Source organism: Tsuneonella troitsensis (assembly GCF_001441535.1).
GTDB classification, from domain to species: Bacteria; Pseudomonadota; Alphaproteobacteria; order Sphingomonadales; family Sphingomonadaceae; genus Tsuneonella; species Tsuneonella troitsensis.
This window is the reverse complement of the sequence record NZ_LMAU01000002.1, coordinates 112,983-225,427: the sequence shown is the minus strand read 5'-3', so window position 1 is coordinate 225,427 and position 112,445 is coordinate 112,983. Positions and strand designations below refer to the sequence as shown.

The window sequence follows — 112,445 nt, the reverse complement described above, 5'->3', positions numbered from 1 at the left end:
GATAAAAGCGCCGGGTGAGGTGGGGCAGGTGTTCGGGTGCAATTCCTTCGCCGCGATCGGATACGGTCAGCCGTGCGTTGCCGGCCTGTCCTTCTTCGAGCACGACCCGTACCGGCTCGTCCTCCGCACCGTACTTGAGGGCGTTGTCGACTAGATTGCGCACGAGCTGCTCGAGTTGCTGCTGGTCACCGCGGACGACAATTCCGTCGGCGAGGTCCAGCTCCAAGCGCGAAAGCCGCTCCGGACCCGCCGCATCGCGCGCGGCGCGCTCGACAACCGGACGCATGTCGATTCGATCGGAGGGTTGATCGTGCTTTTCCGCCTCGATGCGCGAAAGGGACATCAGGTCGTCGACCAGACCTTTCAGCCGTCGCGATTCGCGGAGGATCGTGCCCAGGAAGCGGTCGCGCGTGGCGACGTCGGTTTCGCCATTCTCTTCCGCAAGCGTTTCCGCATAACCGATGATCGAAGCGAGCGGCGTGCGCAGTTCGTGGCTCGCGTTGGCGACGAAGTCGGTGTGCGAGCGGCTGATGTCGGCTTCCGCGGTGCGGTTGATCAGTTCGATCACGGCCATTCCATCGCCGAGCGGTTGCCGGCTGAGCCTCCAGATATCGTGCCGCCGAACGAGCCCGCGAACCGTAGTCGTATCGGCCCTGTCCATGTTGGTCAGCGTGATCGCATCGGGATGGCGTAACGCGACCCGCACGTCCTGACCCACGATGTGCGCGCCCAGGACTTCGCGGGCGGCCTGATTGGCGATCGCGATTCGCCCCTTTTCCGTCAGCAGGAGCGGGGTGCCCGAATGTTCGATGAGTTCGCTCATCGTGTCGCGATTGAACGCGCCGTTGGTCCGTGTGGTCGATACCGGTGGCGGCTCGGCTATGGCCAGCCACAGCGAACAACCCCAGAGAAGGAGAACGGTGAGGGCGAGCCAAGGTTGCTGACCGAGAATCAGAAGGCCAAGCGATCCGACTACCGCCAGCGCGAGGCCAGGCCAGGGCAGGGGGCGACGGTGCTCCATCGAGCGCGGCACTAGCCGCACAGCCGCGCAAGCGCCAGCCCGCACGCGCTCCGTCACAATTTCGATGGAGGATTGGTGACCCCTACGGGAATCGAACCCGTGTTTCAGCCGTGAGAGGGCCGCGTCCTAACCGCTAGACGAAGGGGCCATCCCTAAAAATGGCAGGCGTTCCGATGGTGACCCCTACGGGAATCGAACCCGTGTTTCAGCCGTGAAAGGGCCGCGTCCTAACCGCTAGACGAAGGGGCCACGCCCGGAAGCGTGGCGGGCCATTACGGGCGAGGGGCCAAGCGGTCAACCCTGTCGCGCGAACATCCCGTCAATCGGCCCAGGCAGCATCCTCCAGTTGCAGCTCTGCCTGGGGACGATCGCCCCAGTCGTCAATTTTCGCGCGCCCCGCGAGCCACAGCGAACGCCCGCGCGAGCCGTGCAGGAGCGCCTGGCCCATTTCGGTATCAGCCGCCCGGAAGGCGATCATCTTGAAGCTTTTGCCGTCCATCCCGCTGGCGATGGCGCGGACGTGATCGGTCCCCACGACGTCGACTTTCACAAGCCGCACGGGGCCCACCGCGATTCGCGGACCCGGCCACCCGACGCCGAACGGTCCGGCGGCTTCGAGCGCGTCGACCAGTGAAGGGGTCAGGCCGCCAGGGGCGAGGGCGAGGTCGAGCGGCATCGATTCGCTTTCCTTCGCGCGAGCTACCGCAGCGCCCAACCTGGCGTCGAGCCAATCGGCCAATGCCTCGATCTTGTCCGCCTGGATCGTCAACCCGGCCGCCATCGCATGCCCGCCGCCCGCAACCAGCAGACCCTCTTCGCGCGCCGCGATGATAGCGGAGCCTAGATCGATTCCCGCGATCGACCGCGCCGAACCCTTCCCGATCTCGCCGTCGAGGGCGATCACCAGAGCAGGCTTGCCGGTTTTCTCCTTTATGCGGCCCGCGACGATCCCGATCACCCCGGGGTGCCACCCGCGCCCCGCCAGAACATGGACCGCGCGATTGTGCTGCCCGTCTAGCATGGCCTCTGCCGCGGCCTGAACCTCGGCCTCGATCGCGCGTCGCTCTTCATTAAGCGCAGACAGCTGCGCCGCAATGTCGGCTGCCTCGTGTGGATCTTCCGTGGTCAGAAGGCGGACGCCCAGCGTCGATTCGCCGACCCGGCCGCCGGCGTTGATGCGCGGACCCAAGGCAAACCCCAGATCGCTGCAGATCGGCGCGCGTTTCAATCGACTCGCATCGATCAGGGCCGCCATGCCGACGTTGGCACGCCGCGACATGACTTTCAGACCCTGCGCGACGAAGGCACGGTTGAGCCCGCGGATTTGCGCGACATCGGCGACCGTCCCCAGCGCGACGAGATCGAGCAGGGCCATCAGGTCGGGCTCCGCTTGCCCACCCACGAAGAAATCGCGCGCTCGCAGCGTGCGGACGACAGCGACAGCAAGCAGGAAGGCGACGCCCACGGCGGCGAGGTGGCCGTGCTCGGCCGCTTCGGCGCTCTCGTCGAGCCGGTTGGGGTTCACCAGGGCGGCCGCGATCGGGTTCTCGGCGGCGCACTTGTGATGATCGACTACGACGACATCGATCCCCGCGGCATGCGCCTGAGCCAGTGCTTCGTGCGCCATCGCGCCGCAATCGACCGTGACGACGAGGCTGGACCCTTCCTCTCCCAGTTTCACGAGCGCCGCGCCGCTCGGTCCGTATCCCTCCAGCAGGCGATCGGGAATGTAGTAGCGAGCTTGGTGCCCGAGATCGCGCAGAAGCCGGATCAGCAGTGCCGCGCTTGTTGCGCCGTCCACGTCGTAATCGCCGTAGATCGTCACCGTCTCGCCGGTCATGACCGCCTGGGCGATCCGTTCCGCGGCCACATCCATGTCGCGGAAATGCGAGGGATCGGGCAAGAAAGCCCGCAGCGTGGGCGTCCGGTGACGTTCGAGGTCGTCGCGCAATACTCCACGCGAAAGCAAAAGCTGCGTGACCACGTCGTCGAGCGCGCCCGTGGCCTCGCCCAGATCCATGTTTCCGCCGCGCCATTTCCAGGACTTGCCGGACAGCGAGCGGTCAACGCCGAATACGGAACTGAGCGAACGGGATGCCATCCGGTGCATCTAGCCGAGGGGATGGGCTGCGGATACCCGGGCGCGATTGACAATCGACAGCGCGGGGCGATGCTCGCGGGCGATGGATAGACCGCTGCTGATAATCTGGCACAGCCGCACCGGAGCATCGGAAGCGATGGGTCGGGCTGCGTTCGACGGAGCGGGGGACAATGCGCGCCTGCTTCCTGCCGAGTCGGTCGAACCGTCAGACATCATCGATGCGCGCGGATACATTTTCGCCTGCCCGGAAAATCTCGCGACGATGAGCGGTCTGATGAAGGAGATGTTCGACCGTTGCTACTACCCCGTCCTCGGCAAGATCGAGGGGCGTGCCTACGCGACGCTGATTGCCGCGGGGTCCGATGGGGAAGGGGCGCTGCGCCAGATCGACCGCATAGCGACCGGCTGGCGCCTTCGCCGCGTCGCGGAGCCGGTCATCGTCAATCTCGCGGCGCAAACGCCCGAAGTGATCCTAGCGCCGAAAGACGTGCCGGCAGCAGACCTCGAAACGTGTCGACTCCTTGGCGCAGCTTTGGCCGAGGGACTGGCGTCGGGTATCTTCTGACGATTGGCTCCGATCCGGTTGCATCGCCGCATCGAGGACTCGACGAAGCGACTGTTTTACGGCACGAATCACGTGGGGCATATTACACGGAAGGGTCCGTTTCATCGCGTCGAGCGATCCATCAGGCGGTCCGGCGAAAGCTGGCGCGTTGCTTCTGCTGTTCCGAGCAGGGGAACGGCCCGATGGCGAGCGTCTGACGTCGCTGGTCGAAGCCGCCGAGCGTCTGACAGTCACTCATCAGATACCCGGCGAGCAAGGCCAACCTGCGGCAGGATTTGAATTGCTGCGCGACGGATTGACGTACGATCTACTCGGACTCGCGCCGGGCCAATCGCATCCCGAACAAGTGAACCCGTTCATAACGCGGCACCGGTTTGGATTTCGTGGAGAGATCGATTCCTCCTCGCTCGAATGTATGTCGTTACAGCCGGGCCCGCATCTTTCGGCCGGAATGCATTCCGTTGCCGTGGTCCGGACGCTGGCGAGCGTCGCCGTCACCCTCGCCGAGTTGTTGCCCGGGCTGATCGCTGTCGCGTGGCCGCCTGCGCGCTCGATCGTAGGGGTCGAATTCTTCCGCTCCAGCGTGTCGGCCTGGCTCGCGGGCGGAGCTTTTCCCTCGCTCGGTTTCGCGGCGTTCGAGGACGACCTGGAGGGCGGCATCGTCAGCGTCGGGCTCTCGTGGTTCACGGGCCAGGAAATCCGCCTCGCCAACAATATCGCCATCGACCGGGCCGGCGCCGCCAAGTTGGGAGTGAGGCTGGTCAATCACCTGGTCTCGCAGGGAAAGCTTGTCGAAAACGAGTTCGTCGTCGGGCCCGACGGAGGCCGTCTGGCGCTTGAACCCACAAAGGACGGCAAGGTGGTGCGAGTGCGACGCGCGTGAAGGAACCGCCGCGAAGCGCTCCCAGAACCTGGCTCCCTTTTCGCGCCGTCAACAGGGCAGGAAGTCCGTCGCACGATCCGGGGCTTCAGCGCCACCACCTGCTGCCTCGTCAGGCGCGCGGAAAGGGCGCGTTCTCTCGTCTGTTCGCGGCCATCGATCCGCGACGCCTCGGCTTCGACGATTTCAGGCGCAATGGTATCCTGCTTCCCGCCCGCTGCACGGCGCCTAGGCCTGCCGCTCCATCGCGGCCCGCCGCACCGGGCTTACAACCAGATGGTCATGGAGCGCGTCGGCCAAATCGAGGCGCGATGGGCGACCGAACTTCCTCGCGGGCCGGACAGCGCGGGTGAGGAGGCGCTTTTCCGGCTTACCCTGCTTCAAGGGGCCTTGCGTCGGCGCCTTATCGACCCGCCGCGCGAACAGCTACGGCTCAACCACAAAGACCCGGTCGGCACCGGCTTCGACTTTACCGAGCTAGACGCCATGGTCGAGGAGCTGTGGGGCGGAACTCATAGCGCCTTGGCGGCGAGTTCCTCTTTTGCCGCCTGATACTGCGCATAGAGCGCATCGACGCGGTCGGCGACGCTCTCGACAGCTTCGACCATCCCGACGCCCTGACCGGAGCCCCATATGTCCTTCCACGCCTTTGCTTCGGTGTTGCCGCCCGAACCGAAGTTCATCGCGCTCGGATCGCTGACCGGCAGGTTATCCGGGTCCATTCCGGCCGCCTCGATGGAGGAGCGAAGATAGTTGCCGTGGACCCCGGTAAAGAGGTTGGAATAGACGATCCCGTCGGCCTTCGCTTCGACGATCGCATCCTTGTACCGCTGGTCGGCGTTGGCTTCCTTGGTCGCGATCCACGGCGACCCGATATAGGCGAAGTCCGCCCCCATCGCCTGCGCCGCTAGGACCGACCGGCCGTGTGCGATCGCACCCGACAAGGCGACCGGTCCATCGAACCAGGTGCGGATTTCCTGCATCATCGCGAACGGCGAAAGCGTTCCGGCATGGCCGCCGGCGCCCGCTGCCACGGGGATGAGGCCGGTGGCGCCTTTCTCGATCGCCTTTCGCGCGAAGCGATCGTTGATCACGTCATGCAGCGAGATGCCGCCCCATCCGGTGACGGCGGCGAACACGTCTTCGCGAGCGCCGAGCGAGGTGATGACCAGCGGCACGGCCCACTTGGCGCAAACGGCCATGTCTTCCTCGAGCCGACTGTTCGACTTGTGGACGATCTGGTTGACGGCATAGGGCGCCGCCGGGCGATCGGGATTGTCGCGATTGTGCGCGGCCAGTTCCTCGGTGATCTGGTGCAGCCACTCGTCCAGCTTGCCCGAAGGACGCGCGTTGAGCGCCGGGAATGCGCCGACAATCCCGGCCTTGCATTGCGCGATGACCAGTTCCGGCCCCGATATGATGAACAGCGGCGATCCGATGACGGGAAGGCGCAAGCGATCGAACGGGGCGGGCAGGGTGGTCGGCATGCTCGGGAATACTCCGGTTGCGAATCGAAACGGGGCTAACGGTTCGCGCCGCGCCTGTCGAGCGTCACGCGGGCAGGAGATGCTCCAGCCCGTACACTCGCGCGGCGGTCCCGGCGAACAACGCCCGCTTTTCGTTGGCCGAAGCGCGCAGCGTCAGTCGTTTGAATGCATTCCACAGCACCGGATAGCTCGCACCCCAGCGGTCGACGGGATAGTTGCTTTCGAACATCGCGCGTTCGGCCCCAAACGCCTCGATGCAGGTTTCGATGTAGGGGCGCCAGATCGCGGCGAGGTCTTCGGAGCCGAGGCCCGCTGCCGGGCCGCGGTCGGGCAATTGGCAGAACGCCATCGCGAGACCGCCAAGCTTGACGGTGACGTTCTGGCACTCCGCAATCGCCTTGATGCTCGCGCGCCAGCGGTCGAAATTCTCGTGCATCTTTCCGCGATAGCTCGCGATGCCGAGCGGGGTGCCGCAGTGATCGAGCACGATGGGCTGATCGGGAAACGCGCGCGCCAGGTCGAGCACGTCGCCAAGCTGCGGCTCGAGCAGCCACGCATCGAATGTCAGATCGCGTTTGCCCAGCTCGGCAAATCCCTCGCGGAATGTCGCATCGCGATAAAGTCCGCGCGGAGCGTGAAAGGGCGGACCGAGGACCTCGGGGTCGGCGTCCCACGCGGCGGCGTGACGGATCCCGACGAAACGCGGCGAGGCGGAGATCAGCGCGTCGAGGACCATGCCGGCACCGCTTCCGAGCGTGAGGTCGGCATGCCCGACGATCGCCGCACATGGGCGGTAGGCGCCATAGAGCCCGCTCGCCCCCTGCGCCGCTACGCCGTTGACGTATTCGACCTCGCCGACGACCTTCAGTTCATCCCCGCGCGCGGCATCGTAGAACGCGCCGCATTCCATGAACACCGTGCCGACGACATTGTGGCCGGACTGCGTGTCGGCCTGCAATTCGTCGAACGTGTAGTAGGGCGCGCCGACCAGCGTCTCGAGAAAATCGTGGCGGGGCTCGGGAAACATCCCGAGCAACGGTCGCAGGTCCCACAAGTGGTGATGCGGATCGATGATCGGCAGCTCGGGGTCGAGGATCGATTCGGTCATGGCACGCTCTCCCAAGCAGATAGATTCACAGTCATGTCACGGTGTCACAGTGTCCGGGGCGATGGAAGCGGGGCGCGTCGAACCGGGTTTCCGGAGTTGGAGGGATGCGCGTTGCCAGTCACGAGCCAAACGTCGCGTCGACACGCTTGTTTAGGAAAGCGGCCACGGCATCGGCACGCACCTGACGCTCCCGCGAAGATGGAGCCTAGGGCTTGGAAACGACTACCTTGAGATAAGTAGCCGGAATATCCGTCGCTTTCGGACCGGCGCGGTTGTGGCTTTCGAAAAGCTCGTTCAACTCGGCCTCCAGATCCTGGGCCCGGCCATCGTTCGAAGCCGCTTCAAATGCGTTCATTGTCGGACCGTAGAACTGCTTGAAGGTCTGCAGCAATTCCGACGGGGGACCTGAATGGCGAAAAACGTAGGTTTCGCGCGAGCATACGATACCGTATTCCGGGATGCCGGCCGCACCGAACCGTTCGCGGACGTTTGCTTCGACGCCCCAGGTGACCGGGCTGACGAACCCTTCCGGCGGTGGCGGAGTGTAGGCCGCGCTGGTCTTGAGAACAAGGGCGATCAGGGTGGGATCGCCGGGAATCCAGTTGCCCATGACGATGCGCCCGCCCTTCCGCGTTACCCGCACCATCTCATTCGCCACATCGAACGGGCGCGGGGCAAACATCGCCCCGAAGATGCTGACCACGAGGTCGAAGTTCTCGTCGCCCAGGTCGGCTAGATCCGATGCATCGCCTTCCTGAAAGCGCAGGTTCTGGAGACCTGCCGCACTTGCGCGGGCATTACCGGCGGCGACGAGATTGGCGGCGATATCCACGCCGAGCACACGGGCTCCGCGCTGCGCTGCCGGTAGCGCGGTCGTCCCGTCACCGCACCCGAGGTCGAGGACATCCATGCCAGGTCCGATGCCGAGGCTCTCGACCAGTTCGTCGCCGCTTTCGCGCATTGCTGCGGCGATTCTCGTGAAATCGCCCTTTTCCCACAGCGCCTTGTTCGCATTCATCCTACATCCCCCCGTAGTTGATCGCATCGCGTACCACTATGCGGGCGGAATGTCCCTCACGGCCGAGTTCGCGGCGCTGACCACCGCTCTTACGCTCGCGGTGGCGATGTCCTCGTCGATGCCGCAGCCCCAGATGAGGCGTCCATCGGGCAAGGCGCACTGGACGTATGCTGCGGCGCGGGCGTCGGCGCCGGTCGACAGCGCGTGTTCCGAGTAGTCGCACACTTCCATCTTCACGCCGAAAGCGTCTTCGAGTGTCGAGACGACCGACGAGATCAGGCCGTTGCCGCGGCCGCTAACGGACTGCGCCGTGCCCGCGACCTCGATCGTGCCGGCGAATACGCGGGTGCCATCGGCGGCGCGGTTTTCCTCGTAGTCGACGAGCTGGAAATGCTTCCCGGGGGTCTGGACGTGATAGGTTTCGCGGAACGCCTGCCAGATGTCCGCCGCATTGAGTTCGCGCCCCAGTTCGTCAGCCATCCGCTGCACCGCCTTGGAAAAATCGGCCTGCATCGCCTTGGGCAGCTTGAGGCCCTGGTCCTGTTCGAGAACCCAGGCAAAACCGCCTTTACCGCTCTGAGAATTAACGCGAATTACTGCTTCGTAGCTGCGACCCAGGTCCGCCGGATCGATCGGCAAGTAGGGCACACGCCAGTGCTCGTCGTTCTGCCTAGTGTGCGCCTCGAACCCCTTCTTGATCGCGTCCTGGTGGCTGCCCGAGAACGCGGTGAAGACCAGTTCGCCGCCGTATGGATGGCGCTGGTGGACGGGTATCTGATTGCAGTATTCGACGGTCTCGATAATCCGATCGATGTTCGAAAAATCCAGTTCTGGATCAATCCCTTGCGTGTACATATTGAGAGCGACTGTCACCAGGCAGCAGTTGCCCGTGCGCTCTCCGTTCCCGAACAAGCAGCCTTCGACACGGTCGGCTCCCGCCATCAGACCCAGTTCCGCCGCGGCGACGCCGGTGCCGCGGTCGTTGTGGGTATGAAGCGAGATTACGGCGCTGTCGCGGTTCGGCAGGTTGCGGCAAAAGTATTCGATCTGGTCGGCGTAGACATTGGGCGTTGCCGCCTCGACCGTGGCCGGAAGGTTGAAAATCAGCGGCCTTTCGGGCGTCGGAGTCAGCACTTCCATCACCGCCTCGCAAACCTCGATGCTGAAATCGAGTTCGGCGGTGGAGAACGTTTCGGGGCTGTACTGGAAATGCCAGTCGGTGCCCGGACGCTTCGAGGCCTCGTCGCGCATGACCTTCGCGCCCGCGACCGCGATGGCCTTTACCTCGTCCCGGCTCATGCGGAAGACGATGTCGCGCCACGCCGGACTGACGGCATTGTAGAGATGCACGATCGCCGCCTTGGCTCCCTCGAGGCTGGCGAATGACGTGCGGATCAGGTCTTCGCGGCTCTGCGTCAGGACCTGCACCGTGACGTCATCGGGGATGCGTCCCGACGCCACGAGACCCCGGATGAAATCGAACTCGGTCGCGCCCGCGCTGGGGAAGCCGACCTCGATCTCCTTCACCCCGATTTCGACCAGGAGGTCGAAGAACCGGTTCTTCTTCACCGCGTCCATCGGATCGACGATCGCCTGGTTGCCATCGCGCAGGTCGGTCGAGAGCCATCGCGGCGGGGCGGTGATGACGCGGCTAGGCCACTGGCGATCGGGCAGGGGCACTTGCGGAAAGGCGCTGTACTTGACGCCGGGATTGCTGAGCATGGGCATGAGTGGACTTCCGAAACGCGAGGGGCTGTCTATCGGGTGGCCGGTGCGGCCGTTCGATCCCTTGGGCGCCCGGCGCGCCCGTCGGGGACACGCGTCAGGTCACGCCCAAGGGCGGATAAGTCGAAGCAGCGATAGTGCGTTGCGGCTCATGCCGGGCGCAATGCGCGAAATGTGCGCGGCAATCAAATGTTACAATTGCAACCGGCTCAGCCGCAGCGGGCGGAGCGGATCACATCGGTTCCGGTGTCCATCGTCACGTTCAGTCGATCCGGGCGATAGTCCATCGTGACGGGGCTGTTCGGATAGAGCCAGCGGGCCGTGCGGGCACCCGTCGCCTTGAGGATGTCCGCGCGAACGGCTTCGGTAGCGGCCTTACCGACCCACGGCGCGATCTTATCAGCGTTGCAGGCGGCCGCACCCTCCGATGGTTGCTCGGTCGGCGCAGCCTTCTCGAACGCCGCCGCAATCGTCAGTTCGACCTCGTCGCTCACCATCGGTATCCCGTAATTGATGCCGAAGTCCGACCGCTTGATCATCGACTTGCCCGAAAAGCCGACGGTCTCGGCCTTGTTCATCGGATTTGCGCCAGCACCGGTGAATTCGGCCTGGATCGCGACGGGCCGCGTCACGCCGTTGAGGGTGAGATCGCCGAGGATGTAGGCGGTCGTGCCGCTGCTGCCCACGGTGACGGTGCGCGACACGAAGCGTGCAGGCGAGGGCTCCGGCCCGAAGAAGTCGGGCGCCTTGCCGTCCTTGCCCGGCCGCAGCAGGTGATCGCGCAAGCCCTTGCTGGCGACAGTCGGGTTGATCGGGATGGTGACGTCGACCTTGGCGGCGGAGGGGTTCGCCGGGTCGATCGTCAGCGTGCCGCTCACATCGCCGAACAGCCCGAAATAGTCGCTGAAGCCGAAGTGATCGACCGTCCAGCTCACCAGCGTATGCCCGGCATCCGCGCGGTAGGTTCCGGCGGTGACGCGTGCCGGATCGGCAACGCCGGGCATGGCCGGCATTTGGGCGATTGCCGCGGCGGAAACGAGCGCGGCAACGCCTACGCCGAGAGCTGTTTTACGCATCACGAGCACTTGCCTCCGGTTATGACACCTGCAGAATCGAGCTCCACATTAAGCCGGTCGGGGCGAAAATCCATCGTTACGACGGTATCCGGGCCGACCCAGCGGATCCGGTCGTGGCCGACGTCGGCGGCAAGCCGTGCCCGGACTGCAGGAGTGGCTTCCTGCGCGACATAGGCAGAGACCTTCGCGGCCCCGCATTCGTCGTCGGCAGAGGTGCTATCGGGGGCGGGCATGGGTTCAGGTGGCGCGGAGGCACCGGGATAGGGCGAGTTGCTGACCGGAGTATCTGGAGCCGCCGATGTGGCCGCATCGCTCGGCGCGGCAGCCGCTCCGTCCTCGCCCATGCTTTCGGGCGCCCCCGCATCGCCGCAGGCGGCCAGGGCCAAAGCGGCCGCACCGGCCAGTATCGTCAGATATATGCGCATCGTGACCTCCGTCCAAATCGATACGGAGACAACGCGGCCGGCAGGATCGATATCCCGCCGGCCCGATGGACCGGTTCGACCGGCCCTAGTTGACCGCCTTGTCGACCAGCTTGTTCTTGCCGATCCACGGCATCATCGCGCGCAGCCTCGATCCCACCTGTTCGATCGGATGGGCGGCTGCTGCCTTGCGGCTTGCCTTGAGCTCGGGCTGGCCCGCGCGGTTGTCGAGCACGAAGTCCTTCACGAAGCGGCCCGACTGAATATCGGCGAGCACGCGTTTCATTTCGGCCTTGGTCTCGTCGGTGATGATCCGCGGCCCGGTTTTGATGTCACCGTATTCCGCGGTGTTGCTGATCGAATAGCGCATGTTGGCGATGCCGCCCTCATACAGCAGGTCGACGATCAGCTTGGTTTCGTGGAGACATTCGAAATAGGCCATTTCCGGCGCGTAGCCGGCCTCGACCAGCGTTTCGAAGCCCGCCTGGATCAGGTGGGTGATGCCGCCGCACAGGACCGCCTGCTCGCCGAACAGGTCGGTCTCGCACTCTTCCTTGAAGTTGGTCTCGATCACGCCCGAGCGGCCGCCGCCGACACCGCTCGCATAGGCGAGCGCGACATCGTGCGCGTTGCCCGTCGCATCCTGGTGGACGGCGATCAGACACGGCACGCCGCCGCCCTTCTGGTATTCGCTGCGGACCGTATGGCCCGGACCTTTCGGCGCGATCATGATCACGTCGATATCGGCAGGCGCCTCGATCAGCCCGAAGTGGATGTTCAACCCGTGCGCGAAGGCGAGCGCGCTGCCCGGCTTCATCCGGTCCTTGAGATCGTCTTCCCAGATCGCCGCCTGATGCTCGTCGGGCGCAAGGACCATGATGATATCGGCCCATTCGGCCGCCTCGCGGTTCGACATGACCTTGAACCCGGCGCCTTCGGCCTTCTTCGCGGTGGCCGACCCTTCGCGCAGCGCGATCGCGACGTCCTTTACCCCGCTGTCGCGCAGGTTCTGCGCATGGGCGTGGCCTTGGCTGCCATAGCCGAGGACGACGATCTTCTTGCCCGTGATCAGGTTCAGGTCGGCGTCGGCGTCGTAGTAGACTTTCATTGGTCGGATTCCTCAGTCGCAGAATTCGTCATGCTGAACTCGTTTCAGCATCCATTCCTCCGCGCGCGCTGAGCTATGCGGAGTGATGGACCCTGAAACAAGTTCAGGGTGACAAGGAAAAACTTGGTCCGGCTTTAGGCCTCTTCCGCCCCGCGCATCATCCCGACGATCCCCGTCCGGCCGACCTCGACCAACCCAAGCTCGCGCATCAGGCCGACGAAGCTGTCGATCTTGTCCGGAGTCCCGGTAATTTCGAAGATGAAGCTGGTGGTGGTGGTGTCGACCGGCTTGGCGCGGAAGATGTCGGCGAGACGCAGCGCCTCGACCCGCTTCTCGCCGCTGCCCGAGACCTTCACCAGCGCCAGCTCGCGCTCGACGTGCGGGCCGGCCTCGGTCAGGTCGACGACCTTGTGGACCGGCACCAGCCGTTCGAGCTGGGCGTGGATCTGGTCGATCACCGCCTGGGGTCCGTTGGTGACGATGGTGATCCGGCTGACATCGTGCCGGGTACTGATGTCCGCCACGGTCAGGCTGTCGATGTTGTAGCCGCGCGCGGTGAACAGGCCCGCGATCTTGGCGAGGATCCCCGCCTCGTTGTCGACGGTGATGGCGAGCACGTGACGCTCGGCTTGCGCTTCCTTGATGTGCATTGTGTTCGCGCCCCTACACCAGTGCCTTGGCTTCGTCGTCGAGCGTGCCTTCGACGCGGTCGCCATAAAGCAGCATATCGGTATGGGCAGCCCCGCTGGGGATCATCGGGAAGCAATTGGCTTCCTTCGATACCTGGCAATCCACGATCACCGGGCCGTCATGATCGAGCATCGCTTGAATGCCTGCGTCGAGACCGGCTTCGTCCGAAATTCGGATGCCCTTCCAGCCATAGGCTTCGGCGAGCTTCACGAAATCGGGCAGGCTGTCCGAATAGGAGTTCGAGTAACGGCTTTCATAGGTCAGTTCCTGCCATTGGCGGACCATCCCCATGTATTCGTTGTTGAGGATGAAGATCTTGACCGGCAGGCGGTACTGGCTCGCGGTGCCGAGTTCCTGGATATTCATCTGGATCGAGGCTTCGCCCGCGATGTCGATGACGAGGGCGTCCGGATTGCCGAGCTGCGCGCCGATCGCGGCGGGCAGGCCATAGCCCATCGTGCCGAGGCCGCCGCTGGTCAGCCACTTGTTCGGGCCGAAGAACCCGAAATACTGCGCCGCCCACATCTGGTGCTGGCCGACCTCGGTGGTGATGATCGGGTCGCGATCGCGCGTGAGGGCGAACAGGCGCTCGACCGCGAGCTGGGGCATGATCTCGCTGCGGCTGGGCGGATAGGCGAGGCTTTCGCGTGCGCGCCAACCGGCGATGCGCGCCTTCCATTCGCCCAGGTTCACGGCCTTGCGCGTGCCCCAGGCCGCGACGAGCTGTTCCAGCACGGCGGCGCAATCGCTCAGCAGCGCCAGGTCCACCCGGACCACCTTGTTGATGCTCGCACGGTCGATATCGATGTGGATCTTCTTCGATTCCGGGCTGAAGGCGTCGAGGCGGCCGGTCACCCGGTCGTCGAACCGCGCGCCGATGCACACCATCAGGTCGCACTTGTTCATCGCCATGTTGGCTTCGTAGGTGCCGTGCATGCCCAGCATCCCGAGCCAGTCGGGATGGTCGGCCGGGAAGGCGCCGAGGCCCATGAGCGTGCTCGTGACCGGAGCGCCGGTCAGGTCCTGCAGTTCGCGCAGGAGCTGGGTCGCCCGCGGGCCGGAGTTGATCACGCCGCCGCCGGTGTAGAACACCGGTCGCTCGGCGGCGGCAAGCATGTCGATCGCGTCGAGCACGTCGTCGAGCGGTGCGGTCGAGGGCGGATTGTAGCGCGAAGACGCGACCTGTGCCGGTTCCGCCGTGTCGAGAGTCGCCTGCGCGACCTGCACGTCCTTGGGAATGTCGATCAGCACGGGTCCGGGACGTCCCGAAGTGGCGATGCGGAATGCCTCGTCGATGGTCGCCTGCAGCTTCGCGGGGTCCTTCACGAGGTAGTTGTGCTTGGTGCAGTGGCGGGTAATGCCGATCGTGTCGGCTTCCTGGAACGCGTCGGTGCCGATCAGCGGGGTCGCGACCTGGCCGGTGAGGATCACCAGCGGGATCGAATCCATGAACGCGTCCGCGATCCCGGTCACCGCGTTGGTCGCGCCGGGACCGCTCGTCACGAGCACCACGCCCGGCTTGCCGGTGGAGCGGGCGTAACCTTCGGCCGCGTGGGCTGCGCCCGCTTCGTGGCGGACGAGGATGTGGCGGATGCGATTGTCGGCGAACAGTTCGTCATAAATCGGCAGGACCGCGCCGCCGGGGTAGCCGAACACGAATTCGACCCCCTGTCGCACCAAGCATTCGATCAGGATTTTTGCGCCGCTATGCTCGGCCACTTGTCTTCGTCCTTTCGTCCCCGCCGGTCGGACCGGCTCGACCCAGGGGCCGTTCGACCGGCCCCAGATAAAAGCGACCCGGCGCGGGGACTGCGCGCCGGGTCGTCTCTCTCTCGAGGTCTCCGGCACTATGAGACAGTATATGTCATGTCAATAGCAATTTGGCATATAAAGTTTCAATCTTGTCCTCATGAATGATATTTTTAGCGTCCATGCGAGGCCAATTGGACGGGAGCTGGTGGCGAAACCAGGTGGTCTGTCGTTTCGCGTACTGCCGCGTGGATAGCTGACCGGCCCGCACGGCATCGTCCTTGCCAATCTCGCCCTCCAGCCACCGCGCGATCTCGCGCACGCCGATGGCGCGCATGACCGGAAGCGCGGGATCGAGGTCGCGCGCCATCAATGCGGCCACCTCGTCCGCCGCGCCGGCATCCAGCATCACCTCGAACCGCCGGTCGCAGCGATCGCCCAGCCACTCCCGATCCGCTTCCAACACCAGCGGCACCAAATCGACATGGCCGCCGATCCCGCCCTCGCGTTGCGACTGCCAGAAGGACAACGGCTTGCCGGTCGATCGCACGACCTCGAGCGCGCGGGCCACGCGCGTCGTGTCGGCGGGGGCGAGGGCGGCCGCCCGCGGCGGGTCTTCGCGCGCCAGCGCGGCGTGGGCTTCGGCCACCGGCAGCGCGCGGACCTCGGCGCGAATGCCGGGGTCGATCGCCGGGACCGGCGCGATCCCGTCGATCAAGGTGCGAATGTAAAGGCCGGTGCCGCCGACGAGGATCGGCAACTTTCCCGCGGAATGAGCCGCGCTTACCTGTGCCCGTGCCGCCGCTGCCCAGTCTGCCGCGGAGCAGGCGACCGCGCCGTCCCACTCGCCGAACAGCCGGTGAGGCACCCCGCGCATTTCCTGATCGGTCGGCCGGGCGCTGAGAACGCGCAGGTCGGCATAGACCTGCGCGCTGTCGGCGTTGATCACCACCGCGTTCCCGTGCGCCAGCGCAAGCCGGACGGCCAGATCGCTCTTGCCGCTCGCGGTCGGCCCTGCGATGAGCGCCAGCGGTGGCTTTACGGGGGGCTTTTCGCCCTCGAATTCCGGAGATTTCGCAGTGCTCATCGCGCGGCTGATAGCAGACCCGCAGGACCTGGAAACACGGCTCGATGCTGCAACCGCCGCGCTTGAGGGCGAGGGGATGCGCATCGCCGCCGCCGTGATGCTCGATTTCTGCGGCGACGTGCTGCAGATCATGCTGCCCAACGGCGATCCGGCAACGCTCCGGCGCGTGCTGGATACCCACTTCGCGCCGTCGGATCTGCTGGTGTCGGCGCAGGAAATCGCCGTACCCCGCCTGTTCGTGTCGGACATGGATTCGACTATGATCGGGCAGGAATGCATCGACGAACTGGCCGACTTCGCGGGCCTGAAGGACCGGGTTGCCGCGATCACCGAGCGCGCGATGCAGGGCGAACTCGACTTTGTCAGCGCGCTGACCGAGCGGGTGGGGCTCCTGGCCGGTCTGCCCGAAGACACGATCGCCACCTGCCTCGCCGACCGCATCCGCCCGATGGAGGGCGCCCGCACGCTCGTCGCCACGCTGAAGTCGAAGGGGTGCCGCACGGTCCTGGTCACCGGCGGCTTCCACCATTTCGCCGATCCCGTGGCCGAAGACCTCGGCTTCGAGCACGTAGTCGGCAACCGTCTCACCGTGGTCGACGGCAAGTTGACCGGTGGCCTTGTCGGCGGGATCGTCGACAGCGCGGTGAAGCGCCGGGTGCTGGTCGAAGAGGCCCTGCGGCTCGGCGAAAACGTCCCCACTCTGGCGACCGGCGACGGGGCGAACGACATTCCGATGATCGAGGCGGCGACCTGGGGTATCGCCTTTCGCGCGAAACCCAAGGCGCGGTCCGCGGCGGACGGATGGATCGACCGCGGAGACCTGACCGCGATCCTTTCGCTGCTCGGCATCCCGCGCGACGAGTGGGTCGCGGGCTAAGCCTCTTTCCAGTTGCGGATCGCAACGCTATATTGACATTTCTGTCAGTAGAGACGCCCAGCCATGACCGATCTCACGCCTATGCCCGTCTCCGATCCCAACCTTGCCTGCGCGGCGGACGGCACCGTTTTCCGCGATCCCGCCCGCCCGCAGCCCAAGCGCGACGTGCGCCGCGCGCTGCGCAAGTTCAACGCGTTGATCAAGGACAAGGAAAACACCGCACTGGTGTTCGAGATCTACGAATCGCTGCCCTCGAAGCATTTCATGCCCCGTGCCCGCGCGCTGACGCTGAGCGAGCAGGGCGACCGCCTGCGTGCCGAAGAACCGGCGCTGGCGCCGATCCTCGACGATCACGCGGCGCTTCGCAGGCTGCCGAAGGGCACCGTGGCGCACGCCTATTGCGACTTCATGGAGCGCGAGGGTCTGTCGGCGGCGGGCCTCGTCGCCGAATCGGAAAAGACCGGTCGCCCGAAATACGACGACCTCATCCAGTGGTACGGTTTCCGGCAACGGGACACGCACGACCTGATGCACGTGCTGACGGGCTACGGCCGCGACGCGTTGGGCGAGCAATGCGTCCTGTTGTTCACGCACGGGCAGAGCCCTGCGCCCGGCCATCTGCTGCTGGGCTATGCCGGCGCATTCAACATCACCAAGCAGGTCAAGAGCAAGGCACCGATCTGGCGCGCGGTGCGCGAGGCGCATCGCCTGGGCAAGACCTGTCCTCCGCTCATCGCCATGTCGATCCGCGAACTGCTCGCGCTCGATCTGGCCGACGCGCGTGCCAGGCTCGGGATCACACCCGCTGTCTGGTACAAGGCGTGCCACGACGTGTGGCGGAGCGAAGGGATCGACCCCTACGACCTGCTCGGCAAAGCGATCCCGGAGAAAATGCTGGCGGCCTAAAGCCAGCTGGCGATCTGTTCGATCGGCTTCTTGCGCAGGGCGTGATCGGTCACCGTCGCATCAGCGGCGGGGTGCCCGACGACCACGATCATCAGCGGCTTTTCGAGAGCTGGGCGCCGGCAAATCTCGCGCAGGAAGCCCATTGGGCTGGGCGTGTGCGTCAACGTCGCAAGACCCGCATCGTGAAGCGTCGCCAGCAGCATCCCGCAGGCAATGCCGACGCTTTCGGTGACGTAGTAATTGTTCGTTTCGCCATCTTCGTCGAGGCCGCCTTTTCGCTGGGCGAAGCACACGATCAGCCAGGGCGCGATTTCGAGGAACGGCTTATCGGCATCGGTGCCGAGCGGCGCGAGGGCATCGAGCCATTCGTCGCTCGCACGACCGGCGTAGAACTCGCGTTCCTCGGCCTCTGCCGCCTCGCGGATCGCTCGCTTGATCTCGGGCGAGGCGATCGCGGTGAAATGCCACGGCTGGTGGTTGGCGCCCGAGGGTGCCGTGCCCGCGGCCCGGATGGCGGATTCGATCACCTCGCGCGGAACGGGCGTGTCGGCGAAGGCGCGGCACGTCTTGCGCGTGGCGAGGTGTTCGTAGGCAGCGCGGGCGCGCGCGATCCGCTCCTCGTCCGAAAGAGCGGGCAGCGCCGGAAAGGCCGCTTCGCTCAACGCAGTTCCTTGCGGATCACCAGCTTGAGGGCCGACCAGATCTCGTCGATCGCGCAGACCTTGGTGTCGACGAAGCCGAGGGGCAGGGCGATCTCCCGGATCGTGTCCTCCGTTACGTCGGTTTCGACCTTCGCAGCCTGTTTCGGCCAGCTCACCCAGACCTGACCGTCGCTCGCGACCTGATTGCGGAGCGTGGGAAGCAGGGCTTCGAGTTCCGCGCTGCGCGTCACGAACACGTGCGCGGCATCGATCCCTTCCGCGGGGTCCGCGACGAATGTCAGTTCCAGCGCATACTCGTCGATCTCGTCACGGACGTGTTCCGGCATCCCGCTGAACCAGACCCGCTGCCCATCGCGCAGCGACAGCTTCTTCGCGAGCGGCGTGCCGGAATAGCCGGACGTCATCAGTCCTCCATCCAGTCGCGGAAGAAGCTGTCGCTGCCTTCGCGCAAGGCGGCGAGGGAGATACCCGCGACCGTATCGCCGCCGACGGTGCCGATCCGATGCATCGGAATGCCGGCCGCCTGGATGCGCTCTGCCGCGGACGAAGTGACGAGATAGCGCCCCTGGTCCTCGCCGAACGCGGTAAAATGATCACCGATCTGTTCCAGCTCGACGCCCAGACCGCCCTTGAGCGCCATTTCCGCGATCGCCACGAGCAGACCGCCATCGGATACGTCGTGAACCGCGTTCACCAGCCCTTGCTCGATCAATTGCCGGACGAACTCGCCCCGTTGACGCTCGCGCGAGAGATCCACGGAAGGCGCATCGCCGTTTTCCAGACCGTGCAGTTCGCGCAGCCATAGCGACTGGCCCAGGTGACCGTTGTTGTCGCCGATCACGAACAGGGCATCGCCCTCGGCCTTGAACCCGATGGTCGCCATCTTCGCGTAATCGTCGATGATGCCCACGCCGCCGATCGCCGGGGTAGGCAGGATCGCGCTGCCACCGCCCGTCGCCTTGCTCTCGTTATAGAGGCTCACGTTGCCGCTCACGATCGGAAAGTCCAATGAGCGGCAGGCGTCGCCCATGCCTTCGAGGCAGCCCACGAGCTGCGCCATGATCTCGGGCCGCTGGGGGTTGGCGAAGTTGAGGCAGTTGGTCACTGCCAGCGGACGCGCGCCGACCGCGCAGAGATTGCGATACGCCTCGGCGATCGCCTGCTTGCCGCCTTCGTAGGGGTCGGCGTAGCAATAGCGCGGTGTGCAGTCGGTGGTCATCGCCAGCGCCTTGCGGGTGCCGTGGACGCGTACGACCGCCGCGTCGCCGCCCGATAACTGGAGCGTGTCGGCGCCGACCTGCGAATCGTATTGCTCCCAGATCCACCGCCTGCTGGCGAGGTCGGGGCTGGCCATCAGCTTAAGCAGGTCCGCGCCGATGTCGGTGCTCACCGGTACCTCGCCCAGCGGCTCGACCTTGGCCCAGGCCTTGTATTCCTCGCGGCTCATCGCCGGGCGGTCGTAGAGCGGCGCGTCGGCGGCGAGCGGGCCGAGCGGAATGTCGCACACGACTTCGCCCTGCCATTCGAGCACCATGTGCCCGGTGTCGGTGACTTCGCCGATCACCGCGAAGTCGAGCTCCCACTTGTGGAAGATCGCCTCGGCCATGGCTTCCTTGCCGGGCTTCAGCACCATGAGCATCCGCTCCTGGCTCTCGGAAAGCATCATCTCGTAGGGGGTCATCCCCTCTTCGCGGCAAGGGACGTTGTCCATCACCAGGCGGATGCCCGCCTTGCCGTTGGTCGCCATCTCGACGCTCGACGATGTCAGCCCCGCCGCGCCCATGTCCTGGATCGCGACGATCGCATCGGTCGCCATCAGTTCGAGGCAGGCCTCGATCAGCAGCTTTTCGGTGAACGGGTCGCCGACCTGCACGGTCGGGCGCTTGGCATCGGCATCGTCGCCGAAGTCGGCACTGGCCATCGTCGCGCCATGGATTCCGTCGCGTCCGGTCTTGGAGCCGACGTAGACGATCGGATTGCCGAGGCCGGTCGCCGCCGAATAGAAGATCTTGTCGGCATCGGCGACGCCCACGGTCATCGCGTTGACCAGGATGTTACCGTCGTACGCCGGATGGAAGTTCGTTTCGCCGCCGACCGTCGGCACACCCACGCAGTTGCCGTAGCCGCCGATCCCCGCGACCACGCCCTTGACGAGGTGCTTCATCTTGGGGTGATCGGGCCGCCCGAACCGCAGCGCGTTCATGTTGGCGACCGGCCGCGCGCCCATCGTGAACACATCGCGCAGGATGCCGCCCACCCCGGTCGCCGCACCCTGGTAGGGTTCGATGTAGCTGGGGTGGTTGTGGCTCTCCATCTTGAAGATCGCCGCCAGCTTAGTCCCATTGGGGCCGTCCCCGATGTCGATCACGCCCGCGTTCTCGCCAGGGCCGCAGATGACCCACGGCGCCTCGGTCGGCAGCTTCTTCAGGTGGAGCCGGCTCGACTTGTAGCTGCAGTGCTCGGACCACATGACCGAGAATATTCCGAGCTCGACGAGGTTGGGCTCGCGCCCCATCGCGTGGAGCACGCGCTCGTATTCCTCGGGGCTGAGGCCGTGGGCCTCGACGATCTCGGGTGTGATATCGGCCATCGCCGCGCCCTTAGCGCCGGGGGGCCGAACGGGCTAGCCCCGCCTGAACTTGCGCGTGCGCGTCATCCCCAGCCACCACGCTGCGGCGGTCGCCAGCGCGTAGGCGAAGAAGGCGAGCAAGCTGGTCCCGGCATTCACCTCGGTCGGCGGCGGACCGAACCAGTTGATCGCCTGCAGGCCGAGGAGAATCGCCGCCAGGAGGATCGGCGGTGCCATCGGCCCCCGGGTCCGTGAGAGGTAAAACGCCAACGTGCCAGCGGTCAGCCCCAATTCCAGCGGAATCGCGATAGCCGGAACGTCCCACAAGCCGAGGCCAAGCTTGGGCGGCGATCCCGCGATGGTCAAGTCGGGCCGATGGACTAGGAGGTCGAGCAGCCAGTGGCTTAGCACCACACCGCCGGCGAGCAGGGCGTAACCGAAATCGCGCCGCCAGACCCAAACCGCGATCGCCAGTCCGGTCGCGAGAATCGCGGTTCCGAGCAGGCTGTGGGTGTAGGGCATGTCGTAGAGGTCCATCGGGTTCATCGCCGTGATCCCGGGCACCACGCGCATCCGTTCGACCCCGAACAGCAGCAGCGCGAAGAAAATCCAGTCGACGAACTGGGCAGCGATGAACAGCAATCCGAGGCGCGGCTGGCGACGCGTGACGACGGCGGCTGCGAGGGCCGGGGCCCAGTGTCCGATGAACACCTAGGCGAACTTGACCGCTGCCCAGCAACCGACCGCGGCAGCTACGGCGGTGGCGAACGCGCCCCATGCGATGTCGATCAAAGTCACATGGATCGGCCAGACTTTCATGGTGGCCTGGTTGGTCAGATCGTAGGTGGCATAGCAAATCGCCCCGAGCAGCGCTCCATTGAGCACCGCCACGCCGATCCCGCCATGCGCGTGGCCCGTCCGCACCGCGAACCAGACGATCGCCGCGATGTAGAGGAGGTAGAACACGATCGCGGGCGCGAGTCGGAAGTTATCCGCCAGCAATTCTCCGATCGCGGGACGATAGAAGTTCGGCCCGGCCCAGCGCAGCCAGAGGGCGTCGAGCGCGCCGAAACTCAGGCCTGCCGCGACGTAGGCGATAATCCACTTCATCCCAGTCCCCCCACCGAAGCGCTATGTGAAAGCTGTGGTCCCCGCTTCAGCAGGCAACTTGACCGTGCGCGCCTGCGCGGTCAATGCAGGGGCAATGGAAGAGGGTTCCCCGCAGATCGCATCGATGAGTTTCGAGGACGCATTGCGCGCGCTCGAAGACGTCGTCCGCCGCCTCGAAAGCGGCGAGGTTCCGCTCGATCAGTCGATCGAGCTGTACGAGCGGGGCGAGGCGCTGCGGCGCCATTGCCAGGCCCGGCTCGACGCCGCGCAGGCGCGGATCGAGAAAATCGTCGCCGGTCCCGACGGCAAGCCGACCCACTCCGTCCCCTTCGACGCCGATGGCTGACGCAGCAGTGGCGAGCGGCACGCTGCTCGGCGATGCCCTCGCGCGCATCCAGCGCGAGGTCGATGCCGCATTCGACCAGTTCCTGCCCGTGCCGGACGACACCCGCGCGCCGCTGATAGAGGCGATGCGTTATGCCGCCATCGGCGGCGGCAAGCGCGTTCGTCCGTTGCTGACCGTCGCCACCGCCGAGCTCTACGGCGTGGCGCGCGATGCGGCGGTCCGCACAGGCTGTGCGGTCGAGGCGATCCACGTCTATTCGCTGGTCCACGACGACCTCCCCTGCATGGACGACGACGACCTTCGCCATGGCAAGCCGACGCTGCACCGGGCCTTCGACGAGGCCACTGCGGTACTGGCGGGCGATTCGCTTCACGCGCTCGCGTTCGAAATCCTGTCGATGCCGGAAACCAGCGGCGACCCGTTCGTGCGCGCAGAGCTCGTTGCGGCACTGGCCGGGGCGAGCGGGTGGGGCGGCATGGCCGGCGGCCAGATGATGGATATCGCCGCGGAAAGCGGTGCCGCACACGACCTGCACACCATTACCCGCCTGCAACAGCTCAAGACCGGCGCCCTGCTCGGTGCGGCGGTGGAGATGGGAGCGATCCTGGGCAGGGTGCCCGACGATGGGCGGGCTCACTTGCGCGCCTATGCCCGCGACATCGGACTGGCGTTCCAGATCGCCGACGACCTGCTCGATGCCGAAGGCGACGAGAAGCTGGCCGGCAAGGCGCTCCGCAAGGACGACGCGGCAGGCAAGGCCACGTTCGTCAGCCTGATGGGCATCGATGCCGCGCGTATGCAGGCGCGCGCACTCGTCGACCAGGCAGTCGGCCACCTGTCGAGCCACGGCGGGGAAGCCGACCTGCTACGCGACTTGGCGCGGTTCATCGTGGAAAGGGATCGCTGATGGCCACCCGCATAGGGATCTATCCCGGCACCTTCGATCCGATCACGCTGGGCCACATGGATATCATCGAGCGGGGCGCCAAGCTGGTCGACCGGCTGATCGTCGGCGTGACGACGAATATCGCCAAGTCGCCGATGTTCGCGGACGAAGAGCGGATCGCGATGGTCGAGCGCGAGGTGGCCACCATCGGGGGCGATATCCGCGTCGTCGGCTTCAATTCGCTGCTGATGGACTTTGCCGAGGCGCAGGGCGCATCGACCATCATTCGCGGCATTCGCGGCGTGACCGACTTCGAATACGAATATCAGCTCACCGGGATGAACCGCCAGCTCAACGACACGATCGAAACGATCTTCCTGATGGCCGACGTCAGCCTGCAGCCGATCGCGAGCCGCCTGGTGAAGGAAATCGCGATTTACGGCGGCAACATCTCCAAGTTCGTCACTCCCGCGGTGCGCGACGACGTTCTCGGTCGCGTCGGTACAAGCGGGCGCTAACCATTCATTGTATCGACAGACCCGCGCCGCTAGAGGCGCGCTCTGAATGACCAGGATTTCCGGGACGCCGATCGCTATGCTCAACCGACTGATTGCCGCTGGAGCGCTTGCCGCCCTTACCTTTGCGCCTGCCGCATTCGCGCAGGACAGTAACGATGTACAGGAGGCCCCGGCAACGGAGGCCGCCCCGGCAGAAGAGGCTGCACCCGTCGCTCAGGCGCCGCGCGTCTATGCCCCCATCGATTACAACATCGCCAACGATCCAGAGAACATCCTGTTGCTCGATCTGTCGAACGGCAAGCGGGTGGCCATCCGGCTGATGCCCGATTGGGCGCCCAACCATATCGAACGCGTGAAGACGCTGACCCGCGCCGGCTTCTACGACGGAGTGAAATTTCACCGGGTGATCGAGGGATTCATGGCCCAGACGGGCGATCCGACCGGCACGGGGCGTGGCGGATCGGAGCTGCCCGACGTTGCGGCCGAATTCAACCCGATGCCGCACCTGCGCGGCACGGTGTCGATGGCCCGTGCGGAGGCCGAGGATTCGGCCAACAGCCAGTTCTTCATCACGTTCTATCCGCGCTTCAGCCTCGACCGGAAATACACCAACTTCGGGCGGGTCATAGCCGGGATGGACGCGGTCGATGCGATCAACCGCGGCGAACCGCCGGTAGACCCGACCGTGGTCGTGCAGGCGTCGATCGCCGCGGACGGCAAGCCGCAGAAGTTCGCTCCGCCTCCCGCCGCGCCGACGACTCAGATCACGGCGGACATGCTGAGCGCACCGATCGGAAGCTGACCCTCCCGCCCGCGGGATTCCTCTGCTAGCGGGCACGCCATGCGGGTGGATCTATTCGATTTCGAACTTCCTGGCGACCTGATCGCCCTGCGGCCGGTGAGCCCGCGCGACTCGGCGCGGATGCTAGTCCTGAAGGGCCCGGACCATTCGACCGATCGGCAGGTCGCGGACTTGCCAAGTATTCTCGATGCCGGCGACGTGCTGGTGTTCAACGACACGCGCGTGATTCCGGCCCAGTTGGAAGGCACACGAGGCGAAGCCCGCATCGGCGCGACGCTGCACAAGCGGATCGATCTGCGTCGGTGGCAGGCTTTCGTACGCAACGGCAAACGACTGCGAGAGGGCGATACGATCGACTTCGGACTCGACGTGACCGCGACCGCCGAGGCGCGCTTTCCAGATGGATCGTGGACGCTCGCCTTCGCGGGAGACGAACCGGTCGAAGTTCTGCTGGAACGATCCGGGCGGATGCCGCTTCCGCCCTATATCGCGCAGCGCCGTCCGACCGACGAGCAGGATCGATCCGACTATCAGACCTTGTTCGCGCGCGAAGACGGAGCGGTGGCGGCGCCCACCGCCGCCTTGCACTTTACCCCCGGGCTACTCGAAGCCCTGAAGGCTCGCGGTGTCGCGACCGAAACGCTGACGCTCCACGTCGGGGCGGGGACGTTCCTGCCGGTCAAGGTGGACGACACGGCCGACCATGCGATGCACGCCGAATGGGGCCGGATCGATTCGCAAACCGCAGACCGGTTGAACGCCGCGCGGGCCGCAGGTCGTCGGGTGATCGCGGTCGGCACAACGTCGCTTCGCCTGCTCGAAAGCGCGGCGGACGAAATGGGCATGATCGACCCGTTCGAAGGCGATACCGCGATCTTCATCACCCCGGGATATCGGTTCCGGGCGATCGACGGCCTGATGACCAATTTTCACCTGCCGAAATCGACGCTGTTCATGCTGGTCAGCGCGCTGATGGGAACGGAGCGAATGCAGGCCGCTTATGCCCACGCGATTCGCGAACGATACCGGTTCTACAGCTACGGGGATTCGTCGCTGCTTCTGCCCTGAGGCGGGAACAGCGAACGCGTGTCGATCAGGCGCTCGATCAGGGCGTCGTCGGCGGGCAGGCGATTGTCGAGCATCAGCATCGCTACGCCATGCGCGATCGCCCAGGCCTGGGTCGCGAGCCGGTCGGCGGCAGGGCCCGATCCAGCCAGGGAGCTGGTCGCTTCCTCCAGAATGGCGCGCGCCGGGTCGACCTCGCGCTCTATCCAGTGCCCCGGTTGGCCATGCGCGAAGATCAGCCGGAAAAGGGCAGGGTGGGCAAGGGCGAACCGCACGTAGGCCCGCCCCGTCTCCGCGAATCCCGAAGAGCCGCCGCCGGCGGCGTCGTACGCTGCACGCTGGGTCGTGCCGAGGATTCGCAAGCCCTCGTTCGCGAGTTCGGCGAGCAGGGCGTCCTTGTTCGGAAAGTGTCGATAGACCGCCGCTGGCGATACGCCCACCATCCGCGCCAGTTCTCGAAGGGAGACGTCGACCCCTTCGCTGCCCTCCAGCGCGCGCATCCCCGCCTCGACCAAGGCGGTTCGAAGTGACCCATGATGGTACGCGGTTTCCGATGTTGACACTGTATACTTGTTCGCTATGTTGACGCTGTTCACTTAGCAACTAGCGGCAGGATTCGACCATGGCAAGCGTACTGGAAAAGACCATCCGCGGTGCCGTCACCGCCAGTGTCGGCAAGATTTCCGAACTCAGCCGAAAGCGCCTGCCCGGCGATACCGCGTTCATGCGCGGCATCCACACGCCCATGGCCGAAGAACTCACGCTCCACGACCTTTCGGTGACCGGCACGATCCCGCCGGAGCTCGACGGACGCTACGTCCGCATCGGACCGAACCCGCGCCACGGCGACGCGAAGGGGCACCACTGGTTCGTCGGCGACGGGATGGTCCACGGCGTAAAGCTGAAGGGCGGCAAGGCGGAATGGTATCGGAACCGCTACATCCGCTCGAACGCACTCGCGGCTGAGACCGGTCTGAAAGCCGCGCCCGGTCCGCGGCGCGGGGTGAGCGACACGGTCAACACGAACGTGGTCGGAATGGCGGGCAAGACCCTGGCGATGGTCGAGGCGGGATCCTATCCCGCCATCCTGTCCGACGAGCTCGAAACCGTTGCCTACAGCGATTTCGGCGGCGGTCTGGCCGGGTCCTTCACCGCGCACCCCCACGAAGATCCGCTGACCGGCGAATTCCACGCAATCTGCTACGACGCTCAGAAGCCGCACCGGATCGCGCACGTTGCCCTGGACCGCAACGGCAAGGTCCTGCGCGAATTGCCGATCGCGGTCGAGCATGGGCCGTCGATCCACGATTGCTCGATCACCCGCAATTTCGTCATCATCCTCGACCTGCCGGTCACATTCTCGATGAAGGCGCTGATCGCGGGGTACAAGTTCCCCTACCGCTGGAACCGCGAGCACACCGCACGGGTGGGGCTGCTCCGCCGCGACGGCGATGCCACCGACGTGACCTGGCACGCCGTCGATCCGGCCTATGTCTTTCACATCGCCAACAGCTTCGAGGATAAAGACGGCAGGGTGATCGTCGATTTCTGCGCCTATGAAACGATGTTCGACGGCGACATGGATGGGCCGTTCGGCAAGCCCCTTGGCCTGGAGCGGTGGACCATCGACCCCGCGGGCGACCGCGTTGTGCGCACGACCCTAGACAACGCACCGCAGGAATTTCCCCGGCCCGACGAACGCTTCTTCGGTCAGCCATACCGGTTCGCATGGTCGACCGGTCTGCCGGACGCGACCAGCGCCGAATTCTTTGCCGCCGCTCCGCTCATCCGCCACGATCTTGCCGCAGGCACTCGGACGACGCGCAGCTTCGGCCCCGATGCCGTCCCGGGCGAGTTCGTATTCGTGCCGCGATCCGCGGACGCGCCCGAAGGCGACGGGTGGCTGATGGGCTACGTGATCGACCGGGCAAGCGAAACGACCGATCTCGCGATCCTCGATGCGGCCACGCTCGAGGACGTCGCGCGGGTCCACATACCGCACATCGTGCCTCCGGGCTTTCACGGGAACTGGATCGCCGCGCTTTAGGCCTTGCCGTTCGCCCCATGCCGACCCAAGTTCGGTGGCGAATGGAAACGATTCTCGACATCGCCGGTCTGACCAAGGTCTATCCCGGCGGATTGAAGGCGCTCGACGGGGTGGATTTGCAGATCCGGCGCGGCGAAATCTTCGCGCTATTGGGACCGAACGGAGCAGGCAAGACGACGCTGATCGGCGCGGTCTGCGGTATCGTGCGGGTGACCGGCGGCTCGATCCACGCGTTCGGACACGACCTGTCGCACCACTGGCGCGATGCGCGGCGACGGATCGGCCTCGTCCCGCAGGAGCTGGGCTTCGACATGTTCGACACGGTCGAACGGCAGGTGGCCTATTCGCGCGGCCTGTTCGGCTGCGCGCCGGACCCGGCCCGGATCGAGGAAGTCCTCCGCTCGCTGAGCCTGTGGGACAAGCGCAAGGAGCAGATCCGCGCGCTCTCGGGCGGCATGAAGCGCCGCGTGCTGATCGCCAAAGCCTTGAGCCACGATCCGGAACTGCTGTTCCTCGACGAACCGACCGCTGGGGTCGATGTAGAACTGCGCCGCGACATGTGGCGCCAGATCGACCGGCTGCGCGACCAGGGCGTAACCGTAATCCTGACCACCCATTACATCGAGGAAGCGCAGGAAATGGCCGACCGGGTCGGCGTCATCGACAAGGGCCGCCTGTTGCTGGTGGACGACAAGGACGCAATCATGGCGCGCCTTGGCCGTACCGAAGCTCGGTTTCGCCTGGCGGTCCCGCTTGCCGACGTGCCCGACAGCCTGTGCGCCTATCCGCTGCATCTCGAAGATGACGGCATGACGCTCGCCTATCGCGGCGGCGACGGGGCGGGGAAGGGCAAGGCGGAGATCGCGGCTATCGCCCAGGCACTCGCCAAGGCCGACGTCGCCTATGTGGCGCTCGATCAGAAGGAGAGCTCGCTCGAGGACATCTTCGTCGGTCTCGTGGAAGAAGGAGCCGCCGCATGATCGGGTGGCGTTCCACGTACGCGATCTATCGCAACGAGCTGTCGCGCTTCATGCGGACGGTGTTCGGCTCGCTGGTGTCGCCGGTCCTCACGACGAGCCTCTATTTCATCGTTTTCGGCGCCGCGATCGGCGGGCGCATGAGCGATGTCGGCGGGGTCGACTACGGCGCTTTCATCGTGCCCGGCCTGCTGATGCTGACCCTGCTTTCGGAGAGCACCAGCAACGCCAGCTTCGGGATCTACATGCCGCGGTTCACTGGGGCGATCTACGAGCTGCTGTCCGCGCCTGTCGGCGTGGGCGAGACGCTGCTCGGCTTTGTCGGCGCGGCGGCGACCAAGAGCCTGATCCTCGCCAGCGTGATTCTGCTGACGGCGACGCTGTTCGTCGACTACTCGATCGCGCACCCGTTCTACGCGCTCGTTTTCATCGTCCTCGTATCCGCCAGCTTCTCGCTACTCGGCTTCATCCTCGGCATCTGGGCCGAAGGGTTCGAGAAGCTGCAGATGGTGCCGATGCTGATCCTGACCCCGCTCACCTTCCTGGGCGGTACGTTCTACTCGATCGACATGCTGTCAGAACCGTGGCGCACGATCGCGCTGTTCAATCCGATCGTCTATCTGGTGAACGGCCTTCGCTGGACGTTCTATGGCCAGGCCGACGTGAGCATCGGGGTCTCGCTCGGCCTGACGCTGGCGTTCCTCGCGACGTGCATCGCGATCATCGCGTGGATTTTCCGCTCGGGGTGGCGGCTGCGGAGTTGACGCGCTAGGCACGGCCGCGATGCGTCGTGTTGTGCTGCTTGTCCCGCTCCTGATCGCCTCCGCGCCGGTCCAAGCCGCGATCCCCGATCCCGTGCGCGCGATGATCGACGCGGCAATCGCCACCGGCGATGCGGCCAAGGTCGCCGCCGTCGTGGAGGTCGCCAAGACGACCAATCCCGCCGACGCCGAAGAAATCGAAACCCTCCACGCGTCGTTCCGCGACACGCTGACCGCGCGCGCCGCGAAGGAGAAGGAACAGGAGGTCGAGGCCGTTAGATCAGCCGGCCTGCTCGATTTGTGGAAAGGGCGGGCCGAGATCGGCGGACTGCGATCAACCGGAAACACCGACACGCTTGGCCTGACGGGCGCGGTATCGCTCGATCGCAAGGGCATCGCGTGGCAGCATAAGGTGACCGCACGAGCCGACTACCAGCGCAGCGGGGGAAAGATCTCGCGCGAGAAGTACTTCGCCGCCTACGAGCCGCGCGTCGATCTGAACGAGGATCTGTTCGTATTCGGCCTGGCGCAGTTCGACAGCGATCGGTTCCAGGGATACTCGGCGCGCTATGCCGTATCCGGCGGCCTTGGCGCGACGGTGCTCGACACCGACAGCGTCGACCTGTCGGTGAAGGCCGGACCGACGTTGCGGATCACCCGAACGACCGATGGCCTGGAGGATACGCGACTTGCCGGACTCGTCGGGCTCGATTTCGATTGGCGCATTACAGAACGTCTCAAACTGACCCAGGCGACCAACGCGGTGACCGAAACCGGCGGAGCGGCCCTCATACTGATCGATTCGCGCAGCACGACGTTGAACCTTCTTACGGGGCTGGAAGCCAAGGTCAGCGATCGGCTCAGCACCCGGTTTTCCTACGCGGTCGATTATGCCAGCAACCCTCCGGCCGGGAAGAGGACGACCGACACGATTTCGCGCTTCAGTCTCGTCTACGGTTTCTGACCCTCGATGACCCGCTTTTCGTTCGAAATCCACGCCACCGACGGCAAGGCGCGCACCGGCACCATCCGGATGCGTCGCGGCGAAATCCAGACGCCGGCGTTCATGCCCGTTGGCACCGCTGCAACCGTCAAGGCGATGAAGCCCGAAACGGTCCGCAACACGGGCGCCGACATTATCCTCGGCAACACCTACCACCTCATGCTGCGCCCCGGAGCCGAGCGGGTGGCAAGGTTGGGCGGGTTGCACCGGTTCATGAACTGGGACCGCCCGATCCTGACCGATAGCGGCGGCTACCAGGTCATGAGCCTGGCGGCGCTCCGCAAGCTGACGGAGGAAGGCGTCTCGTTCAGCAGCCACATCGACGGGTCGAAGCACATGCTCACACCTGAACGCTCGATGGAAATCCAGCGCCTGCTGGGCAGCGACATCGTGATGGCGTTCGACGAGTGCCCGCGCGCGGATCGCCCCATCGCCGAGATCGAGGCCAGCATGGAGCTGTCGATGCGCTGGGCGAAGCGAAGCCGCGACGCTTTCGATGCAGGCGGTGAACACGCTGCCGGTTCCGCGCTGTTCGGAATCCAACAGGGCGCGCTCGATGAAAGGCTGCGTGCCCGATCGGCGGCCGCGCTGCAGGACATCGGCTTCGATGGCTATGCGATCGGCGGGCTTGCGGTGGGAGAGGGGCAGGAGGCAATGTTCGCCACGCTCGACTTCGCGCCGGGACAGTTGCCGCACGATCGCCCCCGCTATCTGATGGGTGTGGGCAAACCCGACGATCTCGTCGGCGCGGTGCTGCGCGGGGTCGATATGTTCGACTGCGTCCTGCCCACGCGTTCGGGGCGCAACGGACAGGCTTTCACCTGGAATGGCCCGCTCAACCTGCGCAACGCGCGCCACGCCGAAGATACCGGCCCCCTTCATCCCGATTGCTTCTGCCCGGTCTGTAAGTCGTACAGCCGCGCCTATCTTCATCACCTGATCAAGTCGGGCGAGATGCTGGGCGCCATGTTGCTGACCGAACATAACCTGTCGTTCTACCAGGCGCTGATGGCCGGGATGCGATCGAGCATCGCTTCGGGAACGATGGACCGGTTCGCGGCCGGATTCCTGTCTCAATACCGCGCCGGCGAATGACCTGGCGGCGCGCGGTCGTCGTAGGCGCGTCCGGAGGGATCGGTCGGGCACTTTCGGAAGCGCTGGAGAAGAACGGCACCGAGGTGGTACGCCTGTCACGCAGCGCCGAGGGCTCAGGTCGGATCGACCTGGAAAACGAAGCGAGCATCGCCCAGGCCGCCGATAGCGTTAGCGACGGCGGGGATGTCGATCTGGTCCTGGTCGCGTCGGGAATTCTCGCACCGGACGAAATCGGACCGGAGAAATCGTGGCGCGGTATCGATCCGGCGGCGATGGCGCGGGTATTCGCTGTCAACGCGATCGGACCGGCCCTGGTCGCCAAGCACTTCGTGCCTCTCTTGCCGAAGGATCGGCGCAGTGCCTTCGCGTTCCTGGGGGCGCGGGTCGGCAGTATCGGGGACAATCGGCTGGGGGGGTGGTATTCCTACCGTGCCTCGAAAGCGGCGCTGGCCCAGATCGTCCGGACGCTGTCGATCGAACTGGCGCGAACCCATCCGCTCGCCACCTGTGTCGCGCTTCATCCGGGTACTGTCGCCACTCGCCTCAGCGAGCGGTTTGCGCGTGACGCAACGGGACCGGACGTCTCAGCCCGACATCTGCTTGCCGTTCTCGATGGGCTGGGGCCGGACGATGCCGGCGGACATTTCGACTGGAAGGGCGAGCGTATCGCGCCCTAGCTGGCGAAATCGCGCTGCTCCAACTCGGTGCCTGGATAGGCGACAAACTTGCCCGTGATCCGGTCGAGAAAGCCGGCGCCGATGCGGCTAGCGAAACGCTGCGCCTGGCGCAGATCGGTGTACCACTTGCCGGCGCGCGAGGGCGTCACGAAACGAAACTTGGTCATGATGATAAGGAAATGCGGCCCGGTTGCGGACGTTCCTAAGTTGCTGAATGTTAGCGACGAAACGTGCGCCGAAACGAAAAAGGGCGGCCGTTGCGGGCCGCCCTCTTTGTTTCGATGATCGAACCGATCAGCGCGAGTAGAACTCGACGACCAGGTTCGGTTCCATCGTGACGGGGTAGGGCACCTCGTCGAGCTTCGGAACGCGGCTGAAGGTCACCTTGTCGGTGCCGTCCGGAGAAACGTAGTCGGGAATGTCGCGCTCGGGCAGGCTCTGCGCCTCGATGATCAGGGCCATTTCCTTGGCCTTGTCACCCAGGCTGATCACGTCGCCCGCGGCAACGCGGCGGCTGGCGATGTTGCACTTCACGCCGTTGACGCGGATGTGGCCGTGCGAAACGATCTGGCGGGCGGCGAAGATCGTCGGTGCGAACTTGGCGCGGTAGACGATCATGTCGAGACGGCGCTCGAGCAGGCCGATCAGGTTCTGGCCGGTGTCGCCCTTCATCCGGGCGGCTTCGGCGTAGGTCGCCTTGAACTGCTTCTCGGTCACGTCGCCGTAGTAGCCCTTGAGCTTCTGCTTCGCGCGGAGCTGAAGACCGAAGTCGCTGGTCTTGCCCTTGCGGCGCTGACCGTGCTGGCCGGGGCCGTACGAGCGGCGGTTGACGGGAGAGCTGGGGCGACCCCAGATGTTCTCGCCCATCCGGCGGTCGAGTTTGTGCTTGGCGCTCTTGCGCTTCGACATGAGTCGTTCCTTCGATTTGCTGTCGCGACCCCACTGGCCGCGCTTCAACCCGGCTTCGCCCGACTGGCCGAACTGCCAGTCGCGATCGCCGCTTCACCGGGATGCGGGATCAAATGCGAGGCGCGCGCATAGCAGGAACCGGGCGGGGGTCAACCCTTGCGCCCCTCTCGACAAACGCGGCGCCAATCGCCACCGCGCCGGGCATGACCGATACGATCAAATCCCCTGAAGACTGCACGACCATGATCGACGTGCGCGCCGGTGTCGACCGCACCGACCGGGAAATCATGGAACTGCTCGATCGGCGCTTCGGCTACATGCGCGCCGCGGCCCGTATCAAACAGGATCGCGCGGCCGTGCGCGACGAGAATCGCAAGGCTGCGGTGATCGCCGCCGCCCGGGCCGATGCCGAGGCGCGCGGCTTGCCTGCGCCGGCGGTCGAGGACATCTGGGAGCGGCTGGTCGAGGCGTCGATCGCCTATGAATTCGAACAATGGGACACGCTTCGCCGCTGATCAGTCGCGGTCCCGCTTGCCGAGGTGACTGAGCACGCCGCGCAGGGTGCGCACCTCCAGGTGATTCCAGCCCGGCTTTGTCAGCAGGCTGCGAAGGTTCCGCCGGGTCGTCGACTCGCGGATGGCCGGACGGAAGAAACCCTTGGGCTCCAGCATGGCTTCGAGCTGGGCGATCATGCCGTCCAGCTCATCCTGCGGGGCAGGGGGAAGTATCTCCTCCACGGTCGGGCTGACTAGCGCTTCGCCCTTCGCCCATTCATAGGCCACGAGTATTACCGCCTGGGCCAGGTTGAGCGAACCGAATTCGGGATTGATCGGCACCGTCAGGATCGTGCGCGCCAGGGCGACGTCGTCGGTCTCCAAGCCAGAACGCTCGGGTCCAAAAAGGATCGCGCTGCGACCGTGCTGCGAATGGATTTCCCGCGCGGCCTGCTCGGGGGTCACCACCGGCTTGCTTACGCCCCGCTTGCGCACCGTGGTTGCATAGACGTGGGCGCAATCGGCCACCGCCTCGGCCGTGGTGGCGAAGACCTGGGCCTTTTCGAGCACCACGTCCGCACCCGCGGCTGCCGGTCCCGCCGCCGGGTTCGGCCATCCATCGCGCGGAGCGACAAGCCGCAATTCAGCCAGACCGAAATTGAGCATCGCCCGCGCGGCCTTGCCGATATTCTCGCCTAGCTGCGGGCGAACGAGGACGATGAGGGGCTTTTGATCGGACATCAGCACGCCTTAGCGGCAATGCAGATCATCAGCAGTAGAAACAGCCGTTCAGTCGCGCACAATCAGCGATCGCGGCCCTCGCCACGGCTGTCTTCAATGCCTTCGCGATCCTGCGCGCGAATCTGGTCCCATTCGCTCTGCGTACGGCAAATCTTGGTCGCGAATCGGCTGCCCATGCTCGTTTCGCTCACACAGACCTTCTTTTCCTTCGCCTTCTTGGGAGCAGGCTGGGCAGTTTGCGACGACTGGCCTGCATTGTCCGACGTGGCCGGATTGGCCGCGAGTGCCGGGACCGCAAGAAGCGCAATTGCAAAGGGGGCTGCACGAAAGAAAGGCATCATCGATGAAACTCCGTAAGATCTGGCTCGGACTTTGCAGGTATGTATCGAGAAAGAAAAGTTTTTTCCGTCCATCACTTCAGCCCTTAGTCCGGCTGCGCCGCATCGCGCACCGATCCGGCGAACTCCTCGAAGTCCTTGGGATCGCCGAAATCGCGATAGACGCTGGCGAAGCGAATGTAGGCGACGCTGTCGAGCCTCTGGAGACCTTCCATCACCAGCGCGCCGATGCGGGCTGCCGGCACTTCGCTGTCGCCCGACGTTTCGAGCTGGCGCTGGATGCCGCTGACCAGCTGGTCGATGCGTTCCTGCTCGATCCCGCGTTTGCGGCAGGCGAGGGTGATCGACTGCTCCAGTTTCGACCGGTTGAACGACTGCCCCTTGCCGTCCGACTTGATGACGGTCACTTCACGCAATTGGACGCGCTCGAAGGTCGTGAAGCGGGCGCCGCAACCGTCGCACTGGCGACGACGGCGAATGGCCGAGCCATCCTCCGCGGGGCGACTGTCCTTGACCTGCGAATCCTCGTGAGCGCAGAACGGACAGCGCATCCCCGGCTACGACCTTACTTCTTGATGCGGGTGTAGAGCATGTAGCCGGCGCCCGCGATCAGACCGATCGGCCAGCTCACGACCGGCAATAGAGCACCGGCCACCGCGCCGACGGCTGCGCCGGTCAGCACTGGTTTGGTAGAAGGGTGGTGCATCCCTTCCTTGGCCATGCCACTCACCTCGGACTTCACGTCCTCGACCCAATCGTTGCCGTTGCCACCGTTGTTGCCGCTGTTGTTCGGGTCCACCATTTTCAGTTCCTTCCGGGATATACGGGAAAAGCGTCGCACAGTTCGCTTACGCGTCGGCGCACGCTCTGTTCCACCTGCGCATCGCCTTCGGCTCCATTGCGGCTGAGGCCGTCCACCACTTCGGCGATCAGGCCGCCGATTGCCCGGAACTCGTCCGGTCCGAAACCGCGCGTCGTGCCGGCGGGTGTGCCCAAGCGGATGCCGCTGGTTACGAACGGGCTGCGCGTGTCGTAGGGAATGCCGTTCTTGTTGCAGGTGAGGTAGGCTCGGTCGAGGCCATGTTCCGCCGCCTTGCCGGTCACGTCCTTAGGAGTGAGGTCGACCAGCATCGAGTGGTTGTCGGTTCCGCCCGAAACGACCCGCAGGCCGCCGGCTTCGACTCCGTCAGCCAGCGCGCGGGCGTTCTCGACGATCCGGCGGGCATAATCGGCGAAATCGGGCCGCAGAGCCTCGCCGAACGCGACTGCCTTGGCAGCAACGACGTGCATCAGCGGGCCGCCCTGCATGCCCGGGAAGACCGCCATGTTGAGCGGCTTCGATAGCGCCTCGTCGTTCCACAGGATCACGCCCGAACGCGGACCGCGCAGCGACTTGTGCGTAGTGGTCGTGACCACGTGCGCGTGCGGAATGGGGGAAGGGTGGGCACCGCCGGCAACAAGACCCGCGATGTGGCTCATGTCGACCATCAGATACGCACCGACCTCGTCGGCGATCCTGCGGAACGCTTCCCAGTCCCACACGCGCGAATAGGCGGTTCCGCCCGCGATGATCAACTTGGGCTTGTGCTCGCGCGCGGTCGCGCCGACCGCGTCCATGTCGATCCGCTCGTCGTCCCGGCGAACGCCGTAGCTGACCGGATTGAACCACTTGCCACTCATGTTGACCGGCGACCCATGCGTCAGGTGCCCGCCCGAATTGAGATCGAGGCCCATGAAGGTGTCGCCCGGCTGCAGCAGGGCAAGGAACACGGCCTGGTTCATCTGGCTGCCGCTGTTGGGCTGCACGTTGGCGAACTGGCAGCCGAACAGCTGCTTCGCCCGATCGATCGCCAGGTTTTCGACGACGTCGGCGTACTCGCAGCCGCCGTAATAGCGCTTGCCCGGATAACCTTCGGCGTACTTGTTGGTGAATACGCTGCCGGTCGCTTCCAGCACCGCGCGCGAGGTGATGTTCTCGCTGGCGATGAGCTCGATGCGATTGCGCTGACGGTCCAGCTCGTGGCGGATCGCCTCCGCGATTGCCGGATCGGCTGAGGCGAGATCATCGCCCCAGAACCGCTCAAGCGGGGTGGCCGAGGACTGGCGGTCGATGGTTGCGGCTGCGGTGGTCATGCCGGCTCCGTGAATGGCGGGTTGGACAGCTTGTCGACGCGGCGCTGGTGGCGCCCGCCGGCGAAATCGGTGGCGAGGAACGCCGTCACGCACGCCTTGGCCATGTCTATGCCCGTCAGCCGCGCGCCCATGGCGATCACGTTGGCGTCGTTATGCTCGCGGGCGAGGGCGGCGCTCAGCGGCTCGGATACGAGCGCGCAGCGAACGGCGGGATTGCGGTTGACCGAGATCGATATACCGATTCCCGAGCCGCACAGCGCGATGCCGCGCTCGGCGGTGCCTTCTGCTACCACTTCGGAAAGCCGATAGCCGAAGTCGGGATAGTCCACGCTGTCGTGGCTATCCGGACCGAGGTCCGCGACCTCGTGTCCTTCGTCGATCAGCCACTCGCGAAGCCTCGACTTAAGGTCGATCGCGGCGTGGTCACTGGCGATGGCGATGCGCATGGCAGGCCCATAGGCGCTACCGACGATTCTCTCCAGCCCGCATCGCGCAGGTTCAAGCGCTCTATTTTCTGAAGGTTTTTCCAGTCGCTTAAGAACTGCGGGCTACGACACCTGCATGATCGCACTTGCCCAGCAGGCCTTCGAGCCTCTCATCGCGCCGAATTTGTCCCAGGCACCGGTCCAGAACGATTCGATCGATCGTATCCTGAGCGCGGTGCGCGACCATCTCGGAACCGAGATTGCCTTCGTATCCCGCTATCTCGACGGCGGCATGAAGCAGCTTACCCACGTCAACTCCGATCTCGACCTGCCGATGGGACCCGGCTTCGTCGATCCGCGCGAGAACAGCTATTGCTGGCATATCGCCGAAGGTCGCCTGCCCGAACTGATCCAGGACCCGGCCGATCATCCGTTCGCCATGGCGATGCCCATAACGGAATTTCTGCCAGTGGGGTGCCACCTCAACACACCGCTCAGGCTGTCCGATGGTACCGTTTACGGCAGCTTTTGCTGCCTGAGCCCCACGCCCGATCGCACCATGACCGAGAGGGACGTAGGCGTGTTGCGTGCGTTCGCCGCTCTTGCGGTGGAGCAGATCGAGCGCACCCTGGAACGCGATACGAAGGACGAAGCGCTGCGTGGCGCGATTCAAGGCGTAATCACGGCCAATGGGCTGACGATCCTGCATCAGCCGATTCATGCACTCGAAACAAGCCTGCCGGTCGGAGCCGAATGCCTTGCGCGTTTCGCAGATTCGAGCGTGCGCGGACCGGACCAGTGGTTCAATGAAGCGGCTCAGGTCGGCCTCGGTATCGAACTCGAGATGCTCGCCTTCCGCAACGCGCTTGCCACCGCTGCCCACGTTCCAAGCACCTGCTATCTGTCCATCAACGCTTCGCCCGAGGCGGTGCTTTCCGGCCAGGTGCTGGAAGCTCTCGAATCCCATAGCGGACGCAATCTGGTGATCGAACTGACCGAGCACCAGGAAGTCGCCGACTTTTCGCGCATGCAGGCTGCGTTGGCCGAGCTGCGACGCCACGCACGGATCGCGATCGATGACGTGGGCGCCGGCTATGCCGGAATGCGGCAGCTGGTCGATCTGGCGCCCGATCTGCTCAAGCTGGACATGAGCCTGACGCGCGATATTCATCGCGATGTCGCTCGCCGGGCACTGGCTTCGGCGATGGTGAGCTTCGCGAAGTCGATCGGAGCGAAGCTGATCGCAGAGGGTGTCGAGTGCGCGGAGGAAGCCTCCGTGCTTCGCGATCTGGGTGTCAGCTATGGGCAGGGATATTACTTTGCGCGGCCCATGCCCGTGGTGGCGGCTGCTCACCATCTGATGGGTGTCGCCGGAACGACCGAGGAGGTTGCAGATCCAGTGCCGAACGGCAGCGAACCCGAAGTACGCCTGCGGGCCTGACGCGCGCGGACACGCCGGTCAGGCCAGGAGCGCCGCGCCGATCGCGTTGACGTCGTAGGGCTTCGTGAAGACCCTGACATGCGCCAGTTCGGGCGGCGCTGCAGTATTCCCATACCCCGAGGCGAAAACGAACCGGATGCCGCGCTCTTCCAGCAGGCTAGCGATTTCGTAGCTGTTGCGTCCGTGCACGTTGACGTCGAGGATCGCGGCGTCGATCCGTCGCCCGGAATGGATGATTTCGTTCGCCTGCTCGATCGTGCTGGCGCTGACCGGATCGGCTCCAGCGGCTATCAGGCCGTCTTCCAGTGCCATGGCGATGATCACTTCATCCTCGACCACCAGAATGGACAGTCCATCAAGGCCGGTCACGCGGTTGCTCCAAGGCGCGCCACGACGCGGCAATGCAATCCTCGCGGGTCGAATATCATGTCCACGTGACCCCCACCGTCCGCGGAAAGGCCGCGTTGGATCAGCCTAGAGCCGAAGCCCAGCCGCTCGGGCGAAACGACCGGCGGACCGCCGCTCTCGCGCCAATCGAGTGTCAAAGTGCGGTGGTCCTCGACATTTTCGACCTTCCAATCGACCGATACCCGGCCCGTATCTGAAGCGAGCGCCCCGTACTTGATCGCGTTGGTCGTCAATTCGTGGACCATCATCGACAACGAGACGCCGACCTGGGGAGGGAGCGGCAAATGGGGCCCCGTCAGGTCCACGCGGGATACGTCGTCGCCCGCAGCCGCCGTTACCGCGCCCGACACAATGTCGGCCACAACGGCCGATTCCCAATTCCGCGCGGTGAGCAGGCTGTGTGCCGCCGCGAGGGCATTCAAGCGTGCGTCGAAAGCCCGACGCGCCGTTTCCGCGCCTTCGAGATCGCGAAAGGACTGCGCGGCCAAACCCTGGACGATGGCCAGCGTGTTCTTCACCCGGTGATTGAGCTCGTCGATCAGCAAACGCTGCGCCTCGGACGCCTCCACCTGATCGGTAACGTCATACCCCTGGATGATGATGCCCGTTACGGACCCGTCCTGATGGATCGGTTGAAAAATGAAGTTGAGGTAGCGAAGCTCCACGTCGTCGCCGCCTTCCCTCTTCAACATCACGCGCTCTCGCTGGCCCACATATGCGCGTCCGTCCTGCCGCACCGCATCGAGCACCGAAACGAAGCCCTGATCGACGACTTCGGGTATGGCCTCCTCGACGGAGTGACCGACGATATCGCGCTCGGCAACCAGGCGCCGGTACGAAGCATTCGCCATCCGGAAGACGTGCCGGGGACCCTCGACCACCGCCACAAAACCGGGAGCCTGTTCGAACAGGGCCTTAAGCTGCGCGCTTTCCTGCCGGAGTCCTGCGTTGCGGGCCTGGACGGCATCCGCGCGCTGGACGAGATACATCTCATCCCGGGCGCGGCGTAGCGAGTGAAGTTCGGTCACGTCCACTGTGTGCTGCAGGATGAATGCAGTCTCGCCGCGATCGTCAAGGACGGGAGTGTGCGTCGCGCTCCAGTACATCTCGTTCATCGTCCCGTCGGGACCGGCGATGTCGTACCGTATGAGGGCGATCTCGTCAGCCATCCCAGTGCCCAAGACCCGGTGCAGCGAATCGTTGAGGAGCGTGAAACTCTCGCTCTGGGGATCGCTGGGGAAGGCCTCGAACATACCGACATCCAGAAGATCGTCTCGCGACCGCATCGTCGCGGCCAGGTACGCCTCGTTCATCCATGCGATCTTGAAATCGCGATCGAGCAGGACATAGGGATTGGGCGACTTCGAGAACAGCTTCTCGAAGTCGACCTGCTCAACGCCGCTCACGGCGTTGGTGCCGCATTATCATGACTTATCGGACCGCCCATCTTCGATGGGTCAAACTCCCTATCCGCGAAAAGTATCCCTACTGATCGAGGAAAGACCGCATTTTTCGGCTGCGGCTCGGGTGCTTGAGCTTGCGCAGCGCCTTCGCTTCGATCTGACGGATACGTTCGCGGGTGACCGAGAACTGCTGACCGACCTCCTCGAGGGTATGATCGGTGTTCATGCCGATACCGAACCGCATCCGCAGGACGCGCTCCTCGCGAGGGGTAAGGCTCGCAAGGACGCGGGTGACCGTTTCCTTGAGGTTCGACTGAATCGCCGCATCGACCGGGATGATCGCGTTCTTGTCCTCGATGAAGTCTCCGAGATGCGAATCCTCCTCGTCGCCGATCGGCGTCTCGAGACTGATCGGCTCCTTGGCGATCTTCATCACCTTGCGCACCTTCTCCAGCGGCATCGAGAGGCGCTCGGCCATCTCTTCCGGGGTCGGTTCGCGGCCCTGTTCGTGCAGGAATTGGCGGCTGGTGCGGACGAGCTTGTTGATCGTCTCGATCATGTGGACCGGAATGCGGATCGTGCGCGCCTGATCGGCGATCGAACGGGTGATCGCCTGCCGGATCCACCAGGTGGCGTAGGTGCTGAACTTGTAGCCGCGACGGTACTCGAACTTGTCGACCGCCTTCATCAGGCCGATATTGCCTTCCTGAATGAGATCAAGGAATTGCAAGCCGCGGTTCGTATACTTTTTAGCTATCGAGATCACCAGTCGCAGGTTCGCCTCGACCATTTCCTTCTTGGCGATGCGCGCCTCGCGCTCGCCCTTCTGGACCATGTTGACGATGCGGCGGAACTCGGGAAGCGACATGCCGGTCGCCGAAGCGATGTCGGCGATCTCGGCACGAATGCGCTCGACCGCGTCGGCTTCCTTCTCGGCGAAGGCGGCCCACTTCTTGTCCTTCTTGGCGTTGTCGGTGAGCCAGGTGTCGTCGAGCTCGTTGCCGATGTAGGCGTTCAGGAAATCGGCCCGCTTCACCTTGTGCCGTTCGGCAAGGCGCAGCATCTGGCCGCCCAGCGCGGTCAGGCGGCGGTTGAATGCATAAAGGTTGTCGACCAGGAATTCGATCTTGGTCGCGTGGAACTGCACGCTTTCGACCTCGGCCGTCAGCTCTTCGCGCAGGGCCTCGTACTTCTTTTCCTTGGCCGACGGATAATCGAGCCCGGCGCCGAGAGTCTCGACCCGCTCGAGCTGGAGCTTCTCGAACTTCTTGAAGAGCGAGGTGATGCGCGCAAAGGTTTCCAGCGCCTCGGGCTTCAGCGCGGCTTCCATCTGGGCGAGGCTGAGGGTGTTGTCCTCTTCCTCTTCTTCCTCGCGGCGGCGCGGCGACTTCTCGCCGTCTTCGTCGTCCTCGTCGGTCTCGGCTTCTTCCTCCTCGACCTCGTCCTCTTCCTTGTAGGAAGGGCCGGCAGTCGCCTCGGAGATTTCGCCGTCGTCGTCGTCGTCCTCGGCATCGTCGGTCATCTTGTCGACCGGCGGTTCCTTCGACAGCATGGCGTCGAGATCGAGGATCTCGCGAAGCTGCATTTCCTCGTTGTTGAGGGCTTCGGACCAGAGAATGATCGCGTGGAAGGTGATCGGGCTTTCGCACAGGCCCATGATCATCATGTCGCGGCCCGCTTCGATCCGCTTGGCGATGGCGATCTCGCCCTCGCGGCTCAGCAGCTCGACCGCGCCCATCTCGCGCAGGTACATCCGCACCGGATCGTCGGTACGCTCGACGGTTTCTTTCTTCTTGGCCGCGGCGGCAGGCTTGGCGGGCTTGTTGGACGCGCCTTCGTCGTCGCCGTCCTCGTCGTCGGGACTCAACTCGTCGACGTCGTCCTCGTCGCTGTCGGATTCGGCCTCGGCGTCCTCGTCGTTCTCGACGATGTTCACGCCCATCTCGCTGATCGCGGACATCACGTCCTCGATCTGCTCGCTGGACAGCTCGTCCTGCGGCAGCGCTTCGTTGAGCTCGTCCACGGTGACATAGCCCCGGCGCTTGGCCTTGGTGATCAGCTTCTTGATGGTCGCTTCGTTGAGATCGATGAGCGGCGCGTCGTCCTTGCCGTCGGTGTCTTCCTGGGTCGCCATTTCGTCTCGTGTCATTCGCTGTCCTCGTCCGTGGCGCCGGACGGTGCCGACGGAGAGTCTGAATCGGTTTGGGCCGCGAGTGCGGCCCTGCGGCTCGCCATTAGCCCGAGTCGTTTCTCGAATGCCAGCTTTCGTTTAAGCAGCCGTTGCTGCTCCGCGAAAGCGGCCTCGGGATCGGTCGCAAAGCGCGCGGTGGCCGCCGCAAGCGCGGCTTCCAGCGCGGGCCGCTCGACCAGCAGCGCCACGGCTTCGGCCAGGTCTTCGCGCGCGGCTCGCGGATCGGCACCTTCGTCGAGGAAGGTAAAGCGGCTATTGTCCGGCGGCGGGGCGAAACCCTGTGGGACCGATATGGGCGTTTCCGCTCCCGGTTCAAGCAGTTCGGCCGCCTCGATCAGCGATTCGAGCGCCGGGCCCACCCGCCCGTCCTGGCTCGCGAATTGTCCCAGCAACTCGGCATGGGCAAGAATCTGGTCGGGAAAACGCAACAATCCGGCCACCACCGCGCTCGCCAACGCATCGCGATTGACCCCGTTTGCCTTGCGCAACCTGCCGGCGGATTCGGGCGAAAGCGGGGGAGAGGCAGGTTTGGCGAATCCACTTTTCCATTCGCGCCGCTCGCGCGGCGGGCGAGGGGGAAAGGCGAAGGCGGAAAACTTCTCGAGCAGGTCGCGCCGATATAGCGAGCGGATATCGGGGTGCTGGATCGCCTCGCAATGCTCGATCAGCCGCGCCTTCAGGCCAGCCTTGTCCTCCGGCGTGTGCAGGGGTGAGGACGCCTTCTCGAACTCCCACAGCGTATCGAGCAGGCTGCCCGGTTCGGCCAGCAATGCATCCATCGCGGCAGGGCCGCTCTGCTTGATAAGGTCATCGGGATCGAGTCCGGTCGGCAGCCGGACGATGCTGAGCGTCTTGCCGGGTGCGAGCATTGGCAGCGCGCGACCGATCGCCCGCATCGCGGCTCGCTGGCCCGCGTTATCGCCATCTAAGCAGAGGATCGGCGCGTCTACCAACCGCCACAACATCTCGAGTTGGCGTTCGGTGAGCGCGGTGCCCATTGGCGCGACCGCGTCCTCGAACCCGGCAGCAGCCATCGCGACCACGTCCATCTGACCTTCGACCACCACCAACCGGCCGCTCTTGCGCGATGCCGGGCCGGCGCGGTGGAGGTTGAACAGGGTGCGCCCCTTGTCGAACACGAGCGTATCGGGAGAATTGATGTATTTGGGTGCGTCCTTCTTGTCCGCGTCCAGGATACGCGCGGCGAACCCGATCACCCGCCCGCGCGCGTCGTGGATCGGCATCGTCAGCCGATCGCGGAACCGGTCGTAGGGTTCCTTGTCGTCGACGGCGATGCGCAGGCCCGCCTCGATCATCATCGCCTCGTCGAACTGGGCGAGCGCGGCCTTCAGCGCCTGTCGGGCGGCGGGGGCATAGCCGAACCCGAACCGCTCCATCGTATGGGCGTCGAACCGGCGCGAGGCGAGGTAGTCGCGGGCCTTCGCGCCGGCCGGGGTGGACAGGCTGGCGCGGTAGAAGTCCTGCGCCGCTTGCAGCACGTCGTGCAGGCCCGCGCGCTGCTCGGCCGCCTGCGCCGCGCGCGGATCGGCGGCGGGCACTTCCAGACCCGCTTCGGACGCCAGTTCCTTGACCGCGTCCATGAACGACAGGCCGCGCTGGTCGGTCATCCAGCGGATCACGTCTCCGTGCGCGCCGCACCCGAAGCAGTGATAGAAGCCCTTCTCGTCGCTGACCGTGAAGCTCGGCGATTTCTCGTCATGGAACGGGCAGCACGCCTTCCACTCGCGCCCCGCGCGCTGCAGCTTCGTGGTGCGCATGACCACGCTGCTCAGCGTCAGGCGCGCACGCAGTTCGTCGAGCCATTGCGGGGAGAGCGCCATGCCCCCTCAATGCGGGCGAATCGGCGCGCTTTGCAAGGTCAGGCGCAGGCGTTCTGCGCGCCTTCCTTCTCCGCCGGGTAGGGGCCGCTGCCGGTCGAGAAGGTGCTGTCGGCATCGAACACATAGGCTTTGGCGGGTCCCGCGGGGGGCAGGGTGCTCTGCCAGTAGAACGTCAGCGGTTCCTTCTGCTCCCACTGGTTGCCGCCGTCGCCCGCGCTGACGGTCCAGACCAGTCCGCCGTTGTCGCAACTCACCACTACGTCCGCCTTGGCGCCAATGGCAGCCAGCGCTTCCGATTTGGCGTAGCCGGCGTTTCCGGTGAAACCGTGCGCCGGCATGACCATGCGGAACGCGGTCGCGCGTTCGATGTCGCTGGCGGTATTGTTGGCGCCGATCCCGCTATCGGGATTGTTGTCGCCACCGGGATAGACGACGAAGACATAAGTGTAGACGGTGCCTTCGGGCTGGGTCTTCGGATCGCAGACGATCGTTCCCCTTGGGCAGGCGACATAGGCGCGCAGGTCGGCAAAGCTGCCCGCGTCGTTCGCCATCGCGCCGGTCACCTCGAACCCCTGTGGTCCCTTGACCTTACCGCCAAGCTGCAGTTCGGCGAAATCGCCGGCGGACAGCGCCTTGGCCTGCGCCTCGACCTTGCCATCTGTGTTGGCGGTGTTGAGGTCGGTGACGTCCCGGTCCTGCACTTCGGCGGGTGTCGGTTCGCCAGAACAGGCCGTCAGCGACAGCGCCAGCGCGGATACGGCAAGAATGGTCCTCATCGAATTTCCCCTCAAGACAATGCGTCTTTGACCAGCCTGCTGGCGGTCTGCATGTCGAGCACAGCGGCGTGGCGCGCCTTTAGTTCCGCCATCACGCGACCCATATCCTTAATGGATTCAGCGCCAAGGGTTGCCTTGATGTCGGCGATGGCGGCGCGCGTCTCGTCTTCGGAAAGCTGCTGCGGCAGGAACTCCTCGATAACCTTGAGTTCCTTGCGCTCCTGCTCGGCCAGTTCCTCGCGATTGCCGTCAACGTACATGGTTATCGACTCGCGGCGCTGCTTCGCCATTTTTTGCAAGGTCTCGACGACCATCGCGTCGTCGTCGGGCTTTTGCGTGGCGGTGCGCAGCTCGATATCGCGGTCCTTGATCTTGGCGAGGATCAGGCGAACCGCGGCGAGCCGCTCCTTGTCGCCGCCCTTCATCGCGTCGATCTGGGCCTGCTTGATGGTGTCGCGGATCATGGGGAAAGCCTTTCGGATAAGTATGCACAGGTCCCTAGCGCGGCTTGACGAGGCAGGGAACCGGCCCTAGCGGCTGGGACTTAGCGACATCGCCGGAAAACCCCTGACTCGGAGAGCCCCATGGCCGTCCCCGCCACCACGCCTGCGCAACCCAAGGGAGCGACCGGCGTTCTGGTGTTGGCCGATGGCACCGCGATCTGGGGCAAGGGCTTCGGCCATGTCGGCGAAGCTGTAGGCGAAGTCTGCTTCAACACCGCGATGACCGGCTATCAGGAGGTGATGACCGATCCCTCCTATGCCGCGCAGATCGTCACCTTCACCTTTCCCCACATCGGCAACGTCGGCGCGAATTTCGAAGACGTCGAAAGCCAGGTCGAGGGCGCGGTGGGCTGCGTGGTCCGCCAGTCGGTCACCCCCAGCAGCAACTTTCGCGCAGAGCAGGAATTCGGCGACTGGCTCGCGGCCAAGGGGCGCATCGGGCTGTCGGGTGTGGACACGAGGGCGCTCACGCGGCGCATAAGGCTGCTCGGCGCGCCCAACGCGGTGATGGCGCACGACCCCAAGGGCAAGTTCGACCTCGCCAAGCTGGCGAAGAAGGCGCGCGAGTGGCCGGGGCTGGAAGGCATGGACCTCGCGGTCCGCGTCAGCCGTGAAAAGCAGGAGGAATGGGGCGGGGGCCACTGGCAGCTCGGCAAGGGCTACGGCCGCGCCGACTGGCAGGGTAAGCCGCATGTCGTTGCGATCGACTACGGCAGCAAGGACATGATCTTCCGCAACCTCGCCAGGGCGGGTGCGCGGGTGACGGTGGTGCCGGCTCAGACATCGCTCGCCGAGATCGAGGCGTTGCAGCCCGACGGCGTGTTCCTGTCCAACGGCCCCGGCGATCCGGCCGCGACCGGCGAATACGCGGTGCCGACGATCAAGGCGCTTCTGGACAAGGACGTGCCGGTGTTCGGAATCTGCCTCGGCCACCAGATGCTCGGCCTCGCCGCCGGCGCGAAGACCGCCAAGATGCACCAGGGTCACCGCGGCGCGAACCACCCGGTCAAGCGGCTGGCCGACGGGGTGGTCGAGATCACCTCGATGAACCACGGCTTCGCGGTCGACAACACCGCGCTGCCCGAGGGCGTCGAGGAAACCCACGTCTCGCTGTTCGACGGCAGCAACTGCGGCATCGTGATAAAGGACAAGCGGGCGTTCGGGGTGCAGTACCACCCCGAGGCTAGTCCGGGGCCGCAGGACAGCTTCTACCTGTTCGAGAAGTTCGTGGGGATGCTCGATGCCCGGTGAAATGGAGTTGTATAAGGACCGAGCGGGAGAATTCAGGGCTCGATTCAAACATGACGGGCAAGTGCTGTTTTCGACTGAAGGCTACTCTTCGAAAGCAGGCGCAGAGCACGCAATTCAAGCTCTAATCGACAACGCCAATTCTGCCTCCAGGGTTGATACGAGCGGAGAGTTTGATCCTGAAAAGATCCAACGAGCCGTCGACAGTGCTAACTGGACTGGGCTCGGGAAGGCAATAAGTGCTCAAAAATCAGCTGTCATTCGGCTTCGAGCAAACGAACTACTACAGACCATCATCCAGTCAGATGGCGATATTGAAACTAGAGCCGATGCTTGCAAGCGAGTCGAGGCGGCGCTTGTGCTGCTCGAAGCGCCAAATGTGCCATGGCGAGAGGTCGTGAATCTTCTCAATCACCCAGCAGTCACCGCCTCACTTGCTGCGCTCAGCTTGATTCAGTTTATCCTGGGACTGTCGAACTAATGTCCAAACGCACTGACATCTCCTCGATCCTCGTCATCGGTGCCGGCCCGATCGTTATCGGGCAGGCGTGCGAGTTCGATTATTCGGGCACGCAGGCGATCAAGGCGCTGAAGGAAGAGGGGTACCGGGTGATCCTGGTCAACTCCAACCCCGCCACGATCATGACCGATCCCGAGTTCGCCGATGCGACCTACGTCGAGCCGATCACGCCCGCGATCGTCGCCAAGATCATTGAGAAGGAGCGACCGGACGCGTTGCTGCCTACGATGGGTGGGCAGACCGCGCTGAACTGCGCGCTCGCGCTGTTCAACGACGGCACGCTCGACAATTACGGCGTGCAGATGATCGGCGCCGATGCCGATGCGATCGACAAGGCCGAGAACCGCCAGCGGTTCCGCGAAGCGATGGACAAGATCGGCCTCGAAAGCGCGCGCAGCGGCGTTGCCAACACCGTCGCCCAAGCCTTTGAAGTGCTTGAAACAACCGGCCTGCCTTCGATCATCCGCCCCAGCTTCACGTTGGGCGGTACGGGGGGCGGCATCGCCTACAATAAGGCCGAGTTCGAGAAGATCGTCCGCGAGGGCCTTGACGCCAGCCCGACTACCGAAGTCCTTATCGAGGAATCGCTGCTCGGCTGGAAGGAATACGAGATGGAAGTCGTGCGCGACCGCGCCGACAACGCCATCATCATCTGCTCGATCGAGAACGTCGACCCGATGGGCGTCCACACCGGCGATTCGATCACGGTCGCCCCGGCGCTGACGCTGACCGACAAGGAATACCAGATCATGCGCTCGGCGAGCATCGCCGTCTTGCGCGAAATCGGCGTGGAAACAGGCGGTTCGAACGTACAGTTCGCAGTCAATCCCAAGGATGGGAGGCTGATCGTCATCGAGATGAACCCGCGCGTGTCGCGCTCATCGGCGCTGGCGTCCAAGGCCACCGGCTTCCCCATCGCCCGCGTCGCCGCAAAGCTTGCCGTCGGATATACGCTGGACGAAATCACTAACGAGATCACAGGCGCGACCCCGGCGGCGTTCGAGCCGACGATCGACTATGTGGTGACCAAGATCCCCCGCTTCGCATTCGAGAAATTCAAGGGCACCAAGGTCGAACTCGCCACCGCGATGAAGTCGGTCGGCGAAGTGATGGCAATCGGTCGCAACTTTCAGGAATCGCTGCAGAAAGCCCTGCGCGGGCTGGAAACGGGCCTCGACGGTTTCAACCGCATCCCCGAGCTCGAAGGGCGTCCGGCCGATGAAATCCGCGCCTCGCTGTCCAAGCGCACACCCGATCGCCTGCTCAAGGTAGGACAGGCCTTCCGCGAAGGCTTCTCGATCGACACGATTGCCGAGATCACCGGTTACGACCCGTGGTTCCTGCGCCAGATCGAGGAGATCATCGCCTGCGAAGCGGTGGTGCAGGAGCGCGGCCTGCCGGCCGATGCCGACCAGCTCCGCCGCCTGAAGGCGATGGGCTTCTCCGACAAGCGCCTCGCAATTCTGGCCGTCCGCTCGGTCGGCGTAGCGGGAGGGCTGGGCGAAACCCAGGCGAAGCGCTCGGGACTGCTGCACGATGCCCTGCGCGCGATGGCCGGCGCGACCAGCGAGGCCGAAGTGCGAGATCTGCGCCGCAAGCTGGGCGTCTATCCGGTGTTCAAGCGCATCGATTCCTGCGCCGCCGAGTTCGAGGCGGTCACGCCCTACATGTATTCGACCTACGAGGCGCCGAGCTTCGGCGAGCCGGAGGACGAGGCGATGCCGTCCGACCGGCGCAAGATCGTGATCCTGGGCGGCGGGCCGAACCGGATCGGGCAGGGCATCGAGTTCGATTACTGCTGCGTCCACGCCTGCTTCGCGCTGAGCGAAGCCGGGTTCGAGACGATCATGGTCAACTGCAATCCCGAAACGGTCAGCACCGACTACGACACCTCGGATCGCCTCTATTTCGAGCCTCTCACTGCCGAAGACGTATTGGAAATTCTGCGCGTCGAGCAGTCCAAGGGCGAGCTCGTCGGCGTGATCGTCCAGTTCGGCGGACAAACCCCGCTGAAGCTGGCCCAAGCGCTCGAGGACGAGGGTATCCCGATCCTCGGCACGTCGCCCGATGCGATCGACCTTGCCGAGGACCGCGAGCGGTTCGCCAAGCTGGTCAACAAGCTCAAGCTCAAGCAGCCCAGGAACGGCATCGCCCGCACGCGCGATGAGGCTGCCGCATGGGCCAATCGCATCGGGTACCCGGTTCTGCTGCGGCCCAGCTATGTCCTGGGCGGCCGCGCGATGGAGATCGTCGACAGCGAAGCGCAGCTCGACGACTACATCGCCACTGCGGTCAACGTCAGCGGCGACAGCCCGGTTCTCGTCGACCAGTACCTGCGCGACGCGATCGAATGCGACGTGGACGCGCTGTGCGACGGCACCGAAGTGCGCATCGCGGGCGTGATGCAGCACATCGAAGAGGCCGGCGTCCATTCGGGCGACAGCGCCTGCACCCTGCCGCCATATTCGCTCCCGCCCGAAATCGTCGCGGAGATGGAGCGGCAGGCCGAGGCGCTCGCGATGGCGCTCGGGGTGAAGGGACTGATGAACGTCCAGTTCGCCGTGAAGGATGGCGAGGTGTATCTGATCGAGGTCAACCCGCGCGCCAGTCGCACGGTGCCTTTCGTCGCGAAAGCGATCGGCCAGCCGGTCGCCAAGATTGCCGCCCGCGTGATGGCGGGAGAACCCCTGTCGAATTTCCCGCCATTCAAGCGGACCTTCGATTACATGGCTGTAAAGGAAGCCGTTTTTCCGTTCGCGCGCTTCCCCGGCGCGGATCCGGTCCTGACGCCCGAAATGAAATCCACCGGCGAAGTCATGGGCATCGATCGCGATTTCCCGACCGCCTATTTCAAGGCGCAGCTCGGCGCCGGCAGCGCGCTTCCCGAAAAGGGCGTTCTGTTCGTTTCGGTCAAGGACAGCGACAAGGCGACGATCCTCCCAGCGGTAAAGGCGTTGATCGATCACGGGTTCACCGCGATCGCGACCGGCGGAACCCAGCGCTATCTTGTCGAGGCGGGACTCCCGGTCGAGCGGATCAACAAGGTCGCGGAGGGGCAGCCGCACATCGTCGACAAGATCATCGACCGCGACGTCGCGCTGATATTCAACACGACAGAGGGTTGGCAGTCGCTGATGGACAGCCAGTCGATCCGCGCCGGCGCTCTGGAAGCGCACGTTCCCTACTACACGACGGCGACTGCCAGCGTCGCCGCAGCGAGGGCGATCACCGAGGTTTCCGAGGGTCAGCTTGCAGTCCGGCCCCTGCAGGACTATTATAGCTGAAAGACACGCCGCGTTCTTCCCGACATCGCGACCCGTAATCAGCCGTTCAATCGCGCGGCGGGGTCTCGAATTGTCCCGGTGGACGCGTACCTACAGAAAGAACACGGGATGGCTACGATGGAAAAGGTGCCGATGCTGGCCGAAGGGTACGAGCGGATTGCCGCCGACCTCAAGGTCCTGCGCGCCGAACGTCCGAAGATCGTCGATGCGATCGAGGAAGCGCGCGCGCACGGCGACCTTTCGGAAAACGCCGAATATCACGCCGCGAAGGAACGCCAGGGCCAGGTAGAGGCGCAGATCGCCGATCTGGAAGACCGCATCAGCCGCGCGCAGATCATTGATCCCGCCTCGCTTTCGGGCGACCGGATCGTGTTCGGTGCCACGGTCACGTTGCTGGACGAAAACGACAAGCCGGTGAAGTATCAGATCGTCGGCCAGACCGAGGCTGACGCCAAGGTCGGCCGGATCAGCTACAATTCGCCGCTCGGCCGGGCGCTGATCACCAAGAAGGTCGGTGACGAGATCGAAGTCACCGTTCCTTCGGGCGACAAGTTCTACCTCGTCAAGAAGATCGAATTCATCTGATTTCTGCGCATCCCGGAAGGGCAGGGCTTACTGGCCGTGCGCTCCGGGATCGAGCAGCTTGTGCAGGTGGACGATGACGTACTTCATCGCTGCATCGTCGACCGTGCGCTGTGCCGCGCCGCGCCATGCGTCGAGCGCGCTGGCGTAGTCGGGGAACACCCCGACCATGTCGATTTCGGATAGGTTCTCGAATTCCATCGTCATCGGGTCGGTCACGCGGCCACCCATGACGAGGTGCATCAGTTGCTTCTTGGGCTGGGTCATATCGGGGTCCTTGGGGAGGAATTGGCGCGCCCCATAAGCAAAGCGGCGCGACAGGGGAACCCCGCCGCGCCGCTTTAGCCTTAACTTCGTTCGATCAGTGGAAGCGCGAACGCAGATCGCTGATCGTACGGCTGGCCGTCTTGCCCGCAGAGCGCACGCCGTCGCCGAGCGTATCGCCCAGATCCGAAGCGCGATCCTGTCCGGCCTTGGCCGCCTTTTCCGCACCACTCAGGAACTGCGTTCCGTAAGTGATGGCAAGATCGGCCAGAGCGCCGGCCATCAATGCGCTGCGAGCCGACGCCTTCTTGCGAAGCTTGCGGCCCTTGCCGGGGAGAAACGAAGCAACGATTGCACCCAGGACGAGGCCGCCGGCCACCGTCGCGATGGGATGCTCCTTGACGAACGAGGTCGCTCCGTCACGCGCGCCGCGGGCATAATCGCCGAACGAGCGATCGGCATTGCGCTTCTCGGCCGCTTCGATCTTCTGCTTAAGTTCGGTCCGCTTCTTGGCCGACGTCTTGGTGTTGGTGGTCATGTGCAGATCCCTTGAATGATGCGTTGCACTGTCAACGGGTATCTTCGCAGTTCCGTTCCGCGTCGGTTTCATCGTCGCTGGAAGAAAACAGGTCGATAATCGGGTGCCGCGCGAACCAGAGCAGGATCGCGGCAATCAACGTGGCGATGACGCCCTTGTTGTTGTCCGCAACCTCCATAGCCTCGTCGAGCACTTCGGAAGCGCCTTCGCCGATCCGGTCGACGATGCGGCTGGAAATGCTCTTTCCGGCAAGGCTCGCGCGCAAGTGGGCAAGGTCGGCAGAGAAGATGGCATGGGCGGCGTTGCGCATGGCACGGTCCTCTCGCAGCCGGAGCTCGAGTTCCTCACTCATTCGCGCGTCTCCGCATATACCGCTGCCAGGCGAGCGAACTTGCGCTTGGCCGCAAAGGCGAAAAATGCCCCGACGACGACCAGCGCCCCGACCACAACAAAAGTCGCCAGCCAAGCTCCGATCATCGGCGTAAGTCCGATGACCGCGCCGACCACCAACGCCACCAGCGCAAGGTGGATCAATGCAGCCGCGACAATGCCGTAAGCCGCGCCAGCCTTGCCGCGATCGAAAGCGAAGGCCGCGCGGGTCTTCTGGAACTGGACTTCCGCCTCGACCAGCGTGCGCCCATCATCGATCAACGCGACGATGTCGTCGGTCAGCGAGCGCCCATCGGACGCGACGTCATCCGTCGACGACGGATCGTCGACGGATGCGTCAAATTGCGGATCGTGTGAGTTCAAACCGTTCCCTCCGGTCAGGAAGGATCAGTCGTTAGAACTACGGAACAAGCGTGCCAACAGGAAGCCGCCAACTGCCGCGATGCCGATCGCAAGGCCCGGGCTCTTGCGGACGAACTCGCGCGCGTCCTCGCCGATCTCGTCAACGCTCTTGGCGTCGATCTTGGCCGAAGCTTCCTGCAGCGAGCGAGACGCGGTGCGGGCATAGTCGCCATACTTCGCGCCGAGCTTTTCATCGACGGTCGGCGCAGTATCGAACACGGCCCGACCGAGCGCAAGGAGCGCCTCGGCAACCTTGCCCTTGCCCTCGACCGCAAGTTCACCGGCCTTGTCCTTGGCCTGGACGCCATAGGTCTTGGCCTCTGCAACCCAATCTTCGCTCTGCGAGCGAGCCTGGTTGCGATAAGCTGCGGCGCGTTCGCCCGCTTCGGTTCGAAGCGCGGCTGCACCAGCCTTGGCTTCCTCAAGCGCGGCATTGAACTTGCTCTTCGCAAGTTCGGTATTCTTCGGCTGGCCTGTCGTCGAAGAGCCCGAATTCGCTGCTGCGGCGGTGCCGGAAACCTTGGCGGCGGGCTTGGCAGCCGCCTTGCGAGTGGTCTTCGGCTTGGGGGTGGTGGCTTCTGCCATGTTCGCTTCCTTCTTGCCCTCGAATACCAATTCATCGCGCGTCCGGGGGTCGTCGAACGGCTCAATGCTGCAACGCAACTTGCGCCGCATTGTTCCGCCGCATAGAGCGCGGCGTCCTCCCGATATGGGAGTGTGCTACTCGAATACAACACCATTCCGACGGAGTGCCAAATGACTGCGATCATCGACATCCACGGCCGCGAGATTCTCGATAGCAGGGGCAATCCGACGGTGGAAGTCGACGTGCTGCTGGAAGACGGCAGCTTCGGACGAGCCGCTGTGCCATCAGGCGCTTCGACCGGCGCACACGAGGCGGTGGAACTGCGTGACGGCGACAAGGCCCGGTATCTCGGCAAGGGCGTCACCAAGGCGGTTGCTGCCGTTAACGACGAGCTGCGCGACCTGCTCATCGGGCTCGATGCCGAGGACCAACGGGACGTCGATCTTGCGATGGTCGAACTCGACGGAACCGAGAACAAGAGCCGGCTGGGCGCAAACGCGATCCTGGGCGCGAGCCTCGCCATCGCCAAGGCTGCGGCCGATGCCCGCGGATTGCCGCTTTACAGCTACGTCGGGGGGGTCGCGGCTCACATCCTCCCGGTTCCGATGATGAACATCATCAACGGCGGCGAACACGCCGACAATCCGATCGACATCCAGGAATTCATGATCATGCCCGTCGGGGCGGACAGCCTTGCCGAAGGTGTGCGTTGGGGCGCCGAGGTGTTCCATACGTTGAAGAAGGCGCTCCACGAAAAGGGCCTGGCGACGGCGGTTGGCGACGAGGGCGGCTTTGCCCCGAACCTCGCAAGCACGCGCGCCGCGCTCGATTTCATCATGGGCTCGATCGAGCAAGCGGGTTTCACGCCGGGGGACGACATCGTGCTGGCGCTCGATTGCGCGGCCACCGAGTACTTCAAGGGCGGCACGTACGAAATGACGGGCGAGGGCATCTCGCTCTCTCCCGAGCAGAACGCGGCCTGGCTTGCCGACTTGTGCAAGGCCTACCCGATCCGCTCGATCGAGGACGGCATGAGCGAGGACGACTTCGAAGGCTGGAAGGCGTTGACCGAACTGATCGGCGGTCAGACCCAGCTGGTGGGCGACGACCTGTTCGTGACCAACCCCGAACGTCTTTCGATGGGGATCGGCAAGGGCCTGGCGAACTCGCTGTTGGTGAAGGTCAACCAAATCGGCACCCTGACCGAAACGCTGGAGGCGGTGAGCATCGCGCAGCGCGCCGGCTACACCGCGGTGATGAGCCATCGTTCCGGCGAAACCGAGGACGCCACGATCGCGGATCTCGCGGTCGCGACCAACTGCGGTCAGATCAAGACCGGCAGCCTCGCGCGCAGCGATCGGCTCGCCAAATACAACCAGCTCATCCGGATCGAAGAAGAACTCGGCCCCAGCGCACACTTTGCGGGGAGGGGCTGTTTCGGCCGGTTGTCCGGCTAGGTCGAACCCGCAAAGCGGCCGAAGTTACGCCTTCTCCTCCGCTTCCACCTCGCGCTCGATCCGCTCTGCGACCGGCTCCAGGCGGTCCATAACCTTCTTGTTCTTCGGGCTGAGGAGGTATTGCCACACGCCCCAGGCATTTATCAGCAGCAGGATGGCATTCATCGCCGCGATCGGCACCGCGCCGCTGGTCATGCCGGATGCGATCCAGGTGATCGAAACGAGGCAGAAAAGCACGAACCCCCAACCGGTCGCCCTTCGACCGAGATCGAGAGCGATCAGAGCCGCGGCCACCATCGTTCCGATGGCCGCGATCCACTCGAGGGGTCCGTTCATTCGCGCGCTCCTGTCTTCGGTTTGGCTCGACACCAACCGAGGGGGAGGACAGGCGTTCCGGGTAATCAGCCCGCTGCGGCGCTCAGCCTTGCAATCTGATCGTCGCTCAAGTCCACGCGGGTGAATTCGAGCAACTCGTGAAGCTGCTCCGCCGTGCGGGCGCTGGCGATCGGCGCGGGTATGCCCGGCTGGCGAACTAGCCACGCCAGCGCGATTGCGGCGAGACTTGCGCCCGTTTCCGCGGCCACTTCGTCGAGGGCCGCGAGCACTTGCGGGCCGTTGGCGCCGGCCAGCTGCCTCGCGCGGTCGCCGCGGACCGACTTCGCAAAGTCGGCATCGGTACGATACTTTCCGGTCAGGTAACCCGATGCCAGCCCGAAGAACGGAAGCATGACCAGCCCCCGATCGACCACGACACCTTGCAGCGCAGGCCCATAGGCGTCCCGTGAGACGAGATTGTATTCGTTCTGAAGCGCCTCGAACGATGCCGCTCCGCTCGCTGCGGCATGGTCCAGCGCGGCGAGAAGGCGATGCTCGTCGAAGTTCGAAGCACCCAGGCTGAGCACCTTGCCGCTGCGAACCGCGCCATCGAACGCCTCGACGATCTGCTCGATCGGCAGCTCGGGATAGTCCTTGTGCGCGTAATAGAGGTCGACCCGATCGGTCCGCAGGCGTTCGAGGGATGCATCGAGCGATTGGATTACACGGGCAGGTTCGTACAACTCGCTTCCGCCAAGCATTCCCGTCTTGGTGTGCAGGCGCATGTCGTCACGGACGCCGCGGCTTTCGAGCCATTCGCCAAGGACGGTTTCCGATTCGCCCCCCTGGTGGCCCGGCACCCAGGCCGAATAAACATCGGCCGTGTCGATCATCCGGCCGCCGGCCTCGTAGAAGGCGTCGAGCACCGCGAAGGCCTCGTCGCCCTTCGACGTGAAGCCGAACACGTTTCCGCCGAGCACCAGCGGAATGCCGGAAACAAAGCCATGCGCGCTCATGCGAACTGCTCGCTCACCGTCAGCAAGGCCATTGCGGCCTTGGCTGCTTCGCCGCCCTTATCCTTCTGGGCGGGATCCGCGCGGACCAGAGCCTGCGCTTCGTTCTCGACCGTCAGGATGCCATTGCCGATGGGCACGCCGTCCATTGTCAAGGCCATGATGCCGCGCGCGCTCTCGCCTGCCACGATCTCGAAGTGATAGGTTTCGCCCCGGATAACCACTCCGATCGCGACGAAACCATCGTACCGGTCGCTTTCGGCGGCCATCGCAATGGCGCCTGGAATTTCCAGGGCGCCGGGAACGGTCATGACCTCGAAGGAATGGTCGCTGCGCTCAAGCTCCGCGCGAGCACCGGCGACGAGCATGTCGTTGAGGTGGTCGTAGAACCGCGCTTCGACGATCAGGAATTTGGCCACCTGTATCTCCAGAGAATCTCACCCAAAGGATTTGGGCCCGTTTTCCTTGGAAGCAGTCGGGTCGCGGGGTCAAGCTACCCGGTCGATCGCTTGGCCGTGAATGTAGCGCTTGCGCCAGTTACCGATTTGCGCTGTCTTGCGACCGGGAAGAGCATAAAGTTGCGTACCGGGTTGTCGCGTCAACGAAAAACTGTGGTCGTACGAAACGTTTGCCTAGGCAACATCTGTTCGGGAGCACATATATGTCAATATCCAGAAACTTACTGAAGATACTCGCCGTTGGCGCGCTCGTGTTGCCTATGCACGCTGCTTCGCAATCGCGCGGCTAGATGACATTCTACAGCCAGATCGGATTCGGCGGACAGACGTACACGGTCACCGGCCCGCGCGAGAATGTCCGCATTCCTTTCACCGTCCGCAGCGCGCGACTCGCGCGGGGCGAAACGTGGGAAGTCTGCACGGATAATTCGTACCGGGGCCGCTGCAACCTGGTGAACGAGGATCAGGGCAACGTGGCCTGGATCGTCGGCTCCGTTCGACCTGCGGCAGGAACGCTGCCCACGCCCCAGCCAGGCTCTTCGGAATTGACGCTCTACAGTCAGATCGGGTTTCGCGGGCAAAGCTACACCGTAACGGGTCCGCGCACGTCCATCCGCATTCCCTTCACGGCCCGGAGCGCCCGCATGACCGGGGGCGGGACCTGGGAAATCTGCACCAGCACCGACTATCGCGGCCGCTGCAATACCGTGAGCGAGGATCAGGGCAACGTCGCGTGGGTCGTCGGTTCTGCCCGTCCGGCGGGTGGCGCCACACCGCTTCCTCCCGCGAACCAGTCGTCGCTGCGTGGGATGGCGTCGGCTTAATTCCCGCAACCGTCCGATTTCCGCGGCCGGGTTCTGGCGTGCAACCGTTCGAACGCGACCGGCGCATGTGCATCCCAGACCGCCGATCGGTTCTGCGTCAGCCAAGGCTGGACCACTTCCAAGCATGAACTGATGGAGACCGTCGGCGGCCGGGTTTACCTTTCCGACGTGCTCTGCACCCGCGCGCGTTGAAAAGGGGAAAGACCATGAAAAAGGTGTTTGGAGCGGTTCTTCTGACCGCTGCACTGGCTGGATGTGCGACGATCGGTCCGGTTCGCCGCGTGGCTTATGTCTGCGAGAGCGGAACGGCGCTCGACGTGCTTTATACGGGTGAAACGGCACGGATCATGGCCACGGTGGGAAAGCCGATCGTCCTGCAGCAGCGAGAGACGGGTTCCGGGTTCTGGTATGAATCACCGACTCACTCGCTGCGCGGCAAAGGTGAGGAGGTCACATATACGGTCGGCCGAATGGCTCCGATGACCTGCCGCGAGGATAGGCGTCAGCCGCGCTGAACGTTGCCGAATTTTCGCCGTGGGTGTGGCGGACAGGGTGGGATTCGAACCCACGGTGAGCTTGCACCCACGGCGGTTTTCAAGACCGCTGCCTTAAACCACTCGGCCACCTGTCCGACAAAGCGAGCGGTTAGCGAGACGGATTGCGATTGTCACGAACCGATTGTGGTTTGCGCCGTTGTACCCCCTGTGCGACAAAGCCTGATGCGTTTGACTCTCCTTGCAATTTCGGCGTCGCTGGCCGTCGCCTGTTCGCCTGCCCCATCGACCGCGCAGGACATGTCGTTCGACGCGTATCTTCAGGTCCTTATCGCCCGGGCCCGCGCCGAAGGGGTCAGCGAGCCCACGATCCAGCGGATGACGTATGACCTGACACCCAACAGCCGGGTGATCGAACTCGATCGCGCGCAGCCGGGCACGCCTTCGTCGAGCGGCAGCTTTCCGCGCCTGCAGACCTATCTCGATCGGCACGTCGATGCTTCCCGGATCAATGGCGGGCGTCGCAATTATCAGGCACTCGGCCCTCTCGCCTCGCAACTGGAGGCCCGTTACGGTGTGCCGGCCAAGATGCTGATCGCGATCTGGGGGCATGAAACGAACTACGGTAGTTACACCGGGGATTTCGACCTGGCACGCAGCTTGGCGACCCTCGCCTGGGAAGGCCGGCGCCGGGACCTGTTCGCGACCGAGTTCGTCGACCTGCTGAAGGTCGCCGATCTGGGCGTGAACCGGTCGACTCTCAAGGGAAGCTGGGCAGGCGCATTCGGATATCCGCAGTTCCTGCCCAGCATCTATCTCCGCCTGGCACAGGACGGCGACGGCGACGGACGACGCGATATCTGGACCAACCGGTCCGACACGCTGGCATCGATCGCCAACTACTTCCGCGACGCCGGCTGGCGCCGCGGCCAGCCTTGGGGCGTTCAGGCTAGCGTACCGTCGGGATTGGACTGGAACGCGCTCCGGTCGCCGATGAACTCGCCGGTCTGCAACAGCGTTCACCAGCGCCACAGTCGCTGGATGAGTGTCGGAGAGTGGAAGCGCATGGGCGTACAGCCACTCGCCAATCTGGACGATACCGTCACGGCGTCGCTATTCCAGCCAGACGGGCCGGGCACGCGCGCGTGGCTGTTGACCGCGAATTACCGGGTCATCCTCGAATACAACTGTTCGAACTACTATGCGATGAGCGTGGGCCTGCTCGCGGATGAGATCGCCCGCTAAATCTATCGCACGTCTAGCCGGGGACAGGCGGATGCGGCGCTCGCCAAGCTAAGGGGCGCTGGATATAGCGATCGGCGAGTCCATATCGCAGATTGAGCTGTCGGCATCACCGGTGGCGGGAGTATCGTTGACGACAACCGCAAAGTTTCTGCTTACTTGCGTTGCGCTGGTCGCCGGCAGCGGCGCCGCAAGCGCCGATCTCCCGAAGATCGAGCCGGCGGCTCCTCCTCCATTGGAGGTGCCTATCGCTCTGCTGGTGGATCTGTCTTCGGGCCAGACGCTGTACGCCCGCGAACCGGATCGCCGTTTCATGCCGGCGTCGATCACCAAAGTGATGACGGCCTTCACCGTCTTCGAAATGATCGCGGCCGGAAAGATTTCGCCCGAGCAGCAGTTGCTCGTCAATGACGAGATATGGTCGGACTGGCATGGCGTCGGATCGACCATGTTCCTGGCAAACCGGCAGCGCGTCACCGTCGATGCCCTCCTGTACGGAATCACCACCGTTTCAGCCAATGACGGTGCCGCCGTGCTCGCGCATGGGCTGGCCGGATCGCTCCCGGCGTGGAGCGAGCGCATGAATGCGACAGCGCGTTCGATCGGGATGCGCGACAGCCACTTCTCCACGCCGAACGGATGGATGGACGAAGGGCGTACTTTCACGACGGCCCGCGATCTCGCCACATTGGCGGAGGCGATGATCACGCGGCACCCGGCTCTCTACGAGCGATACTTCGGCAACCGTCGTTTGAAGTTCAACAATATCGAACAGCGCAATCACGATCCCGTGACCGGAGTGGTGGAGGGCGCGGACGGGATAAAGTCGGGCTTCACCAACCAGGCAGGGTTTGGGTTTCTGGGGAGCGCGGAGCGCGATGGTCGGAGGCTCGTCTCGATCGTGGCCGGATCGCCGACCGGGCGAATGCAGAAGGCCGCCTCGCGCGCTTTCCTCGAGTGGGGGTTCCGATCCTTCGAGGGTCATCCGCTGTTCGACCAGGGTGAAGTTGTGGGGGAAGCGCGCGTACAGGGAGGATCTGCCAGAACCGTGCCGCTCATCGCCCAGCGCCCGATCGGTTACGACCTTCCGGTCGGTCAGACCGCCAAGGTCACTCTATCGATCCGCTACGAAGGCCCGCTCCGCGCGCCCATTGCGCAGGGTGAACAGGTTGCCGAACTCGAGATAGCGGTCGAAGGCCTTCGCCCATCGCGTGTACCGCTCGTCGCGGCGCAGCCGATCGAGGAGGCCAACATCGCCGAAAGACTGGTGAACGGCGTGGCCGGCTTGTTCTGATGGCCCGCGGTCGGTTCATCGCGCTCGAGGGCGGGGAGGGTTGCGGGAAGTCCACCCAAGCACGACTGCTCGTGGACGCGCTGCGACACCGGGGCATCGCAGTCGAACTCACTCGCGAGCCCGGAGGAACGCCGGGCGCCGAGGCGATCAGGCGCCTTCTGCTGGATCCGCCTGGGGAAGGGTGGGGCCCGCAGGCCGAGGCGTTGTTGTTCGCGGCGGCCCGCGCCGATCACGTCGCCCGGCTGATTCGTCCGGCGATCGAAGAGGGACGCTGGGTCGTATCGGATCGTTTCGTCGATTCGAGCCGCGCATATCAGGGTGGGGCAGGGGGCATCGGTGACGAAGTCGTGCAGGCGCTTCATGCAATCGGCAGCGACGGCCTTCGCCCCGATCTGACGATTATTTTGACCGTCGACGCTGAAACGGCCCTGGAGCGCACGCGCTTGCGCGATGGCGACGTGGGCGATGCGATCGGGAATCGGGATGCACCCTACCACCGTGCCGTCAGCGATACGTTCGCACGATTGGCCGGAGAAAGCCCATCGGACTTTGCGATCATTCCGGGCGGTGAAGCGCCGGAAACGGTCCATCAGGCGATCATGCGCGCAATCGCACCGTTTATTGCGGAAGCGGCATGACCTTGATCGGTCACGATGCAGCCTGGCGCGAGTGGCGTGAAGGCCTCGCCGGTGAGAGGATGCATCATGCCTGGCTGCTGGCCGGCAAGAAGGGCCTCGGTAAAATGCATTTCGCGCTCGCGGCTGCTCGCGAACTCGTAGCCGAAACGGGAGTGCCGCAGCCGGTAGGTCAGCATCCCGATATCCTTGTTCTCACGAACCTTCCCAAAGACGACAAGGAAGAGAAGAAGCGCGACGACGGCAAGTCGTTCGAACTGGCGCGAAACATCAAGATCGCGCAAATTCGCGAAATGCAGCGGCGCCTGACGACGCGGCCAACGCTCGGCAGCCGACGCGTAGTAATCGTCGATCCGGCCGACGATATGGAAACGGGATCATCCAACGCTCTTCTCAAGAGCCTGGAAGAGCCTCCTGCGGGCACATTTTTCCTCCTCGTCGCGCATCGACCGGCGCGGCTGCTTCCCACCATCCGGTCGCGCTGCCGGCTCCTGCGATTTCCCACCCTGGACGACGCGGCAATTGCGCGGGTGGTTGCGGACCACGCGCCCGAAACGGATGGCGCAACCCGCGCAGCCGCCGTCGCGGCGGCGGCCGGATCGCCGGGAGCAGCGATCGAATTCGTGTCGCAAGACCTCGGTCCGGTCGACTCGCTGATGCGCGAGATCGCGCGTGCCGGCGATCCGGACTTCGAGTTGCGCGGCAAGCTCGCAGGCGAAATCGGTGCGCGACCGGACCGCGAACGCATGGCCGCCGTGCTCGATCTCGCTCGCGCTACATTGTCTCGAATGGCGGCCACGGCACCCCGAGCCGCCTTGCCCGCGATCGTCGATGCGCATGCAGACGTGGTCCGCCTTTCGGCGCAGGCTCCCACCCACAACTTCGACCCGGGCATTCTGGTCATGCAGATCGGTGGCTTGCTCGCCTCGGCAGCCGCCGCTAGCAGCCTGACCGATGCCTGACCCTTATTATCTCACCACCGCGATCAACTACCCCAACGGCAAGCCGCATATCGGCCATGCCTACGAAGCAATCGCTGCCGATGTGATCGCTCGGGTCAAAAAGGCGCAAGGTTTCGACGTTCGCCTTGTGACCGGGACGGATGAGCACGGGCTGAAAATGGACAAGACCGCGCGCGCTGCAGGGCGTGACACGCTCGAGTTCGCGGACGAAATGTCCGGATATTTCCGGCAGATGTGCGCCACACTTGGCATCGGCTACAGCGCGTTTCGGCGGACCACCGAAGCGCAGCACCACGCGGCGAGCCAAGCCTTGTGGCAAGCGATGGCAGACGCCGGCGACCTTTATCTCGATCGCTACGAAGGATGGTATTCGGTGCGCGACGAGGCCTTCTACGGCGAAGGCGAACTGGTCGACGGGGAGGGGGGTACGAAGCTTTCACCCCAAGGTACCCCTGTGGAATGGCAGGTCGAGGAGAGCTGGTTTTTCCGGCTGTCGAAGTATCGCGACTATCTGATCGAGCTGAACGAGACCCCGGGTTTCCTCGAGCCCGAGAGCCGGCGTAACGAAGTGCTCGCGTTTCTGAAGGGGAACGACCTTCGCGACCTGTCGGTAAGCCGCACCAGTTTCGACTGGGGTGTGCCCGTGCCGGGCAGCCCTGGCCACGTGATGTATGTGTGGGTCGACGCTCTGACGACATATCTGACCGGAATAGGTTTTCCGGAGCAAGAAGGGGAGTTCGACCGGTTCTGGCCCGCCGACCTGCACCTGATCGGCAAGGACATCGTCCGTTTCCACGCCGTCTACTGGCCGGCGTTCCTGAAAAGCGCGGGCCTCCCGGCTCCCAAGGCGATCTTCGGCCACGGCTTTCTCCTCCACCGCGGGGAAAAGATGTCGAAGTCCACAGGCAACGTGGTCGACCCGATCGAACTGGCGGAGCGATACGGGACCGATCAGTTGCGGTATTTTCTGCTCGCGGAAGTGCCGTTCGGGAAAGACGGCAGCTTCTCGGATGAAGCGATCGTGACACGCTGCAATGCCGAACTCGCGAACAGCTTCGGAAATCTGGCACAACGGGTTTTGTCGATGGTTTTCAAGAACCTGGAAGGCAGACTCACGGGCGATCTCCCTTTATCCCCGGCCGATGCGGAATTGTCCGCGGTGGTGGCAGGGGAGCTCGCCACGATGCAGGAACGCTTCCACGCCCTCGCCTTCAGCGAAGGGATCGAGGCTTGGATGCGCGCCGTATTCGCCTGCAACGCCTATGTCGACGACCAGGCTCCGTGGGCGTTGCGCAAGACCGATCCAGATCGAATGGCGGCAGTATTGATGACGCTGGTTCGGCAGGTCCGCGACCTGGCGATCGCCATCCGCCCGGTGGTACCGGGCAGCGTCGATTCACTGCTCGACCAGATGGGAATTGCGGTCGACGCACGGGACTTTGCAGCACTTCAAGACAAGGATTGGCTGTCGAAGCTCGCGTCGAATGGCGGCCGGATCGAACAACCGGTCGGGGTCTTTCCACGCCTCGAACTCGCTGCCGAAGAGGCTGCGTGAGGCTGATCGACAGCCATTGCCACCTCGAATACGAGGGCGTCGTCGAGGACCGGAGCGGTGTGCTCGATCGCGCCCGCGCGGCCGGTGTGACCGGTATGCTCAACATCTCGACCCGTCGGAGCGAATGGGATGCGGTCATCGGTACCGCGGCGGACAACTCGGATATCTGGGCCAGCGTGGGCATTCACCCGCACGAAGCCGATGGCCATGCCGACCTGGGCAGGGACGCATTGCTCGAAGCCGCCTCACACCCAAAGGTGATCAGCATCGGGGAAAGCGGCCTCGATTATTATTATGACAAGTCGGATCGGTCCGTGCAGCGCGATCTGTTCCGGATGCATATCGGCGTGGCGCGCGAAACTGGCCTGCCGATCATCATCCACACTCGCGATGCGGAAGAAGACACGGCGGCTATCCTGTCCGACGAGAGGGAGAAGGGCGCATTCCCGGCCCTGATCCACTGCTTTACCGCCTCGCGCGGATTTGCCCGTACCGTCCTCGACCTTGGCCTCTCGATATCCCTATCGGGAATAGTTACGTTCAAGAATGCGAAGGAACTTCAGGAAATCGCGAGAGAACTTCCCATCGAGAAGATGCTGGTCGAAACCGATAGCCCGTTCCTTGCCCCGATCCCGCATCGCGGCAGGCCGTGCGAACCTGCATTCGTGCGCGACACCGCCGCGTTCGTCGCGGATTTGCGTGGCACGGAACTCGAACACCTGGCGAACGAAACGAGCGACAACTTCTTCCGTTTGTTCGGAAAAGCGGCTGCATGAAGCTCCTCATGCTTGGGTCCGGCACGTCGACGGGTGTGCCGCGCATCGGTGACGACTGGGGTGAATGCGATCCCTCGGAGCCCCGGAACCGGCGGACCCGGGTATCGATCATGGTCGAAAACGCCGAGGGCCGCCGGTTGCTTGTCGATACTTCGACAGATCTTCGCCACCAGCTGCTCGCCAACGGGATAGACAAGGTCGACGGCGTTTTCTGGACGCACGATCATGCCGATCATTGTCACGGTATCGATGACTTGCGCGTGATGCGATACGATCGGTCGGGGCCGCTGCCTGCTTTTGCAGCGAACGAAACCGCCAGGCGATTGCGCGCTCGCTTCGGTTACATCTTTGCCGGTGAGCATGGGTATCCGACGATCTGCGAACTCAATACGCTGGAACGCCTACGGATATTCGCCGGGTTCGGCATCGGTCATTGCCAAATGCCTCACGGGCCGGCCAGGTCCACGGCATTTCGCTTCGATGCCGACGGGAAATCAATCGGTTATGCCACGGACTTCAGCGAGATCGTTCCGGCATTGGTCGAGCTTTTTCAGCGCGTCGACTTACTGGTTGTCGACTGCCTGCGCCGGCGGCCGCATCCTACGCACGCGCATCTCGACATGGCGCTGGAACTATCGCGAAAGTGCGCTGCAGGACGGACCGTCTTGACGCATCTCGACAAGTCGATGGATTATCGCACGCTGGCTGCCGAAGTGCCCAAGGGCGTCGAAGTCGGCTACGACGGCTTGGAGATCGTGCTGTGAGCGAATTCGGCGCTGTCCAGTTGATCGCACTTTTTGCGTGGCTGATCTTGGCCGGAAGCGCGGTCGCATCCTATCGGCTCGGTTGGAAGGAAGGCGTTCGCATCGGTCTGATCTGGGGAGGCATTTTCGTAGCGGTGTTTTTGATCTTCAGCATGGCGATGGGGTGAGAATGAACCTCTCCAGCCGAATTCGATTTAACATAATATATATTATCATCGCAGCATGTCCGAGCAGCTAGACCGCCTCCTCCGCATCATGGCGACCTTGCGCGACCCGGTGAGTGGTTGCGATTGGGATCGTGCGCAGCGATTCGAGACCATCGTCCCGCACACGATCGAGGAAGCATACGAAGTTGCCGACGCGGTTTCTCGCGGCGATCTTGCCGACATCCGGGATGAACTTGGCGACTTGCTGTTCCAAGTCGTCTTCCAGGCGCGGATAGCCGAGGAAGACGGTGCGTTTGCATTCGACGATGTCGCGCGCTCGATTGCCGACAAACTGGAAGCTCGCCATCCCCACATCTTTGGCGACGCCCCACCGCCGGGGGAAGCCCGTGACGCGCGCTGGGAAGCACTCAAGGCCGCCGAAAGGGACGCCAAGGGCGCAACCAGCGCGCTCGACGGAGTTGCGATGGCACTCCCGGCACTGATGCGGGCGGACAAGCTTCAAAAGCGCGCAGCCAGGGTGGGCTTCGATTGGCCGGACACCGAAGGTCCGGCCGAAAAGCTCGTCGAGGAAATGCGTGAACTAGCCGAAAGCGATGAGGCCGGCCGCATGGAGGAGGCGGGAGACCTTCTGTTCGCAGCGGTCAACCTGGTGCGGGCTCATGGCATCGCACCCGAAGACGCGCTGCGCGCTGCGAACGCGAAATTCGAGCGCCGCTTTCGCGCCATGGAACGGATGGCGGACGGAAATTTCGCCGACCGTTCGCTCGAAGAGCTGGAGAAACTCTGGCAGGCGGTCAAGGCATCCGAACGGTCATAGCGTCTCGAACTGCCCAAGCTCCTTTGGGTTGAGTCGAACCGCGAGCCTGCGCAACGGGCCTTCGGGTCCAGTACCCGCCTCACCCTCTTCCACCACGTCGCCATGTGCGTGGAGCCATGCGATCTGTCGTCCGGCGCTGGCAGGCAGGACGAATTCGTGAACCCTTGCGCCTTGCGTGAGCTGTTCGCCGAGGCGGGCAAGCAAATCGTCCACCCCCTGCCCCGATACGGCGGAGATGGCGACCGTCATATCGTCGGATGAAGCTGCAGCCGTCACATCTTCCGACGCTTCCGCAGACAGGAGATCGATCTTGTTCCAGACTTCGATGATCGGGATGTTTGCGCCCCCCTCCCCCTCGATCACGCCGAGATCGCCGAGCACCTCGAGAACCTGAGCCTTTTGCGCCTGTGTCGACGGGTTTGCGATGTCCCGCACATGGAGAATCAGGTCCGCCCCGGTTACCTCTTCCAGCGTCGCGCGGAATGCGGCCACGAGTTGGGTCGGCAAGTCGGAGATAAAGCCTACCGTGTCCGAAATGATCGCCTTCTCCACGCCGGGAAGCGCGATCGATCGCATCGTCGGGTCGAGTGTGGCGAACAGCAAATCCTCAGCCATCACCTCCGCCCCGGTCAGGCGGTTGAACAGGGTCGACTTGCCCGCATTCGTGTAGCCCACCAGCGCGATGATCGGCCAAGGCGCACGCCCGCGCCGTTCGCGGTGGAGTGCGCGGGTTTTCCGCACGCTTTCGAGTTCCTTGCGAAGGCGCGCCATCCGCTGGCGGATCATCCGTCGGTCGGCCTCGATCTGGGTTTCGCCGGGTCCGCCGAGAAAGCCGAATCCGCCGCGCTGACGCTCCAAGTGCGTCCATGACCGAACGAGGCGGCTCTGCTGGTAATCGAGGTGCGCTAATTCGACCTGCAGCCGGCCTTCGGCGGTCGCTGCTCGCTCGCCGAAAATTTCGAGGATCAGGCCGGTGCGATCAATGACCTTGCGCTTCAGGGCGTCTTCGAGATTACGCTGCTGGATCGGTGTCAGCGCACCGTCGATGACGACCAGTTCGGCCTCATGTTGCTCGCAGGCGATACGGATGTTGTCGACCTGGCCGGCGCCGAACAGAGTGCCGGGCCGAACCTGCCTGATCGGCAAGACGGACGCATCGGCGACCACGATGCCGATGGCAAGCGCAAGGCCGCACGCCTCCTCAAGCCGAGCCTCGGGCTCAAGATCATGGTGACGTCCACGCACGTCGGGACAAACGACAAGGGCCCGCGCGCCGCGCGAGACCTCTCCCATCAGGTTTTCGTCGAAACTCAGTCGCTGTCGCCTTCGAATTCGTCGGACAAATCGACCGCCGTCGCCGGCTGGATCGTCGATACCGCGTGCTTGTACGCAAGCTGCACGTATCCGTCGCGTTCCAGCAACGTGCAGAACAGGTCATAAGCGGCGATCTTGCCCTGAAGCATGACCCCGTTGACGAGGAACATGGTCACTTGAACGCCCGCCTCGCGAACGCGGCTCAGGAACACGTCCTGCAGCAAGCGCTGCTTCGCGCCCGATCCCTGGCTGGCGAACTGCGCCGCATCCAGCGGATTGGCCGGCATGATCGTCGAGACGGCATGCTTGTACACGAGTTGCGACTGCCCATCGCGGCGTAGCAGGATCGAGAAGTTGTCGAACCAGGTGACGATACCCTGGAGCTTTACCCCCTTAACGAGGAACATCGTGACCGGGGTCTTGTTCTTGCGCAAGAGGTTCAGGAACGCATCCTGAAGGGCCTGCTGCTTGCCACTCGAAGGCGGAGAAGCGGCTTCCTGATCGTCCTCCTTCGGAGGCTTCGGACGCGCGGACAACGTGCGGGAACTGGACACTTGAAACGTCTCCTGTTGTTGGCGGCCGCTTCTGCGGTCCGCAATCAGGCGAGAATTCTTTCGAACCCCCGCCGAAATCGCTGCCGAGTATGGCGCGCCCGCCTCAATTCGCAAATGCTTTTGCTGCACCTGCGTTCCAGAAGAAAATCTTGGCTAGTCCTCGTCGCGGCGATCGCCCATTCCCAGCAGCTTCAGCTTGCGATGAAGGGCGGAGCGTTCCATCCCGATAAAGCTCGCCGTTTTCGAGATATTTCCCGAAAACCGGCGGATCTGGATGTTCAGATATTCGCGTTCGAAACTCTCGCGCGCTTCGCGTAACGGGACACCCATCAACGACGAAACTGCGCCGCCCCCGCCCAGTCTGCTTCCCGTCACTTCGCCAGGAAGCATGTCCGCCTCGATCGTCTCGAGTCGCTCCCGCGGAGTGAGGATGATCGTTCTTTCTACGACGTTGCGCATCTGGCGGACGTTGCCGGGCCAGTCGTAGGCCTGAAGCGCGGCGACCGCTTCCTGGCTGACCAAGGGCGGCGGGATGCCCTGTTCCGCAGCGTATCGGGTAAAGAAGTGCTCGGCCAACGCAGGTATGTCGTCGCGGCGTTCGGCCAGCGACGGGATGGCGACCGGCACCACGTTGAGCCGGTAGAACAGGTCTTCGCGAAAGCGCTTCTCTTCCATTTCCCGCGCTAGATCGCGCGAACTGGACGACACCACCCTGACATCGACGCCGACCTGCCGATTGCCGCCGACGCGGACGAAGCTCTGCTCCGTGAGCACGCGCAGGATGCGCGCCTGCGTGGACAGCGGCATATCGGCCACTTCGTCGAGATACAGCGTTCCCCCGTCCGCCATTTCGAGCAGTCCGGGCCTGACCAGCTTGCCCTCGGCCTCCTCGCCGAACAGCTCCTGTTCGAACCGTTCGGGCGTGATGCGCGCGGAATTGACGATTACGAAGGCATTGTCGGCGCGCGGACTCCAGGAGTGAAGCAACCGTGCCGCGACTTCCTTGCCCGCCCCCGCCGGCCCGCTTATCAGGACGCGGCTTCCCGTGCTGGCCACCCGCTTCAATGTGGCGCGCACGGCATTGATCGCGGCCGAGTTGCCGGTGAATTCCTCGCCTCTTGCGAACCCTTCACGAAGGCGCGTGTTCTCGCGGCGAAGACGTTCGGTCTCGGTTGCCCGCTGGACCAGCAACAGCAGCTTTTCCGCTTCGAACGGCTTCTCGATAAAGTCCATCGCGCCGCGGCTGACGGCGCTGACGGCGGTGTCGATGTTACCGTGCCCGGAGAAGATGATGACCGGCAGTTCCGGTTCGCGCTTCTTGATTTCGTCGAGCACCTCCAGCCCATCCATCGGGCTGCCGTGCAACCAGACGTCGAGCAGGACGAGGCTTGGCCGGCGCTCGTCGACCGCGGCCAACGCAGTCGTACTGTCCCCGGCCGTTCGACATTCGTAACCTTCGTCGCTGAGAACGCCGGCGACGAGCTCGCGAATGTCGCGTTCGTCGTCGACGATCAGGATATCAAGCGCCATTGGTCCTCCAGACTGGTCATTCGGCTGCCACCGTGCCGCGTTCGGCAAGCGGATCACGGGCGAAGCGCAAGGTTACGCGCGTGCCTCCACGCGCTCCGTCCGCCGCATTGGCAAAGGTCATGTCGCCGCCGTGCTCCTCGACGATCTTGTTGACGATCGCGAGGCCAAGGCCCGTGCCCTTTTCGCGCGTCGTCACGTAAGGCTCGACTATGCGTTCGCGATCTTGCGGAAGGCCTACGCCGTTGTCGTCGACGCTAACGGAAACGAATTCGTCGGTCGACGAGAGCGCAACCGCGATCTTCCCGCGATAATCGGGTTCCGCGTTCCGCGCGCGCGCTTCGATCGCCTCCACCGCATTCTTGAGGACGTTGGTCATGGCCTGGCCGACCTGATGGCGGTCGCAGGCCATCGTGACCGCGGCCTCCGATCCCGGCTCGAAAGCAAAGTCGATGTGAGGATGGGCGACTTCCTGCAGGAACAGCGCCTGCTTGACGAGGTCCTGCGCGTCTTCGGGGCGAAAGACCGGCTTGGGCAAACGCGCAAAGCTGGAAAATTCGTCCACCATCTTCCTGAGATCGCCCACCTGCCGCACGATCGTATTGGTGAGTTCGTCGAACAGTTCACCGTCGGTATCGATCTGCTTGCGGTACCGCCGCTTGAGGCGCTCGGTAGCGAGCTGGATCGGAGTCAGCGGGTTCTTGATTTCGTGAGCGATGCGGCGTGCCACGTCGGACCAGGCGGCCTGTCGCTGATCGAGAATCTGCCGGGTAATGTCCTCGAACGTGATCACCCGACCATCGGGCGCATCGGCCACCTTGACCGCAAGGGTGAGCAGTTCACCGCCCTTGGTCCAGTTGACGATGCCGCTCGAAAGCCGCGCATCGGCGAGTGTCGCGAGCTGCGGTGCGACATCGGCCAGCGGGACGGCGGACGGGACCGGCCCCTTGTCGCCCAAGAGCAGTTCCTGTGCCGAACTGTTCATCAACAGAACGCGTCCCTCCCGATCGAGCGTCACGATCCCGGCGGAGATGGATTCGATCACCGCCTCGATGAACGCGCGCCGCTCTTCGAGCTGTCGGTTCGCGCCAAGCAGAGCCGCGGTCTGCTGCTCGATCTGGCCGACCATGCGATTGAACGCGCGATTGAGCATTCCGATCTCGTCAGAACCGGTCCGCCCTTCGACCCGCACGAAATCGCCAGCCCCTATCCTGCGCGCCGCCCCGACGAGTTGAGCCAGAGGCTCGACCTGCCGATCGGCAAATCGCAGCGCAAACCATACCGCAAGGCCAACGAGAAGAAGACTGACGAAGAAAAGCGCGAGGTTGAAGCGAAGCTGTATCTCACGGGCGCGATTTGTCAGTTGGTCGTAACCGCTCGCCACTGCGAGAGCGTTTCGCCATTGGCTGAAGCCTGACGATTCCGTATTTCGTGCCGTGTATAAGTAGACACCCGCCTCGGAATCGATCGGAACTAGTGCTTCGATGCGCGTCGGATTGCCGCTGGCAAAGACCGGCTCTCCTTCCATGAGAATTGGAATGGCTCGTTGGGCAAACCTCAGCGGCTCGTTATCGATCTGAAGGTTGGCGACTGCCGCAGTGCGAAGAGTGGCATTGTCCAATCGCTGCAATATCGCCGACTCATTGATATCACGAGAGAGCATTTGCTGGCTGTAGACGTCCGTAAAAAGCGGATCGCTCAAGTCCATGTTGCCAAGATAGTATCCAATGTCGCTTGCCATCGAGATGCTTTGCTGGCTCACCTGGAGCTGGTTCTGCTCGTAATACCCCTGCGCAAGATTGTTCGCATTCTGCATCACGCCGCGCGAATTGTCCGAGAACCAGAAATCCACTCCCGACTGGAACAGGAAAGCTGCGGACGCGGCGACGAGCAGGGTCGGCACTGCGGCAACCAGCGAAAAGAAGAATACCAGGCGCACGTGGAGGCGAGCCGTGGTTCCTTCCGCTCTCCTCAAGGCAAGCCAGCGACCGAACAGCACTATGAGTGCCATTGCAGGCACGAGAGTGCCGATCAGAAGACCCGCAACCTTGCGTGATGGCAGCAGCTGTCCGGTGGGAGGCGCACTCGTGAAAGTGTACCAGGTCGTCCAGGCCATGAAGGCAAAGGCCACCGCCGCCCCGACGGTCAGAACTGCAAACAGGTTGGCACGACGGCTCGCGACTATGAAGCGGCGCCTCCACCGCGGGATGCGATGCGCTGCTCCAGAGGGAGAATAATGATCGGCAACTGCCATCGTTGCCAGGTTACAACGGCACTGTTGCCAATATGCAAGTGCTTTTCGGCAATCCGGTCAGGCGGACCGTCCGCATGCGTCGGGATCGATCGACAAGTCGGTCAGCCGCTTGCGCAAGGTGTTGCGGTTGATCCCGAGCAGGCGGGCCGCGCGAAGCTGGTTGCCGCCGGTCTGCGTCAGGGCGTGCACGATCAGAGGGCGCTCGAATTCGGCCAGGGCATCCTCGTACAAATGCCCCTGACGGACGGGTGCGATCTTCAGCCACGATTCCAATGCGCCTGCGAAGCCGATCTCGGCGCCTCGCTCCGAAATCGCCTCCGGTGGGGTACCAAGCACCGCTTCGACCGTTTCGACGTCGATCGTCTCGTCGCGCGCCATCAGGGCGAGGCGATACATCGCATTGCGCAATTCGCGCACGTTTCCGCGCCACGGAAAACCTTCCAGCGCGGCGATCGCCGGATCGTCGATCCTTCTGCGCGGCAGTCCTTCGGATACGGCAAGTCCCAGGAAATGGCGCGCCAGGGCCGCGATATCGTCGCGCCGGTCGCGCAGGGGGGGAAGCTCGATCGGAACGACGCTCAGGCGATAGAACAGGTCCTCGCGGAAAGTGCCGGCGGCGATCATCGGGCCAAGGTTGCGGTTGGTCGCGGCCACGATGCGGACATCGACGGCGATCTCCTGACGCCCACCGACCCGCCTGATCCGTCCCGACTGCAGTGCTCTCAGAAGACGCGTCTGCGCCTCGATAGGCATGTCCCCGATCTCGTCCAGGAACAGGGTGCCGCCATTGGCCTGTTCGAACTTTCCGATCGCCTGCGCGATCGCGCCGGTAAAGGCCCCCTTCTCGTGTCCGAACAGTTCGCTTTCGATCAGGTCGTGCGGAATGGCGGCGGCGTTGACGGCCACGAATGGGCCCGACTTGCGGTGCCCCAGCTGGTGGATAGCCTCAGCGACCAGTTCCTTGCCCGTACCGGATTCGCCGAGGATCAGGACGGTCAGGTCGTTGCGGAGGACCCGCGTGATCATCCGATAGACGCCCTGCATCGCGCGGCTGCGGCCGACGAGAGGCAAGCCCTCCCCGCTCTCGTCGATTGTCGGAGCGACCTCGCTGCCACGCTGCCCGGCTGCCTGAACCACAGCTCGAACGAGTTCGTCGAGATCGAAGGGCTTGGGGAAGTATTCGAAGGCCGACAGTTCGGTCGCCCGGACCGCCGTATCGAGCGTGTTCTGCGCGGACAGCACGATGACCGGCATCGCAGGATGCCGCTCGCGCACGGCGCCCAGGCTGGCAAGGCCGTCTCCGTCGACAAGCACGACGTCCGTCAGCATGACCGAGTAAGACGTGTCCGCCAGTCGAGCGTCGCGCGAAGCGATCGAATCGACGCAGTCGACGTCGAAGCTCTCGTCCCCCAGCGCGGTGACGATCACGGTCGCGATCCCCGGATCGTCTTCGACCAACAGGATTTTGCCCGCCATCTGCCCTACCCTATCGTCCGTTTCGCCACCGGCAGGTGGATCCTGAAGTGCGTCAGGCCGGCCTTTTCATCCCGCTCGTGAGCGATACGCCCGTCCATATCCTGAACAAGTCGACGAACGAGCGCGAGGCCGAGTCCCTGCCCGCTTTTCTTGCTGCTGACGAAGGGTTCGAATACGTGCCCTCGCAATTCGGGGTCTATGCCGGGACCGTTGTCGCTGACCGTCAGTTCGATCGGCAATCGCACCGAACGCCCCGGCCGGATCGCGTTGAAGATCAGTCCGCTGACGTAACGTGTGCGGACGGTGATCCGAGAGCCGGGCTTGTCGGCGCAAGCATCGCGCGCGTTGGCCAGCAGATTTATGACGACCTGTTCGAGGGCGCCCTCGTTTCCCAGAACGGAGGGAAGCGACGGATCGAACTCCTCTTCCAGCTCCACGCCTTTCAGCCCGCCCCCACGAACCGTGCCGATGGCGCGGCGCACCGCCTCGTGCAGGTTGAGGGGCGCATTCGGTTCGGCACCGCGCGCGCCGATGCGCTGCATGCGATCGATCAGCGAAGCTATCCGCGAGACTTCGGTGGCGATCAGGTCAGCCAGCGGCCTGTCCTTCGCGTCCAGCTTGCGCGCGATAAGCTGTCCCGCGCCCCGGATTGCAGCGAGCGGGTTCTTGATTTCGTGAGCAAGGACCGCAGGGGCGCTCAGGCTGCCTGCGCTGGCTTCGTCACCCATCTCGTCCTGGCCGGCATCGGACAGGGTAACGACACGCCAACCAGGGTGCGCGGCGAGCGGGGATACCGAAAAGTTCACCCGGCGGTCCGTCTCGCCCGCGCGGATGATCACTCCTCGCGCAACGAGCGGCGCTGAATCCTCTCGGGAATGGGCGGCCACACGCGGATCATCGATCTTCACCACATCGAAAAGCGGCGAACCGATCATTCTATGGGCGCTGCGCCCCAGCATTTCTTCGCTCGCCGGATTCGCCTCCACGATGGTCATGTCGGGATCGAGCAGAAGAACGGAGAAGACCAGTCCCGCCACCTGCTCGCGCGGGGATGGCGTTTCCTCGGGCATCGCGCCCGCTTCGGTCACGCCGCCTTCCGCAGCAACAGCGGTTCGTAGAAGCGATCGATCTCTCCGAGGACTTGCGCCGGATCGTCGACGAAGTTGACCTTGTTGCGGAACTCTGCGGAACCGTGGAGGCCCTTGGTATACCACCCGATATGCTTGCGGGCCATCTTCACGCCCGTGTCGGTTCCATAGTGATCCAGCATCGCGCGGTAATGCTCGACCATCGTGGCATGCTGCTCGTCGAGCGAGGGGTCGGCCAGCGCCTCGCCCGTGCGCCACCAGTGCATCACCTGCCCAAGCAGCCATGGCCGTCCATAGGCGCCACGACCGATCATGAGGCCGTCCGCGCCGGATTGCTCGAGCGCCTTCGCCGCGTCGGGGATCGAGCAGATGTCGCCGTTCACGATTACCGGGATCGAGACCGCGTCCCTAACCTTGCGGACGAATGCCCAGTCGGCCTCGCCCTTGTACATCTGATTGCGGGTCCGGCCGTGCACCGTGATCATCTGCACGCCGAGATCCTCGGCGATGCGCGACAATTCGGGGGCGTTGAGGCTGTCGTGGTCCCACCCCATCCGCATCTTGACAGTAACCGGCACATCGACGGCTTTAACCGTCGCTTCCATGAGGCGGACCGCCAGCGGCACCTCACGCATCAGCGCGCTACCGGCAAGTTGGCCGACGACCTTGCGAACCGGGCATCCGAAGTTGATGTCGATGATCGCGGCGCCGCGATCCGCTGCCAGCTTTGCGGCCTCCCCCATCGAAACCGGATCGCAACCGACGAGCTGCATCGAAACCGGATCCTCGATCGGTGCCCATGCGGCTTTCTGGATCGACTGCCGCGTTTCGCGGATCGCCGCCTCGCTGGCGATCATTTCGGTCACGTTGAGGCCCGAGCCGTAGCGACGGACGAGTGTCCGGAACGGAAGGTCCGTCACCCCGGTCATCGGCGCGAGCACGACGGGCATGTCAATTTCCATCGGACCAACCCGGATCGGCCGCACGGGCGGAGGAAGAGGAAGCGCGCTCATTGGAAGGAATGCCTAAAATTTGGGCAGCGCATAGTGGATTGAAGGACCGCGTGCAAGGAGGTAGCGCACGGGGAGCAATGGGCACCCTTCCCTCTTTCGCAGCCGTCGTGGTCGCGGCCGGCCAAGGGCTTCGTGCAGGACAGCCCGTGCCCAAGCAGTTCGCCAACTGGCGCGGCAAGCCCGTGGTCAGGCATTCGGTCGAGGCGCTGCTGAACGCAGGTGCGAAGCAGGTGGTCGTAGCGATACCCGGGGGTGCGGACGACATGGCGATCGCTGCCCTGTCCGGGCTCGACGTGGCGCTCGCCACGGGTGGCGCGACACGGCAGGAATCCGTGCAGCGGGCGCTCGAAGCGATCGGAGCGACGGACCGCGTCCTGATCCACGATGCCGCTCGCCCGTCCCTCTCCCGACCCGTCATCGAGCGACTGCTTCGAGCTCTCGATAAGTACCCGGGCGCCATCCCGGTGCTCCCCGTTGTCGACAGTTTGGCAGTCGATCTTGGCGGCGTGATGAGCGGCTCTGCCGACCGGTCGACCTTGCGACGGGTACAAACTCCGCAGGCTTTCCGCTTCGCGGATATCCTGTCGGCGCATCGCGCCTGGACCGGCGAGCCGACCGCGGGAGACGATGCGCAGGTGCTGCGCGCGGCAGGCGGCACCGTCGCGCTGGTCGAGGGTGACGAGGCGCTCGCCAAACTGACGTTCGCAGGAGATTTCGTGGACCAAGTCTTGCCCGTCCGCATCGGCACCGGTTTCGATGTGCATCGTCTCGCTCCCGGCGAAGAGCTTTGGCTCTGTGGGGTCCGCATCGAACACGAATTCGGCCTGGCCGGGCACAGCGACGCCGATGTCGGCATCCACGCCCTCGTCGATGCGCTGCTGGGCGCGATTGGCGCAGGGGATATCGGTCAGCATTTTCCGCCCAGCGATCCGCAATGGAAGGGAGCGGATTCCGCGCGCTTCCTTCAGCATGCCACCAAGTTGGTGGGCGAAGCCGGCTACAGGGTCGGCAACATCGACGTGACACTCATCTGCGAAGCGCCCAAAATCGGCCCCCACCGCGATGCCATGCGCGACCGCCTTGCCCTGCTTGCCGGCATCGATGCAGGCGCGGTAAATGTGAAGGCTACTACGACCGAGCGGCTCGGCTTCGCCGGTCGCGGCGAAGGAATAGCCGCACAGGCCGTCGCCACCGTCATCGCCAATTCGTGAGGACTTTCGTGAACCGCTGCCACACCCTGATCGCCGCCGCCGCAATCGCCGCTTTGCTTCCAGCCCCGGCCCAGGCTCAGGCCGCCCGAACCTGCCTGACGGAACGAGAGGTCGCGCAAATGGCGATCTATTCTGTGCCATCGTTGGTCAGCGGGGTTCGGCAGAAATGTTCTGCGCGGCTTTCCTCGAGCGGCTTCCTCGCCACCCGCGGGGATTCATTCGCGCAGAAGTATGCCGCCCTGCAAAACGAGACGTGGCCGGTCGCCAAGTCGGCGTTGTTGAAGTTTGTCGGCGGAGCATCGAGCCAGGCGAATTCGAACGACCCGGTCGCGATGTTCGCCTCTCTGCCGGACGAGGCCGTGCGCCCGATGGTCGATGCCATGATCGCCCAGAAGGTGGGGGATTCGGTGAAGCCCAGTCATTGCGCCAACGTCGAGCGGGGTATGCAACTCGCTTCGGTCATGAACCCGCGTGACAGCGGCGCGATGATCGCGTTCGTCATGGCCGTGGCCAAACCCAAGAACTCCCCGATCTGTCCGGCCAGATCGTGAGCTATCTACTGCCTTCGGACATCGTGGCGCTCGCCCGGCGTGTGATTGAGGAAAACGCCAAGATCGGGCGCCGGGTCGCGCTTGCCGAAAGCTGCACCGGGGGACTGGTCGCCGCAGCGCTCACCGAAATTCCGGGCTCCTCGGCGGTACTCGACCGGGGTTTCGTGACGTATTCCAACGAGGCCAAGCAAGAGGACCTGTCGGTCTCCAGCGAGATAATCGAGACTTTCGGCGCGGTCTCGATCGCGTGTGTCTGGGCCATGGCGCAGGGCGCGCTCAAGCATTCCAACGCCGATGTTGCAGTGGCGATAAGCGGGGTTGCGGGGCCGGACGGCGGAACTCCGCTTAAGCCGGTAGGTACGGTCGTCTTTGCCCGTGCCACGCGCGAAGGCGGCGCCGAACCGGACGGCGAGCTACGTCAACTTGACGGCGGATCGCGTTCGGAAATCCGTCGTCAGGCGACGCTGGCCGCGCTGGAACTGCTGCTGCCGTAAAGCGCGTGCGCCCGCGTTTCGAACGCGGCCACCATCTTTCGGAAGGCACGGTCGAAGTATTGGCCCGCCAGCGCTTCGAACACGGCGTTGCGGAACGTGAACTCGACACAGAAATCGACCTCGCAGCCGCCGTCCGGAAGGGGGCGGAACAGCCACCGGTTGTCGAGATCCTTCATGGGGCCGTCGAGATAATGCACCTCGATCCGGTCGGGTCGCTGTTTGACGACCCGCGACGTGAACTTCTCGCGCAACTGCTTGAAGCCGACGAGCATGTCGGCGACCATCTCGGTTTCGCTGTCGGACCGCACCCGGGTGGCCACGACCCACGGCAGGAATTCCTGATAGCGGGCAACATCCGCCACCAGGTCGAACATCTGTTCGGCCGAATAGGGTAGCGTGTGGACGTTGTGGATTCCCGGCATCAGCGCAGCTGCCGCACAAGCTTCTCCTCGCGAGCGGCACGCATCGCCGCGAAATCGTCGCCGGCGTGATAGCTGGACCGGGTCAGCGGGCTGGCTGCGACCTGCAGGAAGCCCTTGGCGCGCGCGATCGCTCCGTATGCTCCAAATGCCTTCGGCGTGACGAACTCTTCGACCTTGGCATGACGGGGAGTCGGCTGGAGATACTGGCCCATTGTGATGAAATCTACGTCGGCAGAACGCATATCATCCATCACTTGATGAACCTCGAGCCGCTGCTCGCCCAGCCCCAGCATGATGCCGCTCTTCGTGAAAATGCGCGGATCGTGGGCCTTCACTTCCTCGAGAAGGCGGAGCGAAGCGTAATATCGCGCACCGGGGCGGATCGTGGGATAGAGACGCGGCACGGTTTCGAGGTTGTGGTTGTAAACGTCCGGCCCGGCTTCGCAAATCGCCTCGACAGCGGGGCGCATCTTGTTGCGGAAGTCCGGGGTCAGGATTTCGATCGTGGTATCCGGCGTCTCGCGGCGCAGCGCCTCGATAACCTTGACGAACTGGCCGGCTCCGCCATCGGGAAGATCATCGCGATCGACGCTGGTTACGACGATGTGGGTCAGTCCCAGCTTGGCGGCGGCGACAGCCACATGCGCCGGCTCGAGCGGATCGACCGTGCGCGGCATCCCCGTCTTGACGTTGCAGAACGCGCAGGCCCGCGTGCACACATCGCCGAGGATCATCACCGTGGCGTGCTTCTTCGTCCAGCATTCGCCGATGTTCGGGCACGCGGCTTCTTCGCACACGGTATTGAGCGAAAGATCGCGCATGAGTTGGCGCGTTTCGTGATAGCCCTTGCTCACCGGCGCCTTTACGCGGATCCAGTCGGGCTTGCGCTGGCGTTCGGGACGCGCGGGCATCTGCGGGGCGGACGCGAGGTCGTTCATGGCCCGCCACTTAGGCGCGGGACTTGTCAGGTGCAATGCCGTGAGGCATCGGCAGGACCATGACTACGTCTCCATCGATAGAACTTGCCGGCCTTATCGAAGGCTACCGCCGCTTCCGCGAGACGGGCTGGAATCCCCGCCGCGAACGCTGGGCCGCGCTCGGCACGGGACAGGAACCGCGCGTCATGGTCATCGCGTGCTCCGACAGCCGGGTCGATCCAGCACAGATATTCGACGTCGATCCGGGTACGATATTCGTCGTCCGCAACGTCGCGGCGATGGTTCCGCCTTTCGAGACTACACCTGGCCACCACGGCGTTTCGGCCGCGCTCGAGTTCGCGGTTCAATTTCTCAAGGTCCGCGAAATCGTCGTGATGGGCCATGGTCTGTGCGGTGGCTGCAAGGCGGCTTTGACCCAGTCGATGCACGGCACCGAGCCGGGCAAAGGCGGGTTCATCGCCGACTGGATCGACCTGCTCGATGATGCCCGTGCCGAAGTGGTCGCCAAACACGGCACCGAGGGCCGCGACGCCGAACGCGCGATGGAGCTGGCTGGGGTAAAAGTCAGCCTCGCCAACCTGCGGACATTCCCGTGCGTTTCGGAACTGGAATCGCGCGGCAAGTTGCGCCTTCGCGGTACCTTTTTCGCCATAACCGACGGTGTGCTTCACCTGCTCGACGAAGGCACGGGCGACTTCTCGCCCGTGGCCTAGGCCTGTTGCGTAATAGCGGGCGCAGGCCCATTGATCGGCGGATGGATACGAACGACAACTTGAAGAACATCGCTTTGCTGATCGACGCGGACAACACCCAACCCGCTGCGATCGATCCGGTGCTGACCGTCATGGCCGAACTGGGCCAGGTCAACATCCGCCGCGCATATGGCAATTTTGCCAAGGGCAATCTGGCCAAATGGGACACGATAACAAATCGGTTCGGGATCAGGCCGCAGCAACAGTTCGACGTGTCGAAGGGCAAGAACGCCACGGACATGGCAATGACGATCGACGCGATCGACCTGCTTTACCAAGGCAAGGTCGATGGCTTCGGGATCATGAGTTCCGACAGCGACTTCACCCCGCTCGTTACTCGCCTCAGGCAGGACGGCATTGTCGTTTACGGATTCGGAAGCGGCAAGACACCGCAGTCGTTCAAGTCGGTCTGCACACGCTTCATCGACATCGACCAGCTGATCAAGACTGCGGCGACCGAAGGCAATTCGGCGCCCGATTCCGCGCAGACGGTTGCAGCGGACACCGAGCTCATGGAGTTGATCGGTGCGGCCTACAAGGAATCGAAGCGCGACGACGAAGGCTGGGCAAAGGTCCAGCAGGTCGGCCAGATCGCCGGCAACCGATCCAGCTTCGACGTACGAAACTATGGCTTCAACAGCCTGTCTGCGATGTTCCGCAGCCTCGGCAATTTCAAGGTCGAGCGCCGCGACGATGGTCAGCTATGGGTGAAGCGGCTGCGCTGACAAACGAAAACGGGCGCGAGTAAGCTAAGACCCGCGCCCGACTGTAGTTTTCGCGAGAGATCAGGAAGCGGCGGCTACCGCCGTACCAGCCTTCTGCGCTGCATAGACGCTCCAAAGCTGTGCAATCGGCTGACGCTCGCCCTGAACCTTCGCAAAGGTCGCCTGCGCCTCAGCCAGCTTACCTTGGTCGACCTGAGCGATGCCTAGCCGGGTGAGGACGCGCGCCGTGTCCACACCGGTCTTGCCCAGCGCCATCTGGTAGAACTCCTCGGCCTTTGCCGGCTGGTTATAGCTGAGGAAGACATCACCCGCCGACATGGCCGTTGCGGCAGTGGAGGAGGCGGCGCGCGCGTCGCGCTCCAGCGCCGGGAGTTCGGCCATGTCGGCTTTGACCCGATTTGAAGCAATGGTGCGCGCTTCGTTGACGAAAACGTCGCCCGACTTGAGCATTCCTGCTGCCGTACCGGCCTCGATTACGCGCTGGGTCTCGCCCGGAAACCGGCGAGCATCGGACGCTTCGATGTAGTCGACATAGTCCCGCTCGGTCCGCATCGCATCGGCGCGCATGGCAAGACGCATAAGGTCGAGGAGTTCCTGCCCTTCGTAGTTGCGGAAGTTACGCTGGATGGCAATCGCATCGCCCCAGCTTGCTTTCGAAGGGTAGTTTTGAGCGTACAGCGCCGAATACTTGAGCGATTGCGGCTCGAGCTTGCCCTGATACGCTTGCGACAGGCCACGCTTCAGCCAGGTGTCGGGAATTTTCTCTCCCGCTGCCGTCTTGCGTGCGATCGCCTTATCCAGCGCGTCGAGACCGACACCTGCCTGATCTTGTGCGAAATAGGTTTCGGCAATCAACAGCTCGGCATCGCCTTGATAACCAGCAGCGACTGCCTGTTCGGCGCGCGTGCGAGCGGCGGCCCAATCCTTGGCATTGTAGGCGAGCTGTGCAGCGGCAAAGCTGTTGCGCGCAAGGTCTCCCGCAGGAGTCTTGCCACTGTCGAGCATCATGTCGAGACCCTGGCGCTGCAGAGGAACGTCGCTCGACTTGGCGCCGACGTTGAACGTCAACTGTCCCGCAGCGAACTTGTCGTCGGGGGTTTCGGCTGCCGCCGTCACGGCCGGCAGTTGCGCCTTGGCGGCGGCGAGATCGGTACCGTCGGTGACGATCTTCGACACGGGCTGGTAGGCGGCGATGAACGCCTTAGAATAATTTGCCTTCGGCGCTTCCTGCTCCTTGCCCTTCTTCTGGGCGAACGCGGGGGTGGCCGCAGCCGTCATGCCGACGGCGGCAGTTGTCGCGAGTGCGACAGCGAAAGCGAGCCGCGAGGCGGCCGGACGAATCTTTGGCATCGAGTGGTCTCCCATGAGTGGACTCGGCCCCGCTGAGGGCCTCCTGCCGATACGAAAACGCGCTAGTGGCCAATCGTGTCCGACAATGCAATCCACCTACCTTTGCGGCCGTGAACGCCCTTTGAACGGCGATTTCAGGCCGCCGACAGCGGTTGCACCCACTGTCCTTCACTCTTATGTGGAAAACGGCCTCGATGAGGTGCCAACAGGCCCTCGCAAACTGGCGGTTTCCGCCCCCTTGCCCTAGGCGAATATCAGCCCGCTGCGCCTTTGCGCGCGCCACCGAAACGGCAGTACCTTGAGCGACGAAACCGACACCCTGAACCCGCCCGCATCGCCGGTCGAATATACTCGCATCGACATCGTCGACGAGATGAAGACCAGCTACCTCGATTACGCGATGAGCGTGATCGTGGCGCGCGCCTTGCCCGATGTTCGCGACGGGCTGAAGCCAGTTCACCGCCGGATACTCTTCGCCAGCAACGAGGGCGGTTTCGTCGCCGGGCGCCCTTATCGCAAGAGCGCCAAGATCGTCGGCGACGTGATGGGCAACTACCACCCGCACGGCGACAGCGCGATCTACGACGCGCTGGCCCGCATGGTGCAGCCTTGGTCGCTGCGCGTCCCGCTCATCGACGGCCAGGGCAACTTCGGCTCGATGGACCCCGATCCGCCGGCCTCGATGCGCTACACCGAGGCGCGCCTGGCTCGCGTCGCCAATTCGCTGCTCGACGATCTCGACAAGGACACGGTCGATTTCGCCGACAACTACGACGGTTCGCGCAAGGAACCGACGGTTCTTCCCGCCCGGTTCCCCAACCTCCTGGTCAACGGCGCCGGCGGCATCGCCGTCGGCATGGCGACCAACATCCCGCCGCACAATCTGGGCGAAGTGATCGACGGTTGCCTTGCGCTGATCGACGATCCGTTGATGGCGCCCGAGGCGCTGATGGAAATCATCCCTGGCCCGGACTTCCCCACGGCACCCCTGATCCTCGGCCAGTCGGGCGCGAAATCCGCCTATCTGACCGGACGCGGATCGATCCTGATGCGCGCGCGGCACACAATCGAGCGTGGGCGAGGCGACCGGGAATCGATCGTCTTTACGTCGATTCCCTATCAGGTCGGCAAGGCCGGTCTGGTCGAGAAGATCGCCGACGCCGCGAAGGAAAAGCGGATCGAGGGCATCTCCGACATTCGCGACGAGTCGAATCGCAATGGCGTTCGCGTGGTCATCGACCTCAAGCGTGACGCCACGGCCGAGGTCGTGCTCAATCAGATCTGGCGCCATACCCCGGCGCAGGCGAGCTTCCCCGCCAACATGCTGGCGATCCGCGGCGGACGCCCGGAAACGCTCGGCCTGAAGGATATCCTGCAGGCCTTCATCACGTTCCGAGAGGAAGTGATCACCCGCCGGACCAAGTTCGAACTGGCGAAGGCGCGGGACCGGGCCCACATCCTGCTCGGCCTGGTGGTCGCGGTATCCAACCTCGACGAAGTGGTCGCCATGATCCGCGGTTCGTCCAATCCGGCGGAAGCACGCGGGAAGTTGCTCGCCAAGGAGTGGCCGATCGGCGACATCGCGCAGTATATTGCGCTGGTCGAAGCGATCGAGCCAAGCGAGGAACAGCACGGCGGCAGTTACAAGCTGTCAGAACGTCAGGTTCGGGCGATCCTCGAACTCCGCCTCCACCGACTTACGGCGCTCGGTCGCGACGAGATCGGTGGCGAACTCAACGAACTGGCCGCCGCAATCGAGGAATACCTCTCGATCCTGGGCGACCGGGGCAAGCTTTACGATGTCATGCGCGCGGAACTGCGGGAGATCCGCGATCTTTATGCGACACCCCGCGTCAGCGAGATCGCGCCCGCGTGGGACGGCCTCGACGACGAGGATTTGATCGAGCGCGACGAGATGGTCGTGACCGTGACACTCGACGGATACATCAAGCGCACCCCGCTATCGACTTTCCGTGCCCAGCACCGAGGCGGCAAGGGCCGCGCCGGCATGGCGACGAAGGAAGAGGATGCTGTGTCGAACATGTTCGTCACCAGCACGCATAACCCGGTCCTGTTCTTCTCCACTGCGGGCAAGGTCTATCGGCTTAAGGTCTGGAAGCTGCCCGAAGGCGGACCGACGACGCGGGGCCGGCCGATCGTCAACCTCCTGCCAGCACTAGATGATGGCGAAACGATCCGCACCGTGCTGCCTTTGCCCGAGGACGAGAGCAGCTGGGGCGCACTCAACGTCGTGTTCGCCACCGCCAAGGGCAACGTGCGCCGCAACAGCATGGACGCGTTCGCCAACATCCCGACCAACGGCAAGTTCGCCATGAAGTTCGAGGATGATAGCGAAGATCGTCTGATCGGCGTCGCGCTGCTGGAATCGGGTGATGACGTGCTACTCGCCACGCGCGACGGCAAGGCCATCCGTTTCGAAGGCGAGGACGTACGCGAGTTCGTCAGCCGCACCTCGACCGGTGTACGCGGCATGCGTTTGAAAGACACCGACGAAGTCGTCTCGCTCTCGATCCTTCACAGGGTCGGCACAGATCAGGAAGAGCGCGAGCAGTATCTGCGCTTCGCCCCTTGGAAGCCCGACAAGGAAGGCGAACCCGAGCTATCGGAGGAACGCTTCGACGAACTGGCCGCGAAGGAGCAGTTCATCCTGACTGTATGCGCCAACGGCTACGGCAAGGTCTCGTCTGCCTATGAATACCGGCGCATCAACCGCGGCGGCCAGGGTGTGACCAACATCGACAACATTGAACGGAACGGTCCGGTCGTTGCCAGTTTCCCGGTCCAGGACGGCCAGCAGCTGATGCTGGTAACCGATCAAGCCAAGCTCATCCGCATGCCTATGGACCTGCGACACCTTGCGCCCGATCCGGAGAATGCACCGCGCGCATTCCGGATCATCGGGCGCGGTTCGGCGGGACTCAAGCTGTTTGATGTCGCCAAGGGCGAGACGATCGTCAGCGCCGTACTGATCGACGAACAGGCCGAGCCCGAGAACGAGGCCGAGGAAATGGTCACGGAGGAAATGGTGTCGCGCGGCACCGAAGCGACCGAACCGTACACCTCGCCGCAGAGCGACGACGATATGCCGGAGGAGCCTGGCACGGAATGACATTGAATGGGCGGCGCCGCTCGCTGCGGTGCCGCCTCACGTCAGGCCTGGTGATCGGTCCTCAGCGTGCGGACCACTCCGGTAACGATCAGGAATTGCCCGGCGTAATAGAGCGGCCAGATTAGCCATTCGGCAATCCTGTACTCCAAGGCGTTGCCGAGCCGCGCGAAGATCAGCAGGTCGCTCGCCACAAACAGCAGCGCTCCGATTCCCACGTGATAGCGGCTGAACCGGCTCAGCCAAGCCGTCGCCGCCATCGCCGCGAGCGCAGCGGCATAGGTTACCGCGAGCGGATCGCGCGAGAGCAGCCACGCGAGCAGAGGGACGCCCACAAGCAGGGCGACCGCCGCCCCCTTCTGCGATCCGCTGGTCTGCGCCCGGCGATTGGAGAGATAAAGCGCGATCGCCACGAGATGGGAAATCAGGAACAGGCCGCCACCGAGTTCGGTCCTGAGTTCGATCCCCACGTCCCCTGCAGCCCCGATCGCCATAACTAATGCGATCAGGCGGGCGTTGCGGCCACTGGATCTGGCAAGCGCGTAGGCTGCCAGGACGGCAACCGACCCGCCTTTAAGGGCCATCAGGTAAACGCCGCCGAGCGCGCTATCGCTCAGCACCCAGAACGCCAGCGCCATCGCGATGCCGGCAGCCAGCCACGGCCGATGATCGATCAGTGCGCCCCGCGGCATTTCCATTCCCCCCCTCGTTGGAGCGCTGACTGCCCTTGAACTGCACCCCGTGCAAGCTCTAGGCGGCTGGCATGGCGCATGACATCCACATCATCGGCGGCGGGCTCGCCGGAAGCGAAGCGGCTTGGCAACTAGGCCGACGCGGGATTCGCGTCCGGCTGTCGGAAATGCGCGGCGGCGGAGACATGACCCCCGCGCATCAGGGCGACGGACTCGCCGAACTCGTATGTTCGAACAGCTTTCGCTCCGACGACGACGAGAAGAACGCGGTCGGCTTGCTCCACCACGAGATGCGGCGCCTGGACAGTATCGTCATGCGCGCGGGTGAAGAGGCGCGGGTTCCGGCAGGCTCTGCCATGGCGGTCGACCGCGATGTCTTCTCCGCGGCCGTCGAACGCGAACTGGGCGCGCTTCCCAACATCGAGATCGTGCGCGAGAGGGTCGATGCCCTGCCCTCTTCGGGTCCTACAATCGTCGCGACTGGCCCACTGACGGCCGCATCGCTCGCATCGAGCATCGCCTCGGCCACCGGTCAGGACAGCCTCGCCTTCTTCGATGCCATCGCGCCCATCGTCCACCACGACACGATCGACATGAGCATCGCGTGGAAGGCGGCCCGCTGGGACAAGGGCGGGAAAGACTACATCAACTGCCCGATGGACCGGGACCAATACGTGGCTTTCGTCCAGGGCTTGGTGGACGGCGACAAGACCACTTTCCGCGAGTGGGAGGCAAACACGCCGTACTTCGAAGGCTGTATGCCGATCGAGGTGATGGCTGAACGAGGTCCTGAAACGCTGCGCTTCGGACCGATGAAGCCCGTCGGCCTGGACAATCCGCACGCTGCGACGCCCGAGCATCCCAATGGTCGCTGGCCTTACGCCGTCGTCCAACTCCGCCAAGACAACAAGCTCGGCACGTTATGGAACATGGTCGGGTTCCAGACAAAACTGAAGCACGCCGAACAGGTTCGCCTGTTCCGCACGATCCCGGGGCTGGAGAATGCCGAATTCGCCCGGCTGGGCGGCCTGCATCGCAATACCTTCCTCAACTCACCGCTCGTGCTCGATCGCCAGCTTCGGCTTCGCGGCGGCGAGCATGTGCGGTTCGCGGGCCAGATTACCGGTTGTGAAGGCTACGTCGAAAGCGCGGCCGTCGGTTTGATGGCCGGTATGATGGCAGCAAGCGAGCTGGCAGGCGAAACCTGGAATTCCCCGCCACGCACAACCGCGATGGGCGCGCTGTTGGCGCACATCACCGGCGATGCCGAGGCTGAAACCTATCAGCCGATGAACATCAATTTCGGGCTTTTCCCGCCCCTTCCCGAAGTCAGCAAGAAGGCGCGAAAAGAAGCCTACACCGATCGTGCCAAGGCCGACCTCGGGGAGTGGATGGCACATCGCACTCCGGTCCCGGCCTAACAGCGACAGGCAGGACTACGTCGCGCAGGCTTGGGCGCCGTGCGGGCAAATTCGACCAGATCGAGTTCGTTATCGCCGTCGGCATCGGCGGATTCGAAGCGGTTCACCGTGGCGACCGCCCACTCCTCGAAATCGAGCAAGTTGTTGCCGTCCTTGTCCAGCTTGCGGAACGCGGCGCTGCGGGTGGACAGCATTTCATTGCGCGTAACGCGTCGGTCGCGATTACGATCGTAGCGAAAGAAGCGCTGTTCTTCGCGGGTCAACTCTGTCGCTTCGGGCGGGGCCGGCCCCTTCAACTCCCCCGGATCGACAATCGGCAGGGCGTCCGGCGCGGGCAATTCGGGTTGCAACGTAGGGGGCGGAGCAGCCTTCTCCACCGCTGCCCTGCCCTGCCACCAGAACAGGCCAATCCCGACCAGCACGAGCATCAGCACGCCGCCCAGCACCAACTTGTTCATTCGCGACCCCTGCGACACCCAGTGCGACGATACATAAGCTATCGCCCGATTAAGCCAACCCGAAGAGCCGTGAGCGCCGCCCCTCTACCCGCCCCCAACGGCTCGCCCGACCTGATCGCGCGATCCGCCAAAGCTGAGAGTACGGCGATACCGCGAACGGCGCGGGGAAGTTTCGATGCAGGCTTCATTGCCCGTGCAATCGAAAGTGCCGTCTCCTGCTCGTTAGAATTGGAAGTCCGGAGCGCGAAGTCGGCAAGCGCCCATCGGCGACCTGCTGCTTCAACGGGGTCACGGCTTTCCGCTTGTCCTGAGCGAGAGGCGAACTCGCCAAGTGCTGCACCCCGGGCTCCGGCGAAGCGGTTGATTGCTTCCGCAGGAAGGGGCGCTTCGCCGATTAGCTCCTCCCACCCGTCGACAAGAGCGGTCAGAACGGCCTCTGATCCCTCCCAATCCCGCGTCAACCGCGCCAGCATCGCTTCTCCTGCGGGGCGCTGCGATACGGGTTCGGCAAGTCGATCGCGCCACCAGGCGAACCTGAGCTGGGCAAGCATCGGCTCCCTTGCCCGCACCAACACACTGCCAAGGCGCGCGTCGAATTCCAGCAATGTCGCGAAAGCGGACCTGCCCTTGGATGGCTGCCAGGCCAGCGCCAGGTCCAGCACAGGATCGATGGGTTCGACGGACGTCACCGCCCTCTTTCCGGCCCGCGGCTTGCACCTGTCAAGCACCTCGGTGGGGCGCAATAACCTGTTAACCCTGTCGTTTGGCAAAGCGCTTACCTTGAGCAAGCTATGGCGCACTATGACCGGCCGTATCAATCACGAGGATGCCTGACCCATGGGAGCGATCGCCGACTTCTTCGGACGCTTGCGGAGCAACACCAGCGGCAACGCTATGATGCTCGTCGCGGCGGGCATGCCAGCACTCATCGGGGGTGCCGGCTTCGCCGTCGACGTGACCCAGTGGTATATGTGGAAGTCCGAGCTTCAGTTCGCGGTCGACCAGGCCGCGATCGCGGGGGCCTACGCCCGTGCGAACGAAGAAACCGAAGACACCTACGAAAATCGCGCGACGCAGGAATACACGGCCAACCTATCGAAGACGTCAGAGTTCGCCTCCGATCCGGAGGTCTCTCTCGCCAACTGGGCTACCGGGACCGAGAACAGCGTTATCGTGACGGCATCGGCCACAAAGTCGTTACCTTTCTCCAGCTTCCTGACCGGATCGGCAACGACCGTAGCGGTGAGCGCCCAGGCGGCATTCGAAGAGGGTGTCAACTTCACGAGTTGCCTGATCGCGGTCGATGAGGATGCCGAAGGCGCGGTGACCATCGGCGGTAGCGCCGAGTTCATCGCCGGTTGCGGCATCGCTGCACTTTCGGACGATCCCCTGGCGATCAAGGTCAACGGCAGCCCGACGATCGACGCCGGTTGGCTGATTGCAGCGGGCGGTATCGACCAGTGGTTCAAGGACAACACGGACGACACCATCCTCGAGAACCAGGATGGCCTAACCGATCCGTTCGCGGGACTTACGCCGCCGACCAACGATACGCCTCGCGTATACTCCTGTCCGAGTGGCAAGGCGTCGACATCTTATCTGGCAGATGAGGTAAATACCCGGACACAGATCACGTACGCGTATTACAAAAAGAACGGCAACAACTATACAAGCCAGTCGTTCTCCGGCGCAAAACCTGCGGTGGACAGAACAGAATCTTTGACGAATATTGCGCTATCTGCACTTCCCACGACGAACCCTCAAGTTACCGGCCCGACGGTCGGCGGCTATACGGTTGTCTCGGGGAGCGGGAACAGTAGGATTTACGAACAGCCGACCACTACGGTCACGCGCACATACGTCAATGCTCGCGAGGTCACGATTGAGGGCAAGGGGAGCCCGGCTGTCCTTCTGCCAGGAACCTATCCGGACCTAACGCTCAAATGCGACACCGTATTCAATACTGGAATCTACGTGATCGATGGCGGCGACCTGGTCATCAATTCCCAGTACAACGTAACCGGACCTGGCGTGCTGTTCGTTCTCAAGAACGGTGCGGGAATCCGCATCAACGGCGGCGCGGATGTGGCCTTGACCGGGATGTCGGTATCCCAGCTCGAGGCAGCGGGAGTATCTTCGGACCAGGCGATTAAGCTTGCGGGGATGCTGATCTTCGAAGACCGTAATTCGCCCGGCAACACCGGCAACAAGATGAACGGTAATTCTTCGACCGTTCTCAACGGCACGGTTTATCTACCCGTCAGCAACCTCGACATCGCGGGTTCCGCAGGCGTGACGAGCCAGTGCCTCATGCTAGTCGCTTCCACGATTACCCTGACCGGCAACATGGAAATGACGAGCTTCTGTCCTTCCGGATTGAGCGAGGACACCGAGGTCCTCAGTACGAAGAACAGGGTGAGGCTGGTATCGTGAAAAAGCTCAAGTCCCTTCTCGAGCGCTTGTGTGACGACAGCCAGGGTACCGCGCTGATCGAAACCGCCATCGTCGCGCCGACCCTGATCGTCATGTGCATCGGCGGCTTCGAAGTCGCCACGATGGTGGAAAAGCAGAGCAGACTGCAATCGACCGCCGAACTGGCAACCGAGATTGCCATGGTCTCCACGCCTGACACGGAAACGGAGCGTCTTGCGGTTGAAAGCGAATTGTCGGGGTCCCTACCATCGACCGGCACCATCCAGGTAACTTTCCGATACCGCTGTGGCGAAGAAGCCCTGTCGGAAACCCTCCCTTCCGGATGCGAGGAAGAGGAACTGGCCACTTACCTACACATTGCGCTGACCGATTGGTACGAGCCGGTGTGGAGCCAGTGGGGAATCGGCAGCGCCTTCGAATACGACGTCCAGCGAACTGTCCAGGTTTCGTGATGAAGAACCCCGATCGAGCATTGCTGAAGGATGAAACCGGCTCGGCCGTGATCGAGTTCGGCCTGATCGCACCTGCGTTCCTGATGATGCTGCTCGGCGTCTTCCAGGTTGGCCTGTGGATGCAGTCATATAACGCCATGCGCAATTCGATGACCGAGACCGGACGCAACGTGTCGGTCGAATTCCAGACCGACAACCGTCTAACGAACTCGCAGATTCAGGACTTCGGTTTGGGTATCGCCTCGACGACCCCATACATGCTGGATCTCGAAGACACCAAGGTCTTCGTCGACAAGGACGGTCCTCCAGCCCAGACCATTCCAGGAACGCGCAAGATGGTGCTGACGATGACGCACCAGTTGCCGTCTTTCCTCAGCTTCGCCGGGGTCGACGGCCCCGAACTCACCTACACCCGAGCGGTTTTCGTCGCGATCTGACCCACCGACGACGCCTCAGCCTCGGTAGCAAACCTTGCGAGCGGCTTCCACGATCCGGGGTGCATCGATCAGTGCCAGTTTCTCGAGGTTGGCCGCATAGGGCAACGGCACGTCTTCATCGCAGACCCGCAGAACCGGGGCGTCGAGATGGTCGAAGCCGTCTTCCATGCAGATTGCCATGACTTCCGATGCGATCGAACAGGTCGGCCAACCTTCTTCCGCGATGATCAGGCGGTTGGTCTTGGCCAACGAGGTAAGCACGGTTTCCCTGTCAAGCGGGCGCAGAGTCCGCAGGTCGATCACCTCGGCATCGATGCCCTCGCTCGCGAGCGTTTCGGCGGCCTCTAGCGAGAGTCCCACGCCGATCGAGTAGCTCACGATAGTCACGTCCTTGCCCTCACGCACGATCCGCGCCTTGCCGATCGGCAGGACATGGTCGTCGAGGTCGGGCACTTCGAAGCTTCGACCATAGACCAGCTCGTTTTCCAGGAAGACGACCGGATCCTCGCTGCGGATCGCCGCCTTGAGCAGACCCTTCGCATCCGCGGCGTCGTATGGAGCGATGACGATCAGACCGGGGACGCTTGCATACCACGGCCCAAAGTTCTGACTATGCTGAGCACCGACGCGGCTTGCCGCACCGTTGGGTCCGCGGAACACGACCGGACAGCGCATCTGCCCGCCCGACATGTAGTTCGTCTTGGCGGCGGAATTGATAATGTGGTCGATCGCCTGCATGGCGAAGTTGAACGTCATGAACTCGACGATCGGTCTGAGGCCGCCCATCGCCGCCCCGCTGCCGATCCCGGCAAAACCGTATTCCGTGATCGGAGTGTCGATCACCCGCTTCGGACCGAACTCGTCGAGCAGACCCTGGGTTACCTTGTAGGCCCCCTGATACTGCGCGACTTCCTCGCCCATTACGAACACGCGATCGTCGCGACGCATTTCCTCTGCCATCGCATCACGCAGCGCTTCGCGAACGGTGACGGTGGTCGTCGTAGTCCCTTCGGGAAGATCTGGATCGCGTGACGGCTTGGCCACGGCAGCAGGCTGGGCCGCATCGCCTTTGGATGCGGCAGCGGGAGAAGCGTCAGCCTTTGCCGGTGCGGATTCGGCTGGAGGCTCGGCGTCGGTCTGGTCGGCGTCGTCGCCGGCCATAGTCGCGATCACTTCGCCCACCTTCACGTTTTCGGTCCCTTCGGGGACGATAATCCTTCCGATCGTGCCTTCGTCGACAGCCTCGAATTCCATCGTGGCCTTGTCGGTCTCGATCTCTGCCAGGATATCACCGGCGGACACGGTATCGCCTTCCTTCACCAGCCACTTGGCCAGCGTGCCCTCTTCCATCGTCGGCGAAAGAGCGGGCATCTTCAGTTCGAGCGCCATCAGTAGCTCTCCACCAACACGTCGGTGTACAGGTCGCTCGGCGGTGGCTCGGGCGAATTCTCGGCAAAGTCGGCGCTGGCCGACACGGTCGTCCGGATGCGCTTGTCGGTATCCTTCAGCGCGTCTTCCGATACGCCCCGCTCGAGAAGTTCCTTCTTCGCGCGCTCGATTGGATCGTTGTGCTCGCGCTGGTCCTGAACTTCCTCGCGAGTGCGGTACTTGGCCGGGTCCGACATCGAGTGTCCGCGATAGCGATAGGTGTTGAGCTCCATGAGCACCGGCCCCTTGCCTGCGCGCACATGGGCGAATGCGACCTCGGCCGCCTGGCGCACTTCGAGGACGTCCATCCCGTTCACATCCATGCCCGGAACACGGAACGCCGTGCCGCGGCGGTAGAATTCGGTCTCAGCGCTCGAGCGCGCAGTGCTGGTGCCCATCGCGTACTGGTTGTTCTCGATCGCGAACACCATCGGGAGCTTCCACAGGCTGGCCATGTTCATCGTCTCGTAGACCTGCCCCTGGTTCGCGGCGCCGTCGCCGAAATATGCCAGGCACAATCCGCCGTCGCCCCGGTACTGGTGCGCGAGCGCTAGGCCGCCACCCAGTGCAACCTGTGCACCGACGATCCCGTGACCGCCGTAAAAGCGATGCTCGGTCGAGAACATGTGCATCGACCCACCCTTGCCCTTGCTGATGCCGGCCTCGCGCCCGGTCAGTTCGGCCATGATGACGTTGGGGTCGATGCCATAGGCCAGCATGTGACCGTGATCGCGGTATCCGGTTATCACGCTGTCGAGACCTTCGGTGAGCGCGGATTGCAGTCCGACAGCCACGGCCTCCTGTCCAATGTAGAGGTGACAGAATCCACCGATCAGCCCAAGTCCGTACAGCTGTCCGGCGCGCTCTTCGAATCGGCGGATGAGCAGCATCTGCTCATACATGTTCAGAAGTTCTTCGTCCGTCGCCTTGTATCGCAACGATTTCTCGTGCTCATCTTGCAAGGAATGGAGAACGAACTCGGCCTCCTCGCGATTGTGCTTAGGCGTGGCCAACTTGGCATCGCTCGGGACAGTTGCGGGCTTCGGGGCTTTGCCCCCGACGGCTGGTTTGGCCAATTTCAGGTCCTCGGATATCGTCTGCCGGGGAGGTGGCGAGATGCCTTGAGCCTATGGCGCAAGCCCGTCGCGGGTGCAATCCGCGTGCATACGAAAACCCGCCTGACGCTAGGGCCTAGCGGCTTTCCGAAGGTTCGAGAAGGATGACCACTTCGTCGGGGTGGACTACATTCAGGTCCTTGCGGATAAGTTCCCCAACGAAGTCCGGATCGGCCTTGTTCGGGTTGAGAGCATCGACCTGCATCTTGAGCTCGTTGCGCTCGTGCGAGAGCGTGGCGATCTGCGCGCGGCGCTGGTCAAGCAGGCGAAGATTGTCGCCCCACGCAAGCAGACCGCTCGGTCCAAGAATCGCCAGTCCACCCAGCAACAGAAGGGCGACGAGAGCCACCCCTTGCGTCAGCCGATCACGCGGCGATTGGATTCGATGGCCTTCCCGTGTCACGAAGGCGACAGAATCACAGTTAACGAACCGATTCAAGCGCTTTGAGACAGGTTTTGCGACGCAATGATCGATTGGGATGGATTGGCGGCTAAAAAGCGGTGTCCTGCAACGCATGGCAGCCATCGCAAGTCGCGCCGCTGGCTGCTTCCGGCAGCTTCGGTGGCGATGGCTGCAATCCTGCTCTGGCCGTCTCTGTGGGACGGCCAGACCGAGATTCGCGATGGCCTGACCTTTGCCTCTGGGGACTTGGCCAAGGCGCTCGACAGACAATTGGTTGCCGAACAGCGGTTGGGAGGCGAAACTCGGATTTTGATGACCTTTGCCGATGAGACCGGCAACCTGTGCCGCGGGTTCGTGCGGGCGGACCTATCGGGAATCGCCTGTCGCATGGATGATGGCTGGCACCTGCGCATTCAACGAAATGGCGTCAATGTGGCATCGGGAGACAGTGGCCAGGCCGAGGCAGTCGAACAAGCGGTCATCGTTGGGGCGAATGGAATTGCGGCAGGTTCGGCGCTCGATGCGCCGCAGGAACGGTCGGCGAAGGCGCGCGGCTGGAAACCTCAATAAGAGCGCGGCAAGCCGAGCACGTGTTCGGCAAGATAGCTCAAGATCAGGTTCGTGCTGATCGGCGCAACGGTGTAGAGCCGCGCCTCGCGAAACTTGCGTTCGACGTCGTACTCCTCGGCAAAGCCGAAGCCGCCGAACGTCTGGACGCACATATCCGCCGCCGCCCAGCTGGCCTCGCTGGCGAGCAGCTTTGCCATGTTCGCTTCCGCGCCTGGATTGCCCCCGGCATCGTAGGCTTGCGCGGCATGGTGGACCATGAGTTCCGCCGCGCGCATCTGGGCATAGGCTCGTGCGATCGGGAACTGGACACCCTGATTCTGGCCGATGGGACGGCCGAAAACCTGTCGGTCCTTGGCGTAACCGGTTGCTTTCTCGATGAACCACTTGGCGTCGCCGACGCATTCGGCGGCGATCAGGATCCGCTCGGCGTTCATGCCGGACAATATGTAGCGGAACCCCTGCCCTTCCTCACCGATCAGAGCAGAAGCGGGAATCCGGAGATCGTCGAAGAACACCTCGGTGGTCGAATGGTTCATCAAGGTAAGGATGGGCTTGATCGTCAACCCTTTGCCGACGGCTGCTCGCATATCGACGAGGAAGATACTCAACCCTTCGGTACGCTTAGCTACGTCTTCCCGCGGCGTGGTCCGCGCGAGCAGCAACATCAGGTCCGAATGTTCCGCACGGCTCGTCCAGATCTTCTGACCGTTGACGACGTAGTCATCTCCGTCGCGCAAGGCTCGCGTCTTGAGAGATAGCGTATCCGTGCCGCTGGTCGGCTCCGATACACCGAACGCCTGAAGGCGCAGTTCGCCGCTGGCGATACCGGGAAGATAAGCTGCTTTCTGGTCGGCGCTGCCATACTTGAGAAGCGTATTCATGATATACATCTGCGCGTGGGCGCTTGCGCCGTTGCAGCCGGCAGCCTGGATCTCCTCCATGATGACCGCGGCCGCATCGAGCTTCAGGCCGCTGCCGCCGAACTCTTCTGGGATCAAAGCGGCGAGGAAGCCCGCTCGGGTCAGGGCGTCGACGAATTCCGCCGGATAGGCGCGATCGCGGTCCTTCGTGCGCCAGTATTCCCCGGAGAACTCCTCGCACAGCGCGCGCACTGCGCGGCGGATTTCCGAAAGGTCTTCGCGCTCGTTCATGCCCCGCCCTGCCATTCTAGGAATGGTGCGCCCGACAGGATTCGAACCTGTGGCCCCCAGATTAGGAATCTGATGCTCTATCCTGCTGAGCTACGGGCGCGCCGGGGGCGGCTGTAAAGCGCGGGAATTGCGCTGGCAATCAGTTGAGTTCGTCGGGCGGTGCGACAGGAAACGGCAGCGGGGCGATCGGTACGCCCTCGTCCACCAGCGCCCTGGCTTCATCGGGAGTTGCTTGCCCATGGATCGTGGCGTGCTCGCGCTCACCGTAGTGCATGGCGCGCGACTGTTCGGCGAACTCACCGCCGACCCACTTGCTGCTCTGGAGTGCCATCGCCTGCGCTTCGGCAAGTGCGCGGATCGCCGAGGCAATTTCAGGAGGCATTTCGTTGGTCAGCGGCCGGGTTGCATTGGTCTGGCGGGCGTTGCTTTTCACCGGGACTGCCGGCGCCATCGGCGCCTTGTCAACCACGTTCGAACCGCACTGCGGACACTCGACCAAGCCGCGTTTGCGCTGCTCGTCGAACGCACCCGACGATCCGAACCACGCTTCGAAGCGGTGGCCATCCGGGCAAGACAGGTCGAAAACGATCATGAGCTGGGCTAGTTGGGGATATTGCGCTTGTTGGCAAGGCTCGGCAGTTGGCGACGAATTTCGTCGGTGCGCGCGGTGTCGAATTCAGCAAAACCGACACCTGAATTCTCGCCCCCCATGTCGAGGACGACTTCGCCCCACGGATCCACCACCAGACTGTGACCGTAGGTCCGCCTGCCGTCCGTATGTTCGCCGACTTGTGCCGCGGCGATCACCCAAGCGCTGGCTTCGACGGCGCGGGCGCGTTGGAGCAGGTGCCAGTGGGCAGCACCCGTTGGAACAGTGAACGCGGCGGGAATTGCGAGGGCATCGCAAGTACGACGCCCAAGCTGTTCGAAAAGTGCGGGAAAGCGGATGTCGTAGCAAACGGTGAGCCCAATCCGCCCAATCGGGGTGTCCTCGACGGCAACGACCGACTTCCCCGGCTCGAAGGCATTCGATTCCCGCCAGCTCTCCCCGCTGGCAAGATCGACATCGAACATGTGAATCTTGTCGTACCTTGCGACGATCGCCCCAGCAGGATCGATCACCAGCGAGCGATTGGCCCATCGCCCGCCATCGCCCATGACGGCGAGGGAACCGAGAGCCACCCACAGTCCATGCGCCGCCGCGGCCTGGCGCGTCGCGGCGAGAACGGGATTATCCTCTTCGGGTACGATGTGGCGAGCTGCCCGGATGCGATCCCGATCGAGCAATCCGCTCATTTCCGGGGTGAACAGCATTGCGGCACCGCCGGACGCTGCCTGCTCGATCGCATCGCTGATGCTGTCGGCATTCTCGTTGGGCTCAATGCCGGCGGTCATCTGCAACAGCGCAATGCGCGTCATGCCGAGGCGAGCATTGCGTCGAGCTTACCTGCCCGTTCGAGTGCCGCGAGATCGTCAGAACCGCCTACATGGGTGTCGCCGATGAAGATCTGCGGGACAGTTCGTGCCATCGGAGCCTTGGCCATCATCTCGTCGCGCTTTGGACCGCCCATCGTGATATCGTGCTCGGTGTAGGAAACCCCCTTGTCATCGAGCAGGCGCTTGGCGCGATAGCAGAACCCGCAGCCGAACTTGGTGTAAATGACGACTTTCGGTTGATGCATCAAATTTCCTTCATTTTTCAGTATTTTACCAAGCCTTGACACGACGCGCGCCGATATTATCTCGAACGGGCTTTTCGTGCCGCAACGCGGGCGGGAATGCAAACACCGGTGGGTGCCGCGAACGCGATCCGCCTTGGCTATCAAATTGCTCATTGGAGGATTTGTTTCATGTCACGTCTCGACTTTACCCCTTACCGCCGTTCGACCGTCGGCTTCGATCGTCTGTTCGACCTTCTCGAAAGCCAAGCCCGCTCCAACGGCGGGGACAACTATCCGCCGTTCAACATCGAGCGGAAGGGCGAGGACGAATACCGCATCACGATCGCGGTCGCAGGCTTTCGCCCGGGCGATCTCGACATAACCGCGCAGCAGAACCTGCTCGTCGTCCAGGGCAAGAAGCGTCCCGAAGGCGGTCAGGGCGAAATGCTCCATGTCGGAATCGCCAATCGGGGCTTCGAGCGCCGCTTCGAACTCGCCGATTTCGTGCGGGTCGAAAACGCCGACCTTGCCGACGGCCTGCTGACGATCGACCTCGTGCGCGAAGTGCCGGAGGCGATGCGGCCCAAAAAGATCATCGTGGGTGGTCAGCCGACGCTCGAGGTCGTCAAGGACGACGGAGACGAAGCGAACGCGGCCTAAAGCCGGCCTCGCCTCGGAACGATTTGGGGGCGGGCCTTGCGGCCCGCCCCCACGACGAGTGAACGCCGTCTCGGGCGAATCTGACCGTCCGGGTCGCAGAAGACGATCAAATCCGCTCCAAGCTTTTTTACGCTTAGCAGCACGTGTTCACGTATGCACGCGCATTATCAAATGATAACTTGAGCGAACACCCTTGCCCCTAGATGCGAAGATGCACCTGAGCAACACCTATCGGTCCTCCATCAAGACGGATTGTAGAAATTGACCACCGAAGTGCAATTTCGCGAAATTTTCAAACGAGACGCGCCTGCTGTAGCGCAGCTTTGATAAAGCCAGCGAAGAGCGGATGCGGGTCGAACGGTTTGCTTTTCAGCTCGGGGTGGAACTGCACTCCGATGAACCAGGGGTGGTCCGGCCGTTCCACGATTTCCGGCAGCAATCCGTCCGGCGACATTCCCGAGAAGACGAGGCCGTCTCGCTCGAGCGAATCCTTGTACGCCGAGTTCACTTCGTAGCGATGCCGGTGACGCTCGCTGATCGTCGTCGCACCGCCGTAGATCGCGCTGACGTGGCTATTGCCCGATAGCCTGGCATCGTACGCACCAAGCCGCATCGTCCCGCCAAGGTCGCCCTCGGCGCTGCGCTGTTGCAGGCCTTCCTTGCTCATCCATTCGGTAATGATGCCGACGACCGGTTCGTCAGTCGGCCCGAACTCGGTCGAGCTGGCGCGCTCGGTGCCGGCCGAACGCGCGCCTTCGATGCAGGCCATCTGCATGCCGAGACAGATGCCCAGGAACGGCACCTTGCGCTCTTTGGCGAAGCGCACCGAGGCGATCTTGCCCTCGCTGCCGCGCTCGCCGAAGCCGCCGGGCACGAGGATACCGTGCAGGGGTTCAAGACGCGCGGCGATTTCGTCGTCGTCCTGTTCGAACAGTTCGGCGTCGATCCAGCGAATGTTGACCTTGACCCGGTTGGCCATGCCCCCGTGCACCAGCGCCTCGTTGAGCGACTTGTACGCGTCCGGCAGGCCGACGTACTTGCCGACCACACCGATCGTCACCTCGCCCTCGGGATGCTCGAACCGGTCGAGAATATCGTCCCACCTGGCAAGATCGGGTGCGGGTGCGGTCATGCCGAAGTGGCGCAATACCTCGTTGTCGAGGCCTTCGCGGTGATACTGCAGCGGCACCGCGTAGATGCTCGTCGCGTCGAGCGCGGGGATGACCGCTTCCTTGCGGACGTTGCAGAACAGCGCGATCTTGGCGCGCTCGCCGTCGGGCAGCGGCTTTTCGCAGCGACACAGGAGGATGTCTGGCTGGATGCCCAGACCGGTCATCTCGCGGACCGAGTGCTGAGTCGGCTTGGTCTTCAGCTCCCCCGCCGCGGCTATGTAGGGCACCAGGGTCACGTGGACCGAACAGGTGTTCTCGCGCCCCAGCTCGTTCCGCAACTGGCGCAGCGCCTCGATGAACGGAAGACTCTCGATATCGCCAACCGTGCCGCCGATCTCGCACAATACGAAGTCGAGATCCGCGGTGTCGGCCTGCGCGAACGCCTTGATCGCGTCGGTCACGTGCGGGATCACTTGAACCGTCGCCCCAAGGTAATCGCCGCGCCGCTCCTTGGCTATGATGTCGCGATAGACGCGGCCGGACGTAATATTGTCGCCCTGGTGCGCCGAAACGCCGGTGAACCGCTCGTAGTGGCCGAGGTCCAGATCGGTCTCCGCACCATCGTCGGTCACATAGACTTCGCCGTGTTGGTACGGGCTCATCGTGCCCGGATCGACGTTCAGATACGGATCGAACTTGCGAATGCGCACGCGGAAACCGCGCGCCTGCAGGAGAGCCGCGAGGCTCGCCGCCATGAGACCTTTGCCGAGCGAGGAGACCACGCCGCCGGTGATAAATATATACCGCGCCATGGGAGACGAGCCTTAAGCGTGTGTGGGGGCTGCGCGCAAGCAGGTTGGCACGGCAATGTGCCGCAATCCACAACCGGCTGGTCGAAACGAGTTACTGAGTGAGGTCGGCGAGGGGATCGTCGGCCGGCGGAGCCTGTGCCGGCTGCGCGGGCGCCGGACCAGCCGGAGCCGTACGGTCGAGGGTCGATTCGACCGAGACGCCGCTGTTCGAAGTGCTCGCCGCCAGCGCCGCGAGAACGATCGAAAGACCGACGAACAGGATCGCGAGCCAGCGCGTGGAGCGCGAAAGGAAGTCCGCCGCACCGCGCGCGCTCATCATCCCGCTGGGGCTACCGCCGATTCCCAGGCCGCCGCCTTCCGATCGCTGCATCAGGATGACGCCCACGAGCGCTGCGGCAACGACCGCCTGGACGACGAGCAGAAATAGGAAAAGCGACATGGGACAAGGATTCTCGCGTTCGGGTGTGGCCGCGCATTTAGGGATGCGCGGCCCATTGGGCAAGCGGCGCGCTCAGGCGTCCCGACTCAGGCGTCCTGAAGGTCCACCGCGGCCATGACGATGCCGAGGAAGCTTTCCGCGGTCAGGCTGGCGCCTCCGACGAGCGCCCCGCCCACTTCGTCCGCACCGAGCAGGTCGCGCGCGTTGTCGGGCTTGACCGATCCGCCATAGAGAATGCGGACCGAACCGCCTTCCTCGTCGCCGTACCGGTCGACAAGAAGCGCGCGGATCGCCCTGTGCATGGCGGCCACATCGGCAACGCTTGCGGTTCGCCCGGTCCCGATCGCCCAGATCGGCTCGTAAGCAACCGAAAGGCGCTCGCTCGCACCATCCAGCAATTCCGGAAGCGAAGCGGCCAGCTGATCGACCACGAACTGTTCGGCCTGACCGGCATCGCGAGTCTGCTCGGTCTCGCCGCAACAGACGATCAGCTTCAGCCCGACGGCCAAAGCGGCTTCGGTCTTCGCGCGGATCAGGGCATCGCTTTCGCCGTGCCCTTGCCTGCGCTCGCTGTGTCCCAGGATGACGAACTTGGCACCGGCATCCGCGATCATCGCTGCGGACACGTCTCCGGTGAAGGCACCGTCCAGCTCGGCGCTGCAATCCTGCGCGCCCACGCCGATCTGCTCGGCTTCCTTGTGGACCGCGTGAATCAGCGTGAATGGAGGGGCGAGCGCCACCTCGACCTTCATCAAACGCTGTGCCGAACGGTCGATCGCGCGCGCTTCGGCGAGCATCGACCGCGTGCCGTTCATTTTCCAATTGCCGACGATATAGGGCCGCAAGGCCATGACTGGTATCCTGTGGGTGTCGTGAAGACTGGCGGCGGGCCATAGCCACCAACGGCGGTCCGCGCAAAGACCCTTGTTGGGGAGAACCGCAAATCGAAGTGCGACCTGTTGCGGCAAGGCCGCATGGCTTCTAAAGCCCCTCGCAAGCAGCGTGCGCTGCACGCCCACCTGTCTCCAGGAACATTCGGAATCTCATGCTCCAGTCTTTTCGTAACGTCTTCAAGTCCAAGATCGGCCTTGGCCTGACGATCGGGTTCGTCGGCTTGATCGGTGTCGCCTTCGCGGTCGGCGACGTGGCCAGCACCGGCAGCTTGGGCGGAATCGGAGGCGATGAAACCGTCGCCGTCGTCGGCGACGACAAGATCGGCGTGGCCGAATTCAGCCAAGCCGCCACAGTGGCCGTAGATCAGCTCCGCCAGCAGAACCCGACCATCTCGATGGAAGCGTTCGCTGCCCAGGGCGGGCTCAACGACGTGCTGGACCAGTTGCTCGACCGCCGCGCGATAAGCTGGTGGGCCAACGAGAACGGCATTCTGGTCGGTACCAATCTCATCAACAGCGAAATCCGGCGGATCCCCGCCTTCGCTGGTCCGGGTGGCCAGTTCAGCGAGTCCGCGTATCAGGCAGCTCTCGCGCAGCTCAAGTTGACGGATTCGACGGTTCGCCGCGATCTGGCCGACGGACTGATCGCCCAGCAGGTGCTGGTGCCCGGTTCCTTCGGCGCAAAGATGCCCACCAAGGTAGCGGCGCGATACGCCGCTTTGACCAGGGAGCGGCGCGAGGGTGCGGTGGCGACCATCCCCAGCAGTGCTTTCGCTCCGCAGGGCACGCCGACCGCCGCGCAGCTCACCGCGTATTACAACGCCAACCGCGGCGACTACATTCGGCCGGAGCGCCGCGTGCTGCGCTATGCCGTGTTCGGGCCCGAGGCGCTCGGCAACATCGAGCCGACGGCCGCCGAGGTGGCTGCACAATACGAGAAGGACCGCGCAACCAAGTATGCGGCGCGCGAATTGCGGTCGTTCACGCAGGTGATCGTACCGACCAAGGCCGCAGCCGACGCCATCGCGGCGCGCGGCGGCGCAGCGCTCGACGCGGCGGCGCGCGAGGCGGGCCTTCAGCCGACCAAGGTCGAGGCGGTGGACCGTACCGCTTTTGCCGGGGCGACTTCGCAGGCAGTCGCTGCGGCTGCGTTCGGTGCTTCGCAGGGAACGATCGCGACTCCCGCACGCGGCGGTCTGGGTTTCTACGTCGTGCGGGTCGACAGCGTGACGCGCACCCCCGCTCGTTCGCTGGACCAGGCGCGCGCCGAGATCGTCACTTCGCTGCGCGAAGCTAAGCGGACCAACGGCCTCGCCGATCTGGCGGCCGAAGTGGAGCAGCAGATCGACGAGGGCAGCGGGCTTGGCGATATAGCCTCGTCGCTCCGCACCGAAGTCCAGACGACGCGGCCGATCGTCGCGGACGGGCGTGTTTATGGCGAGGCGAACGAGACCGTTCCTGCCGTTCTGGCACCCGCCTTGGCCGCGGCGTTCGAGATGGAAGAGGGCGAACCGCAGATCACCGCGATCCCGGACAGCGACCAGTACCTCGTCTTCGAGACCGCCCGGATCACCCAGTCCGCCGCCGCGCCGCTTTCGGAAATCCGTGAGGACGCGATTGCCGGTTGGCGCAGGGATGCCGGACAGAAGGCGGCCAAGGCTGCTGCTGACCGGATCGTTGCGCGAGTGGCGAAGGGCCAGACGCTCGCCGCCGCGCTGGCCGCGGAGAACGTCACCCTGCCCGCTCCCGATGCGGTCAACATGACACGCGGCGAGCTGGTGCAGCAAGGCCAGCGGGTGCCCCCGCCGCTCGCGCTGCTGTTCTCGATGGCGAAGAACAGCGTGAAGCGGCTCGAAGCGCCGTCCGATGCCGGTTGGTTCGTCGTCGCCGTCGATACGATCGAACCGGGTCGCATCGCGCCCAATGATCCGGTGCTGGCTCAGGCGACCGCCAGCCTCGGCGAAGTTCTTGGGCGTGAATATGGCGACGCCATGCGCACCGCGATCCGCAAGGAAGCGGGGATCGAGCGCAACGCCGAAGCCGTCGCGGCGGTGCGCAGGCAGCTCACCGGCTCCGGCGCCAACTGAGGGATAGCGCGCTGAGCGACGCGGCTCTCGAGAACGCCGACGCGGCTCGCGCGGCGCTGGCCGACGGTCGGCCGGCGCTCGTATGGCGGCGTGTCGTCGCCGATACCGAGACCCCTGTGGGTGCCGCGCTCAAGCTGATCGAGCCGGGCCGGGGCGACTTCCTGCTCGAATCGGTCGAGGGCGGCGAAGTGCGCGGGCGCTATTCGATGCTCGGTCTCGACCCGGACCTCGTTTTCCGGGCCGAGGGTGCAAAAGCGGCCATCAACGCCCGGTGGCAGGCCGACCGCGAACGGTTCGAAGACCTGCCGGGCAACGCGCTCGCCGAACTGCGCGATCTGGTCGACAATTGCCGGATCGAGGTGCCGGCAGGACTGCCGCCCGCGCTATCATTCCTGGTCGGCTACTTCGGCTACGAAACCATCGGCCTCGTGGAAAAACTGCCCCGTGCGGCGGGAGCAGGCCTCGGCCTTCCCGACATGTTCTTCGCGCGTCCGACCGTCCTGCTCGTGTTCGACCGTCTGACCGACGAACTGGTATGCATCGCCCCGATCTGGCCGGGCGGTGCGAGCCCCAAGGCGGGCATCGAAGCCGCATCGGACCGCATCGACGAAACCTTGCGCCGTCTCGCCGCGCCACCGCCGTTGGCGACACGCGCGGAAGCCTTGCCCGACATGGCGCTCACATCGACGATGCCGGCAGATCGGTTTGCCGCAATGGTCGCACGCGCCAAGGAGTACATCGAGGCCGGCGACGTGTTTCAGGTCGTCCTGTCGCAGCGCTTCACGTGCCCGTTTCCGCTTCCGCCGCTCGCGCTCTATCGCTCGCTTCGCCGCGTGAATCCGAGTCCGTTTCTCTATTTTCTCGACCTGCCCGGATTTGCCGTGGTGGGTTCCAGCCCCGAAATCCTCGTCCGGGTGCGCAACGGCGAAGTCACCATCCGGCCCATCGCCGGAACTCGCCCTCGTGGTGCCACCCCGGAAGCGGACCGGGAAGCGGAGGCAAGCTTGCTCGCCGACGCGAAAGAGCGGGCCGAACACCTCATGCTCCTCGACCTTGGCCGGAACGACGTGGGCCGCGTCGCCGCGAGCGGGTCGGTCGAGGTCACAGACAGCTTCACGATCGAGCGATACAGCCACGTCATGCACATCGTCAGTAACGTGGTGGGGGCGCTCGATCCCGAAAAGTCCGCTCTCGATGCGCTCTTCGCCGGTTTCCCCGCCGGCACCGTCAGCGGCGCTCCCAAGATTCGCGCGTGCGAGATCATCGCCGAGCTCGAACCCGATGCGCGCGGGCCTTATGCCGGCGGCGTCGGCTATTTCGCGCCCGACGGCACGCTCGATTCGTGCATCGTCCTGCGGACCGCGGTGGTGAAGGACGGTGTCATGCACGTACAGGCCGGCGCCGGCATCGTCGCCGACAGCGATCCGGCCTACGAACAGCGTGAATGCGAAGCGAAGGCAGGGGCCTTGATTGCCGCCGCTCGGGAAGCCGCGCGCCAAGCCATCGCTCCAGGATTCGGCCAGTGAAGCGGCTGCTGCTTCCGTTCGTCGCGCTGGTATCCGCCTGCAGTCCGCAAGCCGGCGGCGACCCGGTCACGCGGATCGACCTCGAGAACCCGGACGCGGAGGTGGCCGCCGCGCCCTCGCCCAGCCCGACCCCCGATATCGATTCCGCGTGCGAGACCGTGACCTTCGACGGTTCGCAGTTCACGCACTGCACCGCGGACCCGGCCGATCACGCGATCACCACCATGCTCGGTAGCCCACCGCACCGCGGGTTCGAGGCTTACGCGAATGCTGCTCCCGACGATGCGAAGCGCGTCGCCTTTGCCATGAACGGCGGGATGTTCGACGGCGACGGCAAACCGATCGGCTATTACGTCAAGGATGGCGAGCGTCTGAAGGAGCTCAACCGCAACGACGGTGCCGGCAACTTCCACATGAAGCCAAACGGCGTCTTCTTCGGGACCGGAGGAAAGTGGCGCGTCATGGCTGCCGACGCCTTCTATTCCCAGATCGGCGATCGGCCGCAGTTCGGCACCCAGAGCGGGCCGATGCTGCTCGTCGGCGGCAAGCTGCATCCCGAGATCACCGAGGATGGCCCCAGCAGGACGATCCGCAATGGTGTCGGTGTCGATGGCAATGGCCGCGCCCACTTCGTGATCAGCGAAGGACCGGTCAGCTTCGGCAAGCTGGCCCGGTATTTCCGCGACGTTCTGAAGACGCCCGAGGCGCTGTATCTCGATGGCTCGGTCTCCGCGCTGTGGGACCCGGCGCGCGATCGCATGGATGCACGCGCGCCCATCGGACCCATGATAGTGGTTCAGGAGAAGACCCGGTGACCGATCGCCGCACGCTGTATCCCGAGATCGAGCCTTACGAGAACGGCATGCTCGACGTCGGCGATGGGCATTCGCTTTACTGGGAGCGTGTCGGCACTCCGGGTGCAAAGCCCGCGGTGATGCTCCATGGCGGACCCGGCGCCGGCTGCAGCGCCAATCATCGCCGCCAGTGGGATCCTACGTGCTACGACGTGCTGCTGTTCGACCAGCGCGGTTGCGGACGCTCGACCCCTTTCGCCAGTCTCGAGGCGAATACGACCTGGGACATCGTCGCCGATATCGAGCGGTTGCGCATTATGTGCGGTCACGAGAAGTGGCAGGTGTTCGGCGGTAGCTGGGGTTCGACCCTGGCCCTGTCATACGCCCAGACCCACCCGGAGCGCGTCAGCGAACTCATCCTGCGCGGTATATTCCTGTGCGGGCAAAGCGAACTCGACTGGCTGTACGCCTATGGAGCAAGCGAGCTCTACCCCGAGGAGTGGGAGGCGTTCGTCGCTCACGCGCGGGAACGCAGCGACGGCGACCTGCTGCAGACATATATCGACCTGCTCGACGACCCCGACCCTGCTGTGCGCCGCGCGGCAGCACGCGCTTGGAACCGCTGGGAAGGCGTGACCGTGACCCTTCTGCCCGAGGACGACACTATCGATCACATGGCCGAAGGCGACAATGCGGTCGCGACGGCACGGATCGAAACGCATTACTTTCGCCACAAGTGCTGGCTCGATGACGGCCAGCTTCTGCGCGATGCCGATCGGTTGCGCGGTATTCCGGGCGTAATCGTACAGGGTCGACATGATTGCTGCACGCCGCCCGCTGCCGCTTGGGCACTGCAAAAGGCGTGGCCGGAAGTCGACTTGCAGATCGTCCCCGATGGCGGTCACCTGTTCACCGAGCCCGGGATCACGGACGGGCTGGTGCGCGCGACCGACCGCTTTGCTACGGTCGCAAGATGATTCTCGTCGTCGACAACTACGACAGCTTCACCTTCAACCTGGTCCATTACCTGATGGAACTGGGCGCGGATGTGCGTGTGGAACGCAACGACGCGTTGAGCGCGGCGGAGGCGTTACGCACCAACGCAAAGGGGTTCCTGATCAGTCCCGGCCCTTGCACGCCGAACGAAGCGGGGATCAGCCTGGATCTCGTCGCCGCCTGCGCCGATGCGGGTCGCCCGTTGTTGGGCGTGTGCCTAGGCCACCAGGCGATCGGGCAGTATTTCGGCGGACGCGTGGTTCGGGGCGGCCTGATGCACGGCAAGACCTCGCCGGTTAGCCACGATGGCACGGGCGTGTTCGCCGGACTGCCCTCGCCATTCGTCGCGACCCGCTATCACTCGCTCGTGGTCGAGGGCGTTCCCGATACCTTGGTCGTCAATGCCACGGCCGACGATGCGCACGTCATGGGCTTCCGCCACGGCGAACTGCCGATCCACGGTGTGCAGTTCCATCCCGAGAGCATCGCGACGGAACACGGCCACGACCTGCTGGCCAATTTTCTCGCGATCTGCGGCATCGAAGCGGCGATTACTGCATGAAGGTTCTCCCAGAGGCCGAGCCCCATCTGGACGAGGCAACCGCCGAAAAGGTATTCGGCGCCATCCTCGACGGCGACACGAGCGACGAGGAAATCGCGCGCTTCCTGTGCGACTTGTCCGACCGTGGAGAGACCGCCGACGAGATCGCGGGCGCTGCACGGGCTTTGCGTGCCCGCCTGATCCCGGTCGATGCCCCCGAGTGCGCGATCGACGTTTGCGGGACCGGCGGCGACGGTCACCATACCCTCAACGTATCGACCGCCGTCAGCCTGGTGGTTGCCGCGGCGGGCGTGCCGGTCGCCAAGCACGGCAACCGGGCCGCGAGCAGCAAGGCCGGTGCAGCCGATACGCTCGAAGCGCTGGGTCTCGACATGGAAGCCGCAGGGCGGACTGCCGAAAAGACCCTTGCCGACATCGGCATCTGCTTCCTCTTCGCGAAGAACCACCATCCGGCGATGGGCCGCATTCAGCCCATCCGTCAGCGGCTCGGTCGTCGCACGATCTTCAACCTGATGGGGCCGCTGTCGAACCCGGCGGGCGTGACGCGCCAACTGATCGGCATCGCGCGCCCGGCCTATGTGCCGATCTACGCCGAAGCGAAGGCTCGCCTGGGCAGTGAACGGACGCTGATCGTCTCGGGCGACGAGGGGCTGGACGAACTGAGCCTCGCCGGCGGTAACGAGGTTGCCGAAGTGCGCGGCCACGAATGGGAGATGCGCCGTGCTCGCGCCGCGGACGCAGGGCTCCCGACCGCCCCGATCGAGGCTATCCGCGGCGGCGACGCGGCACATAACGCCAAGGCGCTGAAGGCGCTGCTCATGGGCGCGCCGGGACCCTATCGCGACGCGGTGCTGTTCAACGCGGGCGCCGCGCTGATGATCGCCGGCAGTGCCGCCGATTATGCCGAAGGAGCCGTGCTGGCCGCCGAAGCACTGGATTCCGGTGCGGCCGAAGCGCTCCTGGCACGCTGGATCGACCTGGCCCGATGAACAAGCTCGAAGAAATCTGCGCGACGAAGCGCGAAGAGGTCGCCGCTCGAAAGGCGTTTGCGACGGTAGGCGATCTCGACCGGGCCGCGGCCGAACAATCGGCACCGCGGGGCTTCCGCGCAGCACTCGAGCGAAAGGCCGTCGGCGGCTATGCGCTCATCGCAGAAATCAAGAAAGCTTCGCCGTCCAAGGGATTGATCCGAGCCGACTTTCGTCCTGCCGAGCACGCGGTGGCTTATGAGCGCGGCGGCGCGGCGTGCTTGTCGGTCTTGACCGATGCGCCCTATTTCCAGGGCCATGAAGACTATCTCGCGGACGCCCGGCGTGCCTGTTCGCTGCCCGTGTTGCGCAAGGATTTCATGATCGATCCCTGGCAGGTCGCCGAAGCCCGCGCGATCGGGGCCGATGCGATCCTGATTATCGTCGCGGCCCTCGACGACGGCGTGATGGCCGAGATCGAGGCGGCCGCGCTCGACAGAGGCATGGATGTGCTCGTCGAGGTGCACGACGAAGCCGAGCTGGAGCGTGCAAGCCGGCTTCGTTCGCGCCTGATCGGGGTCAACAACCGCGATCTCAAGACCTTTCGCACCGACCTCGCGACAACCGAGCGACTCGCCCCCCTTGCCCCGGAAGGATCGATCCTGGTGGGCGAGAGCGGGATCAACAGCCTGGCGGATTGCGACCGCCTGGCGCGGTCCGGGGTGCGAACTTTTCTCGTCGGCGAAAGCCTCATGCGACAGGACGATGTCGAGGGCGCAACGCGCGCGTTACTCGGTTCGTGACGGGGCTTTCGCACCTCGATGAGACGGGCGCGGCGCGGATGGTCGATGTCGGCACAAAGGCGGAGACAGCGCGAACGGCGGTTGCTGCCGGTTCGATCCGGATGAATGGCGCGGCTCTTTCGGCCATCCGCGATGGCAGCGGCCCCAAGGGCGACGTTCTGGCGGCGGCGCGAATCGCGGGGATCATGGCGGCGAAGAAGACCGCCGAACTTATCCCGCTCTGCCATCCGCTGTCGCTCGATGCGGTCACGGTGGACTTCGCATTCGTCGACGCGGGGATTGAGGTGCACGCGACTGCTTCGCTCACCGGGCGAACGGGCGTGGAAATGGAAGCGATGACAGCGACTTCCATCGCGCTGTTGACGATCTACGACATGGCCAAGGCGCTCGACAAGGGGATGGTCATCGAAGGCGTTCGGTTGATAGCGAAGACCGGTGGCAAGTCGGGCGACTGGCGCGCTTCGCCTGATGCGCTGGCGCGCTTCGCCTGATGCGGAAGCGGGTTGACGGGAAGGCCCAAGTTTCCTAATTGTTCCGCGTTCGTTCCCGAATTGGAACGCTTGTCAGGGAAACGGTCCGATGCTTACGGCCAAGCAGCGAGAGCTCCTCCAGTTCATCACCGTGCGGCTCGAGGATAGCGGCATTTCCCCGTCCTTCGAGGAAATGAAGGAGGCGATCGACCTCAAGAGCAAGTCGGGCGTTCACCGGCTGATCTCCGCACTTGAGGAGCGCGGCTTCATTCGGCGCCTGCCCAATCGGGCCCGCGCACTCGAGGTGATCCGTCAGCCCGAGGATTCGGTTGCTGCGCCGCGCGCACGGACTGCCGACGCCCGTACCGGTGACAACGTCGTTCCCCTTCGTGCTCCGGCGGTGGCTCGTCGAGAGCCCGCCAACGATGTGGTGGAGCTTCCGCTGCACGGCCGGATCGCAGCAGGCATGCCGATCGAGGCGCTCGAAGGGCAAAGCACGCTTCCCGTCCCCGCCGCACTGCTGGGGCCAGGCGAGCATTATGCGCTCGAAGTCTCGGGCGATTCCATGATCGAAGCGGGGATTTTCGACGGCGATTTCGCGCTCGTGAAGCGAACGGACGTGGCCAGGGATGGCGAGATCGTAGTCGCGCTGGTCCGCGACGAGGAGGCGACCCTAAAGTATCTCCGTCGCCAGGACGGCATGATCCGTCTTGACCCGGCAAACGGCGCGTACGAACCCCAGCTCTACCGCGCGAACGAAGTGAAGGTTCAGGGCAAACTCGCGGGGCTTCTGCGACGCTATCATTGAGTTTCGCGGTATCGGGGGGGTTGGGACTGATCGCCTAACGCCCCCGCCCGGTCCACCACGGATGCGCACCCTGCGTATCGGCAACCGCGTTCACTCGCTGCTTCGACAGATCGAGGGCAAGGCCGCCGCTCTCTTGAAGATAGCTCCGATCGGCCTTGAGCCAGCGCGGGCGACAGCTGCGCGGCAGGAAGCGATCCGCAATAACCACGTCGCTCCGCTCGCACGCTGCGGCAAGCGCACGCTCCTCGATCCGCGATCGGCTCCGTGCCAGGAGGAGCGTCCAAGGATGCCCGCCGCGCTCGACCACGAGAGAACAGAAATCCTTGCTGCATTCGGCGCCCGGCCAACGCTCCAGCGACACGGGATCGCCTTCGAGCCCGGCCAGTTCCAGCAGGTTGTCGCGCGCGAATTCGCTTCGCCCCTCGCGCAAGACCAATAACCGTGGGCCCTCACCCACGATACCCACGTGTCGGCCGTCACCGCTGACGAGGACATCGGGCGTCGGTGTAGTCAAAAGCAGACCTGCAGCGACGACCGCAGGCGCAAATCCCAACAGTCGCATCTTGCCGTGCCAGAGCGCCAGCCACGCCCCGCCAGCGACGAACAGGGCAAACGTGCCCCAACCCATCTGCGGCATCAACTTGACCGCGCCGGGCTGATCCGCGGTGAAATGAGCGATGCCGAGCAGCAATTCGAGCGATTGGCCGGCCAACCACCACGCCGGCGCGCCGGCTCCGGCAAGATCGAGGAAAAGTGCGAGCGCGATGAGCGGCATGGAAACGAACGTCACCAGCGGAATGGCGACGACGTTGGCAAGCGCACCGTAGAAACCGGCGCGATGGAAGTGGAACAACACGATCGGCATCAGCGCGAGTTCGATCACGATTCCTGTCAAAAGCAGCATCGCGCCGCGTCTCCCCAGGCGCGCCAACCAGCTTTCCTCGCGCGGGGCGAGGAACGTGCGAACCGGCCCCGCTTCGTACAGTGCGACAATCGCAGTCACGGCGGCGAAGCTCATCTGGAAGCTGGGGCCGACGACAGCCTCGGGCCAGACCAGCAGGACTGCGAATGCCGCGGTTGCGACCATCCGCATCGAAAGCGGTTCGCGGCCCAGCGCGAGGGCGATGAGCACCAACAGCGAACCGATGCAGCTTCGCACCGTCGGCACCTCGGCCCCCGTCAACAAGGTATATCCCACCCCCGTAGCAGCGGCCACCGCCGCGCCGACCAGCGGCAGCCGAACCCTCAGGACCAGCCACGGCCACAACGCCAGCAACCGGGTGGCGAGCAGATACGCGGCCGCGATGACCGCGCTGACGTGAACCCCGCTGATCGACAGCAGATGGGTGAGGCCGGAATCGCGCATAGCCTCTTCGTCGGCCGACGAGATTCCCCCGCGGTCACCGCTGGCGAAAGCGGAGGCGATAGCGCCGGGCGCTCCGTCCAATCGAGCGTGGACGTGCGCCGACAATGATCGCTGCGCCCGCGCGATCGTTCCGCCTTGGCGGGCCGACTCGAGGGTCTCGACGTCGCCGATGACACTGCCGGTGGCGGAAAGCCCCGCAAACCACGCCGTGCGGGCAAAATCATAGGCCCCCGGGACCATCGGCGAACCGGGCGGCATCAATCTGGCCCGTAAGCGCACGAGTGCGCTCTCGTCGGTTCCGGGCCCGAGCCGAGCGGGATCGACATTTACGCGCACCTTGCGCGCCATCCCGGCATCGGCATCCCGATAGGCGAGCGTAAGGCGCACCCGGTTCTCTGCCGGGCGATCCTCACGCGCCAGAACGCGACCCTCGATCCAGACGACTTGCGGCCGGTCCAGAGGCACTGCGCCGACGACCTCCGAGCGCGTCCAGATTAGCGCCGTACCGAATGCAGCGAGCAAACTGACAGCCACCGCCGCTCGCAGGAGGTAACTCCTGCCCTCATCGCCGCGCCAGATGGCGATGGCTCCTATCGCTGCCATG

At 64.2% G+C, this 112,445-nt stretch carries 117 protein-coding genes, 4 tRNA genes and 1 pseudogene (2 of these 122 cut by a window edge); 55 read left to right on the top strand and 67 right to left on the bottom strand.

The annotated features are described in order from the left end of the window. The 4 genes from AR323_RS04705 to recJ all read right to left on the bottom strand — a co-directional run. A protein-coding gene (locus AR323_RS04705) for an ATP-binding protein (protein ID WP_057882807.1) crosses the window boundary here: on the bottom strand, positions 1–1,021 show its 5' portion. Its footprint begins 176 nt before the window's first position; 1,021 of the gene's 1,197 nt are visible here — the first part of the coding sequence; the start codon lies at positions 1,019–1,021; its stop codon lies beyond the left edge, outside the window. A 73-nt stretch (positions 1,022–1,094) separates the two neighbouring features. After that, positions 1,095–1,169, bottom strand: a tRNA-Glu gene (locus AR323_RS04700). 26 nt (positions 1,170–1,195) lie between these two features. Continuing rightward, a tRNA-Glu gene (locus tag AR323_RS04695) sits at positions 1,196–1,270 on the bottom strand. Positions 1,271–1,340: 70 nt separating this feature from the next. After that, positions 1,341–3,122 carry a single-stranded-DNA-specific exonuclease RecJ gene (gene recJ / locus AR323_RS04690; protein ID WP_057882806.1) on the bottom strand — a complete coding sequence of 594 codons (1,782 nt, stop codon included), beginning with the start codon at positions 3,120–3,122 and terminating at the stop codon, positions 1,341–1,343. An 82-nt stretch (positions 3,123–3,204) separates the two neighbouring features. On the opposite strand from recJ, the gene AR323_RS04685 reads away from it, so the two are divergent. The 3 genes from AR323_RS04685 (at position 3,205) to AR323_RS04675 (ending at position 5,119) form a co-directional block, all read left to right on the top strand. Next, positions 3,205–3,687 (top strand): flavodoxin family protein, encoded by a 483-nt coding sequence (locus AR323_RS04685; protein ID WP_057882805.1) that lies wholly within the window; start codon positions 3,205–3,207, stop codon positions 3,685–3,687. 451 nt (positions 3,688–4,138) lie between these two features. Beyond that, the gene (locus tag AR323_RS04680; RefSeq protein ID WP_152980300.1) at positions 4,139–4,570 is read left to right on the top strand and encodes a hypothetical protein; all 432 of its coding nucleotides are present in this window, start codon (positions 4,139–4,141) and stop codon (positions 4,568–4,570) included. A 192-nt stretch (positions 4,571–4,762) separates the two neighbouring features. Next, on the top strand, positions 4,763–5,119 hold the full coding sequence (locus tag AR323_RS04675) for a hypothetical protein (protein ID WP_235510454.1): 357 nt from the start codon (positions 4,763–4,765) through the stop codon (positions 5,117–5,119). On the opposite strand, the gene AR323_RS04670 is transcribed toward AR323_RS04675, so the two are convergent. The 10 genes from AR323_RS04670 to miaA all read right to left on the bottom strand — a co-directional run bounded on the left by AR323_RS04670 (position 5,080) and on the right by miaA (position 16,037). Next, a complete protein-coding gene (locus tag AR323_RS04670) occupies positions 5,080–6,054 on the bottom strand; it encodes an NAD(P)H-dependent flavin oxidoreductase (RefSeq protein ID WP_057882803.1) in 975 nt (324 codons plus the stop codon). The genes AR323_RS04675 and AR323_RS04670 overlap by 40 nt on opposite strands. Before the next feature lie 64 nt (positions 6,055–6,118). Then, positions 6,119–7,162, bottom strand: coding sequence for an amidohydrolase family protein (locus AR323_RS04665; protein ID WP_057882802.1), 1,044 nt, complete (start codon positions 7,160–7,162; stop codon positions 6,119–6,121). A gap of 205 nt (positions 7,163–7,367) precedes the next feature. Further along, positions 7,368–8,180, bottom strand: a complete 813-nt coding sequence (locus AR323_RS04660; RefSeq protein ID WP_200956677.1) for a class I SAM-dependent methyltransferase — start codon at positions 8,178–8,180, stop codon at positions 7,368–7,370. Positions 8,181–8,216: 36 nt separating this feature from the next. Further along, a complete protein-coding gene (gene leuA, locus AR323_RS04655) occupies positions 8,217–9,908 on the bottom strand; it encodes a 2-isopropylmalate synthase (RefSeq protein WP_057882800.1) in 1,692 nt (563 codons plus the stop codon). A 206-nt stretch (positions 9,909–10,114) separates the two neighbouring features. Then, positions 10,115–10,981 carry an I78 family peptidase inhibitor gene (locus AR323_RS04650; protein ID WP_321164534.1) on the bottom strand — a complete coding sequence of 289 codons (867 nt, stop codon included), beginning with the start codon at positions 10,979–10,981 and terminating at the stop codon, positions 10,115–10,117. Continuing rightward, positions 10,981–11,406 (bottom strand): I78 family peptidase inhibitor, encoded by a 426-nt coding sequence (locus AR323_RS04645; protein ID WP_057882799.1) that lies wholly within the window; start codon positions 11,404–11,406, stop codon positions 10,981–10,983. The genes AR323_RS04650 and AR323_RS04645 overlap by 1 nt, the downstream gene beginning before the upstream one ends. 85 nt (positions 11,407–11,491) lie before the next feature. Beyond that, positions 11,492–12,511: a ketol-acid reductoisomerase gene (gene ilvC / locus AR323_RS04640; RefSeq protein ID WP_057882798.1), complete on the bottom strand. Its 1,020-nt coding sequence runs from the start codon at positions 12,509–12,511 to the stop codon at positions 11,492–11,494. A gap of 134 nt (positions 12,512–12,645) precedes the next feature. Then, a complete protein-coding gene (gene ilvN, locus AR323_RS04635) occupies positions 12,646–13,161 on the bottom strand; it encodes an acetolactate synthase small subunit (RefSeq protein ID WP_057882797.1) in 516 nt (171 codons plus the stop codon). A gap of 13 nt (positions 13,162–13,174) precedes the next feature. Then, positions 13,175–14,920 (bottom strand): biosynthetic-type acetolactate synthase large subunit, encoded by a 1,746-nt coding sequence (ilvB, locus tag AR323_RS04630; RefSeq protein ID WP_057882796.1) that lies wholly within the window; start codon positions 14,918–14,920, stop codon positions 13,175–13,177. A gap of 145 nt (positions 14,921–15,065) precedes the next feature. After that, positions 15,066–16,037 (bottom strand): tRNA (adenosine(37)-N6)-dimethylallyltransferase MiaA, encoded by a 972-nt coding sequence (gene miaA / locus AR323_RS04625; RefSeq protein ID WP_057882795.1) that lies wholly within the window; start codon positions 16,035–16,037, stop codon positions 15,066–15,068. On the opposite strand from miaA, the gene serB reads away from it, so the two are divergent. Next, positions 16,030–16,914, top strand: a complete 885-nt coding sequence (serB, locus tag AR323_RS04620) for a phosphoserine phosphatase SerB (protein WP_057882794.1) — start codon at positions 16,030–16,032, stop codon at positions 16,912–16,914. The two genes, miaA and serB, sit on opposite strands and share 8 nt — an antisense overlap. 63 nt (positions 16,915–16,977) lie before the next feature. Then, entirely contained in the window at positions 16,978–17,820 is an 843-nt protein-coding gene (locus tag AR323_RS04615; protein ID WP_057882793.1) for a Coq4 family protein, read from the top strand. Here AR323_RS04615 and AR323_RS04610 read toward each other — a convergent pair. The 5 genes from AR323_RS04610 to AR323_RS04590 are packed head-to-tail and all read right to left on the bottom strand — an operon-like array spanning position 17,817 to position 22,161. Further along, on the bottom strand, positions 17,817–18,482 hold the full coding sequence (locus tag AR323_RS04610) for a nitroreductase family protein (protein ID WP_057882792.1): 666 nt from the start codon (positions 18,480–18,482) through the stop codon (positions 17,817–17,819). The genes AR323_RS04615 and AR323_RS04610 overlap by 4 nt on opposite strands. Continuing rightward, positions 18,479–18,886 (bottom strand): DUF3052 family protein, encoded by a 408-nt coding sequence (locus AR323_RS04605; RefSeq protein ID WP_057882791.1) that lies wholly within the window; start codon positions 18,884–18,886, stop codon positions 18,479–18,481. Before AR323_RS04605 ends, AR323_RS04610 begins: the two co-directional genes overlap by 4 nt. After that, a complete protein-coding gene (purL, locus tag AR323_RS04600; RefSeq protein WP_057882790.1) occupies positions 18,886–21,072 on the bottom strand; it encodes a phosphoribosylformylglycinamidine synthase subunit PurL in 2,187 nt (728 codons plus the stop codon). Before purL ends, AR323_RS04605 begins: the two co-directional genes overlap by 1 nt. Before the next feature lie 33 nt (positions 21,073–21,105). Beyond that, complete coding sequence (locus tag AR323_RS04595; RefSeq protein ID WP_057882789.1) at positions 21,106–21,762, bottom strand: hypothetical protein; 657 nt, start codon at positions 21,760–21,762, stop codon at positions 21,106–21,108. Then, positions 21,763–22,161 (bottom strand): DUF2177 family protein, encoded by a 399-nt coding sequence (locus tag AR323_RS04590; RefSeq protein ID WP_057882788.1) that lies wholly within the window; start codon positions 22,159–22,161, stop codon positions 21,763–21,765. It lies immediately after the preceding gene. A 94-nt stretch (positions 22,162–22,255) separates the two neighbouring features. On the opposite strand from AR323_RS04590, the gene AR323_RS04585 reads away from it, so the two are divergent. From AR323_RS04585 to queA, 5 genes are all read left to right on the top strand, one after another. Next, positions 22,256–22,507, top strand: a complete 252-nt coding sequence (locus tag AR323_RS04585; RefSeq protein WP_057882787.1) for an exodeoxyribonuclease VII small subunit — start codon at positions 22,256–22,258, stop codon at positions 22,505–22,507. Then, on the top strand, positions 22,500–23,414 hold the full coding sequence (locus AR323_RS04580) for a polyprenyl synthetase family protein (RefSeq protein WP_057882786.1): 915 nt from the start codon (positions 22,500–22,502) through the stop codon (positions 23,412–23,414). The genes AR323_RS04585 and AR323_RS04580 overlap by 8 nt, the downstream gene beginning before the upstream one ends. Further along, complete coding sequence (gene coaD / locus AR323_RS04575; protein ID WP_123321849.1) at positions 23,411–23,911, top strand: pantetheine-phosphate adenylyltransferase; 501 nt, start codon at positions 23,411–23,413, stop codon at positions 23,909–23,911. Before AR323_RS04580 ends, coaD begins: the two co-directional genes overlap by 4 nt. 76 nt (positions 23,912–23,987) lie before the next feature. After that, positions 23,988–24,713, top strand: coding sequence for a peptidylprolyl isomerase (locus AR323_RS04570; protein WP_057882784.1), 726 nt, complete (start codon positions 23,988–23,990; stop codon positions 24,711–24,713). Between the two features lie 39 nt (positions 24,714–24,752). Next, a complete protein-coding gene (gene queA / locus AR323_RS04565) occupies positions 24,753–25,781 on the top strand; it encodes a tRNA preQ1(34) S-adenosylmethionine ribosyltransferase-isomerase QueA (RefSeq protein ID WP_057882783.1) in 1,029 nt (342 codons plus the stop codon). On the opposite strand, the gene AR323_RS04560 is transcribed toward queA, so the two are convergent. Continuing rightward, a complete protein-coding gene (locus AR323_RS04560) occupies positions 25,751–26,341 on the bottom strand; it encodes a TetR/AcrR family transcriptional regulator (RefSeq protein WP_235510453.1) in 591 nt (196 codons plus the stop codon). The genes queA and AR323_RS04560 overlap by 31 nt on opposite strands. A gap of 59 nt (positions 26,342–26,400) precedes the next feature. On the opposite strand from AR323_RS04560, the gene AR323_RS04555 reads away from it, so the two are divergent. Genes AR323_RS04555 through AR323_RS04530 form a run of 6 tightly spaced genes read left to right on the top strand, consistent with a single transcriptional unit; the run spans position 26,401 to position 32,338 of the window. Then, the gene (locus AR323_RS04555) at positions 26,401–27,825 is read left to right on the top strand and encodes an 8'-apo-carotenoid 13,14-cleaving dioxygenase (RefSeq protein ID WP_057882782.1); all 1,425 of its coding nucleotides are present in this window, start codon (positions 26,401–26,403) and stop codon (positions 27,823–27,825) included. A gap of 41 nt (positions 27,826–27,866) precedes the next feature. Continuing rightward, positions 27,867–28,805, top strand: coding sequence for an ABC transporter ATP-binding protein (locus AR323_RS04550; protein WP_057882781.1), 939 nt, complete (start codon positions 27,867–27,869; stop codon positions 28,803–28,805). Beyond that, positions 28,802–29,566, top strand: coding sequence for an ABC transporter permease (locus AR323_RS04545; RefSeq protein WP_057882780.1), 765 nt, complete (start codon positions 28,802–28,804; stop codon positions 29,564–29,566). The genes AR323_RS04550 and AR323_RS04545 overlap by 4 nt, the downstream gene beginning before the upstream one ends. 19 nt (positions 29,567–29,585) lie before the next feature. Beyond that, positions 29,586–30,527: a DUF481 domain-containing protein gene (locus tag AR323_RS04540; protein WP_057882779.1), complete on the top strand. Its 942-nt coding sequence runs from the start codon at positions 29,586–29,588 to the stop codon at positions 30,525–30,527. Positions 30,528–30,533: 6 nt separating this feature from the next. Beyond that, positions 30,534–31,661 carry a tRNA guanosine(34) transglycosylase Tgt gene (tgt, locus tag AR323_RS04535; protein WP_057882778.1) on the top strand — a complete coding sequence of 376 codons (1,128 nt, stop codon included), beginning with the start codon at positions 30,534–30,536 and terminating at the stop codon, positions 31,659–31,661. Beyond that, the gene (locus AR323_RS04530; protein ID WP_057882777.1) at positions 31,658–32,338 is read left to right on the top strand and encodes an SDR family NAD(P)-dependent oxidoreductase; all 681 of its coding nucleotides are present in this window, start codon (positions 31,658–31,660) and stop codon (positions 32,336–32,338) included. The genes tgt and AR323_RS04530 overlap by 4 nt, the downstream gene beginning before the upstream one ends. Here AR323_RS04530 and AR323_RS14920 read toward each other — a convergent pair. Further along, positions 32,335–32,505 (bottom strand): hypothetical protein, encoded by a 171-nt coding sequence (locus tag AR323_RS14920; protein WP_164461525.1) that lies wholly within the window; start codon positions 32,503–32,505, stop codon positions 32,335–32,337. The genes AR323_RS04530 and AR323_RS14920 overlap by 4 nt on opposite strands. A 127-nt stretch (positions 32,506–32,632) precedes the next feature. Next, on the bottom strand, positions 32,633–33,247 hold the full coding sequence (gene rpsD, locus AR323_RS04525) for a 30S ribosomal protein S4 (protein WP_057883168.1): 615 nt from the start codon (positions 33,245–33,247) through the stop codon (positions 32,633–32,635). A gap of 203 nt (positions 33,248–33,450) precedes the next feature. Here rpsD and AR323_RS04520 point away from each other — a divergent pair, with 203 nt between their 5' ends. Further along, positions 33,451–33,762 carry a chorismate mutase gene (locus AR323_RS04520; RefSeq protein WP_057882776.1) on the top strand — a complete coding sequence of 104 codons (312 nt, stop codon included), beginning with the start codon at positions 33,451–33,453 and terminating at the stop codon, positions 33,760–33,762. Here the strand turns inward: AR323_RS04520 and AR323_RS04515 are convergent, their stop codons facing one another. The 6 genes from AR323_RS04515 to rpiB all read right to left on the bottom strand — a co-directional run bounded on the left by AR323_RS04515 (position 33,763) and on the right by rpiB (position 37,399). After that, complete coding sequence (locus tag AR323_RS04515) at positions 33,763–34,482, bottom strand: RNA methyltransferase (RefSeq protein WP_057882775.1); 720 nt, start codon at positions 34,480–34,482, stop codon at positions 33,763–33,765. It lies immediately after the preceding gene. A gap of 62 nt (positions 34,483–34,544) precedes the next feature. After that, positions 34,545–34,895, bottom strand: coding sequence for a hypothetical protein (locus tag AR323_RS04510; protein WP_152980299.1), 351 nt, complete (start codon positions 34,893–34,895; stop codon positions 34,545–34,547). A gap of 11 nt (positions 34,896–34,906) precedes the next feature. Further along, positions 34,907–35,371: a transcriptional regulator NrdR gene (gene nrdR / locus AR323_RS04505; protein WP_057882773.1), complete on the bottom strand. Its 465-nt coding sequence runs from the start codon at positions 35,369–35,371 to the stop codon at positions 34,907–34,909. A gap of 14 nt (positions 35,372–35,385) precedes the next feature. After that, positions 35,386–35,622, bottom strand: a complete 237-nt coding sequence (locus AR323_RS14915) for a hypothetical protein (RefSeq protein WP_057882772.1) — start codon at positions 35,620–35,622, stop codon at positions 35,386–35,388. A gap of 2 nt (positions 35,623–35,624) precedes the next feature. After that, positions 35,625–36,953 (bottom strand): serine hydroxymethyltransferase, encoded by a 1,329-nt coding sequence (gene glyA / locus AR323_RS04495; protein ID WP_057882771.1) that lies wholly within the window; start codon positions 36,951–36,953, stop codon positions 35,625–35,627. After that, entirely contained in the window at positions 36,950–37,399 is a 450-nt protein-coding gene (gene rpiB / locus AR323_RS04490) for a ribose 5-phosphate isomerase B (RefSeq protein WP_057882770.1), read from the bottom strand. Before rpiB ends, glyA begins: the two co-directional genes overlap by 4 nt. A 115-nt stretch (positions 37,400–37,514) precedes the next feature. Between rpiB and AR323_RS04485 the strand changes: the two genes are divergently transcribed. After that, complete coding sequence (locus tag AR323_RS04485; RefSeq protein WP_057882769.1) at positions 37,515–38,819, top strand: sensor domain-containing phosphodiesterase; 1,305 nt, start codon at positions 37,515–37,517, stop codon at positions 38,817–38,819. Positions 38,820–38,837: 18 nt separating this feature from the next. Here the strand turns inward: AR323_RS04485 and AR323_RS04480 are convergent, their stop codons facing one another. From AR323_RS04480 to AR323_RS04455, 6 genes are all read right to left on the bottom strand, one after another. Continuing rightward, positions 38,838–39,188: a response regulator gene (locus tag AR323_RS04480; RefSeq protein WP_057882768.1), complete on the bottom strand. Its 351-nt coding sequence runs from the start codon at positions 39,186–39,188 to the stop codon at positions 38,838–38,840. After that, positions 39,185–40,633, bottom strand: a complete 1,449-nt coding sequence (locus tag AR323_RS04475) for a sensor histidine kinase (protein ID WP_235510452.1) — start codon at positions 40,631–40,633, stop codon at positions 39,185–39,187. Before AR323_RS04475 ends, AR323_RS04480 begins: the two co-directional genes overlap by 4 nt. Before the next feature lie 79 nt (positions 40,634–40,712). Then, positions 40,713–42,779 (bottom strand): RNA polymerase sigma factor RpoD, encoded by a 2,067-nt coding sequence (rpoD, locus tag AR323_RS04470; RefSeq protein WP_235510451.1) that lies wholly within the window; start codon positions 42,777–42,779, stop codon positions 40,713–40,715. After that, positions 42,776–44,662, bottom strand: a complete 1,887-nt coding sequence (gene dnaG / locus AR323_RS04465) for a DNA primase (RefSeq protein WP_057882766.1) — start codon at positions 44,660–44,662, stop codon at positions 42,776–42,778. The genes rpoD and dnaG overlap by 4 nt, the downstream gene beginning before the upstream one ends. A 38-nt stretch (positions 44,663–44,700) precedes the next feature. Then, positions 44,701–45,438, bottom strand: a complete 738-nt coding sequence (locus tag AR323_RS04460; RefSeq protein WP_057882765.1) for a hypothetical protein — start codon at positions 45,436–45,438, stop codon at positions 44,701–44,703. A gap of 11 nt (positions 45,439–45,449) precedes the next feature. After that, a complete protein-coding gene (locus tag AR323_RS04455; protein WP_057882764.1) occupies positions 45,450–45,902 on the bottom strand; it encodes a GatB/YqeY domain-containing protein in 453 nt (150 codons plus the stop codon). Between the two features lie 120 nt (positions 45,903–46,022). On the opposite strand from AR323_RS04455, the gene carA reads away from it, so the two are divergent. The 4 genes and pseudogenes from carA (at position 46,023) to greA (ending at position 51,578) form a co-directional block, all read left to right on the top strand. After that, positions 46,023–47,192: a glutamine-hydrolyzing carbamoyl-phosphate synthase small subunit gene (gene carA, locus AR323_RS04450; RefSeq protein WP_057882763.1), complete on the top strand. Its 1,170-nt coding sequence runs from the start codon at positions 46,023–46,025 to the stop codon at positions 47,190–47,192. Then, positions 47,182–47,355, top strand: a pseudogene (locus tag AR323_RS15340) (YegP family protein); the annotation flags it as partial. The gene carA and the pseudogene AR323_RS15340, both read left to right, overlap by 11 nt. A gap of 314 nt (positions 47,356–47,669) precedes the next feature. Beyond that, the gene (gene carB, locus AR323_RS04440) at positions 47,670–50,993 is read left to right on the top strand and encodes a carbamoyl-phosphate synthase large subunit (RefSeq protein ID WP_057882761.1); all 3,324 of its coding nucleotides are present in this window, start codon (positions 47,670–47,672) and stop codon (positions 50,991–50,993) included. A gap of 108 nt (positions 50,994–51,101) precedes the next feature. Further along, complete coding sequence (greA, locus tag AR323_RS04435; protein ID WP_057882760.1) at positions 51,102–51,578, top strand: transcription elongation factor GreA; 477 nt, start codon at positions 51,102–51,104, stop codon at positions 51,576–51,578. Between the two features lie 27 nt (positions 51,579–51,605). Here greA and AR323_RS04430 read toward each other — a convergent pair whose 3' ends face one another. From AR323_RS04430 to AR323_RS04410, 5 genes are all read right to left on the bottom strand, one after another. Next, positions 51,606–51,842 (bottom strand): DUF4170 domain-containing protein, encoded by a 237-nt coding sequence (locus tag AR323_RS04430; RefSeq protein WP_235510450.1) that lies wholly within the window; start codon positions 51,840–51,842, stop codon positions 51,606–51,608. Positions 51,843–51,936: 94 nt separating this feature from the next. Further along, positions 51,937–52,377: a hypothetical protein gene (locus tag AR323_RS04425; protein WP_057882759.1), complete on the bottom strand. Its 441-nt coding sequence runs from the start codon at positions 52,375–52,377 to the stop codon at positions 51,937–51,939. Between the two features lie 31 nt (positions 52,378–52,408). After that, positions 52,409–52,729: a hypothetical protein gene (locus tag AR323_RS04420; protein ID WP_057882758.1), complete on the bottom strand. Its 321-nt coding sequence runs from the start codon at positions 52,727–52,729 to the stop codon at positions 52,409–52,411. Further along, positions 52,726–53,130 (bottom strand): phage holin family protein, encoded by a 405-nt coding sequence (locus AR323_RS04415; RefSeq protein ID WP_057882757.1) that lies wholly within the window; start codon positions 53,128–53,130, stop codon positions 52,726–52,728. The genes AR323_RS04420 and AR323_RS04415 overlap by 4 nt, the downstream gene beginning before the upstream one ends. A 24-nt stretch (positions 53,131–53,154) precedes the next feature. Beyond that, on the bottom strand, positions 53,155–53,754 hold the full coding sequence (locus tag AR323_RS04410) for a hypothetical protein (RefSeq protein ID WP_057883165.1): 600 nt from the start codon (positions 53,752–53,754) through the stop codon (positions 53,155–53,157). 171 nt (positions 53,755–53,925) lie between these two features. Between AR323_RS04410 and eno the strand changes: the two genes are divergently transcribed. Further along, positions 53,926–55,212, top strand: coding sequence for a phosphopyruvate hydratase (gene eno / locus AR323_RS04405; RefSeq protein ID WP_057882756.1), 1,287 nt, complete (start codon positions 53,926–53,928; stop codon positions 55,210–55,212). A 24-nt stretch (positions 55,213–55,236) separates the two neighbouring features. Here eno and AR323_RS04400 read toward each other — a convergent pair whose 3' ends face one another. The 3 genes from AR323_RS04400 to ribH all read right to left on the bottom strand — a co-directional run bounded on the left by AR323_RS04400 (position 55,237) and on the right by ribH (position 56,959). Beyond that, positions 55,237–55,548, bottom strand: a complete 312-nt coding sequence (locus tag AR323_RS04400) for a hypothetical protein (RefSeq protein WP_057882755.1) — start codon at positions 55,546–55,548, stop codon at positions 55,237–55,239. Between the two features lie 65 nt (positions 55,549–55,613). Continuing rightward, a complete protein-coding gene (locus AR323_RS04395; RefSeq protein ID WP_057882754.1) occupies positions 55,614–56,543 on the bottom strand; it encodes an aldo/keto reductase in 930 nt (309 codons plus the stop codon). Next, complete coding sequence (gene ribH / locus AR323_RS04390) at positions 56,540–56,959, bottom strand: 6,7-dimethyl-8-ribityllumazine synthase (protein ID WP_057882753.1); 420 nt, start codon at positions 56,957–56,959, stop codon at positions 56,540–56,542. The genes AR323_RS04395 and ribH overlap by 4 nt, the downstream gene beginning before the upstream one ends. Positions 56,960–57,288: 329 nt before the next feature. Here ribH and AR323_RS04385 point away from each other — a divergent pair, with 329 nt between their 5' ends. Both AR323_RS04385 and AR323_RS04380 read left to right on the top strand, forming a co-directional pair. Further along, positions 57,289–57,822 (top strand): hypothetical protein, encoded by a 534-nt coding sequence (locus tag AR323_RS04385; RefSeq protein WP_057882752.1) that lies wholly within the window; start codon positions 57,289–57,291, stop codon positions 57,820–57,822. 206 nt (positions 57,823–58,028) lie between these two features. Further along, positions 58,029–58,337 carry an MliC family protein gene (locus AR323_RS04380; RefSeq protein ID WP_057882751.1) on the top strand — a complete coding sequence of 103 codons (309 nt, stop codon included), beginning with the start codon at positions 58,029–58,031 and terminating at the stop codon, positions 58,335–58,337. A 26-nt stretch (positions 58,338–58,363) separates the two neighbouring features. Here AR323_RS04380 and AR323_RS04375 read toward each other — a convergent pair. Continuing rightward, positions 58,364–58,453: transfer RNA gene (locus AR323_RS04375), tRNA-Ser, on the bottom strand. A gap of 88 nt (positions 58,454–58,541) precedes the next feature. On the opposite strand from AR323_RS04375, the gene AR323_RS04370 reads away from it, so the two are divergent. From AR323_RS04370 to mazG, 9 genes are all read left to right on the top strand, one after another. Beyond that, positions 58,542–59,561, top strand: a complete 1,020-nt coding sequence (locus tag AR323_RS04370; RefSeq protein WP_057882750.1) for a lytic murein transglycosylase — start codon at positions 58,542–58,544, stop codon at positions 59,559–59,561. Positions 59,562–59,688: 127 nt separating this feature from the next. Continuing rightward, the gene (locus tag AR323_RS04365) at positions 59,689–60,852 is read left to right on the top strand and encodes a D-alanyl-D-alanine carboxypeptidase family protein (protein ID WP_235510449.1); all 1,164 of its coding nucleotides are present in this window, start codon (positions 59,689–59,691) and stop codon (positions 60,850–60,852) included. After that, positions 60,852–61,490, top strand: a complete 639-nt coding sequence (gene tmk / locus AR323_RS04360; protein WP_057882749.1) for a dTMP kinase — start codon at positions 60,852–60,854, stop codon at positions 61,488–61,490. The genes AR323_RS04365 and tmk overlap by 1 nt, the downstream gene beginning before the upstream one ends. Beyond that, positions 61,487–62,449 (top strand): DNA polymerase III subunit delta', encoded by a 963-nt coding sequence (locus tag AR323_RS04355; protein WP_057882748.1) that lies wholly within the window; start codon positions 61,487–61,489, stop codon positions 62,447–62,449. The genes tmk and AR323_RS04355 overlap by 4 nt, the downstream gene beginning before the upstream one ends. After that, a complete protein-coding gene (gene metG / locus AR323_RS04350) occupies positions 62,442–64,004 on the top strand; it encodes a methionine--tRNA ligase (protein ID WP_057882747.1) in 1,563 nt (520 codons plus the stop codon). Before AR323_RS04355 ends, metG begins: the two co-directional genes overlap by 8 nt. Then, a complete protein-coding gene (locus tag AR323_RS04345; protein WP_057882746.1) occupies positions 64,001–64,780 on the top strand; it encodes a TatD family hydrolase in 780 nt (259 codons plus the stop codon). Before metG ends, AR323_RS04345 begins: the two co-directional genes overlap by 4 nt. Then, positions 64,777–65,544 carry an MBL fold metallo-hydrolase gene (locus tag AR323_RS04340; RefSeq protein ID WP_057882745.1) on the top strand — a complete coding sequence of 256 codons (768 nt, stop codon included), beginning with the start codon at positions 64,777–64,779 and terminating at the stop codon, positions 65,542–65,544. Before AR323_RS04345 ends, AR323_RS04340 begins: the two co-directional genes overlap by 4 nt. Next, positions 65,541–65,711 (top strand): hypothetical protein, encoded by a 171-nt coding sequence (locus tag AR323_RS14910; RefSeq protein WP_164461524.1) that lies wholly within the window; start codon positions 65,541–65,543, stop codon positions 65,709–65,711. Before AR323_RS04340 ends, AR323_RS14910 begins: the two co-directional genes overlap by 4 nt. Before the next feature lie 55 nt (positions 65,712–65,766). Next, positions 65,767–66,528, top strand: coding sequence for a nucleoside triphosphate pyrophosphohydrolase (gene mazG / locus AR323_RS04335; protein WP_057882744.1), 762 nt, complete (start codon positions 65,767–65,769; stop codon positions 66,526–66,528). On the opposite strand, the gene hflX is transcribed toward mazG, so the two are convergent. From hflX to dusB, 7 genes are all read right to left on the bottom strand, one after another. After that, the gene (gene hflX, locus AR323_RS04330) at positions 66,523–67,821 is read right to left on the bottom strand and encodes a GTPase HflX (protein ID WP_057882743.1); all 1,299 of its coding nucleotides are present in this window, start codon (positions 67,819–67,821) and stop codon (positions 66,523–66,525) included. The two genes, mazG and hflX, sit on opposite strands and share 6 nt — an antisense overlap. 17 nt (positions 67,822–67,838) lie before the next feature. Beyond that, complete coding sequence (hfq, locus tag AR323_RS04325) at positions 67,839–68,396, bottom strand: RNA chaperone Hfq (protein ID WP_057882742.1); 558 nt, start codon at positions 68,394–68,396, stop codon at positions 67,839–67,841. 153 nt (positions 68,397–68,549) lie between these two features. Continuing rightward, positions 68,550–69,926 (bottom strand): nitrogen assimilation response regulator NtrX, encoded by a 1,377-nt coding sequence (ntrX, locus tag AR323_RS04320; RefSeq protein WP_057882741.1) that lies wholly within the window; start codon positions 69,924–69,926, stop codon positions 68,550–68,552. Between the two features lie 16 nt (positions 69,927–69,942). Continuing rightward, positions 69,943–72,177 (bottom strand): sensor histidine kinase, encoded by a 2,235-nt coding sequence (locus AR323_RS04315; protein WP_057882740.1) that lies wholly within the window; start codon positions 72,175–72,177, stop codon positions 69,943–69,945. A gap of 57 nt (positions 72,178–72,234) precedes the next feature. Next, positions 72,235–73,653: a sigma-54-dependent transcriptional regulator gene (locus AR323_RS04310; RefSeq protein WP_057882739.1), complete on the bottom strand. Its 1,419-nt coding sequence runs from the start codon at positions 73,651–73,653 to the stop codon at positions 72,235–72,237. A gap of 5 nt (positions 73,654–73,658) precedes the next feature. Further along, a complete protein-coding gene (locus tag AR323_RS04305; protein WP_235510448.1) occupies positions 73,659–74,741 on the bottom strand; it encodes a two-component system sensor histidine kinase NtrB in 1,083 nt (360 codons plus the stop codon). Continuing rightward, the gene (gene dusB / locus AR323_RS04300) at positions 74,738–75,754 is read right to left on the bottom strand and encodes a tRNA dihydrouridine synthase DusB (protein WP_057882738.1); all 1,017 of its coding nucleotides are present in this window, start codon (positions 75,752–75,754) and stop codon (positions 74,738–74,740) included. Before dusB ends, AR323_RS04305 begins: the two co-directional genes overlap by 4 nt. A 77-nt stretch (positions 75,755–75,831) precedes the next feature. Here dusB and AR323_RS04295 point away from each other — a divergent pair, with 77 nt between their 5' ends. The 3 genes from AR323_RS04295 to AR323_RS04285 are packed head-to-tail and all read left to right on the top strand — an operon-like array spanning position 75,832 to position 78,010. Then, positions 75,832–76,965 carry a bifunctional 2-C-methyl-D-erythritol 4-phosphate cytidylyltransferase/2-C-methyl-D-erythritol 2,4-cyclodiphosphate synthase gene (locus tag AR323_RS04295; RefSeq protein WP_057882737.1) on the top strand — a complete coding sequence of 378 codons (1,134 nt, stop codon included), beginning with the start codon at positions 75,832–75,834 and terminating at the stop codon, positions 76,963–76,965. Then, a complete protein-coding gene (locus AR323_RS04290; RefSeq protein ID WP_152980298.1) occupies positions 76,962–77,516 on the top strand; it encodes a hypothetical protein in 555 nt (184 codons plus the stop codon). Before AR323_RS04295 ends, AR323_RS04290 begins: the two co-directional genes overlap by 4 nt. Then, complete coding sequence (locus AR323_RS04285; RefSeq protein WP_057882735.1) at positions 77,510–78,010, top strand: CinA family protein; 501 nt, start codon at positions 77,510–77,512, stop codon at positions 78,008–78,010. The genes AR323_RS04290 and AR323_RS04285 overlap by 7 nt, the downstream gene beginning before the upstream one ends. Here AR323_RS04285 and AR323_RS04280 read toward each other — a convergent pair. Further along, entirely contained in the window at positions 77,971–78,432 is a 462-nt protein-coding gene (locus AR323_RS04280; RefSeq protein WP_057882734.1) for a type II toxin-antitoxin system RatA family toxin, read from the bottom strand. The two genes, AR323_RS04285 and AR323_RS04280, sit on opposite strands and share 40 nt — an antisense overlap. Then, positions 78,432–79,370, bottom strand: a complete 939-nt coding sequence (gene lipA, locus AR323_RS04275; RefSeq protein ID WP_057882733.1) for a lipoyl synthase — start codon at positions 79,368–79,370, stop codon at positions 78,432–78,434. The genes AR323_RS04280 and lipA overlap by 1 nt, the downstream gene beginning before the upstream one ends. Positions 79,371–79,429: 59 nt before the next feature. Here lipA and AR323_RS04270 point away from each other — a divergent pair, with 59 nt between their 5' ends. Next, entirely contained in the window at positions 79,430–80,083 is a 654-nt protein-coding gene (locus AR323_RS04270) for a carbonic anhydrase (RefSeq protein ID WP_057882732.1), read from the top strand. A 41-nt stretch (positions 80,084–80,124) separates the two neighbouring features. After that, positions 80,125–80,847, top strand: a complete 723-nt coding sequence (locus AR323_RS04265) for an NYN domain-containing protein (protein WP_057882731.1) — start codon at positions 80,125–80,127, stop codon at positions 80,845–80,847. Positions 80,848–80,907: 60 nt separating this feature from the next. On the opposite strand, the gene AR323_RS04260 is transcribed toward AR323_RS04265, so the two are convergent. Continuing rightward, entirely contained in the window at positions 80,908–82,197 is a 1,290-nt protein-coding gene (locus AR323_RS04260) for a hypothetical protein (protein WP_152980297.1), read from the bottom strand. 298 nt (positions 82,198–82,495) lie between these two features. Here AR323_RS04260 and gyrA point away from each other — a divergent pair, with 298 nt between their 5' ends. Further along, positions 82,496–85,327 carry a DNA gyrase subunit A gene (gene gyrA, locus AR323_RS04255; RefSeq protein ID WP_057882730.1) on the top strand — a complete coding sequence of 944 codons (2,832 nt, stop codon included), beginning with the start codon at positions 82,496–82,498 and terminating at the stop codon, positions 85,325–85,327. A gap of 41 nt (positions 85,328–85,368) precedes the next feature. Here gyrA and AR323_RS04250 read toward each other — a convergent pair whose 3' ends face one another. Next, positions 85,369–86,022 carry a lysoplasmalogenase family protein gene (locus tag AR323_RS04250; protein ID WP_235510447.1) on the bottom strand — a complete coding sequence of 218 codons (654 nt, stop codon included), beginning with the start codon at positions 86,020–86,022 and terminating at the stop codon, positions 85,369–85,371. A 65-nt stretch (positions 86,023–86,087) separates the two neighbouring features. Between AR323_RS04250 and trmFO the strand changes: the two genes are divergently transcribed. Further along, entirely contained in the window at positions 86,088–87,437 is a 1,350-nt protein-coding gene (gene trmFO, locus AR323_RS04245) for a methylenetetrahydrofolate--tRNA-(uracil(54)-C(5))-methyltransferase (FADH(2)-oxidizing) TrmFO (RefSeq protein WP_057882729.1), read from the top strand. Here the strand turns inward: trmFO and AR323_RS04240 are convergent. Further along, on the bottom strand, positions 87,434–87,895 hold the full coding sequence (locus AR323_RS04240; protein WP_057882728.1) for an EF-hand domain-containing protein: 462 nt from the start codon (positions 87,893–87,895) through the stop codon (positions 87,434–87,436). The two genes, trmFO and AR323_RS04240, sit on opposite strands and share 4 nt — an antisense overlap. Positions 87,896–88,732: 837 nt before the next feature. Here AR323_RS04240 and AR323_RS04230 point away from each other — a divergent pair. From AR323_RS04230 to AR323_RS04220, 3 genes are read left to right on the top strand one after another with little or no spacing between them, the layout of a single operon-like run. Next, positions 88,733–90,328, top strand: a complete 1,596-nt coding sequence (locus AR323_RS04230) for a TadE/TadG family type IV pilus assembly protein (protein ID WP_057882726.1) — start codon at positions 88,733–88,735, stop codon at positions 90,326–90,328. Further along, a complete protein-coding gene (locus tag AR323_RS14640; RefSeq protein WP_057882725.1) occupies positions 90,325–90,780 on the top strand; it encodes a TadE/TadG family type IV pilus assembly protein in 456 nt (151 codons plus the stop codon). The genes AR323_RS04230 and AR323_RS14640 overlap by 4 nt, the downstream gene beginning before the upstream one ends. Continuing rightward, positions 90,780–91,217: a TadE family protein gene (locus AR323_RS04220; RefSeq protein WP_057882724.1), complete on the top strand. Its 438-nt coding sequence runs from the start codon at positions 90,780–90,782 to the stop codon at positions 91,215–91,217. The genes AR323_RS14640 and AR323_RS04220 overlap by 1 nt, the downstream gene beginning before the upstream one ends. 15 nt (positions 91,218–91,232) lie before the next feature. Here AR323_RS04220 and AR323_RS04215 read toward each other — a convergent pair whose 3' ends face one another. The 3 genes from AR323_RS04215 to AR323_RS15080 form a co-directional block, all read right to left on the bottom strand. Next, on the bottom strand, positions 91,233–92,606 hold the full coding sequence (locus tag AR323_RS04215; protein WP_057882723.1) for a pyruvate dehydrogenase complex E1 component subunit beta: 1,374 nt from the start codon (positions 92,604–92,606) through the stop codon (positions 91,233–91,235). Further along, positions 92,606–93,658 (bottom strand): pyruvate dehydrogenase (acetyl-transferring) E1 component subunit alpha, encoded by a 1,053-nt coding sequence (gene pdhA / locus AR323_RS04210; protein WP_057883160.1) that lies wholly within the window; start codon positions 93,656–93,658, stop codon positions 92,606–92,608. The genes AR323_RS04215 and pdhA overlap by 1 nt, the downstream gene beginning before the upstream one ends. Positions 93,659–93,836: 178 nt before the next feature. After that, a complete protein-coding gene (locus AR323_RS15080) occupies positions 93,837–94,109 on the bottom strand; it encodes an FtsB family cell division protein (RefSeq protein ID WP_235510446.1) in 273 nt (90 codons plus the stop codon). Positions 94,110–94,328: 219 nt separating this feature from the next. On the opposite strand from AR323_RS15080, the gene AR323_RS04200 reads away from it, so the two are divergent. Continuing rightward, positions 94,329–94,733, top strand: a complete 405-nt coding sequence (locus AR323_RS04200) for a hypothetical protein (protein ID WP_083495239.1) — start codon at positions 94,329–94,331, stop codon at positions 94,731–94,733. On the opposite strand, the gene AR323_RS04195 is transcribed toward AR323_RS04200, so the two are convergent. The 5 genes from AR323_RS04195 to grxC form a co-directional block, all read right to left on the bottom strand. Continuing rightward, the gene (locus AR323_RS04195) at positions 94,727–95,884 is read right to left on the bottom strand and encodes an acyl-CoA dehydrogenase family protein (RefSeq protein ID WP_057882721.1); all 1,158 of its coding nucleotides are present in this window, start codon (positions 95,882–95,884) and stop codon (positions 94,727–94,729) included. The two genes, AR323_RS04200 and AR323_RS04195, sit on opposite strands and share 7 nt — an antisense overlap. A 23-nt stretch (positions 95,885–95,907) precedes the next feature. Beyond that, positions 95,908–95,984 (bottom strand) — tRNA-Arg (locus AR323_RS04190). A gap of 39 nt (positions 95,985–96,023) precedes the next feature. After that, positions 96,024–96,476 carry a DUF1178 family protein gene (locus AR323_RS04185; protein WP_057882720.1) on the bottom strand — a complete coding sequence of 151 codons (453 nt, stop codon included), beginning with the start codon at positions 96,474–96,476 and terminating at the stop codon, positions 96,024–96,026. Positions 96,477–96,484: 8 nt separating this feature from the next. Continuing rightward, positions 96,485–97,303, bottom strand: coding sequence for a carbon-nitrogen hydrolase family protein (locus AR323_RS04180; protein ID WP_057882719.1), 819 nt, complete (start codon positions 97,301–97,303; stop codon positions 96,485–96,487). Continuing rightward, positions 97,300–97,566, bottom strand: a complete 267-nt coding sequence (grxC, locus tag AR323_RS04175; protein ID WP_057882718.1) for a glutaredoxin 3 — start codon at positions 97,564–97,566, stop codon at positions 97,300–97,302. Before grxC ends, AR323_RS04180 begins: the two co-directional genes overlap by 4 nt. Positions 97,567–97,734: 168 nt before the next feature. On the opposite strand from grxC, the gene AR323_RS04170 reads away from it, so the two are divergent. Beyond that, positions 97,735–98,205 (top strand): Hsp20 family protein, encoded by a 471-nt coding sequence (locus AR323_RS04170; protein ID WP_057883158.1) that lies wholly within the window; start codon positions 97,735–97,737, stop codon positions 98,203–98,205. Positions 98,206–98,497: 292 nt separating this feature from the next. On the opposite strand, the gene AR323_RS04165 is transcribed toward AR323_RS04170, so the two are convergent. From AR323_RS04165 to tpiA, 3 genes are all read right to left on the bottom strand, one after another. Further along, the gene (locus tag AR323_RS04165; RefSeq protein WP_057882717.1) at positions 98,498–100,129 is read right to left on the bottom strand and encodes a CTP synthase; all 1,632 of its coding nucleotides are present in this window, start codon (positions 100,127–100,129) and stop codon (positions 98,498–98,500) included. Positions 100,130–100,220: 91 nt separating this feature from the next. After that, entirely contained in the window at positions 100,221–100,568 is a 348-nt protein-coding gene (secG, locus tag AR323_RS04160; protein ID WP_057882716.1) for a preprotein translocase subunit SecG, read from the bottom strand. An 86-nt stretch (positions 100,569–100,654) separates the two neighbouring features. After that, entirely contained in the window at positions 100,655–101,419 is a 765-nt protein-coding gene (gene tpiA, locus AR323_RS04155; RefSeq protein ID WP_057882715.1) for a triose-phosphate isomerase, read from the bottom strand. A gap of 194 nt (positions 101,420–101,613) precedes the next feature. Between tpiA and AR323_RS04150 the strand changes: the two genes are divergently transcribed. The 9 genes from AR323_RS04150 to lexA all read left to right on the top strand — a co-directional run bounded on the left by AR323_RS04150 (position 101,614) and on the right by lexA (position 110,475). Then, positions 101,614–103,548, top strand: coding sequence for a peptidylprolyl isomerase (locus AR323_RS04150; RefSeq protein WP_057882714.1), 1,935 nt, complete (start codon positions 101,614–101,616; stop codon positions 103,546–103,548). A gap of 11 nt (positions 103,549–103,559) precedes the next feature. Next, complete coding sequence (gene trpE / locus AR323_RS04145; protein ID WP_057882713.1) at positions 103,560–105,074, top strand: anthranilate synthase component I; 1,515 nt, start codon at positions 103,560–103,562, stop codon at positions 105,072–105,074. Further along, positions 105,071–105,889 carry a phosphodiester glycosidase family protein gene (locus AR323_RS04140; RefSeq protein WP_057882712.1) on the top strand — a complete coding sequence of 273 codons (819 nt, stop codon included), beginning with the start codon at positions 105,071–105,073 and terminating at the stop codon, positions 105,887–105,889. The genes trpE and AR323_RS04140 overlap by 4 nt, the downstream gene beginning before the upstream one ends. After that, entirely contained in the window at positions 105,886–106,845 is a 960-nt protein-coding gene (pip, locus tag AR323_RS04135; RefSeq protein WP_057882711.1) for a prolyl aminopeptidase, read from the top strand. The genes AR323_RS04140 and pip overlap by 4 nt, the downstream gene beginning before the upstream one ends. Beyond that, positions 106,842–107,426, top strand: a complete 585-nt coding sequence (locus tag AR323_RS04130; protein ID WP_057882710.1) for an anthranilate synthase component II — start codon at positions 106,842–106,844, stop codon at positions 107,424–107,426. Before pip ends, AR323_RS04130 begins: the two co-directional genes overlap by 4 nt. Beyond that, the gene (trpD, locus tag AR323_RS04125) at positions 107,423–108,415 is read left to right on the top strand and encodes an anthranilate phosphoribosyltransferase (RefSeq protein WP_057882709.1); all 993 of its coding nucleotides are present in this window, start codon (positions 107,423–107,425) and stop codon (positions 108,413–108,415) included. Before AR323_RS04130 ends, trpD begins: the two co-directional genes overlap by 4 nt. Further along, positions 108,412–109,197: an indole-3-glycerol phosphate synthase TrpC gene (trpC, locus tag AR323_RS04120; protein ID WP_057882708.1), complete on the top strand. Its 786-nt coding sequence runs from the start codon at positions 108,412–108,414 to the stop codon at positions 109,195–109,197. The genes trpD and trpC overlap by 4 nt, the downstream gene beginning before the upstream one ends. Further along, positions 109,194–109,688: a cyclic pyranopterin monophosphate synthase MoaC gene (gene moaC / locus AR323_RS04115; protein WP_057882707.1), complete on the top strand. Its 495-nt coding sequence runs from the start codon at positions 109,194–109,196 to the stop codon at positions 109,686–109,688. Before trpC ends, moaC begins: the two co-directional genes overlap by 4 nt. An 88-nt stretch (positions 109,689–109,776) precedes the next feature. After that, positions 109,777–110,475 carry a transcriptional repressor LexA gene (gene lexA, locus AR323_RS04110; protein ID WP_057882706.1) on the top strand — a complete coding sequence of 233 codons (699 nt, stop codon included), beginning with the start codon at positions 109,777–109,779 and terminating at the stop codon, positions 110,473–110,475. Between the two features lie 34 nt (positions 110,476–110,509). Here the strand turns inward: lexA and AR323_RS04105 are convergent, their stop codons facing one another. After that, positions 110,510–112,445, bottom strand: partial view of a ComEC/Rec2 family competence protein gene (locus AR323_RS04105; RefSeq protein ID WP_083495237.1) — the 3' portion only. Its footprint extends 257 nt past the window's final position; 1,936 of the gene's 2,193 nt are visible here — the last part of the coding sequence; its start codon lies beyond the right edge, outside the window; the stop codon is at positions 110,510–110,512.

Coding starts and splice junctions, on each gene's coding strand:
- recJ (WP_057882806.1), bottom strand. CDS start 3,122: ATGGCATCCCGTTCGCTCAGTTCCGTATTCGGCGTTGACCGCTCGCTG.
- AR323_RS04685 (WP_057882805.1), top strand. CDS start 3,205: ATGGATAGACCGCTGCTGATAATCTGGCACAGCCGCACCGGAGCATCG.
- AR323_RS04680 (WP_152980300.1), top strand. CDS start 4,139: ATGCATTCCGTTGCCGTGGTCCGGACGCTGGCGAGCGTCGCCGTCACC.
- AR323_RS04675 (WP_235510454.1), top strand. CDS start 4,763: ATGGTATCCTGCTTCCCGCCCGCTGCACGGCGCCTAGGCCTGCCGCTC.
- AR323_RS04670 (WP_057882803.1), bottom strand. CDS start 6,054: ATGCCGACCACCCTGCCCGCCCCGTTCGATCGCTTGCGCCTTCCCGTC.
- AR323_RS04665 (WP_057882802.1), bottom strand. CDS start 7,162: ATGACCGAATCGATCCTCGACCCCGAGCTGCCGATCATCGATCCGCAT.
- AR323_RS04660 (WP_200956677.1), bottom strand. CDS start 8,180: ATGAATGCGAACAAGGCGCTGTGGGAAAAGGGCGATTTCACGAGAATC.
- leuA (WP_057882800.1), bottom strand. CDS start 9,908: ATGCCCATGCTCAGCAATCCCGGCGTCAAGTACAGCGCCTTTCCGCAA.
- AR323_RS04650 (WP_321164534.1), bottom strand. CDS start 10,981: ATGCGTAAAACAGCTCTCGGCGTAGGCGTTGCCGCGCTCGTTTCCGCC.
- AR323_RS04645 (WP_057882799.1), bottom strand. CDS start 11,406: ATGCGCATATATCTGACGATACTGGCCGGTGCGGCCGCTTTGGCCCTG.
- ilvC (WP_057882798.1), bottom strand. CDS start 12,511: ATGAAAGTCTACTACGACGCCGACGCCGACCTGAACCTGATCACGGGC.
- ilvN (WP_057882797.1), bottom strand. CDS start 13,161: ATGCACATCAAGGAAGCGCAAGCCGAGCGTCACGTGCTCGCCATCACC.
- miaA (WP_057882795.1), bottom strand. CDS start 16,037: ATGAGCACTGCGAAATCTCCGGAATTCGAGGGCGAAAAGCCCCCCGTA.
- AR323_RS04615 (WP_057882793.1), top strand. CDS start 16,978: ATGACCGATCTCACGCCTATGCCCGTCTCCGATCCCAACCTTGCCTGC.
- AR323_RS04605 (WP_057882791.1), bottom strand. CDS start 18,886: ATGACGTCCGGCTATTCCGGCACGCCGCTCGCGAAGAAGCTGTCGCTG.
- purL (WP_057882790.1), bottom strand. CDS start 21,072: ATGGCCGATATCACACCCGAGATCGTCGAGGCCCACGGCCTCAGCCCC.
- AR323_RS04590 (WP_057882788.1), bottom strand. CDS start 22,161: ATGAAGTGGATTATCGCCTACGTCGCGGCAGGCCTGAGTTTCGGCGCG.
- AR323_RS04585 (WP_057882787.1), top strand. CDS start 22,256: ATGGAAGAGGGTTCCCCGCAGATCGCATCGATGAGTTTCGAGGACGCA.
- AR323_RS04580 (WP_057882786.1), top strand. CDS start 22,500: ATGGCTGACGCAGCAGTGGCGAGCGGCACGCTGCTCGGCGATGCCCTC.
- AR323_RS04570 (WP_057882784.1), top strand. CDS start 23,988: ATGCTCAACCGACTGATTGCCGCTGGAGCGCTTGCCGCCCTTACCTTT.
- queA (WP_057882783.1), top strand. CDS start 24,753: ATGCGGGTGGATCTATTCGATTTCGAACTTCCTGGCGACCTGATCGCC.
- AR323_RS04555 (WP_057882782.1), top strand. CDS start 26,401: ATGGCAAGCGTACTGGAAAAGACCATCCGCGGTGCCGTCACCGCCAGT.
- AR323_RS04550 (WP_057882781.1), top strand. CDS start 27,867: ATGGAAACGATTCTCGACATCGCCGGTCTGACCAAGGTCTATCCCGGC.
- AR323_RS04545 (WP_057882780.1), top strand. CDS start 28,802: ATGATCGGGTGGCGTTCCACGTACGCGATCTATCGCAACGAGCTGTCG.
- AR323_RS04540 (WP_057882779.1), top strand. CDS start 29,586: ATGCGTCGTGTTGTGCTGCTTGTCCCGCTCCTGATCGCCTCCGCGCCG.
- tgt (WP_057882778.1), top strand. CDS start 30,534: ATGACCCGCTTTTCGTTCGAAATCCACGCCACCGACGGCAAGGCGCGC.
- AR323_RS04530 (WP_057882777.1), top strand. CDS start 31,658: ATGACCTGGCGGCGCGCGGTCGTCGTAGGCGCGTCCGGAGGGATCGGT.
- AR323_RS14920 (WP_164461525.1), bottom strand. CDS start 32,505: ATGACCAAGTTTCGTTTCGTGACGCCCTCGCGCGCCGGCAAGTGGTAC.
- rpsD (WP_057883168.1), bottom strand. CDS start 33,247: ATGTCGAAGCGCAAGAGCGCCAAGCACAAACTCGACCGCCGGATGGGC.
- AR323_RS04520 (WP_057882776.1), top strand. CDS start 33,451: ATGACCGATACGATCAAATCCCCTGAAGACTGCACGACCATGATCGAC.
- AR323_RS04515 (WP_057882775.1), bottom strand. CDS start 34,482: ATGTCCGATCAAAAGCCCCTCATCGTCCTCGTTCGCCCGCAGCTAGGC.
- AR323_RS04510 (WP_152980299.1), bottom strand. CDS start 34,895: ATGGACGGAAAAAACTTTTCTTTCTCGATACATACCTGCAAAGTCCGA.
- nrdR (WP_057882773.1), bottom strand. CDS start 35,371: ATGCGCTGTCCGTTCTGCGCTCACGAGGATTCGCAGGTCAAGGACAGT.
- AR323_RS14915 (WP_057882772.1), bottom strand. CDS start 35,622: ATGGTGGACCCGAACAACAGCGGCAACAACGGTGGCAACGGCAACGAT.
- glyA (WP_057882771.1), bottom strand. CDS start 36,953: ATGACCACCGCAGCCGCAACCATCGACCGCCAGTCCTCGGCCACCCCG.
- rpiB (WP_057882770.1), bottom strand. CDS start 37,399: ATGCGCATCGCCATCGCCAGTGACCACGCCGCGATCGACCTTAAGTCG.
- AR323_RS04485 (WP_057882769.1), top strand. CDS start 37,515: ATGATCGCACTTGCCCAGCAGGCCTTCGAGCCTCTCATCGCGCCGAAT.
- rpoD (WP_235510451.1), bottom strand. CDS start 42,779: ATGACACGAGACGAAATGGCGACCCAGGAAGACACCGACGGCAAGGAC.
- dnaG (WP_057882766.1), bottom strand. CDS start 44,662: ATGGCGCTCTCCCCGCAATGGCTCGACGAACTGCGTGCGCGCCTGACG.
- AR323_RS04460 (WP_057882765.1), bottom strand. CDS start 45,438: ATGAGGACCATTCTTGCCGTATCCGCGCTGGCGCTGTCGCTGACGGCC.
- AR323_RS04455 (WP_057882764.1), bottom strand. CDS start 45,902: ATGATCCGCGACACCATCAAGCAGGCCCAGATCGACGCGATGAAGGGC.
- carA (WP_057882763.1), top strand. CDS start 46,023: ATGGCCGTCCCCGCCACCACGCCTGCGCAACCCAAGGGAGCGACCGGC.
- carB (WP_057882761.1), top strand. CDS start 47,670: ATGTCCAAACGCACTGACATCTCCTCGATCCTCGTCATCGGTGCCGGC.
- greA (WP_057882760.1), top strand. CDS start 51,102: ATGGCTACGATGGAAAAGGTGCCGATGCTGGCCGAAGGGTACGAGCGG.
- AR323_RS04430 (WP_235510450.1), bottom strand. CDS start 51,842: ATGACCCAGCCCAAGAAGCAACTGATGCACCTCGTCATGGGTGGCCGC.
- AR323_RS04425 (WP_057882759.1), bottom strand. CDS start 52,377: ATGACCACCAACACCAAGACGTCGGCCAAGAAGCGGACCGAACTTAAG.
- AR323_RS04420 (WP_057882758.1), bottom strand. CDS start 52,729: ATGAGTGAGGAACTCGAGCTCCGGCTGCGAGAGGACCGTGCCATGCGC.
- AR323_RS04410 (WP_057883165.1), bottom strand. CDS start 53,754: ATGGCAGAAGCCACCACCCCCAAGCCGAAGACCACTCGCAAGGCGGCT.
- eno (WP_057882756.1), top strand. CDS start 53,926: ATGACTGCGATCATCGACATCCACGGCCGCGAGATTCTCGATAGCAGG.
- AR323_RS04400 (WP_057882755.1), bottom strand. CDS start 55,548: ATGAACGGACCCCTCGAGTGGATCGCGGCCATCGGAACGATGGTGGCC.
- AR323_RS04395 (WP_057882754.1), bottom strand. CDS start 56,543: ATGAGCGCGCATGGCTTTGTTTCCGGCATTCCGCTGGTGCTCGGCGGA.
- AR323_RS04385 (WP_057882752.1), top strand. CDS start 57,289: ATGACATTCTACAGCCAGATCGGATTCGGCGGACAGACGTACACGGTC.
- AR323_RS04380 (WP_057882751.1), top strand. CDS start 58,029: ATGAAAAAGGTGTTTGGAGCGGTTCTTCTGACCGCTGCACTGGCTGGA.
- AR323_RS04370 (WP_057882750.1), top strand. CDS start 58,542: ATGCGTTTGACTCTCCTTGCAATTTCGGCGTCGCTGGCCGTCGCCTGT.
- tmk (WP_057882749.1), top strand. CDS start 60,852: ATGGCCCGCGGTCGGTTCATCGCGCTCGAGGGCGGGGAGGGTTGCGGG.
- AR323_RS04355 (WP_057882748.1), top strand. CDS start 61,487: ATGACCTTGATCGGTCACGATGCAGCCTGGCGCGAGTGGCGTGAAGGC.
- metG (WP_057882747.1), top strand. CDS start 62,442: ATGCCTGACCCTTATTATCTCACCACCGCGATCAACTACCCCAACGGC.
- AR323_RS04340 (WP_057882745.1), top strand. CDS start 64,777: ATGAAGCTCCTCATGCTTGGGTCCGGCACGTCGACGGGTGTGCCGCGC.
- mazG (WP_057882744.1), top strand. CDS start 65,767: ATGTCCGAGCAGCTAGACCGCCTCCTCCGCATCATGGCGACCTTGCGC.
- hflX (WP_057882743.1), bottom strand. CDS start 67,821: ATGGGAGAGGTCTCGCGCGGCGCGCGGGCCCTTGTCGTTTGTCCCGAC.
- ntrX (WP_057882741.1), bottom strand. CDS start 69,926: ATGGCGCTTGATATCCTGATCGTCGACGACGAACGCGACATTCGCGAG.
- AR323_RS04315 (WP_057882740.1), bottom strand. CDS start 72,177: ATGGCAGTTGCCGATCATTATTCTCCCTCTGGAGCAGCGCATCGCATC.
- AR323_RS04310 (WP_057882739.1), bottom strand. CDS start 73,653: ATGGCGGGCAAAATCCTGTTGGTCGAAGACGATCCGGGGATCGCGACC.
- dusB (WP_057882738.1), bottom strand. CDS start 75,754: ATGAGCGCGCTTCCTCTTCCTCCGCCCGTGCGGCCGATCCGGGTTGGT.
- AR323_RS04295 (WP_057882737.1), top strand. CDS start 75,832: ATGGGCACCCTTCCCTCTTTCGCAGCCGTCGTGGTCGCGGCCGGCCAA.
- AR323_RS04280 (WP_057882734.1), bottom strand. CDS start 78,432: ATGCCGGGAATCCACAACGTCCACACGCTACCCTATTCGGCCGAACAG.
- lipA (WP_057882733.1), bottom strand. CDS start 79,370: ATGAACGACCTCGCGTCCGCCCCGCAGATGCCCGCGCGTCCCGAACGC.
- AR323_RS04270 (WP_057882732.1), top strand. CDS start 79,430: ATGACTACGTCTCCATCGATAGAACTTGCCGGCCTTATCGAAGGCTAC.
- AR323_RS04265 (WP_057882731.1), top strand. CDS start 80,125: ATGGATACGAACGACAACTTGAAGAACATCGCTTTGCTGATCGACGCG.
- AR323_RS04260 (WP_152980297.1), bottom strand. CDS start 82,197: ATGCCAAAGATTCGTCCGGCCGCCTCGCGGCTCGCTTTCGCTGTCGCA.
- AR323_RS04250 (WP_235510447.1), bottom strand. CDS start 86,022: ATGGAAATGCCGCGGGGCGCACTGATCGATCATCGGCCGTGGCTGGCT.
- trmFO (WP_057882729.1), top strand. CDS start 86,088: ATGGCGCATGACATCCACATCATCGGCGGCGGGCTCGCCGGAAGCGAA.
- AR323_RS04240 (WP_057882728.1), bottom strand. CDS start 87,895: ATGAACAAGTTGGTGCTGGGCGGCGTGCTGATGCTCGTGCTGGTCGGG.
- AR323_RS04230 (WP_057882726.1), top strand. CDS start 88,733: ATGGGAGCGATCGCCGACTTCTTCGGACGCTTGCGGAGCAACACCAGC.
- AR323_RS04220 (WP_057882724.1), top strand. CDS start 90,780: ATGAAGAACCCCGATCGAGCATTGCTGAAGGATGAAACCGGCTCGGCC.
- AR323_RS04215 (WP_057882723.1), bottom strand. CDS start 92,606: ATGGCGCTCGAACTGAAGATGCCCGCTCTTTCGCCGACGATGGAAGAG.
- AR323_RS04200 (WP_083495239.1), top strand. CDS start 94,329: ATGGCTGCAATCCTGCTCTGGCCGTCTCTGTGGGACGGCCAGACCGAG.
- AR323_RS04195 (WP_057882721.1), bottom strand. CDS start 95,884: ATGAACGAGCGCGAAGACCTTTCGGAAATCCGCCGCGCAGTGCGCGCG.
- AR323_RS04185 (WP_057882720.1), bottom strand. CDS start 96,476: ATGATCGTTTTCGACCTGTCTTGCCCGGATGGCCACCGCTTCGAAGCG.
- AR323_RS04180 (WP_057882719.1), bottom strand. CDS start 97,303: ATGACGCGCATTGCGCTGTTGCAGATGACCGCCGGCATTGAGCCCAAC.
- grxC (WP_057882718.1), bottom strand. CDS start 97,566: ATGCATCAACCGAAAGTCGTCATTTACACCAAGTTCGGCTGCGGGTTC.
- AR323_RS04170 (WP_057883158.1), top strand. CDS start 97,735: ATGTCACGTCTCGACTTTACCCCTTACCGCCGTTCGACCGTCGGCTTC.
- AR323_RS04165 (WP_057882717.1), bottom strand. CDS start 100,129: ATGGCGCGGTATATATTTATCACCGGCGGCGTGGTCTCCTCGCTCGGC.
- secG (WP_057882716.1), bottom strand. CDS start 100,568: ATGTCGCTTTTCCTATTTCTGCTCGTCGTCCAGGCGGTCGTTGCCGCA.
- tpiA (WP_057882715.1), bottom strand. CDS start 101,419: ATGGCCTTGCGGCCCTATATCGTCGGCAATTGGAAAATGAACGGCACG.
- AR323_RS04150 (WP_057882714.1), top strand. CDS start 101,614: ATGCTCCAGTCTTTTCGTAACGTCTTCAAGTCCAAGATCGGCCTTGGC.
- AR323_RS04130 (WP_057882710.1), top strand. CDS start 106,842: ATGATTCTCGTCGTCGACAACTACGACAGCTTCACCTTCAACCTGGTC.
- trpD (WP_057882709.1), top strand. CDS start 107,423: ATGAAGGTTCTCCCAGAGGCCGAGCCCCATCTGGACGAGGCAACCGCC.
- trpC (WP_057882708.1), top strand. CDS start 108,412: ATGAACAAGCTCGAAGAAATCTGCGCGACGAAGCGCGAAGAGGTCGCC.
- lexA (WP_057882706.1), top strand. CDS start 109,777: ATGCTTACGGCCAAGCAGCGAGAGCTCCTCCAGTTCATCACCGTGCGG.